We start from the raw sequence: 102,011 nt of genomic DNA, 5'->3' as shown, positions 1-102,011 counted from the left end.
CAGGCAGCCGGAATGACCATGGGAAAACCGTTACCCATGTGTCCCGACAAGCGTTACCTATGTGTCCCGGCAGAACACTTCGCTCAACCCATCCTACGGGAGCCCGGAATTGACGTAGGAGCGGACTCCGTCCGCGATGGGCCGGGCCCAGGCACGGCGATCGCGGATGAATCCGCTCCTACAAAAGAAGAAGAGAAGCCCGAGCGGCTCAGACCTTCTTGACGAATTCCGACTTCAGCTTCATGGCGCCGATGCCGTCGATCTTGCAGTCGATGTCGTGGTCGCCGTCCACCAGGCGGATGTTCTTCACCTTGGTGCCGACCTTGACCACCAGGGACGAGCCCTTGACCTTGAGGTCCTTGATCACGCTGACGGTGTCGCCGTCCTGCAGCACGTTGCCGACGGCGTCCTTGATCACCTTGGCGTCGCCCTCGCCTTCGGCGGCGGCATCGGCCGACCATTCATGGGCGCATTCCGGGCAGACCAGCAGCGCGCCGTCCTCGTAGGTGTATTCGGAATTGCATTTCGGGCAGGGTGGCAGGCTCATGATCGCTATCACTGACAATGGAAAAGACCGTGCATTATATAAGGCTTTGCCCACTTCAGGGGTGCAATTGCTGCAGGTAGGCCGCCAGCGCCTCGATATCCCCGGCCTGCAGCTGCGACGCCACCGCCAGCATGGTCGAGCCGGTGCGGCGCGGGTCCTTGTCGCGGTAGGCCTCCAGCGTCCGCTGCAGGTAGGCCGCCGGCTGCCCGGCGATGCGCGGGACGCCCTGCTGGCCCAGCCCCTGCGGACCATGGCAGGCCACGCAGACCCGCCCGAACAGCGCCTCGCCCCTGGCCCGCAGGGTATCGTCCACCGTGCCCTGGCGCGGCAGCACCGGCTGCTGGCTGTAGTACACGGCGATGTTCACCCGCTCGTCGAGGCTCAGCATCTTCGCGGCCTGGTTCATCACGAAGTCGGTGCGCTGCCCGCTGGCGTAGCGCTCGAAGGCGGTGAACAGGTAGCCCGGCGCCTGCGCGGCCAGGTTCGGGATGTAGTCGCGCCGGCTGTTGCCATCGTCGCCATGGCAGTTGCGGCACAGCACGATGCGCTCGTGGCCGGCGGCGTAGGCCTGCTCGCGCAGGGCGGGGTCGGCCATGATGGCGTCGAAGCGCGCCTGGGCGGCCTCGTCGCCCAGGGCGGTACAGCTGACGGTCAACAGCAGAGCAATCGCGAAACGCATCGCCTCCTCCCCGGAACTCGGCCTGCGGCTTGCCGTTTATAGGCGTGCGCGCGGCGCGGGGCCTGGATGCAGGTCAATGAAGCGGCGCCCCGGCCGCGCCGGAAGGTGATGGTTTTCGCAAAGACATAAAAAAGGGGGAGCATCGTGCTCCCCCGGGGACTGAACCTTGAGACCCGTCTGTCCGTCGGTCAGCCTTCAATCTCGATCAGCACCTCGCCCGGGTTGACGCGGTCACCCTTGGCTACGTGGATCGCCTTGACGGTGCCGGCGATGGGCGCCTGCACCTCGGTTTCCATCTTCATGGCCTCGGTGATCAGCACGGCCTGGCCGGCCTTCACGCTGTCGCCTTCCTTCACCAGCACGTCGACGATGTTGCCCGGCATGGTGGTGCTGACGTCGCCCGGCGCGCTGGCGTGCTTGCGCTTGTTGCCGCCGCCGCCGATGAACTCGTTGAGCGGCTCGAACACCACTTCTTCCGGCATGCCGTCGATGGACAGGTAGAAGTGGCGCTTGCCGTCGGTCTTCACGCCGACGCCGGTGATGTCCACGCGGTAGCTCTCGCCGTGCACGTCGACCACGAACTCGGTCGGCACGCCTTCGCCGCCGGCTGCGGCCACGCCGTTGCCGGTGGGGATCGGCAGCAGTTCCTCGGGCTTCAGGGCGCCGGCCTCGCGTTCCTCGAGGAACTTGCGGCCGATGTCCGGGAACATGGCGAAGGTCAGCACGTCCTCCTCGGACCGGGCCAGGGCGCCGATCTCGCCGCGCAGCTTGTCCAACTCGGGCTTGATCAGGTCGGCCGGGCGCACGTCGATGACTTCCTCGTTGCCGATGGCCTGGCGCCGCAGCTGCTCGTTGATCTGGCCCGGAGCCTTGCCGTAGCGGCCCTGCAGGTACAGCTTCACCTCGTTGGTGATGGTCTTGTAGCGCTCGCCGGCCAGCACGTTGAAGAACGCCTGGGTACCGACGATCTGCGAGGTGGGGGTGACCAGGGGCGGGAAGCCCAGGTCCTCGCGCACCCGCGGGATTTCCTCGAGCACCTCGGCCATGCGGTTGAGGGCGCCCTGCTCCTTCAGCTGGTTGGCCAGGTTGGAGATCATGCCGCCGGGCACCTGGTTGACCTGCACGCGGGTGTCCACGCCGGTGAATTCGCTCTCGAACTGGTGGTACTTCTTGCGCACGGCGTGGAAGTACATGCCGACCTCCTGGATCAGTTCCAGGTCCAGGCCAGTGTCGTAGGGGGTGTTGCGCAGCGCCGCGACCATCGACTCGGTGCCCGGGTGGCTGGTGCCCCAGGCCATGCTGGAGATGGCGGTGTCGATGCGGTCGGCGCCGTTCTCCACGGCCTTGAGCTGGCACATGCTGGCCACGCCGGCGGTGTCGTGGGAGTGCACCACCACTTCCAGCGGCAGGGCGTCCTTCAGGGCCTTGACCAGGTCGCCGGTGGCGTAGGGGGTCAGCAGGCCGGCCATGTCCTTGATGGCGATGGAGTCCACGCCCATGGCCGCCATGGCCTTGGCCTGGGCGACGAAGGCGTCGATGGTGTGCACCGGGCTGGTGGTGTAGCAGATGGTGCCCTGGGCGTGCTTGCCGGCAGCCTTCACCGCCTCGATGGAGACGCGCAGGTTACGCACGTCGTTCATCGCGTCGAAGATGCGGAACACGTCGATGCCGTTGACCGCGGCCTTGGCCACGAAGGCGCGCACCACGTCGTCGCTGTAGTGGCGGTAGCCCAGCAGGTTCTGCCCGCGCAGGAGCATCTGCAAGCGGGTGTTGGGCAGCGCGGCCTTGAGCTTGCGCAGGCGCTCCCACGGGTCTTCCTTGAGGAAGCGCACGCAGGCGTCGAAGGTGGCGCCGCCCCAGACTTCCAGCGACCAGTAGCCGACCTTGTCGAGCTTGTCGCAGATCGGGAGCATGTCCTCGGTGCGCATGCGGGTGGCCAGCAGGGACTGGTGCGCATCGCGCAGGATGGTATCGGTGACGCTGATTTTCTTGCTCATCTCGTAATTCTCCTCTCCGCTGCAGCCTGCCGCTTGTAGCCTGCAGCCTGAAACCTCAAAGGCCCGCGTGGGCGGCGATGGCGGTGGCGATGGCGATGGCCAGGTGCGACGGGTTGCGCTTGATCGAGTACTGGGTCAGCTCCGGGTGGCTTTCCACGAAGCTGGTGTTGAACTCGGCGCTGCGGAATTCCGGGTCCTTGAGGATTTCCTGGTAGTAGGGCGCGGTGGTCTTCACGCCTTGCACGCGCATGTCGTCCAGGGCGCGCAGGCCGCGGTCCAGGGCCTCTTCCCAGGTCAGTGCCCAGACGATCAGCTTCAGGCACATGGAGTCGTAGTACGGCGGGATGGTGTAGCCGGTGTAGATCGCCGTGTCGGTGCGCACGCCGGGGCCGCCGGGGGCGTAGTAGCGGGTGATCTTGCCGAAGGAGGGCAGGAAGTTGTTCTTCGGGTCCTCGGCGTTGATGCGGAACTGCAGGGCATAGCCGCGGTACTGGATGTCTTCCTGCTTGACCGAGAGCGGCAGGCCGGAAGAGATGCGGATCTGCTCGCGGACGATGTCGATGCCGGTGATTTCCTCGGTGATGGTGTGTTCCACCTGCACCCGGGTGTTCATCTCCATGAAGTACACCTCGCCATCGGCGAGCAGGAACTCCACGGTGCCGGCGTTCTCGTAGCCCACGGCCTTGGCCGCGCGCACGGCGAGGTCGCCGATGTAGGCGCGTTGCTCGGGGGTCAGCTGCGGGCTGGGGGCGATCTCGATGAGCTTCTGGTTGCGGCGCTGGATCGAGCAGTCGCGCTCGAACAGGTGCACGGTGTTGCCGAAGGCGTCGGCCAGCACCTGGGCCTCGATGTGCTTCGGGTTGACGATGCACTTCTCGAGGAAGACTTCCGCGCTGCCGAAGGCCTTGGTGGCCTCGGAGATGACGCGGGGGAAGTTCTGCTCCAGCTCCTCGCGGCTGTTGCAGCGGCGGATGCCGCGGCCGCCGCCGCCGGAGGTGGCCTTGAGCATCACCGGGTAGCCGATGCGCTCGCCTTCGCGCAGCGCTTCGGCGAGGTCGGCGACGTTGCCTTCGGTACCCGGGGTGCAGGGTACGCCGGCCGCCATCATGCTGCGCCGCGCCTCGGTCTTGTCGCCCATGCGGCGGATCACTTCCGCCGACGGGCCGATGAACTTGATCCCGCGCTCGGCGCAGATGTCCGCAAGCTCCGCGTTCTCGGAGAGGAAGCCGTAGCCCGGGTGCAGGGCGTCGCAGCCGGTCTCCACCGCCAGGTTCACCAGCGCGCGCGGGTTGAGGTAGCCGGCCAGCGGGTCGGTGCCGATGCTGTGCGCCTCGTCGGCGCGCTTCACGTGCAGGGCGTGACGGTCGGCATCGGAGTAGACGGCCACCGAACGGATGCCCATCTCGGCGCAGGCACGCACGATGCGGACAGCGATCTCCCCACGGTTGGCGATCAGGATTTTCTTGATCACTTGCGGTTTCCCTCGACCGGGGCTGATGGACCCGGCACTTGAACCAATCGGCAATCCGCCGCGGCGTTCGATCCGCGTCGGCTCGGCACGTGCCGGAGCAGGGTTCCGGCGTTTTTTTACCCTACGCGGGATCGAGGATTACCCAAAATCAATATTTATTGGGATAGCCATAACTTTTGCCTTATAGTCGAACGCAACCACCCCGTTCGGGAGCCGTCCGAATGCGTAAGTCCTTGATGCGAATGACACTTCGCCAGCTGCAGGTATTCCGTGCGGTGTGCGAGAGCCGTTCCTACAGCCGCGCCGCGGAGGAAATGGCGCTGACCCAGCCGGCGGTCAGCCTGCAGATCCGCCAGCTGGAGGAACTGGTCGGCCAGCCGCTGTTCGAGTACATCGGCAAGAAGCTCTACCAGACCGACGCCGCCGACGCCCTGCTGCGCGCCAGCACGGACATCTTCCAGCGCCTGGAGGTGCTGGACATGCAGCTGTCCGACCTCAAGGGCTCGCTGCAGGGCCAGTTGCGCCTGGCGGTGGAGTCCAGCGCCAAGTACATCACCCCGCACCTGTTCGCCGCCTTCCAGGCCCAGCACCCGGACGTCAGCCTGCACCTCACGGTGGTCAACCGCGCCCAGGTGATCAAGCGCCTGTCGGACAACCGCGACGACCTGGTGATCATGTCCCTGGTGCCCCAGGACATGGCCCTGGAGTTCCTGCCCTTCCTGAACAACCCGATAGTCGCGGTGGCGCCGCCCGAGCACCCGCTGTGCAGCGCCGCCAAGCTGTCGCTGAAGGACCTGGAATCCTGGCCGCTACTGATCCGCGAGCCTGGCTCGGGCACGCGCAAGGCCTGCGAGGAACACTTCCAGCAGAAGCGCGCGCACTTCCCGCAGACGCTGGAATTCGCCTCGCTGGAAGGCTCGCGGGAAGGGGTGCTGGCCGGCCTCGGCCTGGCCCTGCTGCCGCGCCACGCGGTGAGCCGCGAACTGCGCGCCGGGCTGCTGCGCGAACTGCCGGTGGAGGAACTGCCGCTCTACCGCAGCTGGTGCCTGGTGCACGCCCGTGGCAAGCGCCTGAGCCCGGTGGCCCAGGCATTCGTCGCGTTCATCCGCGAGGAGCGCGCGCTGATCAGCCAGCTGGCCGAGCGCTTTTCACCGACGCCCGTGCAGAATTGAGGTAGTTGGCGGCGATCAGGTCGGGATAATCGGACATCTCGCGGTCGAGACGTTGCGCCTCGAGGCGCTCCTCGATGGCCCGGCGGAACTGCATGCGGCGCTGATCCTCGAGCTTGCGGCGGGTCCTGCTGTCCAGGTGCTGGGTGTCGTCGATATGGCGTGGCATCTCGCATCTCCCAAGGCCGAAGGGCTGGAGACGCCAGCATGCTGACGAGGGATGACAGTTTGAGGGCGCTGCGGTGAAGCCGCGGTGACGCCGACGGGCGGTCGGCGCCGGCTCAGGACGCCTCTTCCGGGCGCGGCTCCTCGTGGCTCTTCACCACCTTGGGCGACAGGCGCAGGCTGCGCAGGCTGCGCTTGACGCTCTTGAGGTGGTTGACCAGGTCCGGGCCGCGGGCCATGGCCACGCCCATGGCCAGCACGTCGATCACCACCAGGTGGGCGATGCGCGAGGTCAGCGGGGTGTAGATGTCGGTGTCCTCGTGCACGTCCACCGCCAGGTTCACCGTGGCCAGGTCGGCCAGGGGCGTCTGGCTGGGGCACAGGGTGATCAGGGTGGCGCCGGCCTCGCGGACCAGGTTGGCGGTCACCAGCAGGTCCTTGGAGCGGCCGGACTGCGAGATGCAGATGGCCACGTCGCTGGGCTTCAGGGTCACCGCCGACATCGCCTGCATGTGCGGGTCGGAATAGGCCGCCGCCGACAGCAGCAGGCGGAAGAACTTGTGCTGGGCGTCCGCGGCCACCGCGCCGGAGGCGCCGAAGCCGTAGAACTCCACGCGCTGGGCATGGGCGATGGCGGCGATGGCGCGTTCCAGGGCGTGGGTGTCGAGGTTCTCGCGCACCTCCATCAGCGAATGCAGGGTGGTGTCGAAGATCTTCAGGCTGAAGTCGGTGACCGAGTCGTTCTCGTTGATCGCGAACTGGCCGAAGCTGGCGCCGGCAGCCAGGCTCTGCGCCAGTTTCAGCTTCAGGTCCTGGAAGCCGCTGCAGCCGATGGCGCGGCAGAAGCGCACGATGGTCGGCTCGCTGACGCCCACCCCGTGGGCGAGGTCGGCCATGGAGCTGTGCATGACCGAGGCGGGGTCCTGCATCACGTGATCGGCGACCTTCAGTTCCGACTTGCGAAGCAGATGACGCGACTGGGCAATGTGCTGCAACAGGTTCACTGGGCTGGACTCGGCTATGATCGGCGGATGGGATGTAGTCTGCTTGTAGTTATACTACAAGTCAGGCGGTCACGCCCAGGCAATAAGTGGTGGAGCAGTACCCGATGATGTCCGAAACTTCCGCATTTCCCCTTTCCTGCGACATCCTGGTGTTCGGCGGCACCGGCGACCTGACCCTGCACAAGCTGCTGCCGGCGCTCTACCACCTGCACCGCGAGGAGCGCCTGCCGGCCGATACCCGCATCCTCGCCCTGGCCCGCAGCCAGCGCTCGCAGGAGGCCTACCTGGCGCTGGCCGAACGGCATTGCCGGGCGCAGGTGGCGCGGGCCGACTTCAGCGTCGCCGACTGGCAGAGCTTCGCCACGCGCCTGGACTACCTGGCCATGGACGCCTCCCAGAGCGCCGATTTCAGCCGCCTGCGCCAGCGCCTGAAGTTCGGCCACGAGCGCGTGCTGGTGCACTACCTGGCCACCGCCCCGGACCTCTTCGCGCCCATCGCGCAGAACCTCAAGGTCGCCGGCCTGGCCGGGCCCAACACGCGCATCGTGCTGGAGAAGCCGCTGGGCCATTCCCTGGAGTCGGCACGGGCGATCAACCAGGCCATCGGCCAGGTGTTCGACGAGTCGCGGGTGTTCCGCATCGACCACTACCTGGGCAAGGAGACGGTGCAGAACCTGCTGGCCCTGCGCTTCGCCAACACCCTGTTCGAGCCGCTGTGGCGCAGCGCCTACGTCGACCACGTGCAGATCAGCGTCAACGAGACCCTCGGCGTGGAGAACCGCGGCGCCTACTACGACCACGCCGGGGCCATGCGCGACATGGTGCAGAACCACCTGCTGCAGCTGCTGTGCCTGGTGGCCATGGAGGTGCCGGTGCACTTCGACGCCGAGTCGGTGCGCGACGAGAAGCTGAAGATCCTCCAGGCCCTGCGCCCGATCGGCGGCCTCGACGTGCAGGACCGCACCGTGCGCGGCCAGTACGGCGCCGGGCGGATCGGCGGCCAGGAGGTGCCGGCCTACTGGTTCGAGAAGAACGTGGACAACGACAGCGACACCGAGACCTTCGTCGCCCTGCGCGCCGAGATCGACAACTGGCGCTGGGCCGGCGTGCCCTTCTACCTGCGCACCGGCAAGCGCATGGCGAAGAAGTGCTCGGAGATCGTCATCCAGTTCAAGCCGGTGCCCCACGCCCTGATCGGCGACGGCAGCGGCCCGGCCAACCGCCTGTGGATAAGGTTGCAGCCGGAGGAGCGCATCAGCCTGCAACTCATGACCAAGACCCCCGGCAAGGGCATGCGCCTGGAGCCGGCCGAGCTGGACCTCAACCTGGCCCAGGCCTCCAGCCCCGGCAAGCGCCGCTGGGACGCCTACGAGCGCCTGCTGCTGGACGTGATCCAGGGCGACTCGACGCTGTTCATGCGCCGCGACGAGGTGGAGGCGGCCTGGCGCTGGATCGACCCGATCATCGCCGGCTGGCAGGAGCACTACCAGCGCCCGCGCCCCTACCCCGCCGGCAGCAACGGCCCGGAGCAGGCGCAGATGCTGCTGGAGCTGCAGGGGCGGCGCTGGTTGGAGTGAGGTTGAGCTTTTTGTAGGAGCGAGGGGGACGCCTAGTTCTTGCTCGCGAATGGAGTTTGCTGGGAACAGCAGGTGTTGGGATTCAGAGCGCCCTCTCCCTAACCCTCTCCCTGAAGGGAGAGGGGACCGTTGGGCAGTGTTGGACACTATGGAGTTAGCCGGACACCGTGCTTTCCAGCTGAATCCTTACTTTCAAACGGCACGGACTAGCCCCCTCTCCCTTCAGGGAGAGGGCTGGGGAGAGGGAGCGGAGTCAACCCAACACGCCAGAGCCACCGGCAAACCAGGTTCGCGAGCAAGAACTAGGCGTCCCCCTCGCTCCTACGAAACGCCCACCACCAACATTGACCCCGCTCAGGGCACCAAACCCCCGCCATCGCTAGAGTGCGGCGTTTTATCCACAAGCGTCCCGCCGCCATGCTCCAAGCCCCCGAACTGCTCTGCCCCGCCGGCTCCCTGAAAGCCATGCGCCACGCCTTCGCCTATGGCGCCGATGCCGTCTACGCCGGGCAACCGCGCTACAGCCTGCGGGTGCGCAACAACGAATTCGACCTGGCCAACCTGGCCATCGGCATCGCCGAGGCCCATGCCCTGGGCAAGCGCTTCTACCTGGTGGTGAACATCGCCCCGCACAACGCCAAGCTGAAGACCTTCCTGGCCGACCTGGAGCCGGTGCTGGCCCTGGGGCCGGATGCGCTGATCATGTCCGATCCCGGCATGATCATGCTGGTTCGCCAGCATTTCCCCCAGGCGAACATCCACCTCTCGGTGCAGGCCAACGCCGTCAACTGGGCCAGCGTGGCCTTCTGGCGCGACCAGGGGCTGAGCCGGGTGATCCTCTCCCGCGAGCTGTCGCTGGAGGAGATCGGCGAGATCCGCGAGAAGGTCCCGGACATGGAGCTGGAGGTGTTCGTCCACGGCGCCCTGTGCATGGCCTACTCCGGGCGCTGCCTGCTGTCGGGCTACATCAACCGCCGCGATCCCAACCAGGGCACCTGCACCAACGCCTGCCGCTGGCAGTACCAGGCGCACCCGGCCCGGGAGGACGAACTGGGCCAGCTGGTGCGCGAGCCGACCCTCGGCGAAGGCGCGCCCACCGACGCGGTCTTCCTGCTGGAGGAAGGCAACCGCCCCGGCGAATTGATGGAGGCCCACGAGGACGAGCACGGCACCTACATCATGAACTCCAAGGACCTGCGCGCCATCCAGCACGTGCAGCGCCTGGCCGAGATGGGCGTGCACTCGCTGAAGATCGAGGGCCGCACCAAGTCCCACTACTACGTGGCGCGCACCGCCCAGGCCTACCGCCAGGCCATCGACGACGCCGTGGCCGGCCGGCCCTTCGACCGCGGCCTGATGGACGAGCTGGAGTCCCTGGCCCACCGCGGCTACACCGAGGGCTTCCTGCGCCGCCATGTGCATGACGAGTATCAGAATTACCTGTACGGCAGCTCGCGGGCGGAGCGCCAGCAGTTTGTCGGGGAGTTCACTGGCGGGCGGCGTGGCGACCTCGCCGAGGTAAGGGTGAAGAACCGCTTCGCGGTGGGTGACAGCGTCGAACTCATGACTCCAGCCGGCAACCGTACGCTGCGGCTGGAACGTCTGGAGAACGTTCGTGGTGAAGTCATCGAGGTCGCGCCGGGTGATGGGCACGTCGTGTATCTGCCGGTGCCGGAGGAGGTGGGGCTGGATTATGGGTTGCTGATGCGGGATCTGCTGGAGCGGCCGGCTAAGGCGGGGTGTGGGGGGAGTTGTGGTTGCGGAGGTTTTTCGTAGGAGCGAGCTTGCTCGCGAACGGGACTTCGCCGGTAATCTCGGCGCTTGATCTGAAGAGCACCCTCTCCCTAACCCTCTCCCTGAAGGGAGAGGGGACCGTTCGGCGTGCGTGGGTATTCCTGAGTCAGCCGGCAGCTCCGCAGGTTTCAGGTGAAACCACACCCTCTCTCGGCACGGACTAGCCCCCTCTCCCTTCAGGGAGAGGGCTGGGGAGAGGGAACGGAGTCAATCCAAGGCTCCGTTGCAACCGGCAAACCCCGTTCGCGAGCAAGCTCGCTCCTACAATCGCCCCCCGCCCAGCAACTCACGGATTCTGCAAAAACACCACATACCCCCGGAACCACGGGCTGCGCTCCAGGTAGCCCGGCGCCTGCCACTGCCCGTACTGCGCCAGGCCGATGCGGAACGGCAGCTGCAGGCGCGCCACCCTGGGCAGGTAGCGTTCGTAGTCGGGGATGGTCCGGCGGCCCTGGTAGGTCTGCACCACCACCTCGTCCACCACGTCGCGCAGCTGGTTGATGGTCGCCGGCTCCGCGTTGCTGCTCCAGTCCAGCAGGCCGGTGATGCTCAGGCGGTACTCCAGCGGCAGGCGCCGGCGGAAGTCGCGCAGGAAGGCCACGTATTCGTCGAGGTAGCGGGTGCGTGCGTCGAAGTCGATCTGCACGCCCAGCAGCGGGTTGCCGGCGCGCTGCCAGCGGCGCAGCTGGGCCAGCAGGGTCGCGTAGCTGTCCTCGCTCCAGCGCAGGCTGTGGGCGCGGTAGACCACCCAGACCTGGCCCGAGCGCAGGCGCGGCATGGCGATACCCTGGGCGTGCAGGCGCGCCGGTTGCCCGGGGGCGCCGCGCGGGGCGCTGACCTGGCCCTGCAACACGTAGAGGGTGCGCGCCTGGCGCAGCACCGGCTGGGCCTGCACCCCGCCCCACAGCCAGAAGGCGTCGTAGTCGGCGGCGTCGACCACCCCGGCGCTGGCCGTGGCGCCCCACAGCGCCAGCAGGCCCAGCGCCAGGCTCTTCGCGGCCAGGCCCATGGCGGCGCTACCAGTAGTACTTCAGCGATTTCGACCAGGGCGTGTCGGCGTACTGCGTCTTCAACGTGCGGAACCAGCGCTTGCGCTGCGCCGGGGCGATGTCCTGCTTGCCGCAGCCGTTGTAGCCGCTGGGGGCGTAGCAGTTGATGGCGCGGTACAGCGCGTAGGCCTTGTCGTCGCTGCCGGCCTGCGCGTCGGCGATCACCTTCAGGTAGCCGTCCAGGCGCGAGTAGGGCTCGCCCTCGAACAGCGACGGGCTGCCGCCCAGTTCGCGCACGCCGGGCTGGTTGTCCAGCGGGAAGCTGTCGAGGTTGTTGCGCAGGATGAACTCGCCGAAGCAGTTCAGCGCCTGTGGCGGCTGCGGCTCCTGCTGCAAGGCCAGGGCGAGGTCGCGCAGCGCCGGGCAGTCATAGCCGGAGCTGCCCTTGCCGCCCGGCCACTGGAACAGGCTCAGCGGCTGCCCGCCGCCGTAGACGAAGCCCAGGCTTGCGCTCAGCGGCTTGGTCGAGGGCTCGGCCGGCAGCAGCGCGAGGTCGTTGACGAAGTTGGCGTAGCGGCCGTGCAGCAGGTCCTTGTACAGCAGGGTGAAGAGCGCGGTGTCGCGCTCCTCGGCCGGCGCCGTCTCGGACTTCACCTGCTGGCGCAGCAGCTCGGGGCCGGCGATGTGGCGCAGCAGCAGCTCGCGGATGGCCGGGGTGCGCACCGGCGAGTTCTCGGCATAGACCTTCACCAGGCGGTCGCTGCGCTCGTAGTTGAAGGCCAGCGCCAGTTCCAGCTGCTCGCGCTGCAGCGGCTGGTGGGCCAGCGGCAGCAACTGCAGCCACAGCTTCTCCGCGCCCAGCCAGTCGTTGCCGGCCTCCAGGGCGAAGCCGCGCAGGGTCTGCTGGCTGAAGGCGAGGTAGTCGAGCTTCTGCGGCAGGGCCTTGGGCAGTTGTTCGGCCGCCTTGCCCGGCTGCTCCTCGACGTACAGCTGCCAGGCCGCCAGCAGGTAGTCGTGCAGCCCCGGCAGCTCGGCGAACAACGGTTTCTGCGCCTGCAGCCCGGGCAGGTCGAGGGCGCGGCCCTCGCCGGCCTCATGGTGACGCATCTGCATCAGGTCGAGCACCGCCAGCAGGCGCGGGTTCTTGACCTCCGCCGGGTGCGCACTGACCAGCAGCTTGTTGTCCACCTCGGCGATCAGCTGGGCCTGGTCGGCGTTGCCCTGGGCCGCCTCCGGCTGGGCGAACAGCCAGGCGTATTCCGCGGCCAGGCGCCCGGGGTCGTTCATCAGCCAGTACACGCGGCGCATCAGGCCCTTGGCCGAAGTGGCATAGCGGCCCTGTGGATAAGCCTGCAGGTAGGCCTTGAAGTCGCTTTCGGCGACCTTGAGCGCGGCCTGGTCGACCTTGCGCAGGTCGGGGTAGCCCATGTCGTCGAAGGCGTTCTGCTGCGCCTGGTTGAGCTGGCTGCGGCCGAGCATGTAGCGCGCCGTCTCGCGCAGCCAGGGCAGGCGGCTGTCGCGCAGGGCCTGGAAGCTCTTGCGCGCGGCCGGGAAGTGGCCGCTGTAGAAGGCGGCGATGCCCTGCAGGTAGCCGGCGAACTCGCGCCCGCCGGGGGAGTCCACGTCGCCGGGGAACAGGCCGGCGAGCTGCGCCTCGTCCCACTGGCAGCCCTGCAGCAGGGCCAGGCGCGCCCGCGCCAGGCTCTGCCGCTCGGCCGGCGGCAGGTCGGCGGCGAGCAGCTGGGCGAGGAAGTCCTGGGCGGTGGCCGGGTTGTTGCTGCGGCAGCGGCTTCCCTCGCCGCTGGCGAAGCGCTCGCCCTCGGCCGGCACCGCGTCCGCCGGCAGGCCGATGCGCACCGCCAGCTCCGCCAGGGGCGCCGCCGGCTTGGCGTCGGCAGCCGTCGCGGCCTCCGGGGCCAGGGGCTCGTCGAACAGGCGCGTCAGCGGGAAGGGCACCAGGCCGTAGCCCAGCTGCTGCTCGTCATCGGACAGCGCCTTGACCGGCAGGCTGGCACGCCCGGCGTCGGCCAGCAGCAGTTGCAGGTTGACCCGGCTGTCATTGCCGGGGCTCAGGAACGGCAGGCTGTTGCACACGTCCAGGGTGTCGCGCTTGAGGTTCCAGCTCGGGTAGCAGGAATCGTCGCTGCTGGCGTAGGCCTGCTGCGCGGCAAGCACGCCGAAGGTGAGGGCCAGGAGGGGGAGTCCACGCGGGCGCATGCAAGGTCCTTGTCCGTTGGGGCCCGCGCCTTGGCGCGGGAGATTCGCTCATTGGGCAGGAATCTTACCTCGGCGCACCGGCACTTGCCGCATTCACACAGGCGTCGAAGGAAAAACCTGATGGCGCGCTGCGGCAGATTGTCCAGCTGCGCCGCTATTTGCTTCCGCGCAAAGAAGGTTTTCGCCCAAGGGAGTTCCCTGTGGACAACGAAATCTCGTCCATTAGGAGATGTACCCATGCCTGACCTGGAAAAAATGCCCTTCTCGCGCCGCAGCCTGCTCGCCGGAGCCGTCGCGCTCGGCGTCGCCGGTTCGGTCCTCGGCAGCGGTCTGGCCTTCGCCAAGGAGTCGGCGCCGCTGCAGACCGGGCCGGCGCCGGACCTGTCGAAGCTGGCCAGGAGCAAGGTCGAGCTGCTCGTCCCGCCGTTCGTCCATGCCCACGAACAGCGCACCAGCAGCAAGCCGCGGGTGGTGGAGTTCCGCATGGTCATCGAGGAGAAGGACCTGATCATCGATGACGACGACACCCACATCCACGCCATGACCTTCAATGGCTCGGTGCCCGGGCCGCTGATGGTGGTGCACCAGGACGACTACGTCGAGCTCACCCTGGTCAACCCGGCCAGCAACAGCATGGCCCACAACATCGACTTCCACGCCGCCACCGGCGCCCTGGGCGGCGGCTCGCTGACCGTGGTCAACCCCGGCGAGCAGGTCAAGCTGCGCTTCAAGGCCACCCGCCCCGGCGTGTTCGTCTACCACTGCGCGCCCGGCGGGATGATGATCCCCTGGCACGTGGTCTCCGGCATGAACGGCGCGATCATGGTGCTGCCGCGCGACGGCCTGAAGGACCGCGAAGGCCGGCCGCTGAAGTACGACAAGGTGTTCTACGTCGGCGAGCAGGACTTCTACGTCCCGCGCGACAAGGACGGCAAGTTCAAGCGCTACGCCAGCCCCACCGAGAGCTTCAACGACACCCTGCAGACCATGAAGGGGCTGATCCCCAGCCACGTGGTGTTCAACGGCCGGGTCGGCGCACTGACCGGCAAGAACGCCCTGACCTCCAAGGTCGGCGAGACCGTGCTGATCGTCCATTCCCAGGCCAACCGCGACACCCGCCCGCACCTGATCGGCGGCCACGGCGACCACGTCTGGGCCACCGGCAAGTTCGGCAACCCGCCGGAGGAAGGCCTGGAGACCTGGTTCATCCCCGGCGGCGCCGCTGGCGCTGCATTGTACACCTTCCGCCAGCCGGGCCTGTACGCCTACCTCAACCACAACCTGATCGAAGGCGTGGCCCTGGGCGCCACCGCGCACTTCCAGGTCGAGGGGCAGTGGGATTCCGACCTGATGAGCCAGGTCGAACCGCCCTCCCCCATCAAGTGACGCCACCGGCCGGCCCGCGAGGGCCGGCCCCGCCACGAGGGAACGCCCATGCGCAAGGCGCTGACCATCGCCCTTCCGCTGCTGCTGGTGGCCATTGCCCTGGGCGCATGGCTGCCGCGCACCGACCCGAGCCTGGCGCCGGAGACCGTCAGCCTGACGCCACGGGAATACCGCTTCCGCCCCGCCGGCGACTACTGGCGCGACGCCCGCCCGGTGGATGCGCCGCTGCGTAGCGAACGCCTGGCGCCACGCTTCGCGGTGATGAAATACCAGGTCAGCCAGGTCGAATACGCCCGCTGCGTGGACGCCGGCGCCTGCCTGGCGCTGGAGGGCCAGGCCGCCGCCCCCGGCGAAGACCTACCGCTCACCGGCGCCAGCCTGCTGGATGCGCAGCGCTATGCCGACTGGCTGTCGAAGCGCACCGGCCAGCGCTGGCGCCTGCCCAGCGACGCCGAATGGGCGTTCTTCGCCGGCGCGCGCTGGGCCGACGACGCCCTGCGCATCGACGACGACGGCCGCAACCCGGCGCGCCGCTGGCTGGCACGCTACCGCTTCGAGGCCGCGGCGGCCCGCGAAGGCCCGGCCCGGCCACAGCCGCGCGGCAGCCACGGCCTCAACGAACTGGGGGTGGCGGACCTGGCGGGCAACGTCTGGGAATGGACGCAGAGCTGCCACACGCGGGTAAACCTGGATGCCGGCGGCACGGAAAAGACCCGCGTCGAGGCCTGCTCGATCCGCATCGCCGAGGGCCGCCACCGCGCCGCCATCAACGAATTCGTCCGCGACGCCCGCGGCGGCGGCTGCAGCGCCGGGCAGCCACCGGACAACCTGGGGTTCCGCCTGGTCAGAGAGCTGCCTTGACTTGATCCCACTCAAGTTTCGCCATAGCGCGATACAGGTATGCTGCGGCAGGCCCCAGGGAATCCTGACCGTGAGCGACAAGCCACCGATCAACCGCGCCTGGCTGGCGAACCTGCCGCCGTTCGCCAACTGCACCCGCGAGGAACAGGACGACATCCTTCGCCCGGCCAGCGTGCTGCCGCTGCACTGCGGCGCCACGGTGTTCGAGCAGGGCGAGCCGGCCGAGGCCTTCTACCTGCTGGTCCACGGCCGCCTCAAGGCCACCCAGGTGACCTGCGATGGCCAGCGCGTGCTGGTGCGCCTGGTCAACCCCGGCGACCTGTTCGGCTTCGTCCGCGCCCTGGGTCGCGAGGACTACCCCGCCACCGCCAGCGCCACCCAGGAAAGCCTGGCGCTGGCCTGGCCGACCGCGCTGTGGGAGCCGCTGCTGGCGCGCCACCCCGGCTTCGCCCTGAACACCGTGCAGGCCATTGGCGTGCGCCTGCAGGAAGCCCACGTGCGCTTCTGCGAGCTGGCCACCGAGGAGGTCGAGCGCCGCGTCGCCCACGCCGTGCTGCGCCTGGTGCGCAACAGCGGCCGCGCGGAATCCGAGGGCGTGCGCATCGATTTTCCCGTCAGCCGCCAGGACATCGCCGAGATGACCGGCACCACCCTGCACACCGTCTCGCGCATCCTCAGCGCCTGGGAAGGGCGCGGCCTGGTGCGCGGCGGCCGGCAGAAGCTGCTGGTGCGCAACCCGCAGCAGCTGCTGCACATCGCCGAGGGCGACGACGAGCGGGAACCCGCGCACTGCGACGCTTGACCGCAATCAAGGAGCCCGGGGCCGCGCCCTTCCTAGACTGGCGCCAGCCCCCACACCGACTCCCGAGGCCGCCGCCATGCACGACAACCTGACCGAACGCACCCTCAGCGACCTGGCCTGCAGCCTGCCCGGCAGCACCAGCCTGCTGCGCGACTACAAGCTGGACTTCTGCTGCGCCGGCCAGCGCAGCCTGCGCGAGGCCGCCAGCGAACTGGGCCTGGACGCCGAACGCATCGCCAGCGAACTGCGCGCCCTGCGCCCGGCCAGCGAAGAGCGCGACTGGCGCCAGGCGAGCAACACCGAGCTGATCGAACACATCCTCGAACGCTACCACCAGCGCCATCGCCAGCAGTTCCCCGCGCTGCTGCCGCTGGCCCAGCGCGTGGAACGCACCCACGCCGCGCACCCGCACTGCCCCCACGGCCTGGTGGCGCTGCTGGAGCAGATGCAGGAAGAACTCGAGTCGCACATGTGCAAGGAGGAGAACATCCTGTTCCCCTGGCTGAGCCAGGGCGTGCCGCTGCTGCACGTGCAGGGGCCGATCGGGGTGATGCGCCACGAGCACGACGAACACGCCCAGAGCCTGGCCGCGCTGGCCGAGCTGACCGACGACCTGACCGCCCCGGCCAACGCCTGCACCAGCTGGCGCGCGCTCTACGCCGGGCTGGAGGAGCTGCGCCGCGACCTGATGCAGCACATCCACCTGGAGAACAACCTGCTGTTCGTCGGCGCCAACCGCCCGCAATGACCGCCCATCGGCCGGAGCCCGACGTGACAGCATGCCTCACCCCCCAAGCCGGGCATGACGAGCATACTGACCGGATACCCACGGTTCAGGAAGGCTCCGCCATGCAGTCCCAGCGCGTCCACCAGCAGATCCTGCGCGGGCACCACCTGTTCGATGCCCTCGAAGAGGCGCAGCTGGAACAGTTGCTCGCCACCTGCCAGCTGCTCAACCTCGACAAGGGCGACAAGCTGTTCCACCAGGGCGAGCCGGCCCATGCCTTCTTCTTCGTGATATCCGGCGCGGTGAAGATCTTCCGCCTGACCCCGGAGGGCCAGGAGAAGGTCCTGGAAGTGGTGGTCGGCCGGCAGACCTTCGCCGAGGCCATGATGTTCATGGACACCCCGGACTACGTCGCCTCGGCCCAGGCGCTGGAGCCGACGCAGGTCTACCGCTTCGCCAACCGCACCTACCTGGAGCTGCTGCACAGCAACCCGCAGTTGCCCTTCGCCCTGCTCGGCACCCTGTGCATCCGCCTGCATAGGCGGATCAACGAGATCGAGACGCTGTCGCTGAAGAACTCCACCCACCGGGTGGTGCGCTACCTGCTGACGCTGCTCAACCGGCACGGCGACGCCGACCTGCGCTTCGAGCTGCCGATGGCCAAGCAACTGGTGGCCGGGCACCTGTCGATCCAGCCGGAAACCTTCTCCCGCGTGCTGCGCCGGCTGATCGACGAACGCATCATCGACCTGCAGGGCCGCACCGTCCAGGTCCTGGCCCCGCTGCGCCTGGAGCAGTTCGAGTAGGCATGCGCCAGTGCCTGTACTGCCAGCAGCCCAGCGCCGACGACCAGGCCGACTGCCCGCACTGCGGCATGCCGCTGCCGGTCGAACAGGCCCTGGCTAGGCAGAGGCGCCTGCGCCGGTTCAAGCTCTTCTGCATGGCCCTCGCCCTGTTCTGCCTGGCGATGGCGCTCTGGTTGCCGCGCTGACAGGCACCTGCGGCGGATAACCGCGAACGGTTATTCGCCCTACGCTCGATGAATGCCCCCCCTTGTAGGAGCGGGCCCTGCCCGCGATTTCGCGCGCAGGGCGCGCTCCTACAGGGGAGTGGCGCAGGTGGGCAGCGAGCGGATCTCCCCGATACCGCCGGCTATCGCGGACAAGGTCCGCTCCTACGGGGTGGGGATGCCGGCAACCGCGGGCTCACTCACGGCGCCGCGTCAGCTGGCGGTAGAGCTGTGGCAGGCGCAGCGGCAGCTGGGCCGGGTCGCGCAGCATCAGGTAGCCCTGGTGGCCGAACAGGTGCGGCAGGTAATCCGCCGCCTCGCGGTCGATGGTCAGGCAGAACGGCAGCACCCCGGCGCGCCGCGCTTCCAGCACCGCCTGGCGGGTGTCCTCGACGCCGTAGCGGCCCTCGTAGCAATCCAGGTCGTTGGGCTTGCCGTCGGTGAGGATCAGCAGCAGGCGCTGGCGTTCGCCGCGCTCGAGCAGCAGTTGCGTGGCCCGGCGGATGGCCGCGCCCATGCGCGTGTAGTAGCCCGGCCGCAGGGCGCGGATGCGACCGCGCACGGCGTCGCCATGGCGTTCCTCGAAGCTCTTCAGCTGGGTCAGGCGCACGTGGTGCCGGCGCAGCGAGGAAAAGCCGTACAGCGCGAAGCGGTCGCCCACCGCCTGCAGCGCCTCGCCGAACAGCAGCAGGCTGTCGCCGATCAGGTCGATGACGCGGTGGCGGTCGTCCAGGTGCGCGTCGGTGGACATCGACAGGTCGGCCAGCAGCAGGCAGGCCAGGTCGCGGCGGGTCTGCCGGCGTTCGAGGAACAGGCCGGTCTCGGCGCAGGCGCCCAGGCGCCGCTCGACGCTGAAGTCCAGCCAGGCCTGCAGGTCCGGCTCGCTGCCCTGGGGCTGGCGGCGCAGCCACTGCGGCTGCTGGCGCAGGCCTTCGAACTGCCGGCGCAGGCGCCGGGCGATGGGTGCGAGCGCGTCCGGCAATGGCGCCGGCGCGGCATCGCGCGGCAGCATCGGCTGCAGGCAGACGTGGTCGGGCAGCAGGCATTGGCGCCGGTAGTCCCACTCCGGCAGGCGGATGCCCTCGCCCAGCGGCAGGTCGTCGTACTCGGCCGCCGGCAGGTCGAGGTCCAGGCGCAGGCCGCCGCCCTTGCGCTGGCGTTGCCGGGACAGGCTCAGGTGGTCGAGGTCCTCGGCCACCCGCGCGGCGTCCAGGTCCTCGCTGTCGTCGCCGGCGCGGTCCAGCTCGACGTGCTCGGACCAGCTGAACAGGTTCTCCAGGCGGAACAGCAGCAGGCCGCCGCGCCCCGGGTCCTGCCCGGCGCGTTCGGCGCGCTTGCGGGCGGCGCCGTTGCGCACCTCGCCCTGCGCCCTGCCCTGCTCGCCGCCGTCGACCAGTTCGGTCCGCTGCGGCGCCGCCAGCTGCTGCGGCGGGTACAGCCACAGCGGCAACGGCCAGGGCGCGCGCTCGCTGCGCGGCAGGCCGCTGACGCTGCCGGGCTCGCGCAACGCCTGGCGCAGCGCACGCTCCAGCGCCGCCTCGGCCGGCGGCAACTGGGCCGGGTCCGGGCGCAATGGCAGCAGCGCTTCCACCAGCCGCTGGTAGCGCGGGCGCAGCAGCGGGTAGCGCTGCAGCACGGCGAGGGTCCAGGCCTGGTTGTCGCCGGCCCAGTGCCGCAGCGGCTGGCTGTGCGCCGCGAGCAGCGCCAGCCAGCGGTAGAGTTCACGGTTCAGTTGTGCATCCGGGTAGACCGCGAGGCTGGCCGGCAGGCGCAGGGAGTCGGCGTCGAACCAGGCCACCGGCAACTGCTGGCAGGTGCCGGCCACCTGTTGCAACAGGCTGCGGCGCACCAGCAGCTCGCGCGCGCTGGCCGCCTCCACGCCGACGCCGGCCTCGCCGCCGGTGGCGCGGAACAGCAGCAGCAGGCTGCGCCGGACCTCGTCCAGGCTCACCGCCGCGTCCTCGAACGTCGGGCTGGCGCGGCGGGTGATGAAGCGGTGCCAGGCGCGGCCGAAGCCTTCTTCCAGCTCCAGGTGAAGGGTCATCGCGACCTCGCGAAAAAAAGGGCCCGCTGCCAGGCAGACGGGCCCCGGGGGAGGGAACTCAACCGGCCTGCTGCGCCACGCCCACCGCGATGCGGCCGCGCTGGCGGAAGCTCAGCAGGTAGCAGATCAGCCCGATGAAGAAGCCGACGCCGGCATACAGGCGCAGCCAGAAGAACACCTTCAACTGCTCCACCGTGGCCATGAACGGCATGGCCGCGCCGTCGGCCGGCAGCCGCTGCAGCCACACCTGCACCACGCCGGCGGCGGTCAGCATCAGGGTGATCAGCAGCATCGACACGGTCATCAGCCAGAAGGCCCAGATCTCCAGGCTCTGCGCCCGGGCGTCAGGCGCCTCGCCGATCCCGCGCAGGCGCGGCATGGCATAGCTGATCAGGGTGATCACGATCATCACGTAGGCGCCGTAGAAGGCCAGGTGGCCGTGGGCGGCGGTCAGCTGGGTGCCGTGGGTGTAGTAGTTCACCGGTGCCAGGGTGTGCAGGAAGCCCCAGACGCCGGCGCCGAGGAAGGCGGTGACGGTGGTGCCCAGCGCCCAGAGCGCGGCGGCCTTGTTCGGGTGCTCGCGGCGACGGCGGCGCACCATGTTGAAGGCGAACAGCACCATGGCGAAGAACGGCAGCGGCTCCAGCGCCGAGAAGATCGAGCCGAGCCACAGCCAGACGCCCGGCGCGCCGATCCAGAAGTAGTGGTGGCCGGTGCCGATGATGCCGGTGATCAGGGCCATGGCGATGATCACGTAGAGCCACTTCTCCACCACCTCGCGGTCGACGCCGGTGATCTTGATCAGCACGAAGGCCAGCATCGAGCCCATGATCAGCTCCCACACGCCTTCCACCCACAGGTGCACCACCCACCACCAGTAGTACTTGTCGCGGGCCAGGTTCTCCGGGTTGTAGAAGGAGAACAGGAAGAACACCGCCAGGCCCACCAGGCCGGTCATCATCACCACGCTGACCACGGTCTTGCGGCCCTTGAGCAGCGTCATGCCGATGTTATAGAGGAAGCCCAGGGCGACCACGACGATGCCCATCTTGGTGATGGTCGGCTGTTCGAGGAACTCCCGGCCCATGGTCGGCAGCAGCTCGTTGTGGGTCAGCCGCGCCAGGCCCGCGTAGGGCACCAGCAGGTAGCCGAGGATGGTCAGCACGCCGGCGACGGCGAACACCCAGAACAGCAGGATCGCCAGTTTCGGGTTGTGCAGCTCGCGGTCGGCCTCCTCCGGCACCAGGTAGTAGGCCGCGCCCATGAAGCCGAACAGCAGCCAGACGATCAGCAGGTTGGTGTGCACCATGCGGGCGACGTTGAAGGGGATGGCCGGGAACAGGAAGTCGCCGACCACGTACTGCATGCCCATGACCAGGCCGAAGACGATCTGCCCGACGAACAGCATCAGGGCGAACACGAAGTACGGCTTGGCCACCGCTTGCGAAGCGAATTTCAGATGGGGATTGCCCGGGTTCATGCTCAACCCTCCTTGTTCGGCGGCCATTTGTTGGTGTCGATCTTCGAGGTCCAGCGCAGGAAGGCCGCCAGGTCCGCCACCTCCTGGTCGCTGAGGTGGAACTGCGGCATCTGCCGGCGCCCGGGGATGCCCAGTGGCTGCATCTTCATCCAGGCGGCGAGGAAGCTGTCGAAGGCCGCGTCACCGCCGCGGCGGCCGATCACGTTGCCCAGCTCCGGCGCGAAGTAGGCGCCCTCGCCGAGCAGCGAATGGCAGCCGACGCAGTTGTTCTGTTCCCACACCAGCTTGCCGCGCACCACCGACTCGGTCAGCTCGGCCTGGTTGGTGCGTTTGGGGAAGGTGGTTTCGCTGTGGTAGGTCAGGGCGAGGAACACCAGGAAGAAGAAAACGCCTCCCCCCAGGTAGATGTTCCTCGCCATGCCCTTGGTGAAGGTGTCTGACATGGGGTCCTCCTCGGTCTCGATTTGCGGCCATTCTAGGAAGCCCCCCGGGCCGATCCGCTTGATGGCGATCAAGAAAGACCAATGCTTCTTGTCAGGTATTTATCCCAAGGGAAATCAGTAGCTTGCGTGGACGGCCAGGAGCAGGACGGCCAGCGCCAGCGGCCAGCCCAGGAGCAGCCGGCGCCACAACGCCGGGCCGTGGCCCAGCTCCATGAAGCGCAGCACGATGAGCCAGGCCTTGCCCAGCGCCAGCAGCAGGATGCTCGCCACCGGCAACAGCGCGCTGGCGGCGTGGTTGCCGAGCCAGATGCCGGCCAGCGCCAGCGGCACCAGCAGCGCCCAGGCCAGGGCCAGCGACCTCATGGCAGCGGCGCCAGCACGTAGACCAGCGGGAACAGCATCACCCACACCAGGTCGACCATGTGCCAGTACAGCGCCCCGGACTCCAACCCGCCGAGGCCGCCCACGGCATAGGCGCCACGCAGGCAGCGCAGGGCCATCCAGCCGAGGATCGCCAGGCCCAGCCAGACGTGCAGGAAATGGAAGCCGGTGACCAGCCAGAACAGCGTGAAGAAGGTGCTGTGCTCCAGGTCCAGCCCGCGCTGCGCCAGGTGGTGGTACTCGCCGGCCTTCAGCGCCACGTGCAGCAGCCCGAGCGCCAGCGCCGCCAGCAGCAGGGCCCCGGCGCGGCGCTGGTGGCCGCGGCGCACCAGCTCCACCGCGGCGGCGGCGAGGAAGCCGGCGGTCAGCAGGCTCAGCGTCAGGGCCAGGCCGAGGGACAGGTCCAGCTCCGCGCGGCCGGCGCGGAAGCTCTCGGCGTCCAGGCGCTGGGCCACGGCGAAGACCAGCAGGAGAATGGCGAAGACGCTCAGCTCGGCGAGGATGAACAGCCACATCGCCAGGTCGCCCGGCAGCCGCCGGGTGCCGGCCAGGGCCTCAGGCGAAGTGGACATCGACCAGGTCCATCAGCGCGGCGACGGTGCCCTCGTCGTCGGACAGCGGCTCGGCCAGCCCGGCGCGGCACGCCTCGCGCGGCGCCAGCCCGGCGTGGATCAGCCGCGCGGTGAGCACCAGCAGGCGCGTCGAGCAGACTTCCTCCAGCTCCTGCCGCCCCAGGCGGCGCAGGGCCACGCCCAGCTGCGCCAGGCGCTGGGCCAGCGCCACATCGACGTTCGCCTCGCGGGCGATGATGCCCGCCTCCACCTCCGCCGCCGGGTAGTCGAAGCGCAGCGCCACGAAGCGCTGGCGGGTGCTCGGCTTCATGCCCTTGAGCAGGTTCTGGTAGCCGGGGTTGTAGGACACCACCAGCATGAAGCCGGGCGGCGCCACCAGCGACTCGCCGGTGCGCTCGATGAACAGCTCGCGGCGGTCGTCGGCCAGCGGGTGCAGCACCACCACCGTGTCCTGGCGCGCCTCGACCACTTCGTCGAGGTAGCAAATGCCGCCCTCGCGCACCGCGCGGGTCAGCGGGCCGTCCTGCCACCAGGTGCCGTCGCTGCCGATCAGGTGGCGGCCGACCAGGTCCGCCGCCGACAGGTCGTCGTGGCAGGCCACGGTGTACAGCGGCCGGCCCAGGCGCTGGGCCATGTACTGGACGAAGCGCGTCTTGCCACAGCCGGTCGGCCCCTTGATCAGCACCGGCATGCCTTGCGCCGCGGCCTCGCTGAACAGCGTCACCTCGTTGCCGCTGGGCTGGTAGAAGAGCGGGAGTTGCTGGGCGGGGGCGTTCATGGGCGGGGGTCTCCATCGGGTTCCACGGCTTGGCACGCTAGCCAGCGCGGCGATCGGCCTCAAGCGCGGCGCCGGAAGTTCTTGATTGTCATCAAGCGTTTGCGCCACGGGCCCCTTCTAGAATCGCAGCCACCGCCGGGCGGGACGCCGGCACCTGGATCCGGCGCTGCGGCGCCAAGCCTGCGAGGAAAGAGAACCATGAACAAAGCAATGGCCGTACTGCTGGCCGCCGGGTTGCTGGCACAGGCGCCAGCCTTCGCCAGCAGCGCCGAGGACCTGTTCAAGGCCAAGGCCTGCGTGGCCTGCCACACGCTGGACAAGAAGCTGGTGGGCCCGGCCTTCCATGACGTGGCGAAGAAGTACGGCGACCAGCCCGACGGCGTAGCCCACGTGATGCACAGCATCCGCACAGGCAGCAAGGGTGTCTGGGGCACGATGCAGATGCCGCCCAACGCCGTCAGCGAGGATGAGGCCAAGACCCTTGCCGAGTGGATAGTCACGCTCAAGTAAGTTATCGCGCAGGGGAGGAAACCCGATGGCCGCCGACCAGGATGCCCACTGCAGCACGGAGCCCGACGCCTGCCGCGAAGGCGCCGTCAGTTACCTCCGCCTGCTGCTGGGCTGGCTGCTGCTACTGGTCGGCCTGGCCGCCCAGGGCGCCGAGCTCAGCGACCTGGAACGCACCCGCATCACCCAGGTATTCCCCGGCGTCGAGCGCATCGGCGAGGCCGAGGGCGAATTCGGCGTACGCCGCCTGTTCAAGGGCGACGAGTTGCTCGGCTATGCCTTCCAGAGCATCCGCGTCACCCAGATGCCGGCCTATTCCGGCAAGCCGATCAACCTGCAGGTGATCCTCGATCCCCATGCGGTGATCCGCGACGCCTATGTGCTCGAACACCACGAGCCGATCCTGCTGATCGGCATTCCCGTAGAAAAACTGCATGCCTTCACCGCCGGCTATGCCGGCGTGCGGGCCGACCAGCGCGTGGTGGTGGGGCGCTCCAGCGACAAGCAGACCACCACCATCGATGCCGTCGCCGGCGCCACTGTCACCGTCATGGTGGTCAACGAGATCGTCATGCGCGCCGCCCATACCGTGGCGGTGTCCCTGGGGCTGATCGAGGACGGCGGCAGCGTGCGGCCCAAGCCCGCGCAGGTGCGCCTGGACGCGTTCCAGCCGGCGACCTGGACCGAGCTGACCGGCAGCGGCGCGATCCGCCGCCTGCAGCTGAACCGCGGGCAGATCGACGACGCCTTCAAGGGCACCGAGGCCGCCAACGTCGGCGCGGCCGATGCGGCGCACCGGGCGGACGACTTCATCGACCTCTACACCGCCCTGCTCAACCCGCCGAGCATCGGCCGCAACCTGCTGGGCGAGCGCCAGTACCACGAGCTGATGGACTCGCTGAAGCCCGGCGAATACGCCATCGCCGTACTGGGCAACGGCCAGTATTCGTTCAAGGGCTCGGGCTACGTGCGCGGCGGCATCTTCGACCGGGTGCAGCTGCGCCAGTTCGGCGACATCCTCAGCTTCCGCGACCTCGACTACCAGCGCCTGTCCGACGTCTACGCCGAGGGCATGCCGGCCTTCGCCGAGATGGCCATCTTCATCGTCCGCGCCCAGCACCGCTTCGACCCCGGCACGCCGTGGAACCTGGAGCTGCTGGTGCGCCGCCAGACCGGCCCGGTGGCCAGCCTGTTCACCAGCTTCGCCCTGCCCTACCAGACGCCCGAGGCCTACCTGCTGCGGCCGCAGCCGACGGCCGAGGAGCTGGCGGCCCTGGAAGAGGCCAAGCGCCCCATGTGGCTGCGCATCTGGTACCAGAAGAGCTTCCAGATCGGCGTGCTGCTCGGCGCCCTGGCGCTGCTCGCCACCATCCTCTTCCTGCAGGACGCCCTCACCCGCCGGCCGCACCTGCTGCACTGGGTGCGCCGCGGCTACCTGGCGTTCACCCTGGTGTTCATCGGCTGGTACTGCCTGGGCCAGCTGTCGGTGGTCAACGTGCTCACCTTCGTCCACGCGCTGTTCGAAGGCTTCCGCTGGGAGCTGTTCCTCAGCGACCCCATCCTGTTCATCCTCTGGACCTTCACCGCCGCCAGCGTGCTGCTCTGGGGACGCGGCGTGTTCTGCGGCTGGCTGTGCCCGTTCGGCGCCCTGCAGGAGCTGCTCAACGAGGCCGCGCGCAAGCTGCGGGTGCCGCAGTTCGAGCTGCCCTTCGCGGTCCATGAGCGGCTCTGGGCGCTCAAGTACATCATCCTGCTGGCGCTGTTCGGCCTCTCCCTCGAATCGCTCGCCACCGCCGAGCGCGCCGCCGAGGTGGAGCCGTTCAAGACCGCCATCACCCTGGGCTTCGCCCGCCAGTGGGGCTTCGTCGCCTACGCCGCCGGCCTGCTGCTGGTCAACCTGTTCACCCGCAAGGTCTATTGCCGCTACCTCTGCCCGCTCGGCGCGGCCCTGGCCATCCCCGGCAAGGCGCGCCTGTTCGACTGGCTCAAGCGGCGCAAGGAATGCGGCCAACCCTGCCAGCTGTGCGCCCGCGAATGCGAGATCCAGGCCATCCACCCGGACGGCCGGATCAATGCCAACGAGTGCCACTACTGCCTCGACTGCCAACTCACCTACCACGACGAAAACAAGTGCCCGCCGCTGGTGAACAAGCGCAAGAAACGTAGCAAGCAGGCACCGGCGGACGACGGCGAGCGGATCGCCGTGCGCCAACTCTGAATAGCAACTTGGGAGGATCGGACATGAACGAGAAGAAACACCCGCAACCCGAAGACGCCAGCGGCTTCAGCCGCCGTGACTTCCTCGGCGCCTCGGCGGTCACCGGCGCCGCGGCGCTGGTCGGCGCCAGCGCCCTGGGCAGCGCGGTGATCCCGCGCGAGGCCTGGGCCGACACGGTCAAGGCGGCGCAGGCCAAGGCCCACGTCGGCCCCGGCGAGCTGGACGAGTACTACGGCTTCTGGAGCGGCGGCCACTCCGGCGAGGTGCGGGTGCTGGGCATCCCCTCGATGCGCGAGCTGATGCGCATCCCGGTGTTCAACGTCGACTCGGCCACCGGCTGGGGCCTGACCAACGAGAGCAAGCACATCCTTGGCGACAGCGCGCGCTTCCACAACGGCGACTGCCACCACCCGCACATCTCGATGACCGACGGCAAGTACGACGGCAAGTACCTGTTCATCAACGACAAGGCCAACAGCCGCGTCGCGCGCATCCGCCTGGACATCATGAAGTGCGACAGGATCGTCACCGTCCCCAACGTCCAGGCCATCCACGGCCTGCGCCTGCAGAAGGTGCCGCACACCAAGTACGTGTTCTGCAACGCCGAGTTCATCATTCCCCACCCCAACGACGGCTCCAGCTTCGACCCCGGCGCGGACAACGCCTTCACCATGTACAACGCCATCGACGCCGAGACCATGGAGGTGGCCTGGCAGGTGATCGTCGACGGCAACCTGGACAACACCGACATGGACTACACCGGCCGCTTCGCCGCCTCCACCTGCTACAACTCGGAGAAGGCGGTGGACCTGGCCGGCATGATGCGCAACGAGCGCGACTGGGTGGTGGTGTTCGACATACCGCGCATCGAGGCCGAGATCAAGGCCAAGCGCTTCGTCACCCTGGGCGACTCCAAGGTCCCGGTGGTCGATGGCCGCCGCAAGGACGGCAAGGACAGCGCGGTGACGCGCTACATCCCGGTGCCGAAGAACCCCCACGGCCTGAACACCTCGCCGGACGGCAAGTACTTCATCGCCAACGGCAAGCTGTCGCCGACCTGCAGCATGATCGCCATCGACAGGCTGCCGGACCTCTTCGCCGGCAAGCTCAAGGACCCGCGCGAGGCCGTAGTCGCCGAACCGGAACTGGGCCTGGGCCCGCTGCACACCACCTTCGACGGCCGCGGCAACGCCTACACCACGCTGTTCATCGACAGCCAGCTGGTGAAGTGGAACCTGGAGGACGCAGTGCGCGCCTACAAGGGCGAGAAGGTCGACTACATCCGCCAGAAGCTCGACGTGCACTACCAGCCGGGGCACAACCACGCCTCGCTCTGCGAGACCCGCGAAGCCGACGGCAAGTGGGTGGTGGTGCTGAGCAAGTTCTCCAAGGACCGCTTCCTGCTCACCGGCCCGCTGCACCCGGAGAACGACCAGTTGATCGACATCTCCGGCGACGAGATGCAGCTGGTCCACGACGGCCCCACCTTCGCCGAGCCGCACGACTGCATCATGGCCCGCCGCGACCAGATCAAGCCGCGCAAGATCTGGTCGCGCGACGACCCCTTCTTCGCCCCGACCGTGGCCCGGGCGAAGAAGGACGGCATCGACCTGCTCAAGGACAACAAGGTCATCCGCGACGGCAAGCAGGTGCGCGTGTACATGACCTCCATGGCGCCCACCTACGGGATCACCGAGTTCACCGTGAAGCAGGGCGACGAGGTCACGGTGACCATCACCAACCTCGACGAGATCGAGGACGTGACCCACGGCTTCGCCATGGTCAACCACGGCGTGAACATGGAGATCAGCCCGCAGCAGACCTCGTCCATCACCTTCGTCGCCGACCGGCCCGGGGTGCACTGGTACTACTGCAGCTGGTTCTGCCATGCCCTGCACATGGAAATGGTCGGCCGCATGCTGGTGGAAAAGGCCTGATACGGGCCGCGGGCGCTGCCGGGCCCGGGGGCCCGGCAGCGCCACCTGCGAACGCCCCCGGAGGATGCTTCCGCGTGCCCACTTCCCGCGCCTGCCTCGCCCTGCTGCTTACGCTCGCCGGCCCCGCGCTGGCCGCGCTCCAGCCGATCGACGAGCTGCCCCTGCGCGCGGCGGGCGAAGGGCTGTGGACGCTGGCGGCCGGCACCTACGCCGGCCACTTCCTCATCGACCGGCCAATGCACCTGCGCTGCGAGGACGGCGCCACCTTCGACGGCCAGGGCCAGGGCAGCACCCTCACCGTGCGCAGCGCCGAGGTCACCCTCGAAGGCTGCCGGGTGCGCGACTGGGGCCGCAACCTGACCGACATGGACTCGGCGATCTTCGTCGAGAAACGCGCCCGCGGCGTGGTCCTGCGCGGCAACCGGCTGCAGGGCCCGGGTTTCGGCATCTGGCTCGACGCCAGCGAAGACGCCCAGGTGCTGGACAACCGCATCGAGGGCGATGTGCAGCTGCGCTCCCAGGACCGCGGCAACGGCATCCACCTCTACGCGGTGCGCAACGCCCTGGTGCGCGGCAACCGGGTGCGCCACACCCGCGACGGCATCTACATCGACACCGCCAACGGCAGCGCCATCGAGCACAACCGCCTGGAAGACCTGCGCTACGGCGTGCACTACATGTTCACCAACGACAGCCGGGTGATCGGCAACCTGACCCGCCGCACCCGCACCGGCTACGCGCTGATGCAGAGCCGCAAGCTCAGCGTGATCGGCAACCGCTCGGTGGACGACGAGAACTACGGCATCCTGATGAACTACATCACCTATTCGACCCTCGCAGGCAACCGCGTCGAGGGCGTGCGCAGCGGCAGCGGCGTGACTGGCGAAGGCATGATCGCCGGCGCCGAGGGCAAGGCCCTGTTCATCTACAACTCGCTGTACAACCGCATCGAGGGCAACCGCCTGGCCGGCAGCGCCCTGGGCATCCACCTGACCGCGGGCTCGGAGGAAAACCGCATCGCCGGCAACGCCTTCGTCGGCAACCGCCAGCAGGTGCTCTACGTGGCCAACCGCACCCAGGAATGGTCGGTCGACGGCCGCGGCAACTACTGGAGCGACTACCTGGGCTGGGACCGCGACGACGACGGCCTGGGCGATGTCTTCTACGAGCCCAACGACAACGTCGACCGCCTGCTGTGGCTGTACCCGCAGGTGCGCCTGCTGCTTGCCAGCCCCTCCATCGAACTGCTGCGCTGGGTGCAGCGCGCCTTCCCGGTGACGCGCTCGCCGGGGGTGCGCGACAGCCATCCGCTGATGCGCGAACCACAAGCGGAGGCGCGCCCATGAAGCTGCTGGAAATCCAACGCGCTAGCCTGCGCTACGGCGCCTTCACCGCCCTGCACGGGCTCGACCTGGACCTGGCCGCCGGCGAAGTGCTCGGCCTGCTCGGTCACAACGGCGCCGGCAAGACCACCAGCATCAAACTGATGCTCGGCCTGCTGCGCCCCGACTCAGGCAGCGTGCGGGTGTTCGGCCACGCCGCCGACGCCCCCGCGGTGCGCCGCCAGCTCGGTTTCCTCCCGGAGAACGTCACCTTCTACCCGCAACTGACCGGCCGCGAGACCCTGCGCCACTTCGCCCGCCTCAAGGGCGCCGCGCCCGCCGAGGTGGACGCGCTGCTCGAACAGGTGGGCCTGGCCCAGGCCGCCAACCGGCGCCTGAAGACCTACTCCAAGGGCATGCGCCAGCGCCTCGGCCTGGCCCAGGCGATCCTCGGCCGGCCGCGCCTGCTGCTGCTCGACGAGCCCAGCGTGGGCCTCGACCCGGTGGCCACCGTCGAGCTCTACCGCCTGCTCGACCGCCTGCGCAGCCAGGGCACCGGGGTCATCCTCTGCTCCCACGTGCTGCCCGGCGTCGAATCCCACATCGACCGCGCCGCCATCCTCGCCCACGGCCGCCTGCTGACCTGCGGCAGCCTGGCCGAGTTGCGCCGCGAGGCCGGGCTGCCGACGCGCATCCGCATCGCCGGCCCGCGCAGCGAACGCTGGCTGGAGCACTGGCGCGCCAGCGGCTACGCCGTCCGCGCGCTGGACGGCGGGCGCATCGAACTGCTGGCCGCCGAGGAACGGCAGCGCCGGCTGCTGCAGGCGCTGCTGGAAGAACAGCCCCTGGGCCTGGAGGTGCTGCCGCCCTCGCTGGAGGACCTCTACCTCCACCACATGCAGGGCGCCGGGCGCGCCTGCGGAGAAACGCCATGAAGCCGGTCTGGCACATCGCCCGCAAGGAACTGGCCGACGGCCTGCGCAACCGCTGGCTGCTGGCGATCAGCCTGCTGTTCGCCCTGCTCGCCGTGGGCATCGCCTGGTTCGGCGCCGCCACCGCCGGGCAGGTGGGCTTCACCTCGATCCCGGCGACCATGGCCAGCCTCGCGAGCCTGGCCACCATCCTCATGCCGCTGATCGCCCTGCTGCTGGCCTACGACGCCATCGTCGGCGAGGAGGAAGGCGGCACCCTGCTGCTCCTGCTGGCCTACCCGCTGAGCCGTGGCCAGCTGCTGCTGGGCAAGTTCCTCGGCCACGGCCTGATCCTCGCCCTGGCCACCCTGCTCGGCTTCGCCGCCGCCGCCCTGTCCATCGCCGTGCTGGTGGAGGACATCCAGCTGCCCCAGCTGCTGTGGGCCTTCGCCCGCTTCATCCTGTCGTCCACCCTGCTCGGCTGGGCCTTCCTGGCCATGGCCTACGCCCTGAGCAGCCGCGTCGGCGAGAAGTCCACCGCCGCCGGCCTGGCGCTGAGCCTGTGGTTCTTCTTCGTGCTGCTGTTCGACCTCGCCCTGCTGGCCCTGCTGGTGCTGGGCAAGGGCCGCCTCAGCCCGGAGCTGCTGCCCTGGCTGCTGCTGCTCAACCCCACCGACATCTACCGCCTGATCAACCTCTCCGGGCTCGGCCCGGAAATCGACGGCGTACTGGTCCTGGGCCGCGACCTGCCGGTGCCCGGCGCCCTGCTCTGGCTGGCTATGGCCGCCTGGACGCCGGCGGCGCTGGCCCTGGCCTACCGGCTGTTCCAGCGCCGCCCGGCCTGATGCCTCACCCCAAGGAGCCCCCGATGCCGCTGCCCCGCCCGCCCCGCCTCTACCTCGCCGCCCTGCTCGGCCTGCTGCTCGCCGGCTGCGGCGACGGTCGCCAGGACGCCGCCGACCTCGCCCCGGTGCCCTTCCACAGCGGCGACGAATGCCACGTCTGCGGCATGCTCATCGACGGTTTCCCCGGGCCCAAGGGCGAGGCCGTGAGCGCCGGCAAGGTGCGCAAGTTCTGCTCCACCGCCGAACTGCTCGGCTGGTGGCTGCAGCCGGAGAACCGCCACGACGGCCAACGCCTGTACGTGCACGACATGGCCCGCAGCGACTGGAACCACCCCGACGACCGCCACCTGATCGACGCCACCGGCGCCTACTACGTGGTGGGCATCCAGCGCCCCGGGGCGATGGGCGCCACCCTCGCCTCCTTCGCCAGCCAGGCCGACGCCGAGCGCCTGGCCAAGGCCGAAGGCGGCCGCGTGCTGCGCTTCGCCGAGATCGACCAGGCGGTGCTGCAGGGCGTGAGCGGCGACCACGCGCACCAGGCGCACTAGCCCGCCGGCTGGCCGTAGGCCTCCAGGAGGGCGGCGAAGGGCGCCGGCGCCAGCGGCGGGCTGATCAGGTAGCCCTGGATCTCGTCGCAGCGGTGCTGGCGCAGGAAATCCAGCTGCTCCTGGCGTTCCACGCCCTCGGCCACCACCTTCAGCTCCAGGCTGTGGACCATGGCGATGATGGCGCGGGTGATGGCGGCGTCCTCGCCCTGGGCGGACAGGTCGCGGATGAAGGTCTGGTCGATCTTCACGTAGTCCACCGGGAAGCGCTTGAGGTAGCTGAGCGAGGAATAGCCGGTGCCGAAGTCGTCGATGGCCAGCTTCACGCCCATCTCGCGCAGCTGGCGGAAGGTGGCGATGACGCTCTCGACGTTCTCCAGCAGCTGGCTCTCGGTGATCTCCAGCTCCAGCAGCCGCGGCGCCAGGCCCGTCTCGTCGAGCACGGTGCGCACCAGGCTGGCCAGGTTGCCCTGGCGCAGCTGGTGCACCGAGAGGTTCACCGACACCCGCAGGTCGGCCAGCCCCCGGGCCTGCCAGGCACGCGCCTGGCGGCAGGCGCGGCGCAGCACGAACTCGCCGATGGCGCCGATCAGCCCGGTTTCCTCGGCCAGCGGGATGAACTCGCTAGGCGGCACCATGCCCAGGTGCGGATGGCGCCAGCGCACCAGGGCCTCGGCGCTGTCCAGGCGGCCGTTGGCCAGGTTCAGCTTGGGCTGGTAGTGCACCTCCAGCTGGCCATCCTCGACGGCCTTGCGCAACTGCACTTCCAGTTGCAGGCGCTCCAGGGTGCAGGCCTGGAGGTTGTCGGTGAAGAACTGGAAGGTGTTGCCGCCCAGGTGCTTGGCGTGCTGCATGGCCATGTTCGCCTGGCTCATCAGCGCGGAAATCTCCCGGGCGTTCTCCGGCAGCAGGCTGATGCCCAGGGAGGCGCTGAGCATCAGCTCCTGGCCGGCGACGCTCATCGGCATGCGCAGCCGCGTCAGCAGGCGGCTGGACAGGCGCGCCAGGGCCGAGAGACTGGAATAGGAGTCCACCAGCACGGCGAATTCGTCGGCCGACAGCCGGGCGATGGTGTCCGCCTCCGGCACCGCCTGGGTCAGGCGTCGGGCGATCTGCCGCAGCAACTGGTCGCCGACCTCGTGGCCGAGGCTGTCGTTGAGCAGCTTGAAGCGGTCCAGGTCGATCAGCAGCAGGGCCAGGCTGCGCCCGCTGTGCCGCGCGCGCTGGCCGGCGTCGTGCAGGCGCTGCTTGAACAGGCCGCGGTTGGCCAGGCCGGTGAGCTCGTCGTAGTGCGACAGGTAGCGCAGGCGCTCCTCGGCGTCGCGGCGCGCCGTGAGGTCGGCGAAGAAGCCCACCACGTGGGACGGCTGGCCGCGGTTGTCGCGCACCATGTTCAGCTGCAGCCACTGCGGGTACGGCTCGCCGTTCTTGCGCGTCTCCAGCAGCTCGCCCTGCCAGCTGCCGACGCGCTCCAGCTCCTCGCGGATCAGCAGGTACTGGCGGCGGGTCTCGGGGTTGCCGGAGAGGTTCGCGGCGACCTCGCCGATCACCTCTTCCGGGCGGTGCCCGGTGACGCGGCTGAAAGCCTGGTTGACCGCCAGCAGGCGGTAGTCGGCATCGAGGATGACGATACCCTCGCTGGCCGCCTCGAACACGGTGGCGGCCAGGCGTTGTTCTTCCTCGCGGCGCTTGCGCGCGCTGACGTCGCAGCGGGTGCCGAGCATCCGCGTGACCTTGCCGCGGGCGTCGCGGGCCATCACCCGGCCGCGGTCCTCCACCCACACCCAGTGGCCGTCGGCGTGGCGCACGCGGTATTCGACGCGGTAGCCGTCGGTGCGCCCCCGCAGGTGGTCGGCCAGGGCCCGGCGCAGCAGCGGCACGTCGTCCGGGTGCAGCAGCGGGCGCAGGTCGGCGCGCATGCTGCGCACCGCGTCCTGGTCGAGGCCGAAGATTTCCCGCAGGCGCGAGTGATGCACCTCGTCGGTACGCAGGTTCCAGTCCCACAGCCCCAGCTCGCTGGCCTCCAGGGCCATGGCCAGGCGCGCCTGGCTGTTGCTCAGCTCGACGCTGCCGGCCTCGACCCGCGCCTGCAGCTGGTCGCGGGCCTCGCGCAGGGCGCGTTCGGCGCTGCGACGCTGCTCGACCTCGCGGGCCAGCTCCTGGTTGAGACTTTCCGCGCGGCCCTTGGCCTGCTCCAGGTGGGCCACCAGGGCGAGGGTCTGGAAGCGCCGCAGCAGGCTGCCCTGGACCAGCCGGTTGACCTGCCAGGCCACCACCAGCAGGGCCGACAGCAGGATCGAGCCGAGCAGGCCCCAGCCCTGCTGCAGGTTGCTGCCGTTGAGCAGCAGGTAGCCGATGGACGGCAGCAGGCAGGGCAAGGCGAAGGTCAGGAAGGCCGGCAGGCTCACCGCATAGGCGACGCTGGCGGAGAGGATGGCCGCGGCGATCAGGCCGAACACCAGGGCCTGCTGCAGGAAGGCATCCGGCGGCACCAGGGCGATGGCGGCGAAGGCCAGGGTCAGCCCCGAGGCGCCGGCGCCGAAGAGGAACGCCCGCTGCCAGTGCGCCTCGGCCTGGCGCGGCGGCTCGGCGTTGTGGAAGGCGGCGACCTGGATCAGCCGCATCACCGCCAGCAGCACCAGCCACACCAGCCAGCCGGCCAGCAGCAGGCCGTCCTGGCTGCGCCAGAGCAGGCCGGCGCAGGCCAGGCCGTTGAGCAGCATGAGCAGGGTCGGCACCCGCGAGCCCTGATAGAGCAGGCGGGTGCGCTCGATGGCGAGTTCGTGGGCGTACTGCTGGCGGATCTCGGCATGGCTGAACGGCACTGCCGAGGTATCCAGGTATGCGGTCATAGGCGGCTTTTTCTTGTAGTGGTCGGCCTTGGCGTGGCCCGAGCATAACCGAGGCGGCAGGGTCGCCCAAGCTCGGCAAAGCGGCAATATGCCAGCAATTGGCTGAACTTTCGTCGGGCAGGTGCCGGACGGCGCTTCGGTTTGCCGGGCTTTCCCCGCCATCGGTAGAATGCCGCCCCATGAACGACGACCTCTCCCTCCTGCTCAACTCCCTCAACGACCCGCAGCGCCAGGCCGTGGCCGCGCCGCTGGGGCACCAGCGCGTGCTCGCCGGTGCCGGCTCGGGCAAGACCCGCGTGCTGGTGCACCGCATCGCCTGGCTGATCCAGGTGGAGCACGCCTCGCCCCACAGCATCCTGGCGGTGACCTTCACCAACAAGGCGGCGGCGGAGATGCGCGCGCGCATCGAGCAGTTGCTGGGCATCAACCCGGCGGGCATGTGGGTCGGCACCTTCCACGGCCTGGCCCACCGCCTGCTGCGCGCCCACTGGCGCGAGGCCGGGCTGCCCGAGGGCTTCCAGATCCTCGACAGCGACGACCAGCTGCGCCTGGTCAAGCGGGTGGTCCGCGAGCTGGGCCTGGACGAGCAGCGCTGGCCGCCGCGCCAGGCGCAGTGGTTCATCAACGCGCAGAAGGACGAGGGCAACCGCCCGCAGAACATCCAGGCCAGCGGCGACCTCTACCTGGCCACCATGGTCAGCGTCTACCAGGCCTACGAAGAGGCCTGCGCCCGCGCCGGCGTGGTCGACTTCGCCGAACTGCTGCTGCGCTCGCTGGACCTGTGGCGCAACGACCCCGGCCTGCTGGCGCACTACCAGCGGCGCTTCCGGCACATCCTGGTGGACGAGTTCCAGGACACCAACGCCGTGCAGTACGCCTGGCTGCGCCTGCTCGCCCGCGGCGGCGAGAGCCTGATGGTGGTGGGCGACGACGACCAGTCGATCTACGGCTGGCGCGGCGCCAAGATCGAGAATATCCAGCAGTTCGCCGACGACTTCACCGGCACCGAGGACATCCGCCTGGAGCAGAACTACCGCTCCACCGCCACCATCCTCAAGGCCGCCAACGCCCTGATCGCCAACAACCACGGGCGCCTGGGCAAGGAACTGTGGACCGACGGGGTGGATGGCGAGCCCATCACCCTCTACGCCGGCTTCAACGAGCACGACGAGGCCCGCTACATCGTCGAGACCATCGAGGACGCCCTGCGCAAGGACGGCCTGAAGCGCAGCGAAATCGCCATCCTCTACCGCTCAAACGCGCAATCCCGCGTGCTGGAGGAAGCCCTGCTGCGGGAGAAGATCCCCTACCGCATCTACGGCGGCCAGCGCTTCTTCGAACGCGCCGAGATCAAGAACGCCCTGGCCTACCTGCGGCTGATCCGCCTGCGCGACGACGACGCCGCGCTGGAGCGGGTGGTCAACATCCCGCCGCGCGGCATCGGCGAGAAGACCGTCGAGGCCATCCGCAACGCCGCGCGCCTGAACGGCACCTCCATGTGGCGCGCGATCAACGACGTGATCGCCGCCAAGGCCGTGACCGGCCGCGCCGCCAGCGCGCTCAACGGCTTCCTCGAGACCGTCGACCTGCTGGCCCAGCGGGTCGAGGGCATGCCGCTGCACCAGATGACCCAGACGGTCATCGAGCAGTCCGGGCTGATCAGCTACCACAAGGAAGAGAAGGGTGAGAAAGGCCAGGCCCGGGTGGAGAACCTGGAAGAACTGGTCAGCGCCGCCCGCGCCTTCGAGACCCCCGAGGACGAGGACATCCCGCCGCTGGTGGCCTTCCTCGACCACACCGCGCTGGAGGCCGGCGACACCCAGGCCGACGCCTTCGAGGACAGCGTGCAGCTGATGACCCTGCACAGCGCCAAGGGCCTGGAGTTCCCCCTGGTGTTCCTGGCCGGCATGGAAGAAGGCCTGTTCCCCCACAAGATGAGCCTGGAAGAGCCCGGCCGCCTGGAAGAGGAACGCCGCCTGGCCTACGTCGGCATCACCCGCGCCATGCAGCGCCTGGTGCTGACCTACGCCGAGACCCGCCGCCTGTACGGCAGCGAGACCTACAACAAGGTCTCGCGCTTCGTCCGCGAAATCCCGCCGAGCCTGATCCAGGAAGTGCGCCTGTCCAACTCGGTGAGCCGGCCGCTGTCCGGCAACCAGCGCAGCGGCAGCCTGTTCAGCGGCGCCGGCGTCCCCGAAACCCCCTTCGCCCTGGGCCAGACGGTACGCCACCCGCTGTTCGGCGAAGGCGTGATCCTCAACTTCGAAGGCTCCGGCGCCCAGGCCCGGGTGCAGGTGAACTTCGACAGCGAAGGCAGCAAGTGGCTGATGCTCGGCTATGCCAAGCTGGAGGCGGTGTAGGCCTCCAGCGCTCTCAGCGTTTGGGGCAGAGCGTCGACTGCATGTCCGCCAGGCTGTAGCCCTCCTGTTGCGGCAACAGGAACTTGTCGACCAGTACCGGCCGGCCGATGCGCCCGGCGAAGCGCGCCCCGCCCTTGCCGTCGCTGCCGACATAGGTCGGATTGGCCAGTGGCGCGGCGCTGCCGGGCCGGCTGAGCAACTGTTCGCTGTGCATCACCGCCTTGCCGTTGAGGTACAGGGTGAAGCGGCTGGCGCCCGGGCCCGGGAAGGGGAATCCGGAGGGCGGGTTGATGGTGAAGCTGGCCACCAGTGAATTGCACGAGCGCTCCAGCGCCAGCGGCTCGCTGTCGACCTGCACCTCGCCATGACGCATGTGCAGGCGCCCCTGCTCCAGCCACAGACGCCACACACCGTCCTGCTCGACCAGCACCTGGCGCTCGTCGCCCGGCGCCTTGCCCAGCCCCAAGCCTAGCGAATAGGAATCGAACACCGGTGCGCGCTGGAAGTCGCGGCCGCTCAGGTAGCCCACGCTGGCCGCGGTCGGCGGGTGCCAGTCCAGCGGCACCGGACGCACGCGTCGCTCCCAGTCACGGATGCGCGCCGAGGCCTGCCCCGCGGTGAACGCCGGCATGCCGCTCTGGACTAGCGGCCCCTGGCCGACCGGCCCGCTGACCGGGGCATTCAGCACCTTGCCGTAGATGTCGCGGTAGAACAGGCCCTGGCCGGGAACGTGGCCGGCGTAGATCATGCCGAACTGCATCAGGTCGGCGCCCCAGTACAGGTCCTTGAACGGCGGCAAGGGACGTTCCTTGGACAGCGGCGCCGAGAGGTCGCGACCGGTGAGGCCGGCAACCGGGTGTCCCCCGGCCATGCCCACCAGGGTCGGGTAGATGTCGGTGATGTGGGTCACCGAGTCGATGTCCCGGTCGTTGTGGTGGCCCGGCCAGAAGATCATCAACGGCGTGCGCACGCCGCCTTCGAGGTAGGTCGCCTTGGTCCCGGAGAGCGGGTAGTTGCTGTCCCGGTTATGGTTGGGGCTGCCGTTGTCGCTGCTGAACACCACGATGGTGCGCTCGGCCTGGCCGCTTTCCCGCAGCGCGTCGAGCACCCGTCCGACGTTGTGGTCGAGCTGTTCGAGCAGGGCCAGATAGTTGCCCTCGGGAGTGTCCGGCCAGCGCTTGCGGAAACTCTCGGACGGCTGGATCGGCGTATGCGGGGCCAACAGCCACAAGTTGATGAACCAGGGCTTCTGTTCCGTGGCGCCGGCGCGGATCAGCTCCACCGCGCGGTCGGTGAGCAGATCGTCGAGGTGCCCCTGGACCTGCCGCGGCGCCTCGTCGTTGCGCTGCAGCCAGGGGTTGATGTAGGTCGGTCGACGCGCCACCAGGCGGCCCTGGGCATCGGGCCCCTGCAGGACGAAGTGGTTGAGCATCCCGTACCAGTCGTCGAAGCCCTGGTGGTTGGGACGGATCTCCGGGTACTCGAGCGCCTCGCCCAGGTGCCACTTGCCCAGGTGGTGGGTGCTGTAGCCCAGCCGCGCCAATGCCTTGGGCAGCGTCACCAGGTCCGGCGACAGGCCCAGGCCGTCGGGCTCGAAGCCGATGCTCACCGGGGCCCGGCCGGTGATCAACGCGGCCCGGCTCACCGAACAGGTGCTGTCGGTGTAGTGCTGGCGGAAGCGGATCGACTGGCGGCTGAGCTGGTCGATGGTGGGCGTGCGGGCCTTGCCGTCGCCCCAGGAGCCAATGTCGTTCACCCCCAGGTCATCGGAGAGGATGAACAGGATGTTGGGCCGCTGCGACAATTCGGCAGCATTGCCCTGCAACGAACCGAACAGCAGAATGGAGCCCACCAGCAGGACCCGGGCCAGCAGCGCCGGAGCCGACTGCCGAAGATGACGGAACATGAGCAGGATTCCTGAACAATGATAAAGAGTCTCTTCCGAACGCACGGGGAGCCGAAAAGCACTCCCTGCGAGAACGGCCTTCTACTGGACTATGCCGGCCTGGAACAACGGGTCGCCGAGCAGGCGCCACGCTACCAGTCCAACAGTCCCTTTGCGCACATCGTCATCGACGACTTTCTCCCGGCCTCCACCATTTCCCGCCTTCTCGCCGAATACCCCGCCGACCAGCAGAGCCCGATCTGGAACGACGCCTCGCACCGTGACAAGAGCAGTGGCGAATACGTCCAGCAGCTCAAGCGCAACGTCCGCGACGTGCTGCGCATGCCCCCCAGCTACCGCCAACTGTTCTGGGAACTGAACTCCCAGCCCTTTCTCGCCTACCTGGCGAAGCTCACCGGCATCGGCAACCTGATTCCCGACCCCAACCTGCGCGGCGCCGGCATCCACCAGATCGCCCGCGGCGGCTTCCTCAAGGTGCACACCGACTTCTGCACCCACCGCGACTTCGGCCTCGACCGGCGCCTGAACGTGCTCATCTACCTCAACGACGACTGGCAGGCAGCCTACGGCGGCGAGCTGGAGCTCTGGGACGCGCAGATGCAGGGACCGCCGACCCGCGTCCTGCCGATCCTCAACCGCTGCGTGGTGTTCAGCACCACCGATACCTCCCTGCACGGCCACCCCCGCCCCCTCACCTGTCCCGAGGGCGTCTACCGCCGTTCCCTGGCCCTGTACTACTACACCAACGGCCGGCCGGAAGGCGAAGCCACACCGGGCTTCGCCACCCACTGGCGCGACACCCCGGACGGCTACTGAAGCAACGCGCCGGCGCTGCCTCGCGGTTCCGCAGGGGCAGTGCCGGCGTAGCGCCGCTTCAGGCGCAGGAACGGCCGCTCCAGCAGGTAGAACGACAGGCTGGCCAGCAACAGTGTCAGCAGCGAACCCGGGCCCAGGATGGTCCAGGGCGAAGCGCCGCCGTCGCGCATGAACACGTAGATCGGGAAATGCCACAGGTAGAGCCCGTAGGAAATCCGCCCCAGCCAGGTCAGGCCAGGCAGGCTGAGCAGGCGCTCGACCCAGCCGCCGCGGTTGCAGAGCACGTTGAGCACCAGGCACGCCGCGCTGAGCTCGACCCCAGCCAGCATCCAGTAGTACAGGCGCATGTCCACCCAGTAATGCGCCCGGCTGGCGACCCCCGCCAGGTACAGCACCGCCACTACCGCCAGCACGCCGAGCAGGCGCCCGGCCCAGGGCCGGCGTAGCGCCTGCAGCAGCCCGAAGCTCTCGGCCAGGCCCAGGGCACAACCGACCATCAGCGCATCCAGGCGGGTGTCCAGGCCGTTGTACAAGCGATCCGCCTCCGCGCCCTGCCAGGCCAGCAGCACACGCCAGCCCCAGGACGCCAGCGCCAGGCCCAGGGCCACCAGCACCAGCCGGCGCGCACCGCCGAGGTAGCGCAGCAGCCCCAGCAGAAGCAGCGGCCAGAACAGGTAGAACTGCTCCTCCATCGCCAGCGACCAGGTATGCCCCAGCCCTTCCACCGGATTCAGCGAAAAGGCCCGCGCCCAGTTGCTGGTGTAGCTGGCCGCCAGCGCCACGCTTTGCAGGTAGCGTTCGAGCACCTTGCCGTCGAAATTCCACAGGCAGTAGCCGAGGAACACCAGCAGCAACAGGCTGAACGCCGGCAATAGGCGCAGGCAGCGGCGCAGGTAGAAGCGGCGCAGGCTGATGCCGCCGCTGTCGCGGTACTCCTCGACCAGCAGCAGGCTGATCAGGAAACCGCTCAGCACGAAGAACAGGTCCACCCCGATCATGCCGCCGGTCAGGGCGGCGGGCCAGGCGTGGAACACCATCACCGTCAGCACGGCGCAACCACGCAACCCGTCCAGGCCCGGCATGTGGGCCGGGCGCGGAGCTGTGTGGCGATCAGTGATATTCATCGGCGCAGAACCCGCGCCGGCCCAAGGCCGGCAATCCAGCGCCCCGTACCTGCCGCAGGCAGGGAAACATCAGCGGCAATAGGTCTGCACACGAGGCTCACCGAACACGTAGCCATCGAACAGCTTGCGGCCCGCTGTTAGCGAGTAAGTGTCGAGTACCGTTCGGCCCAGCAGCGCCACCCCGGTCACCTTCTGCTCGCCATCCACGAAGAATACATAGCGGTAATGCTTGCCACCGGCGCTTCCCAGCTTGCCCTGGACCTGCGAGGCCTGGTGAGCGGCGTCTACCTGCCTGGCGTCCAGTTGCTCCACCGGGCAGGGCGTGGCCTGAAGCCCTGCGATGGGCTGGCCGATGCTGTTGGCCGGGAAGGCGGAGGCCGCGCTGAAGATGGAGACCCCGGCCTGGCGCGCATTGCCGAAGTAGCGACGCATTTCGTCGGCGCTGGCGAACGGGAACAGCCGCGCCGGCGCCTGCGGGTCATCGATCCCCATCTGCAGCCCCAGGGCCAGCACGGCCTTGGCGTGAGGAGCCAGGGAAATCGGATCCGGATCGTGGAAGTACAGGGCGCGCTGCTGTTGCCCGGTCAACAGCGCGGCAACCAGCAGGAACAGCACCCGGGCCGCGGCCTGTGCCTTGAAACGCAGTTGCCAACGCGCCACCACCAGGATCAGCAAGGCGCTCCACATGCTCAGCGCCGGCGTGGTGTAGCGGCTGGAGGCCGCCAGTTCGATGTTGAACAGCGAACGGCCGAAGGCAGTGGCGCCCGCGGTACAGAAGATGAACAGCACGTAGGCCAGCAGCCCCAGGGCGAACGGCGAACGTCGCAACGGCGACACCAGCAGGTAGAGGCTCAGCAGCACCGCGCCGAGCCCGGCGGCGACGGCCACCTGGATGTTGCCGAAGACCCAGTAGAAGGGATTGCCCAGGTAGGCCAGCGCATAGGCGATGACCTTGAACGGATGATTAACCAGCAGGCTGGGGCCGAACTTGCGTCCGGGCGTTTCCTCGTAGCCGAAGAAAAACAGCCCGATCGCCAGGGCCGCGACTACAACGACCAGCGCCGTACGGCGCCAGGAGCGCGTGGTGATGGCGGTGAGCAGGACCAGGATCGGCAGGGCGAAGATGCCATTGGCCATCGAGAAGGCGCTGCAGAACCCCAGGACCAGGCTGGCCAGCGCCCAGCCGGCGTTGCCGCCATGCTCGACGCTGCGCCCATGGGCGTAGAAGCACAACAGAGGGAACAGGTAGACCAGGTAGAACTGGCTCTGGAACTCCCAGGTGATGTTCTGCCACTGCATCCACGCCAGGCTGGTCATGCTCAGGCAGGCCAGCAGCAGCATCCGAACGTCCGGGCTGGCCGTGCCGAGGATGCGCAGGGCATAGCGGTACAGCATCCAGCATATCGCCAGCATCAGCGCTATGTTCAGCGGAATGAGCAGCAGATTGCGGCCGCCGAAGTAGTGCATGTCCAGCCAGAAGAAGATCTTCGAGAAGAAGATTCTGTGGTCGTAATGCTGGTGCCACCAGGCCCAGGGATCGGTGAGCGACCTCAGGTAGAAGTTGACGATGCCTTCCCAGCTGTCGCTGAGGGGCACCGGCGAATAGTTCAGCCAGGCGCCGTAGACTGTCGAGGCGAGGAACCACAGCGCGGCCAGGACCGCCAGCCAATGGAACACGCGGGAAGTCACTCTGTTCGCAGATTGCACCGTGTCATCCGTTTTCTTGTTGTACAGACTGCCGATCAAAGCAGGGTCCTCCGGCCGACGGGCCGTCTTGGAGTCAGAAGGTCTCAAGGCACTTGGCCGAAGCGAATTCGCCGGCCCCGACGAGAAACGCCTGGAACAGGCTCGGCGGACGCCGCTCGAGGGTCAGCCAGGGCAGGTTGTCTATCACGCCCAACCCAACCACGCGCCCGCTGTCGTCGCCCAGCGCCAGGTAATCGAAGCGGCGCGCCTGCGCCTCGGGCAGCGTGCCGCTGACCCGCAGGATCCCGCCGCTGGCGCTGCTCCACGCCTCTGCGCGCGCGTCCCGCACCTCGCAGGGCCGGCCTGACAGTTGCCCGATATCGCGTCCGAGCAACGCCGCCAGAGCAGAAAGATCCGAATGCGGATCGTCGAAAATGGAAATCCTGGCGGCACGGGCACGCTGGAATTGTTCCCGCGCCTCACCGGCGCCGAGCTGGCCCAAGGGCTTCTCGCTTTCGCCCAACTGATAAGACAACAGTGCGGCCTGCCGGGCCTTGTCGGGCACTGCCCAGTAGTCGATACGCAGCGTATTGAACTGACCCGCTAGCAGCACCAGGAACACCGCGAGAAAAGCCAGTGCCGGTACCCAGCGCGACAAGCGCCAGGCATCCGGCAACAAGCGCAGCGACAACAGCAGCAATGCCGCCCACATGAGCAACGCCGGGGTGGTATAGCGGCTGACCAGGGCCGTGTCGTAACCCATGAAGCTACGCCCCAGGCTGGTCAAGCCGGCGCTGATCACCACGTAACCGACGAAGCCCAGCAGTGCCAGGCAGAAGGGGTCGCGGCGGCTGCGCAGGCAATTCACCAGCAAGGCCGCAAACAGCGCCAGGCCCAGGTAGCCCATCGTCATTGCGAGGGGCACCTTGCCGTCCACAGCCACTGCCGGGGCCCCACCGAGGTAACAAGCCATGTAGTTGACGAAGGGCAGCGTATGCTCGACCAGGATCCGCAGGCCCAGATCGGTGGCAGGCCCTTTCACGTAGTTGGAGAAATACAGCCCCCACACCAATACAGCGGTGAGCAGACAGATGGCGAAGCGCCGGCCGGGCCCCCAGCGCAACAGGCTGAAGACGGCCATCACCGGCAGGCAGAACAACCCGCTGATCATGCTGAAGGTAGCCAGGACGCCCAGGGCGAGAGCCCCCCAGAAAGCCCCCCAGCCCTGCTCGGCGCGCGCCAGCCAGTAAAGCGCCAGCAACGGCAGTGCGAAGGCAGCGATGAACTGGTTCTGGAAAGGTGATGCGGCGTTATCGTGCTGCAGCCATGAGAAGCACATCAACGCCAAGGTGCAGTACAGCAACCAGCGTCCCTGCACCGAGTATCCGGGGAACAGCCGGCGCGAAAAGGCCACCAGCGTCGCCCAGGCCAGCCCCAGCAGCAGGAAATTCAGCACAACCAGAATGACGGCGCGGCCGGCGAAGTAACGCAGGTCCAGCCAGAAGAACAGCTTGGAAAGAAGAATCCGGTGCTCGTTATGCTGGCGCCACCAGGCCTGGAAGGACTCCGAGTCCAGGTAGAAGCCTATGTAGCCGGTCCAGGAGTCCAGGTAGGGGATGGGCGAATAGTGCACCCAGGCGAAATAGGCCAATGACAGCAGGAACGCCAAGGCAGCAGTTCCCGCCAGCAGGCAAGAAACGCCCAGCAGAGGCAGGGCCCGCTCGCGATTATCCGGCAGCATGGCGGCTGCATCAGCGCGCATCCGTCGCGCCCTCCATCGCCACCGGCTTGCTGGCGAAGACCGGCAGGCGGGCCTTCAGGTTGAGGAATGGCCGCTCGATGCAGCGGTAGCAGGCGAAGGACAGCAGCCAGATGAGCGGCAGGCTCCCCACCAGGGCCAGCCAGTGCAGTGGCTGCAAGGGCGTGGCCATTTGCTGGGTGGCCAGGCGTACCCAGTACAGCAGGTAGAATTGCACGGGAACATGCACCAGGTAGAGGGAGTAGGAAATCTTTCCGGCATGCTCCAGCAGCGGGTTGAGCAACAGCGATCTGACGCCGCCACGCAGGTGCAGGCTGCACAACAGCAGGCAGCCCCAGAGCAGGGCCTCCAGGTTGTGGTACATGGGCAGGCGGTCCATGGCCGGGCGCTGCCCGACCTGTCCATACCAGGCCAGCAACGTCAGCAGCGCTGCCAGCGCCACGCCGCCAACGAGCCCGGCCACGCCGCGGCGCCCGAGCCATCGCGTCGACCAGCCGGTGTTGTACAGCCAGGCGAAGAGCGCCCCCGAGAGGAAGGCGCCCCCTCGGCCGAACAGAGAGTCAGCGACGCTCCAGTGCCCGGGAGCCGCCAGCCATTGTCGATCGCTGAGCAGATACAGGTGCGCCCCGGCCCAGGCCAGCAAGGCCAGAGCCACCACCCAGCGACCCAGCCGCCAGCGCAGCAGCAGCATGGTCCAGGGCAGCAGCAGATAGAACTGGATCTCGGTGCACAGCGACCACCAGGGCACGCTGAAGGGAAACAGGCCGAAGCCGACCGGGATGAAGAACAGCGCCTTCAGGGCATCCGCGCTACCAGTGAAGAGCCAGGCGACCAGGATAGCCAAGTAGTACAGCGGCAGGATACGCAAGGCGCGCGCCCAGTAGAAACGCCGGATGTCGATGTCCCGGCGCTGCCGCAGCGCTTCCAGGAACGGCAGGCTGAGCAGGAAGCCGCTGAGCACGAAGAACAGCGTGACGCCGGTATTGCCGGCGGCGATTATCTTCATCCACGCCGGCGCCGCAGCGCCCAGGCCGTGATCGCCACGGTCGCCGAAAAGAATGCCGAAATAGTGGAAGCCGATGACCAGCAGGACCGCCCAACCGCGCAGCGACTCCAGTTCCGGCAGGTAGTGCGCAGGCCGGCGCAGCCCCTCAATGGTCTGCGACATGGCCCCGGGCCTGCAGCGATTCGCGCTTGATCTGCTCGTCGGCGAAGGGATCGCGCCCATCGTTGGCGAAGCGCTGGAAGCGCTTCTGCGCCCACTCGGCGGACCGCTCCAGGAAGCGCATCGCCGGCCATTTGAACTGCCCTAGCAGCAAGGGCTCCAGGGTCGGGGAATGGTAGGGCAGGCCGCGAATCGCCAGGTACTCCTCCTGCTGCCGCTGGAGGATCTGTTCGCGGCGGCCGGATTCGGAGGTGGTCACTCCACCATGCAACTGATGGAAGGAACCCTCCCCGGCCAGCACCACCAGTTGGGTAGCGGGAAGCATCGCCAGGCGCCGGTAGATGTCCAGGTTCAGCATGCCGCCACCGGGGCACTGGAAGCGCTCGTCGGCCTGGCCGATCTCGCGGAAGCATTCGGCGCTCGCGAACAGGCAGTTGCACTCCATGAACGGCTGCAAGGCCCCACGCGCGTTGCCGGGGCTCCAGCAGGCGATGTCGAACAGGCCATAGCCGTTGCGCGGCCAGTCCACCGACTGCAGCAGGTTTATCTCGCTGGTTTCCGAATAGCCATTGGTCAGGTGGAACTGCTGGTCGTGCTCGCCCAGGTGGAAGCCCGGCACCGCCACCAGCGCCTGCTCGTTCATGCGGAAGGCCATCAGGGCATGCTTGATCACCCCTGGGGTGAGCATGCGCGCCCCGTCGATCAGCAGTCCGATATAGCGCCCCCGGGCCTGGGCGAAGGCGAAATTGATCGCCGCCGCCGGCGATACCCCCGGCTCGTCCCGCAGGAAGTAGCGGAAGTCGCCCGGCAACTCCGCGATGGCCTGGGCATCCAGGGTGCGCGCGGAGCGGTTCTCCACCACTATCACTTCGTAGTCGGCGGCATCGGCATCCTGCTGGTAGTCGCTGGCCAGGCTGCGCAAGGTGTTCAGCGCCTGGCGCTGCATGTCGTAGGCGATGACGATGATCGATAGCAGGGGCTGGCGTTGCTCGCTCATTGCGGCCGTACCTGGGTCAGCGAATGTTCGAGGAAACGCAGCACGTGCGGGTGCGGCGAACCCAGCAGGATCGGCCGCACGCTCGGCGGCGAACGGTCGTCGCCGCGGATCTCGCGGTCCTGGTCGTCGAGTTGCTTGTAGACCCGCTCGCGCTCTTCCCTCAGGGTGCCGGTGGTCACGCCGCCGTGGAACTGGTGGAAGGAGCCTTCGCTGTAGAGCAGGTAGAAAGGCGTATCGGGCATCTCGAGGAGGCGCTTGTACAGGTCGAGGTTGGCGTTGCCGCCGCCGAAGTCGTTGTAGCGCGGGTTCACCCCGCCGAGCTGGCGCCACTTGCGCCGCGACATGGCGATGAAGTTGCTCTCGTAGTTGGCCTGGAAGAAGCCGCCCCGGCATGAACCGCTGAGTACGGCGATGTCGAACAGCCGATAGCCGTTCTCCGGCCAGTTGATCTGCCGCAGCAGGCCCGCCTCGACCTCCTCGTTGTATCCCTCGTTCACCGCCACCTGCTGCAGCTTGTGGCCGATGTGGTAGCCAGGCGCGGAGACTGCCGCATGGGGCTCCAGGCGGAAGGCATCGAGAGCGCCCTTGATCACTCCTGGGGTCACCATGCGCGCGCCGTCGATCATGATCGCCATGTGGCTGCCGCGGGCCACCGAGGCACCGAAGTTGATCGCATGCACAGGCGTGCGTTCGGTCTCCTGGCGGTGGTAGTAGCGGACGTTGCCGCCCTGTGCCAGGGCCCGTGTGGCCCCTAGCAGGCGGTCCGAGTGGTTCTCCACCACTATGACTTCGTAGTCGCTCTCGCGAACGCCGTGCTGATAGCGCACGCTCAGCGAATGCAGGGTCCGTTCGGCCTGGTCGGGCATCTTGTAGACGATCAGGACGATCGACAGCTTGGGTCTGCGCAGCAATGACAGCATGGGAACTCCGGCCTCAGCGGGCGATGGCCTGAAGTTGCCGGTAGATCTTGTCGATCTGCGCGGGCAAGGCTTCGGCATGCTGCGTCACATGATGGCGCAGTTCGGCGCTGAAGAAGCGCTCCTCGGGCAGGCGCTGCAGCGCCAGTTCATCGAGCACCCCGTTGAGCTTGCGGTGCAGCACCGCTTCGTCCTCGTCGAAGCACAGCACCGGGAAGGCGGCCTGCCGGTGCAGGTCCAGCAGACGCTGGTTGTAGGCCGCCCAGATGGCGAAGGCGCGCTCGCGCGGCATGCCGCCGCGGGCATCCAGGGACTGCGCCACGGCCTGCGGGTGGCGGAAGATGCCAACATAGCCCAGGGAAGGCAGCAGCTGCTGCCAGCCCTCGATCACCAGGACCGCCCGCGGGTCCTTGAACCCCCAGCGCGGCACCTCGCGGTAATCGTCGATCAGCGCCCGGGCTTCGGCGAACTCGGCATCACTCCAGCGGATCGGCACGTCGGGCGGGTTATCCCAGGCGAAGCCACGAGCCGCCAGGACGCGATCGTGGAAGCCGACGATGTCGAGGTTCTCGCGGTTGCCCTTGAGGTTGTGCGGGTTCCAGGTGCTGTGCTTGCCCAGCTCGAGGCCGGCCTGCTGCAGCGAACCGGTCAGGAAACTGGTGCCGCTACGATGCATTCCGACCACCATCAGGGTAGTGGCGGGCAGCTGCGGGGCCGTTTCACCCTTTGATTTGAACAAGGCTTGAATGAACCGCATCCTGAGCTCTTTTTGTTGGTTTTTTGTTAATTCGGCAGGGATCGCACGAAAATCGCGAGGCTTTTCTGGAACCGCATTGTGGTTAAATGGATACCCCATTTCAATCCAATAAAAAAGAAATGAAGTACAGGGATATCGTCCTCTACGGCGTCTACACCGATCTGCGTACCGAGGTGGCCCGGCGCTTCCTGGGGTTCCTCTGGTGGATCATCGAACCGGTGATGTACATGGGGGCTTTCTACATCGTCTTCGGCCTCGCCCTGCGCCAGAACACCCCCGGCTACGTCCCGATGCTACTGTCGGGCATGGTGGTCTGGAAATGGTTCGACGGCTCAGTCCGACTGGCCAGCAACGCCCTCTCGGCGAATGCCGGGATCATCCAGCAGATCTACGTGCCCAAGTACGTGTTCGCGCTGATCCCCATCCTCAGCAACACCTTCAAGTTCCTGATCATCCTCGGCCTGCTGATCGTCGCCCTGCTCGCCAGCGGCCATGTGCCGAGCGTGCACTGGCTGGGACTGTTACCGGTGATGCTGGTGCAGTTGTTTCTTATCGTCTCAATCGGCTTCCTGCTCGCCGCCATCCTGCCCCTCGCACCCGACTTAAAGCAGGTTGTGGATAATGTGCTGATGCTGATGATGTTCCTCTCTGGCGTGTTCTTCAGCGTCGACCACCTGCCCGAGAAGATGAAGCTGTTCTTCAACCTCAACCCGATGGCGCCGGTGATCACCGCGTACCGGGACATGCTCCTGCACAACGCCTGGCCATCCTGGGCCAGCCTGGCCTACGTGATACTGGTTTCGTTGCCGATCTTCGCGGTCGCGTGCGGCTTGCTGCACTACTATGACCGTAAATACGCCAAGCTGATGCTGTGAGGCCAGTAGTGAAGAACGATGTCATCCTCACCGCCGATCGCATAAGCCTCTGCTATCGCCAGCGCACCGGCGTGCTGCGTTACGAAAAATTCTGGGCGCTCCAGGACGTGTCCTTCGAACTCCACGAGGGCGAGACCCTGGGCCTGATCGGCGGCAATGGCGCCGGCAAGAGCACCCTGCTGCGGGTCATCGCCGGCATAGTCGAGCCCAACCACGGCCGCATCCAGCGCCACAAGCGCCTGGTGGCCAGCCTGCTGGCCCTGAACGTGGGCTTCAAGACCGACCTGTCCGGGCGCGACAACGCCATCATCGGCGGCCTGTTGCTAGGCCTGTCCGCCCGGCAGGTCCGTACTCGCCTCGATGAAATCCGCGAATTCAGCGGCCTGGAGAACTTCTTCGAACAGCCGGTGGCCAGCTATTCCACCGGCATGCGCGCCCGCCTGGGCTTTTCCGTGGCCATGCACGCGGACCCGGACATCCTGCTGATCGACGAGGTGCTCGGGGTCGGCGACCAGACCTTCAAGGATCGTTCGCAGCAGGCGATGCAGGAGAAGATCCGCTCGAACAAGACGGTGGTCCTGGTCTCCCACAGCCTCGACGCGGTGAGCAAGCTGTGCGACCGGGTGCTATGGATCGAGAAAGGCAAATCGATCGACTGCGGCGCGACCGACGAGGTGCTCGGGCATTACGACCGGGTGATCAAGGAAGTGGTACGTGAACAACGCAAGGCCCAGCGAGAGGCATTGATGGCCAAGGCCGATCCGGCGTAACGCGGAGCGGCCGATCAAGGGGGCACATTGATAATGACAACAACAAGAAAAGTCCTGGTCGTTCTCGGTATGCACCGTAGCGGCACCAGTGCGATTACCAAGGGATTGGAACTGCTCGGCGTGGAGCTGGGCAACAACCTGATGCCGGCAGCGAAGGGCAACAACGAGCGCGGCTTCTTCGAAGACCTGGATATCCACAACTTCAACCAGCAGCTCATCAGCGAAGTCCTGGACAACGACTGGGACAGGCTCGAGCCCCTGCAACTGGACAGGCTGGGGGCCGAACACAGGTCCGCAGCGCAGCGCCTGCTGGCGGAAAAGCTGCCCGAACGCCGCCCCTTCGCCTTCAAGGATCCCCGGGTCAGCCTGCTGCAGCCCTTGTGGGAATCGGTATTCGACAGCCTCGCCATCGATCATCGCTACCTGATCTGCGTGCGCAACCCGCTGAGCGTTGCCGGCTCGCTGTTCAAGCGTGACAGGCTCCACCCGCTGAAGGCCCAGTTGCTGTGGTGCCATTACATGCTGGCCGCCTTGCGGCATACCCAGGGCAAGCCCCGTGTCTTCGTGGATTTCGACTTGCTGTTCGAAGAGCCGCTCAACGAACTCGAGCGAATCGCGAAAGCCTTCGAACTACCTCAGCCTGACCGGGCGGCGGCAGACGTGCGCGCTTATGCCACCGACTTCCTGGCGCCGGCCCTGCGCCACAACCACAGCCACGATGAGCAACTCGAAGACCCGCGCCAGGCGTTGGCGCTGACCAGAGACCTGTTTCGGCTCCTGAAGCGCCAGGCCGATGCCTGCTGCGCGGATGAAATCGACGACGGGCAGCTGCGGGAACTGGAGAGCCGCTACGAGGAGCTGCTGCCGATTCGCCAGGACCTGGATCGAATCTACAGCGACCGGGACCGGCTCGAGACGCACCTGCTCATGATCAGCAACGATCACTTCAACCTGCTCGAGAACACCGACGGAATCTCCCGCCCGGTGTCGCTGGACGCATGGCGGGAGTACTACGCGAAGGAACTGCGCAAGGATCTCATACAGGCCCGCCGCGAAGAGGCCCATCACCGGCAGCTCCTGCAACACGAATGCTGGCGGCTGGAGGATCAGCTGAAAATCGCCCAGTCGCAGAAAGAAAGCGTGCAACTGGAGTTGCAGCGCATCTACATGAGCAACTCCTGGCGCCTCACCGAGGCGTTGCGTGCTCTCAGGCGCGCCCTGGTGACAACGCCCCTGAAGCTGCTGCGCGGCGAGGTGAAGATCAACCCTGGCAAGCCGCAGGCAACGGACCTGGACCGGCTAGGCTACGAAACCGACGCCGAAGCCGGTCGCTGACAATCCACCGCCCCCACCGGGCGGGCTCAATGCCCGCCCTTGCCCTGCTCCAGGGTTTCCAGCAGGGCGATCTGCATCCGCGAGTGCAGGCGGATGAACCAGCGCCAGCCCACCGCCAGCGCCAGCGCGGCCACCAGGCCCACCACCACCAGCAGTTCGCCCGGCGGCAGGATGCTCGAGCTGAGCGCCGCCAGCAGCAGCATCATGCCGCCCAGGGACAGCAGCGGGATCATCTCGGCGATCACCCGGCGCACCCGCGCGGTGTGGCGCCCGGCGCTCTCGGCCTTCACGCCCATCTCCGCCAGCAGCATGGCCAGGGCCTTGAGCTTGCGGTAGGCGGCGATCAGGAAGGGCAGCGACAGCAACAGCGCGGCGCCCCAGATCAGCGCCTTGTGCAGCGCCTCGTGCTCGACCCAGTTGGCCAGCCACTCGGCGATCCGCCCGGCGAAGAACGCCAGGCCGAAGAAGATGGCGATCACCAGCACCAGGTTCACCCCAACCTGCAGCAGGATGCGCCGGATCATCCCGGCCAGCACCGCCTTGTCGCCGCGCGGACGGATGCTGCGCAGCCATTCGCCGTACAGGCCGAACACCCGCACCATGGGCGAAGGCAGGGTGCGCCCCAGGTACAGCGCCAGGGGGTCGGCGGAGCGGATCAGGTAGGGCGTCAGCAGCGTGGTGATGGCCGACACCCCGACCACCACCGGGTAGAGGAAGTCGCTGGTCACCCCCAGGCTCATGCCCAGGGCGGCGATGATGAAGGAGAACTCGCCGATCTGCGACAGGCCCATGCCCACCCGCATCGAGGTGCGCCCGTCGTTGCCGGCGATGTAGGCGCCGGTGCCGCAGGACACCAGCTTGCCCAGCACCACCACCAGGGTGATGACCAGGATGGGCGCGGCGTAGTCCACCAGCACCCGCGGGTCGATGGTCAGGCCGATGGCGACGAAGAAGATGGCGCTGAACATGTCGCGCACCGGCTCCATCAGCCGCTCGATCTGCAGCAGCTGGCGCGACTCGGCCATGATCGCGCCGATCAGGAAGGCGCCGAGGATCATGCTGTACTCCAGCTTCACCACCAGCAGGCAGAAGCCGAAGCACAGGCCGAGCACCGTCACCAGCAGCATCTCGTTGCTCTCGAACTTCGCCACGTAGGCCAGCAGGCGCGGCACCAGCAGGATGCCGACGACCAGCGCCACCACCATGAACAGGCTCAGCTTGCCCACCGTGGAGACCACCTGGTCGGCCTCCACCGTGCCGCTCACGGCGATGCCGGAGAACAGCGCGATGATGCCGATGCCGAGGATGTCCTCGATGATCAGCACGCCGAAGATCAGCTGGGCGAAGCGCTCGTTCTTCAGCTTCAGGTCGCCCAGCACCTTGATGATGATGGTGGTCGAGGACATCGCCAGGATGGCACCGAGGAACAGCGAGTCCATGGTGTTCCAGTCGAACAGCCGGCCGATCTCGAAGCCGGCCCAGATCATCAGGGTGATCTCCAGGAAGGCGGCGATGAAGGCCGTGGCGCCGACCTGGAACAGCTTGCGCAAGCTGAACTCCAGGCCCAGGCAGAACATCAGGAAGATCACCCCCAGTTCGGCGAGGGTCTTGATGGTCTGCTCGTCGTGGACCAGGGCGAAGGGCGGCGTGTGCGGGCCGATGATCACCCCGGCGATGATGTAGCCGAGCACCACCGGCTGCTTGAAGCGGTGGCAGAGGATGGTGACGAAGCCGGCGATCAGCATGATCACCGCGAGGTCCTGGATGAAGTCGATGGCGTGCATGGCGGCGGTCCTCGCGCGATGAGACAGTGGGGGGATCGCGCGGCCAGCGGCCCCGCTAGGCCGCCAGACTATCAAACGGCCAGCGTCTTCGAGGCCGCTGAAAAACCCGGTAACAGACGTTCCCGCCAGTACCACCCGCTGCGCCCGGATGACGCAGGGCAATAGCCGGAAACAAAATCCGGCTGGTCGCTGGCGGCCAGGCTCGGCAACATGGCGCGCGTCGTATTCCAACCAAGAGAATGACCCCGATGAAGCGCTTTCTCAGCCTTGCCATGGCCTTCTGTGTCGCCGTGACGCTCAGCCTCGACGTCAATGCCGCCAAACGGTTCGGCGGCGGCAAGAGCATGGGCTCGGCGCCCAGCCACCAGACCCGCCAGGCGCAGCCGAACACCGCCCCGAACACCCCCAACGCCGCCGCCCCCGCAGCCGGTGCGGCCGCAGGCGCCGCCGCGGCCGGCGGTGCGTCGCGCTGGCTCGGCCCGCTGGCCGGCATCGCCGCCGGCGGCCTGCTGGCCTCCATGTTCATGGGCGACGGCTTCCAGGGCATGCAGTTCCTCGACATCCTGATCATCGCCCTGATCGCCTTCGTCGTCTTCCGCTTCATCGCCGCCCGTCGCCGCCAGCAGGCGCAGCCGGCCATGGCCGGGCACGCCCCGCTGCAGCGCGAGATGCCGGCCGCCCAGCCGTCGCCGTTCGGCGCCACCGCCCGTGCGGCCGCCGCCGCCCCGGTGATCAACGCACCGAGCTGGTTCGACGAGCAGCGCTTCGTCGGCGCCGCCCGCGAGCACTTCCTGTCCCTGCAGCAGCACTGGGACGCCAACGAGATGGACAAGATCGCCGAGTTCGTCACCCCGCAGATGCTGCAGTGGCTGAAGCAGGAACGCGCCGAGCTGGGCGACGGCTACCAGTCCACCTACATCGACAACCTGCAGGTGCAGCTGGAAGGCGTCGACGACCAGGCCGACAAGACCATCGCCACCCTGACCTTCAGTGGCCTGTCCAAGACCTCGCGCTTCGACCAGGGCGAAACCTTCAGCGAAAGCTGGCGCATGGAGCGCGCCCAGGGCCAGGACCAGCCCTGGCTGCTGGCAGGTATCCGCCAGAACGGCTGATAGCTTCTGCCGTAGCGCTGTTCGCTTAAGCAAGACAGAACGCCGTTTCCCTCCACCGGGAAACGGCGTTTTCGTTCCTGGCCGGTATGCACTGGCCCTGTGGGAGCGAGACAGCCATCCGTGCCAGGGTGTCCGCTCCTACGCCGCCACCGCTGTCCCACCTGTAGGAGCGCGCCCTGCGCGCGATTCGCGGGCAGGGCCCGCTCCTACGGCCGTGCTTCCTGGAACCGTAGGCGCGGACTCTGTCCGCGATTTGGCGGATAACGCCGTAGGCGTTATGCGCCCCAAGGGTTTCCAGCGAAATATCCGAGCGCACCGGAACGCCCCTCTCCCCCAGGGAGAGGGCTGGGGTGAGGGTACGGAACCACCCCCGCCCCCACGGCCACCGGCCTCCTCCCAACCCAACCCTTTCCACTCGTCCGCCAGACACCCCCAACGTGAACTTGCGCCCAGGGCCGGCTACTACTGTATAAAGCGCGCCAGTCAATCGAGAGGCCCCTGCCGTGGAAGATGTCATCGACCAATTGCGTGAACTCAACGAGCCCGTCCCTGTCCCCCTGGAGCTGCCGGACGAGGAACTGCTGGTGGAGATCGAGGAAGAGCTGCTGATCGGCCTTCCGTCGGAATTCCGCGAGTTCCTCCTCAAGGTCAGCGACGTCATCTACGGCCGCCTGGAGCCGGTCACGGTGACCGACCCGCACTCCCACACCTACCTGCCGGAGGTGGCCGCGGTGGCCTGGGCGATGGGCCTGCCGCGCGAGCTGATACCGCTCTGCGCCGATGGTGACGACTACTATGCGGTGGCCCAGGACGGCGAGGTGGTGCTCTGGGCGGACGGCGAACTGACCGAAGAAACCTGGGACTCGGTGTGGACCTGGGCACGCGACGTATGGTTGGACACCTGAGCCCGGACCACTGAATTTCCAAGCGGAGCGGTTGTCACAGTGGCTACCGAGCGTGTACCCAAACCTTCTGCCAAGGCCGGTCCACGATGTCCCTTGGAGACTCTATGAAGCTGAAATACCTATTCCTCAGCGCGCTGCTGCTCGGCCTGGCCGGCTGTGCCGACAAGGCCGTGGTGACGCTGAACGACGGCAGCGAGGTCCTGGTCAAGGACCACGCCGATTTCGACAAGTACCACGACTACTATGAATTCGAACAACTAGACGGGCAGACCATCCTCATCCGCAAGGAAAACGTCCGCTACATCAAGACCGAGTGACGCGCCCTCAGCGCGTCACGCTCACTCCCGACTCCAGCGCCAGCAGATTCAGCAGGTACTGGCCGAAGTAGGCCAGGTCCTGTTCGATGGCCGCCCGCGCGGCGCGGGCATCGCCCCGCCGGATCGCGTCCAGGGCGTGTTCGTGGAAGTCGTTCAGGCGCAGCGACAGGTCGGCGCCGGTGAACAGCCGGTTGAAGAAGGGCCCGACCTGCAGCCAGAGCGCCTCGATCATGCGCAGCAGCGTGGGGTTGCCACAGGCGTGGTAGAGCGTCAGGTGGAAGCGGCTGTTGTGCTCCAGGTAGGCCTGGACGTCGCGCCGCTGCACGGCCTGCGCCATGGCCCGGGTGCAGTCCTCCAGGACCTCGATGTCCGCCCCCTGCAGGCGCGGTACCCCATCCTCGACGGCGAGCCCCTCCAGTGACTGGCGAATCTGCAGTATCTGCAGGAAGCGCTCGCGGGTCATCACCGGCACCCGCAGCGAGCGCTGCGGCTCGCCCTCCAGGGCGCCCTCGGCGACCAGCCGCTGCAGCGCGGCGCGCACCGGCATCGGGCTGGTGCCCCATTCGTCGGCCAGATCGCGGATCTTCAACCGCTCGCCGGGCTGGAAGCGCCCGCTGAGCAGGGCCTGGCGCAGGTTCTGGTACAGCTGTTGCTGGAGGTTCTCGGCCATGGCGTCACTCCGCGCAGGCCGGTGGCGCCGGCAGTTGGGCGAAGGTCAGGCTGCATTCGTGCGTCATTTCGAATCGTCCTCGTCGGGGCCCCTTGCCAGGGCCGCATATTTTTGTGATCACAAATCCTGTTGCGTCGAAGATTAACAGGCGTCACTCAGCATGTATTGACTTTTTTGTGATCACAAACGGAAGATGTGCAGAAAAACAAACGAGGTGTGCAAGATGACCGCCAGCGGAATCGCCCAACAGGCCGTGGATGTATTCACCGCCCGCGAACGCCAACGCTTCCTGGAACAGAACCCGAAATCCGTGGCCCTGGCCGAGCGCGCGCGCAACTCGCTGTACGCCGGCGTGCCGATGCACTGGATGGCCGACTGGTCCACCCCCTGCCCGCTGTTCGTCGAGCGCGCCAAGGGCGCCCGCTTCTACGACGTTGACGGCCACGAGTACGTGGACTTCTGCCTGGGCGACACCGGCACCATGTTCGGCCATTCCCCCGATCCGGTCGCCAGGGCGCTGGCCGAGCAGGCCAACAACGGCCTGACCACCATGCTCCCGGGTGAGGACGCCGTGGTCTGCGGCGAACTGCTGGCCGCGCGCTTCGGCCTGCCGTTCTGGCAGGTCACCGCCACCGCCACCGACTCCAACCGCTACGTGCTGCGCTGGGCCCGCGCCATCACCGGGCGCAAGACCCTGCTGGTGTTCGACGGCTGCTACCACGGCACCGTCGACGACGTCATGGTGCGCTACCGCGACGGCCAGACCGTGCCGCGTTCCGGGCTGGTCGGCCAGGCCTACGACCTGACCCAGTACAGCCGCTCCATCCCCTTCAACGACGTCGAGGCTCTGGAAGCCGCGCTGGCCCGGGGCGACGTCTGCGCCCTGCTGTGCGAGCCGGCGATGACCAACATCGGCATGGTCCTGCCCGATCCGGGCTTCCTGCAGAAGTGCCGGGAGCTGACGCGCAAGTACGGCGCGCTGCTGGTCATCGACGAAACCCACACCATCTCCACCGGCATCGGCGGCTGCACGAAGCTGTGGAACCTCGACCCGGACTTCTTCGTGGTCGGCAAGCCGATCGCCGGCGGCGTGCCCTGCGGCATTTTCGGCTGCAGCGCGGAGATGGCCGAGAAGATGCTCGCCTCGCGGCAGAAGGCCCAGGAAGACAGCCACGGCCACAGCGGCATGGGCACTACCCTCTCGGCCAACGCCCTGGCCATGCACTGCATGCGCGCCAACCTGGAACAGGTGATGACCCAGGCCGCCTACGACCACATGCTGCCGCTGGCCAGGCGCCTGGCCGACGGCTTCCGCCGGCTGATCGCCAAGCACGGCCTGAAGTGGTCGGTGACCGAACTGGGCGCGCGCAGCGAATTCCAGTTCTGCACCGTTTCGCCGCGCACCGGCGCCGAGGCCGAGGCCGCCTTCCACGACGAACTGCAGATGGCCCTGCACCTGTACCTGATCAACCGCGGCATCCTGATCACGCCGTTCCACAACATGACCCTGTGCTGCCCGGACACCACCGAGGCCGACGTCGACCGCCTGATCGACACCCTGGATGCGGGCATCACGGAGCTGCTGGCGATTCCCGGGGCTCGCGAGGCCTGAACGCCACACCACTCCCTGCAGGAGCGAGCTTGCTCGCGAACGCTCTTCCGAAACGTCGCCGCGAGAACGGTTCGCGAGCAAGCTCGCTCCTACACAAAGAACACCCGGCGCGCCGCGCCAACCGAGGACCACCATGCAATTCGCCGATCGAAAGGAAGCCGAAGCCTTCCTCGCCGCCCACCCCGAGGTGCGCAGCATCGAGCTGTTCATCATCGACGCCAACGGCATCCCCCGCGGCAAGCTGCTGCACCGCGACGAGCTGCTGGCCATCTACGACAATGGCCGGCCGCTGCCCAGCTCGATCCTCGCCCTCACCGTGCAGGGCGAGGACGTCGAGGGCACCGGGCTGGTCTGGGAAGTGGCCGATGCCGACTGCTGGACCTACCCGCTGCCCGGCAGCCTGACCCTGCAACCCTGGCGCAGCTCGCCCACCGGCCAGCTGCAGGTCAGCATGCACCCGACCCAGGGCCTGCCGGCCACCCCGGCCGACCCGCGCCAGGCGCTGGTGCGCGTGGTCGAGCGGCTCAAGGCCGATGGCTTCCACCCGGTGATGGCGGTCGAGCTGGAGTTCTACCTGCTGGACAAGCAGCGCGACGCCCAGGGCCGCCCGCAGCCGGCGGTGCAGATGAACGGCGTGCGCCCGCAGGCGCCGCAGGTCTATGGCGTGTACGAGCTGGAGCAGGTGCAGCCGTTCCTCGACGACCTCTACGCCGCCTGCGAGGCCCAGGGCCTGCCGGTGCGCACGGCCATCTCGGAATACGCGCCGGGCCAGCTGGAGCTGACCCTGGAACACCGCTTCGACGTGCTCCAGGCCATCGACGAAGGCGTGCGCTACAAGCGCCTGGTCAAGGGCGTGGCCAACAGGCACGGGCTGCAGGCCTGCTTCATGGCCAAGCCGTTCGGCGACCGCGCGGGCTCCGGCATGCACCTGCACGTCAGCCTGGCCGATGCCGAGGGCAACAACCTCTACGCCAGCGAGCTTTCCGACCTTGAAGGCCCGCAGGGCACGCCGCTGCTGCGCCAGTCCATCGGCGGCATGATGGCCACCCTGCTCGACTCGCTGGCCATCTTCTGCCCCAACGCCAACTCCTTCCGCCGCTTCCAGGCCAACAGCTACGCGCCGCTGGCCAAGAGCTGGGGGGTGAACAACCGTACCGTGTCCTTCCGCGTGCCCGGCGGGCCGGCACAGAGCCGCCACATCGAGCACCGCATCTGTGGCGCCGACGCCAACCCCTACCTGGCCGCCGCGGCGATTCTCGCCGGTATCCACAAGGGCATCCGCGAGCAGCTCGACCCCGGCGCGGCCATCGAGGGCAACGGCTACGAGCAGGCCCGCGAGTTCCTGCCCACCGACTGGCTCACCGCGCTGCGCGCCCTGGAAGCCTCCGGCTGGGCCCGCGAGGCGCTGGGCGAGGAGTTCCTCAAGGTGTTCCTGGCCATCAAGTGGGAGGAGTACCGGCAGTTCATGGGCGAAGTCGGCGAACAGGACTGGCGCTGGTACCTGCACCACGCCTGAACCGCGACCATCAGTCGCCTGCGAAAGCTCCAGCGGGATTTACGAAAAAATTACCCTGGCAAAGCGAAGATTCTGGTCTTTTCTTGGTCAGTAGAGACAGAGGGCCGCCCGTGCGGCCCTCTTCCTTGCGGCGTGCCGCCACTGCCTGACGGCGCGCCGTTTCCCTATCAGGCAGGGAGATCACTCAGTCAATGAGCACACCCGTTGTTCTGATTACCGGGGCCGCTGGCGGCCTCGGCAAGGCCATCGCCAAGCGCTTCGCCCAGAGCCACTGGCGCATCGCCGCCACCGACGTCGACAAGAGCGGGCTGCATGCGCTCAACGCCCAGGTGCCGCTGGATGCCAGCGCCGTGGCCGACCTGCGCCGGGCGGACAATTGCCAGAGCCTGGTGGCGGACATCCTCGCCCGCACCGGGCGCCTGGACGCGCTGATCAACGCCGCCGGCGTCTGGCGCGAAGGCCCGGTGGAAAGCTTCAACGAGGACGACTTCGACCTGGTCCTGGGGGTCAACCTCAAGGCCGCGTTCTACATGTGCCAGGCCGCCACGCCCTACCTCAAGGAGAACCGCGGCTGCATCGTGAACATCTCCAGCGACTCCGGGCGCCAGGCCTACCGCGGCTCGGGGGCCTACTGCGCGAGCAAGGCGGCGCTGACCATGCTCACCCGCACCCTGGCCCTGGAGCTGGCCAGCGACGGCGTTCGCGTCAACGCCATCTCCCCGGCCGACATCGCCACGCCCATGCTCGACTACCAGGCCGAGCGCTACGGCCAGGGCAACCCGGCCGCCTACAAGATCGCCCTGCTGCGGGATTATCCACAGGGCAAGGAAGCGCGCTTCATCCGCCCGGAAGAAGTCGCCGACCTGGTCTGGTACCTCTGCGGCCCGCAATCCGAGGCCATCACCGGCGCCGACCTGGCCATCGACTTCGGCCTCTCCGCCGGCCGCTGAGCCGCGCCGCGCGCCAATCGCCCGGCGATTGGCGCGCGCCCCTGTTCGCCGGGGCCAATGGGGGGTATAGAAAAGAGTGTGTCGCAAGGCCAGGCGCAGTGCGTCCAGTCTTGGTCCCCCCACCCGCCCTGCGAGAGCGATATGGAACCCGGCAACCACCAACTCAGCATGACCGTCCTGATGACCCCGGACATGGCCAACTTCTCCGGCAACGTCCACGGCGGCACCCTGCTCAAGTACCTCGACGAGGTCGCCTACGCCTGCGCCAGCCGCTACGCCGGCCACTACGTGGTGACCCTCTCGGTCGACCAGGTGATCTTCCGCGAACCGATCCACGTCGGCGAGCTGGTGACCTTCCTCGCCTCGGTCAACTACACCGGCCGCACCTCCATGGAGATCGGCGTGAAGGTGGTCACCGAGAACATCCGCGAGAAATCCGTGCGCCACACCAACAGCTGCTTCTTCACCATGGTGGCGCTGGACGACGAGCGCAAACCCACCTCCGTGCCGCCGCTGCAGCCGGCCACCCGGGAGGAGCGCCGGCGCTTCGCCCAGGCCCAGCAGCGCCGTCAGCTGCGCCAGGAGCTGGAGCAGCGTTACCAGGCAATTCGTGAAGAATGGGACAAGGATGCCGACATTTCTTGACAAGATTTCTCAAGTGCCACTGAAAAAGTCCGGCGCGTCAACGAGTTAACCTTGAGCGTCGGCAAGGCCGAAAGCCTTGCCAGCGCCTAGACTTGCCCAATCCGCGGGTTTGCCCCCGTGATCCACCTTCGAGCCGCCGCCCGCCCGGGGCGCTGGCTCCCTGCGTGCCCGGAGCCCAGACCATGCACCACACACCGCTACTGACCACCCTCGCCGTCGGCTTCGTGCTGGCCTTCATCCTCGGCGCCCTGGCCAACCGCCTGCGCATCTCGCCGCTGGTCGGCTACCTGCTGGCCGGCGTGCTGGCCGGGCCCTTCACCCCCGGCTACGTCGCCGACCAGGCGCTGTCGACGGAAATCGCCGAACTGGGGGTGATCCTGCTGATGTTCGGCGTCGGCCTGCATTTCTCGCTGAAGGACCTGCTCTCGGTGAAGGCCATCGCCATCCCCGGCGCGGTGGTGCAGATCGGCGTGGCCACCCTGCTCGGCATGGGCCTGGCCTGGATGATGGGCTGGCCGCTGGGCGGCGGCCTGGTGTTCGGCCTGGCACTGTCGGTGGCCAGTACCGTGGTGCTGCTGCGCGCCCTGGAGCAGCGCCAGCTGATCGACACCAAGCGCGGGCGCATCGCCATTGGCTGGCTGATCGTCGAGGACCTGGCCATGGTCCTCACCCTGGTGCTGCTGCCGGCACTGGCCGGCACCCTCGGCGGCAAGGCCGAGGACGGCGCCAGCGGCGGCATCCTGCTGCCGATCCTGCTGACCCTGGGCAAGGTGGTGGCCTTCGTCGCGGTGATGATCCTCGGCGGCCGCCGCGTGGTGCCCTGGGCCCTGGAGAAGATCGCCGCGACCGGCTCGCGCGAGCTGTTCACCCTCGCCGTGCTGGCCATCGCCCTGGGCATCGCCACCGGCTCGGCGGTGGTGTTCGGCGTGTCCTTCGCCCTCGGCGCCTTCTTCGCCGGGATGATCCTCAACGAATCCGAACTCAGCCACGAGGCGGCGGAAAACTCGCTGCCCCTGCGCGACGCCTTCGCCGTGCTGTTCTTCGTCTCGGTGGGCATGCTGTTCAACCCGGCGATCCTGATCCACGAACCGCTGCCGGTGCTGGCCACCTTCCTGGTCATCGTGTTCGGCAAGTCGGTGGCCGCCTACGTCATCGTGCGCCTGTTCGGCCACCCCAACAGCACCGCGCTGACCATCGCCGCGAGCCTGGCGCAGATCGGCGAGTTCTCCTTCATCCTGGTCGGCCTGGGCGTGACCCTCGAGCTGCTGCCCGAGCAGGGCCGCGACCTGGTGCTGGCCGGCGCCATCCTGTCGATCCTGGTCAACCCGCTGCTGTTCATCGCCATCGAGCGCCTGCAGGCGCGCAAGGAAGCCGCCCAGCCCAGCGAAGCCCAGGCGCAGGACGAAGACCTGCCGCCGCCGGTGCGCGAGCACGAGCACGCCATCCTCATCGGCCACGGCCGCGTCGGCGAACTGGTCAGCGCGCGCCTGCAGAAGGACGGCACGCCTCTGGTGGTGATCGAGGACAAGCGCGAGAAAGCCGCCGAACTGCGCGAGCGCGGCCTGAGCGTGGTGGTCGGCAACGCCGCCAACCCGGAAGTGCTGGCCCTGGCCAACATCACCACGGCGCGCTGGCTGCTGATCGCCATCCCCAACGGCTTCGAGGCCGGGCAGATCGCCAGCCGCGCACGGGCGGCCAACCCCGAGCTGGACATCATCGCCCGCGCGCACTTCGACGCCGAGGTGGAGTACCTGGAGCAGAACGGCGCCAACCTGGTGATCATGGGCGAACGCGAGATCGCCCAGGGCATGTACCAGCGCGTCGAACAGCACGACACCCCGGCGCCGCAGCCGGATGGGCTGCCGCAGTCGGCTTGAATCCGCGGCGGGTGCCGGTCGCTACTGGCGCCGCCTGGAGGATAGCGGCTGACGCACCCTCAGATCGCCTTCGCCTCGAACCGCACCCGCGGGTGCGCGATGCGGTCCTGGGCGCGCACCAGTTCCAGCTCGTAGCTGCCGCAGTGCTGGGTTTCCAGCAGCACCTCGTGCACCGCCGCGGCGGTGAACTCGAAGGCCGTGCAGGGCGCTTCGCCCAGCAGCAGGCGGGCCAGGAACAGGCCGGAGGTCAGGTCGCCGACGCCCACCGGCTGGCGCGGGAAGGCCAGCAGCGGGCGGCGCAGGTGCCAGCTGCCCTCGGCGCTGACCAGCAGCATCTCGAAGGCGTCCGACGGCTTGCCCGGGTAGTTCAGGTGCTTCACCAGCACCGCCTTCGGGCCGCGCGCCAGCAGGCTGCGGGCCATGTCCACGCAGTCCTCCAGGGAGCGCGGGCTGCGCTGGCAGAAACTGTCCAGCTCCAGCTGGTTGGGGCACAGGTAATCGGCCACCGCGGCGGCCTCCTGGAGCAGGAACTCGCCGACCTCCGGCGCCACGATGCAGCCCTTGTCCGGGTGGCCCATCACCGGGTCGCACAGGTAGATGGCCCGCGGGTTGGCCTCGCGGATGCGCGCCAGCGCCTCGAGGATGGCGCGGCCCTGGGCGGCGCTGCCCAGGTAGCCGGACAGCACGGCATCGCAGTTGCCCAGCTCGCCGATGGCGGCGATGCCTTCCACCAGCGCCGGAATCTGCTCCGGCGGCAGCACCTGGCCGGTCCAGTGGCCATACTGGGTATGGTTGGAGAACTGCACGGTGTTCAGCGGCCAGACGTTCACCCCGACGCGGCGCATCGGGAACACGGCGGCGCTGTTGCCGGCATGGCCGAAGACGACGTGGGACTGGATGGCGAGGACGTGGGGGGTACGCGACGACATGGCGAATTCCTGCAACTGGATGTGTCAGTATGGGGCGCAATTCACCACCTGGGAACCAGCGGCTCTCGCCGCTTTCCTACAGACTCGGTAAGCTGAAGCGCCTCTTCCCGAGCGGAGCCTTGAAGTGACCTTGGGCAACCTTTTCGTATTCCTCCTGCTGGCCACGGCCGCCGCCTGGTGGTGGCGCGCCCACGGCATCCGCGAGCGCGCCCTGCAGCTGGCGCGCCAGCACTGCGCGCGGCAGGGGGTGGAGCTGCTCGACGAGAACGTCGCCCTGCGTCGCCTGCGCCTGCGCCGCGGCGCCAACGGCATGCTCTGCCTGGCCCGGGAATACGGCTTCGAGTTCACCGCCAGCGGCCAGGACCGCTACAACGGCAGCATCACCATGCTCGGCCAGCGCCCCGGCCCCATCGAGCTGGAGCCCTTCCGCTTCCACCCCGAGCCCCACGAGGTGCGCGCGGTGGTGGAAATCGCCCAGGCCCTGCCGGCCCCCGAGCCGGAAGCCGCGCCGCCGCGGCACAAGGCCGAGGTGGTGCGGCTGGACGAATGGCGCCGCAACCACTCGAGCAAGAAGGTCGGCGACTGACTATTCGTGGCCGAGCAGGAAGCGCGCCACCCGCTCGGCGCTGTCCTGTGGATATTCCTGCATGAAGCAGTGCCCGCCGGCGACGTTCTGCCCGCCGACGTGGGTGTTCTGCGCGCACCAGCGGGCCACCGCCTTGGGCACGAAGGGGTAGGTCCGCTCGCCGAACAGCACCAGGGTCGGCGTGCCCACCTTCGCCAGCGACGGCCACAGGCGCTTGGGGAAGGAGCTGAAGATCTCCGCCTCGCGGCTCGGCCGGCACTTCAGCTCGACGCCGCCGTCCACCGCCTTGATGGCGTTCTCCACGTAGGCCCATAGCGCCTCGTCGGTCCAGCCCCGGAAGATGCCGCGGCCGTGCAGGCCGGCGTAGGCGGCGGCACGGTCCGGCCACTGGCTGCGCCGGGCCCTGGCCTTCTGCACCATGGCCCGCCGCTCGTGCAGGCCGAGCACCTCGGACAGCGCCATCACGCCGATCATCGCCGGGGTGAAGAGCACCGGGTCGAGCAGCACCGCGCGCTCGAACAGCTGCGGATGGCGTGCCAGGATCAGGCTACTGAGCACCCCGCCGAAGCTGTGCCCGCAGGCATGGCGCGGCACTTCGCCGTAGGCCGCGCGGCCGGCCTCGAAGGCCTCCACGGCCATCTCGGCGTTGCGGTTCCAGCCGTGGAAGCGCCCGCCGTGGTCGCTGTCGCCGTGGCCCTGGACGTCGCACAGCCAGAGGTCGAAGTCCCGCGCCAGGTGCTTGAGCATCGGCTCGTAGGCACGCCCGCAAAAGCCGTTGCCATGCAGGAAGTGCAGCAGTGGCTTGCCGCTGGGTTCGCTGCGCCAGCCACGCAGGGTGAAGCCGGCGGAACAGGGATGGGACCAGGCGATCAGCTGCATCGGACGTTCTCCTCGAAGGTCGCGCAGTGTAGCGACCCGCAGTCGCGCCGGACCAGTGCCCGGACGTGCTATGGTCGCGCTCCGCCCACCCGCCCCGAGCACCATGACCTTCAACCGTCCCCCGCGCCTGATCCTCGCCAGCCTGCTGGTGCTGGCCGGCCTGCTGCTGTCGGTGTACTGGGCGGGCGAGAAGGCGCGGCACCGCTCGCTGCTCGCCGAGGCCGAGGCGGCCCACGAGCAGCTGGGGCTGTACGTCAGTTCCCTGCGCACCCTGCTGGAGCGCTACCGCAGCCTGCCGGCGGTGCTGGCCCTGGACCCGGAGCTGCGCCAGGCCCTGGCCGGCCCGGTGCAGGGCGATGCGCAGCGGGCGCTGAACCTCAAGCTGGAGCGCATCAACGCCGCCGCGCGCTCCTCCACCCTGGAGCTGCTCGACCGCGACGGCCTGGCCGTGGCCGCCAGCAACTGGCGCCTGCCGACCAGCTACGTCGGCCACAACTACGCCTTCCGCCCCTACTTCCGCCAGACCATCGCCCAGGGCACCGGGCGCTTCTACGCGGTGGGCGTGACCACCGGCATCCCCGGCTACTTCCTGGCCAACGCGGTGCGCGACGAGGCCGGGCGCTTCCTCGGCGCCATCGTGGTCAAGCTGGAGTTCCCCGACCTGGAACAGCAGTGGAGCCAGACCCCCGACCTGGTGCTGGTCAGCGACACCAAGGGCATCGTCTTCCTCGCCAACCACCCCGGCTGGCGCTACCGCGAGCTGCAGCCGCTGGACACCTTCGCCCGCCTGGAGCTGGCGCAGACCCGCCAGTACGACCGCCAGCCGCTGACCCCGCTGCAACACCGCACCCTGCAGCCGCTGGGCGAGGACAGCCGCCTGGTGCGCGTCGGCGCCAGGGGCGACGAGACCGACTACCTCTGGCAGTCCCTGAGCCTGCCCGACGACGACTGGACCCTGCACCTGCTGCGCGACGCCCGCGGCGTGCAGAGCGACGTCGCCACCGCGCGCCTGGCCGCCGCCGGGGCCTGGCTGGCCCTGGTGTTCCTGGCCATGCTGCTGCAGCAGCGCTGGCGCATCGCCCGCCTGCGCCAGCGCAGCCGCGAGGAACTGGAGCGCCTGGTGGAGCAGCGCACCGCCGACCTGCGCACCGCCCAGGACGGCCTGGTGCAGGCCGCCAAGCTGGCGGCCCTGGGGCAGATGTCGGCGGCCCTGGCCCACGAGATCAACCAGCCGCTGACCGCCCAGCGCATGCACCTGGCCAGCGTGCGCCTGCTGCTGGACGCCGGGCGCAACGACGAGGCCCGCGCCGCGCTGGCGCGCCTGGACGAGCTGCTGGAACGCATGGCCGCGCTGACCGGCCACCTGAAGACCTTCGCCCGCAAGACCCCCGGCGGCCTGCGCGAACGCATCGAGCTGGGCCACGTGCTGGAACAGGCCCTGCAATTGCTGACGCCGCGCATCCGCGCCGAGCAGGTGGAGATCAGCCAGGTGCTCAGCATGCCGGCCTGGGTGCTGGGCGACGCCATCCGCCTGGAGCAGGTGCTGGTCAACCTGCTGCGCAACGCCCTGGACGCGGTGGCCGGCGCCGAGCGCCCGCGCATCGAGGTGACGCTGCGCCACGAGGGCGAACAGTGGAGCCTGGAAATCGCCGACAACGGCCCGGGGATCGCCGGCGAACACCTGGGCAACGTCTTCGATCCCTTCTTCACCACCAAGCCGGTGGGCGAGGGACTCGGCCTGGGACTGGCGGTATCCTACGGCATCGTCCACGAACTCGGCGGCCGCCTGGAGGCCGCCAACCGCCCCGAGGGCGGCGCGCTGTTCCGCCTGGTGCTGCCCGCCGCGAGCGAAGAGACATGACCGAACACGTGATTTTCGTCGATGACGAAGCCGCCATCCGCGAGGCCGTGCAGCAGTGGCTGCAGCTCTCCGGCTTCGAGGTGCGCCTGTGCAAGAGCGCCGAGGAGTGCCTGAGGAACCTGGAGCGCGGCTTCGCCGGCGTGGTGATCAGCGACGTGCGCATGCCCGGCACGGACGGCCTGGCCCTGCTCGAACGCCTGCAGCAGCTGGACCGCGACCTGCCGGTGATCATGGTCACCGGCCACGGCGACGTGCCCATGGCGGTGCAGGCCATGCGCAACGGCGCCTACGACTTCATCGAGAAGCCCTTCACCCCCGAGCGCCTGCTGGACAGCCTGCGCCGCGCCCTGGAGAAGCGCCGCCTGGTGCTGGAGAACCGCCAGCTGCGCGAGCAGGCGACGCTCAAGGACCAGGTGGCCTCGCGCCTGCTCGGCGTATCCAAGCCGATGGAAGCCCTGCGCCGCCAGGTCATGGCCCTGGCCGACACCCCGGTGAACGTGCTGATCCGCGGCGACACCGGCAGCGGCAAGGAACTGGTCGCCCGCTGCCTGCACGACTTCGGCCCACGCGCCGGCAAGCCCTTCGTCGCGCTGAACTGCGCGGCCATCCCCGAGCAACTGTTCGAAAGCGAGCTGTTCGGCCATGAAAGCGGCGCCTTCACCGGCGCCCAGGGCAAGCGCATCGGCAAGCTGGAGCACGCCAACGGCGGCAGCCTGTTCCTCGACGAGATCGAGAGCATGCCGCTGGCCCAGCAGGTGAAGCTGCTGCGCGTGCTGCAGGAGCAGCAGCTGGAGCGCCTGGGCTCGAACCAGAGCATCCGCGTCGACCTGCGGGTGATCGCCGCGACCAAGCCCGACCTGCTGGAGGAAGCCCGCGCCGGGCGCTTCCGCGAGGACCTGGTGTACCGCCTGAACGTCGCCGAGCTGCGCCTGCCGCCGCTGCGCGAAAGGCGCGAGGACATCCCCCTGCTGTTCGAGCACTTCGCCCGGCTGGCCAGCGAAAAGCTCGGCCGCGAGGCGCCGCCGCTGTCCACCGCCGAGCTGGCGCGGCTGCTGGCCCACGACTGGCCGGGCAACGTGCGCGAGCTGGCCAACGCCGCCGAGCGCCACGTGCTCGGCCTGGACCGCGCGGCGCAACTGGAGGCGCCGGCCGGCAGCGGCCTGTTCGAACGCATGGAGGCCTACGAGGCCGAGTGCATCCGCCAGGCCCTGAGCCAATGCAAGGGCGACATCAAGGCGGTGATGGAACTGCTCGGCCTGCCACGCCGCACCCTCAACGAGAAGATGCAGCGGCACGGGCTGAGCCGCGGGGAATTCCTCGGCGAAGGCTGACGACCACCGCGCCGCCCCGGAACCGTAGGAGCGGACTCCGTCCGCGATTTCGCGCGCAGGGCGCGCGCCTGCAGGAGCACGATGTGGTGGCGCGGCGTAGGAGCGGATCTCATCCGCGAATCGCGCCTATACCTCCGGCTATCGCGGACAAGGTCCGCTCCTACAAGGCTGGAGACACGCCGCCGCAGGTGAGGCGACGGATAACCGCGAACGGTTATCCGCCCTACGCGCCCTGACGCTCTTGTAGGGCGAATGAAGCGGAACGCTTCATCCGCCGTTGCCGGTCACAGCCCCGTGGCCAGCTCCCCGGCCTTGCCGCGCTTGTGCAGCACCGCCAGGTACACCAGGCCCACGGCGATCCAGGCCAGGCCCAGGTACTGGGCGTCGGCGCTCATGCTGACCAGCACGTAGCCGATGATCGCCAGCCCCACCAGCGGGCACAGCAGGTGGCGCGCCACCTTGCCGCTCTTCTGGCGGATGAAGTAGTGGTTGATCACCGCCAGGTGCAGCAGGCAGAAGCCGGTGAGCGCGCCGAAGTTGACCAGCGAGGTGAGCACGTCCGGGGCGTCGAGGAAGGCCACGCCGATGCCCAGCGACAGCACCGCCACCAGGTACAGGCTGACGTGCGGGGTCTGGTAGCGCGTGTGCACCTTGGCCAGCACCCGCGGCAGGCGGCCGTCGCGGGCCATCGAGTAGAGCAGGCGCGAGACCGCCGCCTGCGAGGTGATCGACACGGTCACGCCCCAGGCCAGCGCGGTGGCCACCGCGGTCAGGGTGGACAGCCACTTGCCGCCGGCGGCCTCGGCGATCTCGTAGAAGGCGGTGTCGGCGGACTGGAAGGTCATGCCGGCGGCGAGGTCGGTGGCCAGCCAGGTCTGCAGGACGAAGATGCCGCCCATGACGAACAGGGCGATCAGCGAGGCGCGGCCGATCTGCCTGGCCGGGTCGCCCTTCACCTCTTCGGCGAGGGTGGAAATGGCGTCGAAGCCGAGGAACGACAGCACCGCGATGGACACCGCCTTCATCACCAGGCCGAGGTCGAAATGCTCCGGCTGGTACAGCGGCGCCAGGGTCAGCCGGCCATTGCCCATGCCGCCCTCCAGGGCGTGGTAGCCGACCGCCAGGAAGATCGCCAGGACGATCATCTCGGCGATCAGGAACAGCAGGTTGAAGCGCGCGGCGAAGGTGATGCCGCGCAGGTTCACCAGGGTCGCCGAGACCAGGAAGGCGAGCATCCAGGCCAGCTTGGGCACCTGCGGGAACAGGTGGTTGAGCGCCAGCGCGCTGAACACGTAGAGCAGCGGCGGGATCAGCAGGTAGTCCAGCAGCAGCACCCAGCCGGCGAGGAAGCCGACGTGCGGGTGGATGCCGCGCTGGGCGTAGGAGTACACCGAGCCGGCAATGGGGAAGGCGCGGGCCATGGCGCCGTAGCTCAGGGCGGTGAACAGCATCGCCAGCATGCCCACCAGGTAGGCCATGGGCACCATGCCCTGGGAGTCGGCGTGGACCCAGCCATACACGCCGAAGGGCGCGATGGGGATCATGAAGATCATCCCGTAGATGACCAGGTCGCTGAGGGAAAGACTGCGGCGGAGCTGTTGCTGGTAGCCAAACTGTTCGATGGCCATGGGGGAGTCCTCTCGATTCGGCAGCTTTGTCGTTGTTGTCTGCGCCGCGAGCGCGACGGCGTTTCTTGTTCCGGGGCTTACAGCCAGGGCGCCAGGCGCTCGGCCCAGGCCTGGATGGCGGCGGCCTCGCGCAGGCCGTCGTTGCGGATTTCCAGGAGCACGGCGTCGATGCCGCGCTCGTCACCGTGCACCGGCACGGTCATGTCCTCGGCCGGGTCGATGTCGTAGGGCTGGTTGGCGCCGATCTCGCCGCCGCCTTCGCGCAGGCCGTCGACGATCCGCCGCGCGTAGCCTTCGGCGCGGCCGTACAGCACGCCGGCGATCCATGGCCGGGGTACGCCGCGGTAGCTCGGGGTGAAGCTGTGCACGCCGACGATGCGCGTCGGCTGCCCGGCCGCCTGGCGCTGGTCGATCAACTCGGCCAGGGCGCGGTGGAAGGGTTCGAACAGGCGCGCCTGGCGTTCCCGGCGGTTCGCCTCGCTCAGCCCGAGGTTGCCCGGGATGGGGTAGACCTCGCTGTGCCCGGGGATGCTGTCCGGCGCGGCCAGCGGGCGGTTCAGGTCGATCAGCAGGCGCGAATAACCGGCCGCCAGCAGCGGCGCGTCGAGGCGCTCGGCCAGCGCCTCGGCCAGGGCCAGCGCGCCGATGTCCCAGGCGATGTGCTCCTGCGCCGCGGCGTCGTCCAGGCCGAGCTGCGCCAGTTCCGCCGGGATGTAGCGGCTGGCGTGCTCGCAGACCAGCAGCACCGGGCTGCGCCCGTTCGGGTTGAGCAGGCGGAACGGCGCTTCGCGGTAGATCCCGCTTTCAGTAGAGGCTGGCATAGCGTTGGCACACCTGGTCGTCGGTGAGGTCGCGGGTCAGCGCCAGCTCCTGGCGCTTCATGGCGAAGTAGGTCTGCAGCAGCGCCGGCGGCAACTGCGCGCAGAGCGCGTGGTCGTCCATCAGCAGTTGCAGGGCCTGCTCCAGCGAGCCGGGCAGCGCCTGGATGCCGAGGGCCTGGCGCTCGGCGGCGTCGAGCGAGTCCGGGTCGACGTCGGCCACCGCGCGCAGCGGCAGGCGCTCCTCCAGGCCGAGGCGGCCGGCGATCAGCACCGCGGCCATGGCCAGGTGCGGCGAGGCGGTGGCGTCCATCGGCCGGAATTCCAGGTTGAACTGGCGCGCCAGCGGCTTGCCGCCGAGGCTCACCACCGGGCAGATGCGCAGCGCCGCCTCGCGGTTGCGCAGGCCCAGGCAGGCGTAGGCGGCGCTCCAGTGGTGCGGTTTCAGGCGCAGGTAGGAAACGGCCGTTGGCGCGGTCAGCGCGCACAGCGCCGGCAGGTGGCGCAGCACGCCGGCGGCCCAGTGGCGCGCGGTCTCGGAGAGGTTGTTCGGCTGCGTGGCGTCATAGAACAGCGGCGTGCCGTCGAGGCTCTGCAGGCTCAGGTGCAGGTGCACGCCGTTGGTCACTTCGCCGGGCGCCCGCAGCGGCGAGAAACAGGTGCCCAGGTCCATCTGCCGGGCGATCTCGCGGACCACCTCGCGCACGTTCACCGCGCGGTCGGCGGCGGCCACGCCCTGGGTCGGGCGGCAGGTCACCTCGTACTGGCGGCGGCCATATTCGGGCAGGAACATCTCCGGCTCGGCGCCGGCCTGCTCCAGGGCGGCCATCAGCCAGCCGGGGAAATTGCCGGCAGCGCGCTGGGCCTGCAGCGAGAAGGCGCCGCCCGGGCCCTCGGGCAGGCCCAGCAGGGTGAATTCGTGTTCGAAGGCGGCGGTGACCTGCAGGCCCAGCTCGCGGTAGCGGGCGATCTCCTCGCGCAGCAGGGTGCGCGGGCACACCGGCCAGGGCGTGCCGTCGGTCTCCACCAGGTCGCCGTGGTAGTAGTCCAGCGGCGGCGCCAGCGGGTCCGGGCCCTGCTCCAGGTACAGGTGCGCCTGGGGGTCGGGCAGCAGGCGCAGGTCGCCGTGGCTGCCCCAGGGGTTGTCGTCGGCGATGATGTCCTGCGGCGTCAGCGCGCTGTTCGCCGGCACCCAGCCGCAGCCGCTGGCCAGTTGCTCGGCGACCGCGGCGGCCGGCAGCGAACGGCCGCGGGTGACGCCGGCCAGGTCGGTGGTGACGAAGCTGCTCAGGTGCAGCGGCCCGGTGGGATGGCTCATGGCGTGCTCCGCGGTCAGGCGAGGTCGGCGATGCGGGCCAGCACCGCGTCGGTGTCGGCGATCCAGCAATAGCCCTTGATGGCCTCCAGGCAGGCCTGGTGGCGCTCGGCGGTGTGGGTGGCGCAGGCGTCTTCCACCAGGGTCACCAGGTAGCCGCGGTCGGCGGCGTCGCGCACGGCCATGTCCACGCACTGGTCGGTGACCACGCCGCAGACGATCAGGTGGCGCACGCCGAGGTTGCGCAGCACGTAGTCGATGGCGGTGGAGTTGAAGACGCCGGACGAGGTCTTGGGCAGGACGATTTCGTTCTCGGCCGGCACCAGCACGTCTATCACCTGGGCGTCGGGGTGGCCCTTGGGCAGGTGCATGTCCGACAGCTTGTGGTCCAGGGAGCGGTCGCGGCCATCGGCGGTGAGGCTCTCGATGATGGTGTGCAGCACGTTCTGCCCGGCGCCGCGCATGGCCGCCAGCAGGCGCTGCTGGTTGGGGATCACCTGGTTCTGCACGCGCTCGTAGAAGTAGCGGGCCTTGCCGGCCTCGACGTGGGCGTCGCGGCCGGGGATGACCCAGGCGTTCTGCATGTCGACGAACAGGATGGCGGTCTCGCCGCGGCGGTACGGCAGGTCGCGGGGCGAGTGGTGGGGCAGGCTGAACATGGTCACTCCTCGAGCAGGTGGGCGTTGAAGGCGGCGCGCAGTTGGTCGATGCCCTCCAGGCGCTCGTCGAGCTGGGCGTCGCTGCGCGCCACCAGGCTGGCGATGAGCGCCTCGACCTGGGCCATGGCCGGCACCAGCGAGTCGAAGGGCGAGGTGGATTCCACCGGCGCGCTGACGATCAGGTCGGCCAGTTCGCGCAGCGGCGAGGCATAGATGTCGGTGAACAGCACTACCCGCGCGCCGCGGGCCTTGGCGGTCTGGGCGACGAGCTGGGCCTGGGCCTGGTAGCGGCGGTAGTCGAACAGCACCAGCAGCGACTGGCGGTCCATGTCGTGCAGCAGGTCGGGCAGCGCCATGCCGTCGTCCAGCCACAGGCAGCCGCCGCGCAGCAGGCGCAGGTGGGTGACCAGGTAGCCGGCGAGGAAGCGGCTGAAGCGGCCGCCATGGCAATACAGGCGCTGGCGCGGGTCGAGCAGCCAGTCGCCGAGCAGGCGGATGTCGTCAGCGCGGGTCAGGTTCAGGGTGTGCTGCAGCTTGTCCGAGGCGTCGGCCAGGTAGCTCGACCAGGGATCGTCGTGCTCCATGCGTTCGCGGCGTTCGGCGAGCAGGGTGCGCGGCGAGCGCAGGCGGTCGTCCACCTCGATCAGCAGGGCATCCTGGAACTCGCCATAGCCGGCGAAGCCGAGCTTCTTCACCAGGCGCAGGATGGTCGGGTCGCTGACCCCGGCCTGCCGCGCCAGGCGCGCCATGGGGCCCAGGCCCAGGCGCGGGTAGTCGTCGAGAAGGGCACGCAGCACCTTGCGCTCGGCCGGCGTCAGGGCGACGTCCGGTGCGGCCAGGCGGTCTTTGAGGCTGGACATGGCAGCTCCCTTGGCGGTTATGCCTGGTCTTGTAGTGAATATTTCAAATCATTGCAAATACTTTATTTATGTTCGATTCACTACATTTTCCGCGCACAGGCATCCGCCCGCTCTATACCGGGCAGCGGCACGGGCGCTTCGGCAGTCGGGATTTGTTCCGGGCAAAAAACGGCCGCTGAGTGCAGCGGCCGGAAAGAAGACGTCGATTGGAGCAATCGGATATCGGCGTCGGGAAGCAGCGCCAGTCGGCGTTGGAGGAACCGGCTGGCGTGAGGGGGCGGAAGATTCGCAGTCACCGCACCCTCGGGTGACACATCAGGCTGATCGTGTCGGGCCTGCCGGGGAAACCGGCAGATAAAGACAAGTATATTGACCTAACTATTGCGGATAAAGCGCGAAGACGGCGAAAGACTTTTTCAAAAAATGAAAGAATCACCGCCCCCGCCGGGATAAAAAAACGCCGCATCTCGTATGCGGCGCAAGGCATTGGGAATACCGGCTCACGCTCCGGGCTTCCCGGGGGAAGGGAACGCCGATCAGGAATCGGCGTTAGGCTGGGCAGCGGCCTTGCCGGCGGTACGCTCGGCGTCGGAGGCCTGCTGGGCAGCGGCGATGGCGGCCTCGTTGGCTTTCACCATCTTGTCGGTCATCAGTCGGGACTCTTCGGCGAAGCTCAGTTGCACGAAGGACAGCGAGCAAACGGACAGCAGGGCAGCAACAACAAGTTTACGGGACATGATTTTCGAACCTTTGATTGGCCCCGCTCGTTGGGGGCGATGCAAAGGTTACGACTCGGTGACAGACGGAAAAATAGCTGGCTCACCAACAGACCATTGCCTAAAAAGCAACAATCCCGTCAGGCCCAGTGGGACGGATCGCTCAGCACCTGCTCGTCGGCATCGAAGGCCTTGGGCAGTTCTTCCTTGAGGAATTCCACCCAGGTGCGGATCTTCGCGTCGAGGAAACGCCGCGACGGGTAGAGGGCGAAGATCTGCCGTACGTGCAGGCTGCGCTCGGGCAGCACGCGCACCAGTTCGCCCTGGCTCAGCGCCGGCGCGGCCACGTAGCTGGGCAGCAGGCAGATGCCCATGCCGGCGCGGGCCGCCCCGGCCAGGGCCTCGGCGACGTTGACCATGAAGGTGTCGCGCGGGCGGATCACGCTCGCCTCGTTGTCCTCCTCGAAGGCCCAGCCTTCCGGGAAGGTCGGGTCCTGCAGGCGCAGGCAGCGGTGCTCGCGCAGGTCGTCGATGCCGCGCGGCGTGCCGCGTTCGGCCAGGTAGCCGGGGCTGGCGCAGAGCACGCTGTAGATGGTGCCGAGGGTCTGGGCGACGTATTCGGAGTCGGGCAGTTCGCGGTCGCGGGTGATGACCACGTCCTGGCCTTCTTCGAGGATGTCCGGCTGGCGCTGGGCCAGGGTCAGCTCGATGTAGACCTCGGGGTACCCCTGGCAGTAGCGCGAGATCAGCGGGATCAGGTGCTGCTGGCCGAGCCCGGTCAGCGAGTGCACCCGCAGCCGGCCGCGCGGGCTCAGGTGCGCGCCGTTGGCCTCGGCCTCGGCCTCGTCGACGTCCACCAGGATCGCCCGGCAGCGCTGCAGGTAGCGCTCGCCGGTCTCGGTCAGCGCCAGGCGCCGGGTGGTGCGGTGCAGCAGGCGCGCCTGCAGGTAGGCTTCCAGGTCCGAGACCACGCGGGAGACCTGGGCGGTCGACAGGCCCAGGGCGTTGGCCGCAGCGGTGAAGCTGCCGGCATCGACCACGCGGGCGAAGACCCGCATCGCATGTAAAGTGTCCACTGTTGCCCCGTCTGCAAAACTGAATCGCAGTATAGGGTCATTTTCCCCGGACAGTTGCCGGGTATAGTGGCAACCAGGTCGCTGCAGCAGCGACGGGCCCAACCGGCCCGTCGTATGGCACCCGGCACACCAGCCGGTCGCCAACACTCCCCCGCGCATACCAGGCTGCAGCGGCTGCCCTTTTCCTCCAGAGGCGCACGTCTTGATTGATGTGCGCCTTTTTTCGTTCCGGGATGCGGGCTGGTTGGGGCCGTAGGGCGTATAACCGTTCGCGGTTATACGCCGCTACACCCATCCCATGCCCGGCTCATTGGCCGAGATCGGAGTGCTCGGGACAGGTGACCCAAGGCCGAGTCGCGGTGATGGGTATCGCTTCGCTCAACACCATCCTACGACGGTGCGCCACGGCATCGAGGCGTGCCGCTCAGCGCGGCAGCGGGTAGAGGCGCTCGTCGAACTGCTCCAGGCGGGGGAATTCCAGGGGCCGATCCTGATCCAGGCGCTGCAGGCGGTCCTGGTACTGGCGCAGGAAGTCCTGGCGCGCATCGTTGCTGATGTAGGGCACGTGCCAGGCCACGAACGGCGGCAGCACGGTCATGCCGGTGTAGGCCAGGGTGCCACGCAGGATCGGCCGCAGCATGTCTTCCAGCGGGCCGTGGATGGCGCCTTCGCCGAACATGTGCTCGCGCCCGCCGAGGGTCACCGTCACCAGCGCCTTCTTGCCGGCCAGGCCGCCCTGGTCGTAGAAGCGCTTGCCGCCGTAGCAGATGCCCGAGACCAGCACGCGGTCGAACCAGCCCTTGAGGATGGCCGGGGCGGAGAACCAGTAGATCGGGAAGTTGAAGATCACCAGGTCCGCCCAGAGCAGCTTGTCCAGCTCGGCCTGGATGTCCGCGGCCAGGGTATGCGCCTTGGCGCCTTCGCGCTGCTCCAGGGCGTAGACCAGGTAGTCCGGGTTGGCGCGGGCGCCGAAATCGGCGGCGCTGGCCACCGGGTTCCAGTGCATCGCGTACAGGTCCGAGACCTGCACTTCGTGGCCCTGGCCCTGCAGGGTTTCCTCGGCCAGCTTGTACAGCGCGGTGCTGAAGGACTGGGGTTCGTTGTGGGCGTGGACGATCAGTACGTTCATGTGGATTCCTTGATGGTCAGGCATCGGCGCTGGGCTCGGCACCCTCTCCCCCAGCCCCTCTCCCTGAAGGGAGAGGGGAGCTATCCGTGCCAGCGCGAAACTTCACCGCCGCGCTGGACTGCTCTTGCCCCCTCTCCCGCTTGCGGGAGAGGGCTGGGGAGAGGGTGCTCTTCAGGCGCTCAGAGTTGGATGGCCTTGTGCTCGACGAACTCGGCCAGGCCTTCCTCGCCCCATTCGCGGCCGTTGCCGGACTGCTTGTAGCCGCCGAAGGGCGCGCGGTAGTTGAACGCACCGCCGTTGACGAAGCATTGGCCGGCGCGCATGTGCCGGGCCAGGCGCAGGCCATCCTCGCGGTCGCCCGCCCAGACCGCGCTGGACAAGCCGAAGGGCGAGTCGTTGGCGATGGCCAGGGCTTCGGCCTCGTCGGCATAGGGGATCAGGCACAGCACCGGGCCGAAGATTTCCTCGCGGGCGATGCGCATCGAATTGTTCACGCCGGCGAACAGCGTCGGTTGCACGTAGTGGCCGCGCTCCAGGCCGAACGGCCGCTCCGCGCCACCGCAGAGCAGGCGTGCGCCCTCCTCCTGGCCGACGCGGATGTAGTCCAGCACCGTGCGGCGCTGGCCGGCCGAGCACATCGGGCCGAGGAAGCTGTCCGCCTCCAGCGGGTCGCCCAGCTTCAGCGCCTCGGCCTCGGCGCGGGCGATCTCCAGCGCCTCGGCGTAGCGGCTGGCGGGCAGCAGCATGCGCGTCAGCGCGGTGCAGGTCTGCCCGGAGTTGATCATCACGTCCTGCACGCCGTGGCGCACGGCGGCGGCCAGGTCGGCGTCGGCGGTGATCAGGAACGGCGACTTGCCGCCCAGTTCCAGGCACACGCGCTTGACCGTCGGCGCCGCCGCCTCGGAAACCTTGATGCCGGCGCCGGTGGAGCCGGTGAAGGAGACCATGTCCACGTCCGGGTGCCGCGCCAGTGCCTCGCCGACCTTCGAGCCGGGGCCGCTGACCAGGTTGAACACCCCGGCCGGCAGGCCGATGGCGTCGATCATCTCGGCCAGCAGGAAGGCGTGCAGCGGGGTGTCCTGGCTGGGCTTGACCACCACCGTGCAGCCGGCGGCCAGGGCCGGGGCGAGCTTGCCGATCAGTTGGTGCAGCGGGTAGTTCCAAGGGTTGATGAAGGCGCAGACGCCCACCGCTTCCCTGACCACCAGCGAGTTGCCGACCTCGCGCACCTCGTCCATGTGCGCGGCCAGCGGGATGTAGCTTTCCAGGCCCTCGATCGGCCCGTCGACCTGGACCATGCGGCACCACTGCACCGGCATGCCCAGCTCGGCGGTGATCAGCGCGGCCATCTCGTCGGCGCGGGCCCTGAGCTGTCCGGCCAGGGCGCGCAGGTAGCCGGCGCGCACGCTGGAGGGCGTCCGCGACCAGGCCGGGAAGGCACGCCGCGCGGCTTCCACCGCGCGGTTCACGTCGGCTTCGGCGCCCAGCGGCACGCGGCCGATGGTTTCTTCGGTGGCCGGGTTCTGCACCTCGGCCAGGCCCTGCCCTTGCGGCGCCACCCAGGCGCCGTCGATGTAGAGCTGCAGGCGGTCATGCATAGCGTTTCTCCTTCAGCAGTTCGGCGGCGCACAGGGCGATGCGCCGGCAGGCCTCGCGCAGCGGCTCGGCGCCGAGCACCAGGCCCAGGCGGATATGCCCGGCGGCGCTGGGGCCGAAGGCCTCGCCGGCCAGCACCGAGACGCCGTGGCGGTCCAGCAGCAGGTCGGCGAAGGCCTGGGCGGACAGGCCGGTGGGGCGGATGTCGACCATCACGAACATGCCGCCGTCCGGGCGCAGGGCGCGCAGGCCGACGCAACCATCCAGGCAGTCGAGGACCAGGTCGCGGCGCTGGCGGTAGGCCTCGCGCATGGCTTCCAGTTCCGGCAGCCGGGCTTCCAGCGCGGTGCAGGCGGCGTCCTGGATGAAGTCCGGCGAGCCGTAGAGCATGCACAGGGCGAGGTTCTCCAGGTGGCCGCAGAGTTCGCGCGGGCCGACCACCCAGCCCACCCGCCAGCCGGTCATGGCGTGGGACTTGGACAGGCTGTTGAGGGTCGCGGTGCGCTCGGCCATGCCCGGCAGGCTGGCCGGGCTGATGTGCTCGCCGTCGAACACCAGCTCGCTGTAGACCTCGTCGGAAATCATCCACAGGTCGTGCTCGATGCACAGCACCGCCAGGGCTTCCCAGGTGGCGCGCGGCAGGCTGGCGCCGGAGGGGTTGTGCGGGCTGTTCAGGGCGATGGCGCGGGTGCGCGGGGTGACGAGTGCCGCCACGTCCCCGGGCTGCACGCGGAAGCCGTTTTCCGAACGCACGGGCACCGGCACCACCTTGGCCCCGCAGGCGCCGAACACCGCCTCGTAGGTCACGTACATGGGCTCGGCGACTATCACCTCGTCGCCCGGGTCGAGCAGGCACTGGGCCACGGCGTAGAGCGCACACTGCGCGCCGGCCAGCACCACCACGGCGTCCGCGTCCACCGCCTGGCCGCTGCGCTGGCTGTGGCGGCGGGCGATGGCCTCGCGCAGGTTGCGCTTGCCGCGCACGTCGGAATAGTGGGTGTGGCCGGCCAGCAGGCTGTCGATGGCCGACTGCACGATGGGCGCCGGGGTGTCGAAGTCGGGGTCGCCCACCGACAGCAGCAGGATGTCGTCGCCCTGTTCCATGCGCGCCAGGGCGCGGTAGTGGATGTCCCAGGCGGCGGCGCCGTCGCCGGCGATGCGTTGGGTGAGGTTGGAGTAGCGCATGGGAAGTGTCCTTCAATGCACCAGGGCCCGTGTGGGCCCCGGCGGGTACGACGGGGCCTACTGGGCGCAGGCGTGTTTCAACTCGACCAGGGTCACGCCGGGGTGGGCGAAGCCGGCGCACAGGTCGCGCTCCAGTTCGTCCAGGCTCTGCGGCTGGCGCACTTCGCAGCCGTAGGCGCGGCCGAGCAGGGCGAAGTCCGGGTTGCGCGGCAGCACGCCGATGGGCTCGATGTCCAGGCCGAGCATGTCGTCGCGGATCTGCCCGAGGGCATCGTTGTTCCACAGCAGCACCACCAGCGGGCTGTCCAGCTCCTCGGTGGCGGTGGCCAGCTCCTGGGCGGTGTAGAGGAAGCCGCCGTCGCCTACCAGCACCAGGCCGGGGCGCTCCGGCGCGCCGAACTTGGCGCCGATGCCGGCCGGCACGCCGTAGCCGAGGGTGCCGTAGCCGGTGGGGTGCAGCCAGCCGCGGGGGGCGCGGCTGGGGTACAGGTAGTTGGCGGTGTAGGCCAGCTGGGTCATGTCGCTGGCGATGAAAGCATTGGCCGGCAGCGCCTTGGCGATGCGTTCGAGGATAGCTTTGTGGATAAGCTGCAGCGGCGCGTGGCTGGCTTCCAGTTGCTGGCGAAGCTGGGCCACGCGGTCGATGGCGCTGCCGGCGTCACGCCTGGCAGCCGGCAGCGCGGCCAGCAGCGCCTCGGCAGTGGCCTTCGCGTCGCCGAGCAGGGCCACGGCGCTGGGGTAGAAGTCGTTGAACTTGCGCGAATCGACGTCGACGCGGATCACCTCGCCGGTCAGCGGCAGGCGCTCGCGCCAGAAGTCGGTGTCGGCCATCTCGGTGCCGATGGCGAGTACCAGGTCGGCCTCGGCGATCATGTCCCAACCGGCCTGGGTGCACAGGGTGGCGCCGGCCGCCAGCGGGGCTTCCGCGGCCAGCAGGCCCTTGCCGGCGACGCTGGTGAACAGCGGCGCGGCCAGGCGTTCGCTGAGCGCGGCCAGGGCCTGCACGGCATGCAGCGCGCCGCCGCCGGCGATGATCATCGGCCGCTTGGCCGCGGTGAGTTTATCCACAGCCTGGTGCAGCGCGTCGGCGCAGGGCTGGCCGCGGCCGGCGCGGCGCACCACTTCGCCGGTCCAGTCACGGGCGATGGGCGCGGCCAGCACGTCCAGCGGCACCGAGATGTGTACCGGGCGCGGGCGCTCGCTGTCGAACACGGCGTAGGCGCGGGCGATCAGCTCGGGCAGGTCTTCCGGGGTCAAGGCCACGGCCGAGAACGCGGTGATCGGCGCGGTCATGGCGCGCTGGTCCTGGGTCTCGTGCAGGCAGCCCCAGCCCTTGCCCAGGCTGGCGGTGTGGTTGACGCTGGAAATCACCAGCAGCGGGATGGAGTCGGCATAGGCCTGGCCGATGGCGGTGGCGGCGTTGGTCACCCCCGGGCCGGTGATGATGAAGGCCACGCCGGGCTTGCCGCTGACCCGCGCATAACCGTCGGCCATGAAACCGGCGCCCTGCTCATGGCGGGTGAGCACGTGGCGGATGCCGCTGCCGGGCAGGCCGCGGTAGAGCTCCAGGGTGTGCACGCCGGGGATGCCGAACACGGTGTCGATGCCGTAGTTGGCCAGCAGGCGGACCAGGGCCTGGCCGCCGGTGAGGGTCTTCTGTTCTTGCATGGGGTGTCTCCTCGCAACTCGTTGTTCCGGGACGGACGCCGAACTCGCGGCGGGCGCCGGAATGCTTTGCCCCCTCTCCCGCTTGCGGGAGAGGGGAGCGTTCGTGTTCCCCTTCAGGTCCTCAGCCGTCGCCCAGCCGCACCAGCGCATCCACCGCCACGGCGCCTTCGGCGTTCACCAGCAGCGGGTTCACGTCCAGCTCCAGCAGGCTGTCGGCGTGCTCGCAGGCGTAGTCGGCCACCGCGCGGATGGCGTCCACCAGCTTGTCCATGTCCACTGCCGGGCGGCCGCGGAAGCCGCTGAGCAACGGCGCGCTGCGCAGGCCCAGGAGGGCGTCGCGGATGGCCGCGTCGGTGGTCGGCAGCAGCAGGCTGCGGCTGTCCTTGAGCAGCTCGACGAGGATGCCGCCGGCGCCGAGCACCAGGGCCAGGCCGAAGCCGACCTCGCGCTTGATGCCGACGATCAGCTCGGCCAGCGGCGGGCTGGCCATGCGCTCCAGCAGCACCTGCTCGAACTTCACCTGGGGCGCGTGCCTGGCCAGGCTCTCGCGCATGTCGAACAGCGCCGCCTCCAGGGCCGCCTCGTTGCGCAGGTTGAGCGCCACGCCACCGGCCTCGGTCTTGTGCGGCAGCTCGGCGCTGACCGCCTTGAGCACCAGCGGGTAGCCCAGGTCGGCGGCGGCCTCGCGGGCCTGGCCGGGGGTGCTGAGCACGGCCGCCGGCAGCGGCAGGCCGAAGGGCTTGAGCGCCTGCTTGGAAGCCCATTCGTCGAGCAGCCGGCCCTCGCCTTCGATGGCTTGTGGGCACAGCGGCACCAGCGCCGCTTCACCACGGGCCAGCAGCGCATCGCGGCGCTGGCGGTAGTGGGCGATGCGGCCCCAGGCGGCCAGGCCGTCCTCCACGCCCTGCAGTGCCGCCACGCCGTGGCCGTGCAGCAGTTCGCGGGCATGGGCCGGCAGCAGTTCGGGCAGCGCCGAGGCGATGAAGCCGACCTTGTCGTGGCGCTTCAGCGCGGCGCAGTACAGCTCCAGCAGCAGGTCGCACTGCGGGCGCTCGCCGGTTTCCTCGCCGGGGTAGTCGAGCACCAGCAGCGCGGCGTCGGCGGGCGTGCGCAGGGCGCTGTCGAGCATCTTCTCCAGCGCCGGGCCGTCGCCCCAGATGGCGGTGGTGAAGTCCAGCGGGTTGGCGATGTTGGCGTAGTCCGGCAGCACCTGGGCCAGCTCGGCGCGCTGCGCCTCGACCAGCTTGGGCAACGGCAGGCCGTTGCGCTCGGCGTAGTCGGCGATCAGCCCGGCGTCGCCGCCGGAGCAGGCCAGCGCGGCCAGGCTCGGGCCGGCCGGCAGGTTGCCGCAGGCGGCGGCCTTGAGGGTTTCGATGAAGCTCACCGGGCCGCTCACGCGGATCACCCCGAGGCGGTCGAAGAGCGCGTCGTACAGCGCGTCGGAGCCGGCCAGCGAGCTGGTGTGGCTGAGCGCCAGTTCCGCGCCTATCTGCGACACGCCGGTCTTCAGGGCGATCACCGGGATGCCCTTCTGCAGCGCCTTGTAGGCGGCGCGGGCGAAGCCGGGAACGTTCTTCAGGCCTTCCAGGTGCAGGCCGATGGCGGTGACGCGCGGCTCGTCGAGCAGTACGTCCATCAGCTCGGCCACGCCCAGCTGCGCCTGGTTGCCCACCGAGGCCATGTAGGCGATGGGCAGCGAGCGGTCGCTCATCGACAGGTTGTAGGCGAAGTTGCCGCTCTGGGTCAGCACCGCCACGCCCTTCTCGACGATGTGCCCGCCATGGGCCACCGGCCACAGGGCCGCGCCGTGCAGGTAGTCGAGCAGGCCGTAGCAGTTCGGCCCGAGCAGGGCCATGTCGCCGGCCACGTCGAGCAGACGCTGCTGCAGGGCCTGGCCTTCGGCGCCGGTCTCGGCGAAGCCGGAGGCGTAGCAGATGGCGCCGCCGGCGCCCTTGGCGGCCAGTTCGGCGACGGCCTGCAAGGTCAGCTCGCGGTTGGTGGCGACGAAGACCGCGTCGGGGCCTTCGGGCAGTTCGGCGACGCTGCGCACGCAGGGTACGCCTTCGAGCTGGTCGTATTGCGGGTTGACCAGCCACATCGGCCCGGCGAAGCCGCCCTCGGCGCAGCGCTTGAGCGCGCGGGCCATGCTGCGGCCGCCGATGAAGGCCAGGTGGCGCGGGGCCAGCAGGCGCTTGAGATTGTCACGTTGGCTCATGGGATCACCGATCAGCGCAGCAGCGGCCGCAGCAGTTCGCGGGAGATGATGTGGCGCTGGATTTCCGAGGTGCCTTCCCAGATGCGCTCGATGCGCGCGTTGCGCCAGATGCGCTCCACCGGGCCCTCGTCCATCAGGCCCATGCCGCCGAAGATCTGCACGGTCTCGTCGGCGACCTTGCCCAGCACTTCGCTGGCGAACAGCTTGGCCATGCCGGCCTCGCCATCGGTCATGCTGCCCTGGTCCATCTTCCACGCGGTGTGCAGGGTCATCAGCTCGGCGGCGCGGATCTGCGTGGCCATGTCGGCCAGCTTGAAGGAAATGCCCTGGTAGCTGCCGATGGCCTGGCCGAACTGCTTGCGGTCGGCCGACCATTGCAGGGCCAGGTCCATGGCGCGCTGGGCCTGGCCGACGCAGTTGGCGGCGACCATCACACGGCCAGCGGTGAGCCAGGCGTTGGCCACTTCCCAGCCCTTGCCCACTTCGCCGAGGACCTTGGCGGCCGGCACGCGGCAGTCGTCGAAGAAGATCTCGTAGGTGTGGTAGCCCTTGTTGCTGACGCAGCGCGGGCCGCGGCGCACGGTCATGCCCGGGGTGCCCTTGTCGACCAGGAAGGCGGTCACGGCGTTGCGCTTCTTGCCATTGTGCTCGTAGGTGTCGGTGACGGCGAAGACGATGGCGAAGTCGGCGTGCCCGGCGTGGCTGATGAAGTGCTTGGCGCCGTTGATGACGAAGTCGTCGCCCTCGCGCACGGCGCGGGTCTTGATCGAGTTGGCGTCGGAGCCGGCGCCCGGCTCGGTGAGGGCGAAGCAGTCGATCTTCTCGCCCTGCACCACCGGCAGCAGGTAGTCCTGGACCTGCTGGCCCTTGCAGGCCATGAGGATCTTCGAGGGCCGCGCGACGAACACGTGCAGCGCCCAGGAGACCTTGGACAGCTCGCGCTCCACCAGCGCCTGGGACAGGTAGTCGAGGCCGCCGCCACCGACTTCCTCGGGCATGTTGAAGGCGTAGAAGCCGGCGGCGATGGCCTTGCCGCGGATCTGCGCGGCCAGCTCCGGGGACACGGCGTCGGCGCGGTCGACTTCTTCCTCGTGGGGCAGCAGTTCCTTCTCGACGAAGGCCTTGACCGCCTCGACGAGCATTTCCTGTTCCTGGGTCAGCTTGAAATCCATGGAATCACCTCGCCGCTCAACGGCCTTGGAATTGGGGGGAACGTTTCTCGGCCACGGCGCGCAGGGCCTCGGCGGCATCCTCACTGCACCCGCAGAGCAGCCCGGCGGCCTGCTCGGCTTCCAGTTGCTGGGCCAGGGTGCGGCCGGCGCCATCGCGGATCAGGCGCTTGGTCTGGGCGAAGGCGAAGGTCGGGCCGGCGGCCAGGCGCGCGGCGAACTCGCCGACACTGGCCAGCAGTCGCTCGTCGGCGACCACTTCGCCGACCAGGCCGGCAGCCAGGGCGCGTTCGGCATTCCACAGCTCGTCGAGGAACAGCAGGCGCTTGGCCGCCTCGCTGCCGATCAGCCGCGGCAGGTGCCAGCTGGCGCCAGCGTCCGGGCAGTAGGCCATGCCGGTGTAGCCGGCCTTGAAGCGCGCGCTGGCGCCGGCGACGCGGAAGTCGCAGCACAGCGTCAGGTCCATCCCGGCGCCGACGGCGGTGCCGTTGACGGCGGCGATGGTCGGCTTGTCCAGGCCGTGCAGGCGGCGCATCAGGGCGTGGGCGGTCTCGGTCCAGCCGTAGGTTTCCAGTTCGCCGCGGGCCTCGGCCTCGGCCCATTCGGCGAGGTCGGCGCCGGCGCAGAAGCTGCGGCCCTCGCCGGTCAGCACGATGACGCGCACGGCCGGGTCGGCCTCGAAGGCGTCGAGCAGGGCGTGCAGGTTCTTCAGCGTCGGGATGTCCAGCGCGTTGCGCTGTTCGGGGCGGTTCAGGGTGATCCAGGCGATGCCGTCCTGGACCCGGCTGAGCGGGGATGCGTGAGTCATGCTGGCCTCGTTGTTGTTGTCGCATGAGGGCGGTGTTGGCCACCATACTAAACAAGTGTTCAACAAGACGGCAATGCACCCGAATGGGGAGCTTGTAACGCCCCGCCGGACGGCGGGAAGGCCGCGTGGTGCGGGGGCTGTGGGGTTCAGGAGGGGTGTGGCGGGAGAGTCTGTTACAACTTCGAACAAATGCCGGTACGGCTGGCTTTTGTAGGAGCGCGCCCTGCGCGCGAATCGCGGGCAGGGCCCGCTCCTACAGAAAATCAAAAGCCCCGCAAAGCGGGGCTTTTGTCTGCGGCATGGGTTCAACCGATGCTCGGCACTGCCTCGCTGGCCAGCTGCGGGCGCTTGCGCTTGAGCACGTAGTAGGCCAGGTAGCACGCGGCGATGAAGCCGAAGCCCCAGTACAGCGACGGGCGCTGGGTCGGGTCCATGGCCAGGAACACGAACAGCGAGCAGCAGATCGCTATGCAGGCCAGGGGGATCAGCGGGAACAGCGGCGCGGCGTACTTCAGGTCCTTGACGCTGCCCCCCTTGGCCATGTGCTCGCGGCGGAAGCGGTACTGGGCGTAGGCGATGACGATCCAGGTCACGGTGCCGGCCATCCCGCTCACCGCCATCAGCACCATGAACAGGGTGTCGGCGGCGACAACGCTGGTCAGCAGCGAGAGCAGGGCGAAGGCCAGGCTGATCAGCAGCGCGTACAGCGGCACGCCGCGGGCGCTGAGCTTCGACAGGCCCTTGGGCGCCATGCCGGTCCTGGACATGGCCCAGAGGATGCGCGTGGAGGCGTACAGGCCGGAGTTGCCCACCGAGAGGATGGCGGTGAGGATGACGAAGTTCATCAGGTCCGCCGCGTAGGGGATGCCGACCATGTCGAACACCTGCACGAAGGGGCTCTCCACCAGCCCGGCCTTCTGCCAGGGGATGATGGCGGCCAGCACGAGGACCGCCAGGACGTAGAAGATCAGCACGCGGAACACCACGTTGCGCACGGCGCGGGGGATGCTCTTCTCCGGCTGGTCGGTCTCGCCGGCGGCCACGCCCATGATCTCGCAGCCCTGGAAGGCGTAGACCACCGTCATCATCACCGCGAACACCGCCGACAGGCCGTTGGGGAACAGGCTGTCGCCGACCAGGTTGTCCAGCCCCGGCGCCGGCGCGCCGTCGTTCAGGTGGATGCCGCCGAAGATCACCAGCACGCCGACGATGATGAAGGCGAGGATGGCCGCCACCTTGATCCCGGCGAACCAGTACTCGGCCTCGCCGAAGGCGCGGGTGGCCAGGGCGTTGAGGGAGAACAGCACGACCACGAAGAAGCCCGACCAGATCCAGATCGGCACCTCGGGGAACCAGCGCGTCATCAGCATGCCGGCGGCGGTGAATTCCAGGCCGACGGTGGAGGCCCAGCTCATCCAGTACACCCAGCCGATCATGAACCCGGTGGCCGGGCCGATGAAGCGTGTGGCGTGGGCCTGGAAGGAACCGGAGACGGGCATCTGCACCGACAGCTCGCCCAGGCAGACCATCACCAGATACATCAGCAGGCCGGCCACCAGGTAGGCCAGCACGGCGCCGGCCGGGCCGCCCTGGTTGATGGTGACGCCGGCGCCCATGAACAAGCCGGTGCCGATCACCCCGCCGAGGGACAGCATGAAGATGTGGCGGCTCTTGAGCGCGCGGGAGAGCTGGAGCTTCGAATCAGACATGGCGCACCCCCGGCAGACGGCGGGCGCGGCGCAGCGGAACTCTACGTTGGATCATTGTTGTTATCTCCAATCAGTCAGAGGCCGTGGCTCGGGCACGGATACCGCCGGATTATTCGAAGGGGATGTAAGGTCGCGTTGAACGGCGGGATCGAAGATGTAAAAAGCTGTAAGGAATTTGTAGCGGGCTAGTCCCCACGCCCTCGGGACAACGTCCGGCTGACTCCGAAACATCCAAGCCTGCCGAACGGCCCCCTCTCCCTTCAGGGAGAGGGGACTGTCCGTGCCTGCTGGATGCGCGTGCCTCCCTGCTGGGTCTGCGCATTCTGTGCCTTTCGTAGGAGCGAGCTTGCTCGCGAACCGCATGGCACCGCAGCCGCCGGGGGATCCGTTCGCGAGCAAGCTCGCTCCTACAGGAGGTGCGTCCTGGCGGCGCTGAGTTGCGTGTCGAGTCTTTTGCTCCAGGCTTGCAGCGGCTCGCCGGCCTGGGCCGCTTCTTCCAGGCCGTGCAGGCATTCGCCCAGGCCGCGCAGGCCCATGGAATGGCAGCTGCCCGCCAGGCGGTGGGCCAGGCCGGCGGCCTCGCTGGCGTCGCCGGCGCGGATGGCTTCGTGCAGCAGCGGCAGCTGTTGCGCCAGCAGGTCGCGCAGCACGCCCAGCAGTTCGTTCACCCGGTGCTCGCCCAGCAGTTCGCGGTGGGTCGCCAGCACCTGCGCGTCGATCGCCCCGTCCGTTGCCGGCTCGGGCGCAGGCGCGTGCAGGTTGGCCAGGGCGCGGCGCAGATCGTCCAGGCGCAGCGGCTTGGCCAGCACGCCTTGCATGCCGGCGTCGAAGTAGCGGCGCACCAGGGCCGGTTGCACGCTGGCGGTGAAGGCCAGGATCGGCGTCTCGCGGTTGCGGCCGTCGGCCTGGGCGCGGATCGCCTGGCACAGCTCGATGCCGCCGAGGCCCGGCAGGTGCATGTCCAGCAGGATCAGGTCGAAGGCCTGTTCGCGGCAGGCGGCCAGGGCCGGGTCGGCGTCCTCGGCCAGGCGTACCCGGTGGCCGTCGCGCTCCAGCAGGCCCTGGGCCACTTCGCGGTTGAGCGGCACGTCTTCCACCAGCAGCACGCTCAGGGCACGCTCGCTGCGCGGCGCCGCCCGCGGTTCCGCCATGGGGGCCAGCGCGGCTTGCAGCTCGACCTCGAACCAGAAGGTGCTGCCCTCGCCTTCCACGCTGCGCACGCCAATGCGGCCGCCCATGGCCTCCACCAGGCGCTTGCTGATGGCCAGGCCCAGGCCGCTGCCGCCGTAGCGCCGGGTGACTTCCTCGCTGGCCTGGGTGAAGCGTTCGAAGATGCGCGCCTGCACCGCCGCGGGAATGCCGATGCCGTCGTCGACCACGGCGAAGCGCAGGCGCTGGGCCTCGCCCCGTTGCGCCAGCAGCGTCACTTCCAGGCGCACCTCGCCCTCCTCGGTGAACTTCACCGCGTTGGCCACCAGGTTGCTCAGGACCTGGCGGAGGAACTGCCCGGCGCCGCGGCAACGGCGGCGCACGGCCGCGTCCAGGCGCAAGGAGAGCACTGTGGCATTGGCTGCCGCGCGCGGCTCCAGCAGCGTCAGCACCTCGTCGAGCAGTTCGCCGAGGTCGAAGTCCACCGGCTCCGGCAGGCTGGCGCCGTCCTCCAGCTTGGCGAAGTGCAGCACTTCGTTGAGCACCGCCAGCAAGCCTTCGCCGGCCTTGTGCAGGGCGTGCAGGCGCTTGCGCTCCAGCTCGCCCAGGGGCGCGTCGCGCAGCAGCTCGGCCATGCCGAGGATGCCATTGAGCGGGGTGCGGATCTCGTGGCTCATGGTGGCCAGGAAGCGCGTCTTCGCCTCGTTGGCCGCCTCGGCCTCGTCCTTGGCCCGGCGCAGGCTGGCGGTGCGCCGCTCGACCTGGCGCTGCAGTTCGTCGCGTTCCTCGCGCAGGGCCTGGCGCATGTCGTCGAGGGCGTGGGCCACGGTGTCCAGCTCGTCGTCCTCGGCGCGGATGCGCTTGTCCAGCCGCAGCGGCTGCTGCAGGTCGCCGCCGGCCATGCGCCCGGCGAACTCGGCCATGCGCTCCAGGTGGCGCGTCACCAGCTTGTGGAACAGCCAGCTCAGGGCCACCGCCAGGCCGCAGAGGAACAGGCCCATCCACAGCAGGTTGCTCAGCCCGCCGAGCCACAGGCGGCGGTAGATGGCGCCCAGGTCGATGGCCACGGCCAGCTCGCCGAGGGCCCGCGATTCGCCGTCCGGCGGCTGGTAGCTGAGCGGGAAGTGCTCGACGCGCAGCGGGCCGGGGGCCTGGATGTCGCCCTGGACAAGGTTGAAGTCGGCGCTGGCCAGGCTGGCCCAGGCGATGTCGGGGAAGTCCACCAGGCCGTGCAGCTGTACGTTGAGCTGGGCCTGGTTGAGGTCCCACAGGCTGCGCTCGAAGCTGGCCAGGTAGCCGCTGCGGATCAGCTCCAGGCGGGTCTCGATGTCGCGCATCTCGCGGCGGTATTCCAGGTACAGCTGCACGGCGCCGGCCAGCAGGGTGAAGCACAGGCTGAAGGCCAGCACCCGTAGCAGCAGGCGCCGCGCCAGCGGGCCGGGGGCGCGCAGGGCCCTCACGGCTGCGCCCCGGCGGCGAGCATGGCGCGGTAGTCGCGCTCGCTTTCGTCCAGCCAGCGCGCCAGGCTGCCGTCGGCCTGCAGACGGCGCAGCGCGGCGTCTATCTCGCCCAGGCGGGCCTGCAGCGGCGAATGCCGCGACACCGCCAGGCGCAGGTAGTCGACGGTGATCGGCCGCGGCGCGTCCACTATGTCCGCGCCGCCCGGCAGGCGCTCGACGAACAGCCGTCCGGTGCGCCGCTCGTAGGGGATGAAGTCGATGCGCTGGCGGATCAGCTTGCCGAAGTTCTGCCGGCTGTCGGAGACGTACTCGATGTTGTCGTGGCTGGCGACGAAGCGGTCGAACCCGGCGCCGTAGCTCTCGCCGAAGAGCAACCCGCCGCGGTAGCGGGAGAGGTCGTCCAGGCCCTGGAAGCGCACCGGCTTGCGGCGGTTGTAGAACAGCGCCACTTCCTCGCGCAGCACCGGCGCCTCGGCGAAGGCCAGGCCCTGGTCGCGCTGCTCGGTGCGGTAGGCCAGCACCACGTCGACGCGCCCGGCGGCGGCGTCCAGCAGGCAGCGTTTCCAGTTGCCCAGCACCACCACCTGCACCTCGTAGCCGAGCCCGCCGAGCACGCTCTTCACCACCTGCGGCGCCAGCCCGCGCACCTCGTGGCCGTCGCTCCAGGACACCGGCGGGTACACCGGGTAGTCGCAGTAGCGCACGCGCTCGGCGGCCGGCGCCAAACCACACAGGGTCAGGGCGAGCAGGGCCAGCCAGCGCATGCTCAGGCGTCGCTGGGGGCGGCGGTGAACAGGTAGCCGGCGCCGTGGATGGTGATGATCAGCTCCGGCTCGGCCGGGTCGTCGCGCAGCTTGCGGCGCAGGCGGCCAACCAGCACGTCGATGGAGCGGTCGTTGGGCAGCCATTCGCGGTTGCGGATCTGGTCCATCAGCTGGTCGCGGCTCAAGGTGTGGCCGCTGTTGCGCAGGAACACGCTGAGCAGCTGGAACTCGCCGTGGGTCAGCGGGGTTTCGCTGCCGTCGCGGTCGACCAGGCGCCGGCGGTCGGCGTCCAGGCGCCAGTGGGCGAAGCGCTTGAGCGGCTGGCGCGCCGGCGTCGCCGCGGCCGGGGCGCGGGCGTGGCGCACGCGGCGGATCAGGTTCTTCGCCCGCGACACCAGCTCGCGCGGGTTCGGCGGCTTGATCACGTAGTCGTCGGCGCCGCATTCCAGGCCGACGATGCGGTCGATGTCGTCGTTGCGCCCGGTGATGAGGATGATGCCCACCTCCGAGCGCACCCGCAGTTCGCGGGTCAGGGTCAGGCCGTCCTTGCCGGGCAGGCGGATGTCCAGCAGCACCAGGTCGAATGGCGGGCCGCCCTGCTCGGCGTCGGCCAGGCTGGCCTCGGCCTGTTCGGCGGTGCTGGCGCAGGCCACCTCGTAGCCCTCGCCGACGAGGTAGGACTGGAGGAGTTCGCGGATCAGCGGATCGTCGTCGACGATCAGTACACGGGGAGCCATCGCCAATACCCTGCTGCGGCCGCCGGCGAGGTCGCGGCGGATTTCTTATTAGAGGATGGACGCCTGCGGGAAATTTCCCAGGGGCCGGCGCAGAGTAGCGATTGCTGAACGGCCGATCAACAGTCCGCCGGCCGACGGCTGAAGCGCTGCCGCCCGCCGGCCTGCAGGCCGTCGACCCAGGCCTCGCAGACCTGGACGCCCTGCTCGGGGGTGAAGGTGTTGGGGTTCAGCCCGGATTCCAGCCACAGCCCGTCGAGCATGGCCGACAGGGCGATGGCGGCGAGGTCGGCGTCGAAGTCGGCCCAGCCCTCCTCCTCGGCCAGCTGGTCCAGCGCCTGGGCCAGCAGGGCCCGGTACTCGCCGTAGGAATGGTCGTGGGCGCGGTTGATCGCCTCGGCGGTCTTCACCGCGCCCCAGAACGCCAGCCAGGCGTCGAGCAGCTGGGGGTCGAGCAGTTCGGCGCTGAACGAGGCGCGGAAGAACGCCGAGAGGCGCGCGCGGGCATCCGGCGCAGCCTGGTCGATGGCCTCGCGCAGCAGCTGCATGACGCGCCCGGTGACCGTCAGGTAGGCCTCGGCGACCAGTTCGTCCTTGCCCGCGTAGTGGTGGTTGATCAGCCCCACCGAAACCCCGGCCTCGGCGCAGATCTTGCGGATGGACGCGCCCTGGAAGCCGTGCTGCTTCAGGCACGCCAGGGTGGCCTCGATCAGCAGCGCCTTGCGCTGCTCGGGTTCCAGCCGGGAAAAGCGCACTGCCTGGTTCATCGCCTGCCGCTCCTGTGTCCGAGGCCGCCAATCTGAACGAATGTGCAACAGCATACCAGCCCCACCCACCCATTCGGGGAATGGCCCGGCGAAGGCCGGCGGCGGACAGTGGCCACAGCCGACACGACCCTCGAAAACAACCACAGGTGGGAGTGACATGTACAAACCCTTCGCAGCGATCCTGGGCACGGCCCTGGCGCTGAGCCCCTTGCTCGGCCAGGCCGCGGACGCCAACGGCGCCAACACGCTGAGGCTGTACAACTGGTCCGACTACATCGGCGAGCACACCATCGCCGACTTCGAGAAGGCCACCGGGATCAAGGTGGTCTACGACACCTACGACTCCTACGAGACGGTGCAGGGCAAGCTGTTGCCCGGCCGCTCCGGCTACGACCTGGTGGTGCTCAACGCCGCGCTGGTGCCGCCGCTGCTCAAGGCCGGGGTGTTCCAGCCGCTGGACAAGAGCCGGCTGCCCAGCTGGAACAATCTCGACCCCGAGGTGCTCAAGCACCTGGACCACTATGACCCGGGCGTGCAGTACTCGGCGCCCTATACCTGGGGCAGCAACGGCATCACCTACAACATCGACAAGATCAAGCAGCGCATGCCCGACGCGCCCATCGGCTCGCTGGCGATGCTGTTCGATCCCAAGGTGGTGTCGAAATTCGCCGACTGCGGGGTGACCATCATCGACTCGCCCACCGACGTCATCCCCCTGGCCCTGGCCTACCTCAAGCGCGACCCGAACAGCGCCAACCCCGAGGACCTCAAGGCCGCCCAGGCGCTGCTGCAGTCGATCCGACCCTACATCCGCAAGTTCGACTCCACCAGCTACCTCAACGGCCTGGCCAACGGCGACCAGTGCATGGCCATGACCTGGTCCGGCGACTACGCCACCGCCCAGGCCCGCGCCGACGAGGCCGGGGCCAAGGTCAAGCTGGGCTACTTCGTGCCCAAGGAAGGCTCGCTGATCTGGTTCGACGACTTCTACATCCCGGCCGACGCGCCCCACGTGGCCAACGCCCACAAGTTCATCGAATACATGCTGCAGCCGAAGGTGGCCGCCGACGTCAGCGACTACATCCGCTACGCCAGCAGCAACATCGCGGCCAAGCCGCTGCTGGCCACCGAGGTGCGCGACGACCCGGCGATCTACCCGGACGCCGAGACGCGCTCGCGGCTGTTCACCCAGAAGGTCCAGGGGCCCAAGGCCACGCGGCTGATCACCCGGACGTGGAATGCGGTGAAGACCGGGACCTGATGAGCTGACTTTCAAGAGCCCCCTCTCCCCAGCCCTCTCCCTTCGGGGAGAGGGCTGGGGAGAGGGAAACGGAATTAACGAGTTGAAACCGCACTATCGAGGTACTGCCATGACCACCCCATCCGCCGCCTTCTTCGCCCAGTTCGACGACGAAAAGCTGGTCGCCGCCGACAAGGCCCACTACGTCCACGGCTACCACGTGTTCGACGACCACCGCGAGAACGGCGCGCTGAACATAGCCGCGGGCGAAGGCGCCTACATCTACGACACCAAGGGCAACCGCTACCTGGACGCCGTGGGCGGCATGTGGTGCACCAACATCGGCCTGGGCCGCGAGGAGATGGCCGAGGCCATCGCCGGGCAGGTGCGCCAGCTGGCCTACTCCAACCCCTTCTGCGACATGGCCAACGTCACCGCCATCCAGCTCTGCGAGAAGCTCGCCAAACTGGCCCCGGGCGACCTCGACCACGTGTTCCTCACCACCGGCGGCTCCACCGCGGTGGACACCGCCTACCGGCTGATCCAGTACTACCAGAACTGCCGCGGCAAGCACGCCAAGAAGCACATCATCAGCCGCGTCAACGCCTACCACGGCTCCACCTTCCTGACCATGTCCCTGGGCGGCAAGGTCGCCGACCACCCGGCCGAGTTCGACTTCCTCAAGGACCTCATCCACCACATCTCCTGCCCCAACCCCTACCGCGCGCCGGAGGGCATGACCGAGGCGGACTTCCTGGAATTCCTGGTCAAGGAGTTCGAGGACAAGATCCTGGAACTTGGCGCCGACAAGGTCGCGGCCTTCTTCGCCGAGCCGATCATGGGCTCGGGCGGCGTGATCATCCCGCCGAAGGGCTACCACAAGCGCATGTGGGAGGTGTGCCGGAAGTACGACCTGCTCTACGTCGCCGACGAGGTGGTGACCTCCTTCGGCCGCCTGGGCGCCTTCTTCGCCTCCGAGGACGTGTTCGGCATGCAGCCGGACATCATCACCACCGCCAAGGGCCTGACCTCCGGCTACCTGCCGCTGGGCGCGTGCATCTTCTCCGACAGAATCTGGAAGGTCATCGCCGAGCCGAACCAGGGCCGCTGCTTCAGCCACGGCTTCACCTACAGCGGGCACCCGGTGAGCTGCATCTCGGCGCTGAAGAACATCGAGATCATCCAGCGCGAGAACCTGCTGGAGCACGTCAAGGACGTCGGCGCCTACCTGGAGCAGCGCCTGCAGGAACTGGCCGGGCTACCGCTGGTGGGCGACGTGCGCTGCCAGAAGCTGATGGCCTGCGTTGAGTTCGTCGCCGACAAGCGCAGCAAGACGCTATTCCCGGAGGAACTGAACATCGGCGAGAAGATCCACCTGCGGGCCCAGGCCCGGGGGCTGCTGGTGCGCCCGATCGTGCACCTGAACGTGATGTCGCCGCCGCTGACCATCACCCGCGAGCAGGTCGACGAAGTGGTCGACACCCTGCGCGAGGCCATCCTCGAGACCGCCGAGGACCTCAAGCGCAGCGGCGACTACGCGGGGCATTGATGCGCGGACGCGGCGCTTTGCAGCTGGTCGGCGGCGGCCGTATGCTGCCGACCATGAGCACACCGGCCACCCCACTCGATGCCCCACTCAACAGCCCGGCCCTGCATGCCTGGCATGCGGGGCTGGCGCGCGCCATGGCCGCGGTGGCCACGGCGGAATTCCCGGCGCGCCTGGTGGAGGCGCTGAACGCGCTGGTGCCCATCGAGTCCTCGCTGTTCGGCCTGGAGCGCAAGGGCCAGCCGCCGCGCCACCTGTTCCAGCACGGCATCCCCGAGGCCTACCGCGAGCCGCTGACCGAGCGCTACTACGCCCGCGGCTACCTGCTCGACCCCTTCTGCCTGGCCATCGAGGGCGGCCTGGCCGAAGGCTTCTACCCGCTGGCGGAAATCGCCCCGGACGACTTCTTCGCCAGCGAGTACTACAAGACCTACTACCTCAAGTGCGGCTCGGTGGAAGACAGCCACTACATCGTCGACCTCGACGCCCAGCGCAAGCTCTCCCTGTGCGTGTACCAGGGCCGCAGCGGCGCGCGCTTCAGCGAGGCGCAGACCGAGCTGCTGCGCGCCGCCCTGCCGCTGGTGCGCGAGCTGTGCCGGCAGTTCGAGAGCCGCGGCGGCCTCGACCTGCTGCTGGCCGGCGGCGACGCCGGCGCGCAACCGGCGGCGGCGCTGAACCGGCACATCCGCGAAGCCTTCATGAACTTCGGCGGCGACTGCCTGACCGAGCGCGAACGGGAAATCGCCCACCTGCTGCTGCGCGGCCACTCGGTGAAGTCCAGTGCGCGGGTGCTGGACATCTCGCCGGAGACGGTGCGCATGCACCGCAAGCACCTCTACACCAAGCTCGAGATCAACTCCCAGGCGGAGCTGTTCTCGCTGTTCATCGACTGGCTGACCCGCGACGGGCCCGCCTGAAACGCCGATCGCCCGGACACCCATCCATCGCGGACGGAGTCCGCTCCTACGGGGGAGTCCAGCAACTGTCTAACCGGCTACGCCGAGGGGCTCTTCGTAGGAGCGAGCTTGCTCGCGAACAGACTCCGCTGCGGGGCTCATTCGCGAGCAAGCTCGCTCCTACGAGAAGCCGTGCCCACCGGAATGGTAGGAGCGGACCTTGTCCGCGATAGCCGGAACCCCCGGGCGCGATTCGCGGATAAGATCCGCTCCTACGCCGCCCCACCCGCGCCATTCGCCTGGCGCGATGGCACCCACGCCCTTCCCAGCCCTGGCCCTCCCCAGGCATGCTAGGGCATTCCCCACGCCCTCCCGAGGAAACCCCATGTTCCGACGCTGGCTCCCCGCCCTGCTGCTGGCCGCCGCCCTGCCGCTGCAGGCCGCCGATACCCGGCCAACCTACGGTCCCGAACTGGAACGCTTCAACTACGCCTACCCGGTGGGGCACTTCAGCTTCGCCTCCCAGGGCAAGCACGTGCACATGGCCTACATCGACGTGAAGCCGGCCAAGCCCAACGGCCGCGCGGTGGTGCTGCTGCACGGCAAGAACTTCTGCGCCGGCACCTGGGAGGCCAGCATCGCCGCCCTAAGCGCCGCCGGCTACCGGGTGGTGGCGCCGGACCAGATCGGCTTCTGCAAGTCCACCAAGCCGGAGCACTACCAGTACAGCTTCCAGCAGCTGGCCAGCAACACCCACGCCTTGCTGGACAAGCTCAGGCTGCACAAGGTGACGCTGCTCGGCCACTCCACCGGCGGCATGCTGGCCGCGCGCTACGCGCTGATGTACCCGCAGCAGGTCGAGCAGCTGGTGCTGGTCAACCCCATCGGCCTGGAGGACTGGAAGGCCCTGGGCGTGCCCTACCGCACCCCGGACCAGTGGTACGAGCGCGAGCTGAAGACCAGCGCCGAGGGCATCCGCAAGTACGAGCAGGCCACCTACTACGCCGGCCAGTGGAAGCCGGAATACGACAAGTGGGTGAACATGCTCGCCGGCCTCTACAACGGCTCCGGCCACGAGCGCGTGGCGTGGAACTCGGCGCTGCAGTACGACATGATCTTCACCCAGCCGGTGCTCTACGAGTTCGGCCAGATCCAGGCGCCCACCCTGCTGATGATCGGTACCCAAGACAACACCGCGATCGGCAAGGACATCGCCCCCGAGCCGCTGCGCGCCAAGCTGGGCAACTACGCCGAGCTGGGCAAGCGCACCGCCCAGGCCATCCCCCACGCCACCCTGGTGGAGTTCGACAAGCTCGGCCACGCGCCGCAGATCCAGGACCCGCAGGCGTTCCACGCGGCATTGTTGAAAGGCCTGGCCGACCTCAAGGCCGCCCCGGCAGCCGGGCACCCGTAGGAGCGGATTCATCCGCGATCCGTGCCGGTGATTCCGGCCATCGCGGACGAAGTCCGCTCCCACGACCGTGCTTCCTGGAACCGTAGGAGCGGACTCTGTCCGCGATTTGGCGCATAACGCCCCAGGCGTTATCCGCCGTCGACCCCGCGCCAGGGCTATCGGCGGATAACCGCGAACGGTTATTCGCCCTACGGAAGCTCCAACGCAAAACGAAAACGCCGGGCATCTGCCCGGCGTCTTCGCTTCCTCGGCCCCGTCAGCCCAGGTTCTTGCCCAGCAGCGCGTGGTACAGCTCGCTGTCGCCGAGCACCCCGACCACGCGGCTCTGCTCTTGCAGGACCAGCTTGTGGCCGGTCTGGTAGCGGATCTGCAGGGCGTCGCGCATGCGGATGTTGACGTCCACCAGGGTCGGCTCGTGCTTGAGCCTCTCCACCGCGTCGCCCGGGCGCCATTGCTGCAGGTCGATGATGTTGCTGCCCTGGCGCGCGGTCTTGATCTGGTTGGTCTCGGTGAGGCCGATCCAGCAGTCGCGGCCCTGGTCGAAGCACACCTCGCCGTCCTGCCGGCGGCACTGGTCCAGGCCGCGCATCAGGCTGGAGCCGCACAGCACGTTGAGCGGGTTGGTGTGGGCGACGAAGGTGCGCACGTACTCGTCCGCCGGGCTCAGCACGATCTCCTCGGGCTTGCCGTGCTGGATGATGCGGCCGTCCTTCATGATGGCGATGCGGGTGCCGATCTTCAGCGCCTCGTCGAGGTCGTGGCTGACGAAGACGATGGTCTTGTGCAGTTGCCGTTGCAGCACCAGCAGTTCGTCCTGCAGCTGCTGGCGGATCAGCGGGTCGAGGGCCGAGAAGGGTTCGTCCATCAGCAGGATGTCGCCGTCCATGGCCAGCGCGCGGGCCAGGCCGACGCGCTGCTGCATGCCGCCGGAGAGCGAGTCCGGGCGTTTGTCGCGCCACTGCGACAGGCCCACCAGCTCGAGCTTTTCGTCGATCACCTTCTTCCGCTCGTTGGCCGGGCGGCCCTGCATCTCCAGGCCGAAGCCGATGTTCTCGGCCACGGTCAGCCAGGGCATCAGGGCGAACTTCTGGAAGACCATGGCGATGCGCTTGGTACGCATGGTCTTGAGCGTCGCCGGCGAGCAGCTGGCGATGTCCACCTGCTGGCCTTCGTGCTCGATCAGCAGCTTGCCGCGGCTGACCTTGTTGAGGCCGTTGATGCAGCGCAGCAGGCTCGACTTGCCGGAGCCGGACAGGCCCATCATCACGCAGATCTCGCCACGGTTGACGTCCAGGCAGGCGTCCTCCACGCCGAGCACCTGGCCGGTGCGCTTGAGGATTTCCTCGCGGCCCATGCCCTGGTCGAGCAGCTTGATGGCCTCCTTGGTGTGGGTGCCGAAGATCACATCCACGTGTTCGAAGCGAATCGCTGACATAGTGCTTACCTCCCCCGCAGCGAGCGTTGCTTGCACACCCGGTCGAGCAGGATGGCGAGCAGGACGATGGCCAGGCCGGCCTCGAAGCCCAGGGAGATGTCCGCGGTGTTCAGCGCGTTCACCACCGGCTTGCCGAGGCCGTCGGCGCCTACCAGCGCGGAGATCACCACCATCGACAACGACAGCATGATGCACTGGGTGATGCCGGCGCCGATGCTGGGCATGGCGTGCGGCAGTTCGATACGGGTCAGCAGCTGCCAGCGTGAGCAGCCGAAGGCCTTGCCGGCGTCCATCAGCTCCGCCGGCACGTCCTGGATACCCAGGCAGGTCAGGCGGATGGGCGCGGCGATGGCGAAGATCACGGTGGAGATCAGGCCCGGCACCACACCCAGGCCGAACAGCGTCAGGGTGGGGATCAGGTAGACGAAGGTGGGCACCGTCTGCATCAGGTCCAGCAGCGGCCGCAGCGCGGTGTAGAACCAGGGCTTGTGCGCCGCGAGTATGCCCAGGGGCACGCCGATGGCGACGCACACCAGGGTGGCGAAGATGACCTGGGCGAGGGTCTCCATGGTCTCCTGCCAGTAGCCCAGGTTGAGGATCAGCAGCAGCGAGGCCAGAGCGAACAGGGTCAGGCCGATGCTGCGCTGGATGAAGTGCACCAGGCCCACCATGATCGCGGTGAGCAGCAGCGGGTGGAACCACAGCAGGCCGCCGGTGACACCGTGGATGAGGAACTCGAGGACATCCGAGATCTTGTCGAAGACCGCCGAGCCATGGCGGGTGAGCCAGTCGACGAAGGCGGCGATGTGCTCACCGAGGGGGATCTTGTGTTCAGTCAGAAACATAGTGCGGGCCCATCAAGCAAGGTGGAAGCGACCGGCCGAGGTCACTTGGCGAAAGCGACCTTGGCCGCGGCGAGCGCCGGCTTGCCGTCACGCGTGGTGACGCCAGCCAGCCAGGCATCGAGCAGTTCCGGATGATCCTTCAACCAGGCCTTGGCCGCGTCCTCGGGCTTCTTGCCCCCGTTGAGCACGGCGTCCATCAGTTTGTTTTCCATGTCCAGGGTGAAGGTGAGGTTGGTCAGCAGCTTGCCGACGTTCGGGCATTCCTGGACGTAGCCCTTGCGCACGTTGGTGTAGATGGTCGCGCCACCGTAGTTGGGGCCGAACACGTCATCGCCACCCTGCAGGTACTGCATCTTGAAGCGGGTGTTCATCGGGTGCGGTTCCCAGCCCAGGAACACGATCCACTGGTTGCGCCGGTCGGCACGGCCCACCTGCGAGAGCATCCCGGCCTCGCTGGACTCCACCAGCTTGAACTTGCCGAGGTCGAACTGGTTCTTGTCGATCATGCCCTGGACCAGGCGGTTGCCGTCGTTGCCCGGCTCGATGCCGTAGATCTTGCCGCCGAGCTTGTCGGAGAACTTGACGATGTCGGCGAAGTTCTTCAGCCCGCCGTCGTAGGCGGCCTGGGTGACCGCCAGGGTGTACTTGGCGCCCTCCAGGTTGGCCCGCACGGTTTCCACCGAGCCGTTGTCGGCGTAGGGCTTGATGTCGTTGGCCATGCTCGGCATCCAGTTGCCGAGGAAGACGTCGAGGTCCTTGTTCGCCAGCGAGCGGTAGGTCACCGGCACGGAAAGCATGTTCACCTTGGTGGTGTAGCCGAGCGATTCCAGCACCTGGCGAGTGGTCGCGGTGGTGACGGTGATGTCGGTCCAGCCGACGTCGGAGAAGCGAACCGTGCCGCACGACTCAGGTTCAGCGGCCTGAACCACCAGCGGCGCACTCAGGGACACTGCCAGCAGCAAAGACTTGCAACCTTTCATGAGCGTACTCCTCTGCGGGATAGGGCGATCTGCGTGGGTTTCTAGGTGGGCCGCGCCGGGACGCGGGCCCTTTCTTCGTCGATTCGGAAACGATCATGGAACAGGAAAAATCCGCCGCATACCGGGTGCGTCGCAACCAGTGCAGGCGAAGTCGCAATCAGCACCAGGGGTGTCGCATCCAGTTCCACGGCCCTGTTCCGACGGCCCGGGGACGTCGCCTTCACTGCTGGACGACGGCCTTGGACGGGGCCTGGGCGCGCGGCTGCACGCCCTTGAGCCAGGCGTCGCGCACCTGCGGGTTGGCCTGCAACCAGTCCTTGGCGGCCTGGCGCGGATTGCTCCGTTCATTGAGCACCGCGTCCATCAGGCGGTTCTCCATGGCCAGGTCGAATTCCAGGTTGCGCAGCAACTGCGCGACGTTCGGGCATTCATCAAGATAGCCGGCCCTGACGTTGGTGTAGACGGTGGCACCGCCGTAGTTCGGGCCGAAATAGGCATCGCCGCCTTCCAGGTAGCGCATCTGCAGGCGGGTGTTCATCGGGTGCGGTTCCCAGCCGAGGAAGACGATCGGCTGCTTGAGGGCGCCGGCGCGGCGCACCGAGGCGAGCATGTCGGCCTCGCTGGACTCCACCAGCTTGAAGTCGCCCAGGCCGAAGGCCTTGTCGGCGATCATCTTGCGGATCAGCTGGTTGCCGTCGTTGCCCGGTTCGATGCCGTAGATCCGGCCGCCCAGCTGCTCCTTGAACTTCGCGATGTCGGCGAAGCTCTTCAGGCCGGCGTCGTAGGCGTACTGGGGAACGGCGAGGGTGTACTTGGCGCCCTCCAGGTTGGCCCGCACGGTCTGCACCGAGCCATTGTCGGCGTAGGGCTTGATGTCCGCGGCCATGCTCGGCATCCAGTTGCCGAGGAAGACGTCGATGCGCTTCTCGGCCATGGCCTTGTAGGTATCGGGAACGGAGAGACGCTCGACCTTGGTGCGGTAGCCCTGTTCGCTGAGCACCAGGCGGGTGACGGCGGTGGTGACGGTGATGTCGGTCCAGCCGACATCGGCGAAACGGACCAGTGAGCAGGACTGTGGTTCGGCGGCCTGGGCCAGGCCTGAGCAAAGAACGGGTAACGCCAACAGCGACAACAGAAGACACTTCATGAGGTCAGCCTCTAGCAATTACGGGGAGGGGTCAAGCACAGGTCCGAAGGCGAAACCCTAGCCGTTCGTCGACCGTTCATCATGAAACACCCCGAAATATGGGGCTGTCGACTGATTGATGTTGTCTATCGACTGCGTCTCAAATCCGTAATTATTTGTCGCATGAGCGACACCAACTGGCACGATTCTTCCCATGTCGCACGCCGCGGCGCTTTTGGATAAGGCCAAGTCGGTGCCGGACGCCGGCTCCACCGGCCGAGGGCCGATGATGCCCCGCATCAGGGGTGCCCGCGGGCGCTCCGCATCAGCCCAGTTCCTGCGGAGGCCGGCATGGCTATCAGTGTGTTCGACCTGTTCAAGATCGGTATCGGCCCCTCCAGCTCGCATACCGTCGGCCCCATGCGCGCCGCCGC

General features: G+C 68.5%; 87 protein-coding genes. 37 read left to right on the top strand and 50 right to left on the bottom strand.

Features of this window, described 5'->3' with window-relative positions; all coding sequences use genetic code 11:
- Window positions 1-208: 208 nt before the first annotated feature.
- From VV867_RS17250 to VV867_RS17235, 4 genes are all read right to left on the bottom strand, one after another.
- Entirely contained in the window at window positions 209-550 is a 342-nt protein-coding gene (locus VV867_RS17250) for a zinc ribbon domain-containing protein YjdM (protein WP_177412054.1), read from the bottom strand.
- Window positions 551-602: 52 nt separating this feature from the next.
- A complete protein-coding gene (locus VV867_RS17245; protein WP_328567087.1) occupies window positions 603-1,226 on the bottom strand; it encodes a c-type cytochrome in 624 nt (207 codons plus the stop codon).
- 188 nt (window positions 1,227-1,414) lie between these two features.
- Window positions 1,415-3,223 (bottom strand): sodium-extruding oxaloacetate decarboxylase subunit alpha, encoded by a 1,809-nt coding sequence (gene oadA, locus VV867_RS17240; protein ID WP_109933887.1) that lies wholly within the window; start codon window positions 3,221-3,223, stop codon window positions 1,415-1,417.
- A 55-nt stretch (window positions 3,224-3,278) separates the two neighbouring features.
- Window positions 3,279-4,694: an acetyl-CoA carboxylase biotin carboxylase subunit gene (locus VV867_RS17235; RefSeq protein ID WP_328567086.1), complete on the bottom strand. Its 1,416-nt coding sequence runs from the start codon at window positions 4,692-4,694 to the stop codon at window positions 3,279-3,281.
- Between the two features lie 236 nt (window positions 4,695-4,930).
- Here VV867_RS17235 and VV867_RS17230 point away from each other — a divergent pair, with 236 nt between their 5' ends.
- The gene (locus VV867_RS17230; RefSeq protein WP_275630544.1) at window positions 4,931-5,866 is read left to right on the top strand and encodes a LysR family transcriptional regulator; all 936 of its coding nucleotides are present in this window, start codon (window positions 4,931-4,933) and stop codon (window positions 5,864-5,866) included.
- Here VV867_RS17230 and VV867_RS17225 read toward each other — a convergent pair.
- Window positions 5,820-6,032 carry a PA3496 family putative envelope integrity protein gene (locus VV867_RS17225; RefSeq protein WP_328567085.1) on the bottom strand — a complete coding sequence of 71 codons (213 nt, stop codon included), beginning with the start codon at window positions 6,030-6,032 and terminating at the stop codon, window positions 5,820-5,822. The genes VV867_RS17230 and VV867_RS17225 overlap by 47 nt on opposite strands.
- A gap of 112 nt (window positions 6,033-6,144) precedes the next feature.
- The gene (gene hexR, locus VV867_RS17220) at window positions 6,145-7,032 is read right to left on the bottom strand and encodes a transcriptional regulator HexR (protein ID WP_089393839.1); all 888 of its coding nucleotides are present in this window, start codon (window positions 7,030-7,032) and stop codon (window positions 6,145-6,147) included.
- Window positions 7,033-7,139: 107 nt separating this feature from the next.
- Here hexR and zwf point away from each other — a divergent pair, with 107 nt between their 5' ends.
- Window positions 7,140-8,609, top strand: a complete 1,470-nt coding sequence (gene zwf, locus VV867_RS17215) for a glucose-6-phosphate dehydrogenase (protein WP_328567084.1) — start codon at window positions 7,140-7,142, stop codon at window positions 8,607-8,609.
- A 417-nt stretch (window positions 8,610-9,026) separates the two neighbouring features.
- The gene (trhP, locus tag VV867_RS17210; protein ID WP_109933892.1) at window positions 9,027-10,385 is read left to right on the top strand and encodes a prephenate-dependent tRNA uridine(34) hydroxylase TrhP; all 1,359 of its coding nucleotides are present in this window, start codon (window positions 9,027-9,029) and stop codon (window positions 10,383-10,385) included.
- A gap of 304 nt (window positions 10,386-10,689) precedes the next feature.
- Here trhP and VV867_RS17205 read toward each other — a convergent pair whose 3' ends face one another.
- Window positions 10,690-11,412, bottom strand: a complete 723-nt coding sequence (locus VV867_RS17205; RefSeq protein WP_109933893.1) for a DUF3142 domain-containing protein — start codon at window positions 11,410-11,412, stop codon at window positions 10,690-10,692.
- A 7-nt stretch (window positions 11,413-11,419) separates the two neighbouring features.
- Complete coding sequence (locus VV867_RS17200) at window positions 11,420-13,609, bottom strand: outer membrane assembly lipoprotein YfiO (protein WP_328567083.1); 2,190 nt, start codon at window positions 13,607-13,609, stop codon at window positions 11,420-11,422.
- Between the two features lie 237 nt (window positions 13,610-13,846).
- Here VV867_RS17200 and nirK point away from each other — a divergent pair, with 237 nt between their 5' ends.
- From nirK to VV867_RS17170, 6 genes are all read left to right on the top strand, one after another.
- Entirely contained in the window at window positions 13,847-14,995 is a 1,149-nt protein-coding gene (nirK, locus tag VV867_RS17195) for a copper-containing nitrite reductase (RefSeq protein ID WP_328567082.1), read from the top strand.
- A 48-nt stretch (window positions 14,996-15,043) separates the two neighbouring features.
- Complete coding sequence (locus VV867_RS17190; RefSeq protein WP_328567081.1) at window positions 15,044-15,856, top strand: SUMF1/EgtB/PvdO family nonheme iron enzyme; 813 nt, start codon at window positions 15,044-15,046, stop codon at window positions 15,854-15,856.
- 70 nt (window positions 15,857-15,926) lie between these two features.
- Window positions 15,927-16,658, top strand: coding sequence for a Crp/Fnr family transcriptional regulator (locus VV867_RS17185; RefSeq protein WP_244160984.1), 732 nt, complete (start codon window positions 15,927-15,929; stop codon window positions 16,656-16,658).
- Window positions 16,659-16,734: 76 nt separating this feature from the next.
- On the top strand, window positions 16,735-17,406 hold the full coding sequence (ytfE, locus tag VV867_RS17180; protein WP_328567080.1) for an iron-sulfur cluster repair protein YtfE: 672 nt from the start codon (window positions 16,735-16,737) through the stop codon (window positions 17,404-17,406).
- A gap of 101 nt (window positions 17,407-17,507) precedes the next feature.
- The gene (locus tag VV867_RS17175) at window positions 17,508-18,191 is read left to right on the top strand and encodes a Crp/Fnr family transcriptional regulator (RefSeq protein WP_109933898.1); all 684 of its coding nucleotides are present in this window, start codon (window positions 17,508-17,510) and stop codon (window positions 18,189-18,191) included.
- Between the two features lie 2 nt (window positions 18,192-18,193).
- Window positions 18,194-18,376: a protein DnrP gene (locus VV867_RS17170; protein WP_275628015.1), complete on the top strand. Its 183-nt coding sequence runs from the start codon at window positions 18,194-18,196 to the stop codon at window positions 18,374-18,376.
- Window positions 18,377-18,590: 214 nt separating this feature from the next.
- Here VV867_RS17170 and VV867_RS17165 read toward each other — a convergent pair whose 3' ends face one another.
- The 6 genes from VV867_RS17165 to VV867_RS17140 form a co-directional block, all read right to left on the bottom strand.
- Window positions 18,591-20,438: a nitric oxide reductase activation protein NorD gene (locus VV867_RS17165; protein WP_328567079.1), complete on the bottom strand. Its 1,848-nt coding sequence runs from the start codon at window positions 20,436-20,438 to the stop codon at window positions 18,591-18,593.
- Window positions 20,439-20,496: 58 nt separating this feature from the next.
- Window positions 20,497-21,918, bottom strand: a complete 1,422-nt coding sequence (locus tag VV867_RS17160) for a cbb3-type cytochrome c oxidase subunit I (RefSeq protein ID WP_328567078.1) — start codon at window positions 21,916-21,918, stop codon at window positions 20,497-20,499.
- A gap of 2 nt (window positions 21,919-21,920) precedes the next feature.
- Window positions 21,921-22,361: a c-type cytochrome gene (locus VV867_RS17155; protein WP_328567077.1), complete on the bottom strand. Its 441-nt coding sequence runs from the start codon at window positions 22,359-22,361 to the stop codon at window positions 21,921-21,923.
- Between the two features lie 114 nt (window positions 22,362-22,475).
- Complete coding sequence (locus VV867_RS17150; RefSeq protein WP_009614890.1) at window positions 22,476-22,724, bottom strand: cytochrome C oxidase subunit IV family protein; 249 nt, start codon at window positions 22,722-22,724, stop codon at window positions 22,476-22,478.
- The gene (locus VV867_RS17145; RefSeq protein WP_328567076.1) at window positions 22,721-23,314 is read right to left on the bottom strand and encodes a cytochrome c oxidase subunit 3; all 594 of its coding nucleotides are present in this window, start codon (window positions 23,312-23,314) and stop codon (window positions 22,721-22,723) included. Before VV867_RS17145 ends, VV867_RS17150 begins: the two co-directional genes overlap by 4 nt.
- Window positions 23,298-24,092, bottom strand: coding sequence for a CbbQ/NirQ/NorQ/GpvN family protein (locus VV867_RS17140; RefSeq protein ID WP_328567075.1), 795 nt, complete (start codon window positions 24,090-24,092; stop codon window positions 23,298-23,300). Before VV867_RS17140 ends, VV867_RS17145 begins: the two co-directional genes overlap by 17 nt.
- 198 nt (window positions 24,093-24,290) lie before the next feature.
- Between VV867_RS17140 and VV867_RS17135 the strand changes: the two genes are divergently transcribed.
- The 7 genes from VV867_RS17135 (at window position 24,291) to VV867_RS17105 (ending at window position 32,380) form a co-directional block, all read left to right on the top strand.
- Window positions 24,291-24,602, top strand: a complete 312-nt coding sequence (locus tag VV867_RS17135) for a c-type cytochrome (protein WP_109933904.1) — start codon at window positions 24,291-24,293, stop codon at window positions 24,600-24,602.
- 115 nt (window positions 24,603-24,717) lie between these two features.
- Window positions 24,718-26,817 carry a transcriptional regulator NosR gene (gene nosR / locus VV867_RS17130; protein WP_328567090.1) on the top strand — a complete coding sequence of 700 codons (2,100 nt, stop codon included), beginning with the start codon at window positions 24,718-24,720 and terminating at the stop codon, window positions 26,815-26,817.
- Between the two features lie 23 nt (window positions 26,818-26,840).
- Window positions 26,841-28,754, top strand: a complete 1,914-nt coding sequence (gene nosZ / locus VV867_RS17125; RefSeq protein WP_109933905.1) for a TAT-dependent nitrous-oxide reductase — start codon at window positions 26,841-26,843, stop codon at window positions 28,752-28,754.
- Window positions 28,755-28,828: 74 nt separating this feature from the next.
- The gene (locus VV867_RS17120) at window positions 28,829-30,100 is read left to right on the top strand and encodes a nitrous oxide reductase family maturation protein NosD (RefSeq protein ID WP_442965037.1); all 1,272 of its coding nucleotides are present in this window, start codon (window positions 28,829-28,831) and stop codon (window positions 30,098-30,100) included.
- Entirely contained in the window at window positions 30,097-31,011 is a 915-nt protein-coding gene (locus VV867_RS17115; protein WP_328567074.1) for an ABC transporter ATP-binding protein, read from the top strand. Before VV867_RS17120 ends, VV867_RS17115 begins: the two co-directional genes overlap by 4 nt.
- Window positions 31,008-31,832, top strand: a complete 825-nt coding sequence (locus VV867_RS17110) for an ABC transporter permease (RefSeq protein ID WP_328567073.1) — start codon at window positions 31,008-31,010, stop codon at window positions 31,830-31,832. Before VV867_RS17115 ends, VV867_RS17110 begins: the two co-directional genes overlap by 4 nt.
- A 23-nt stretch (window positions 31,833-31,855) precedes the next feature.
- The gene (locus VV867_RS17105) at window positions 31,856-32,380 is read left to right on the top strand and encodes a nitrous oxide reductase accessory protein NosL (protein WP_328567072.1); all 525 of its coding nucleotides are present in this window, start codon (window positions 31,856-31,858) and stop codon (window positions 32,378-32,380) included.
- Here the strand turns inward: VV867_RS17105 and VV867_RS17100 are convergent.
- Window positions 32,377-35,229, bottom strand: a complete 2,853-nt coding sequence (locus tag VV867_RS17100) for an EAL domain-containing protein (RefSeq protein WP_328567071.1) — start codon at window positions 35,227-35,229, stop codon at window positions 32,377-32,379. The two genes, VV867_RS17105 and VV867_RS17100, sit on opposite strands and share 4 nt — an antisense overlap.
- Window positions 35,230-35,408: 179 nt before the next feature.
- Between VV867_RS17100 and uvrD the strand changes: the two genes are divergently transcribed.
- Window positions 35,409-37,589 (top strand): DNA helicase II, encoded by a 2,181-nt coding sequence (gene uvrD, locus VV867_RS17095; protein WP_328567070.1) that lies wholly within the window; start codon window positions 35,409-35,411, stop codon window positions 37,587-37,589.
- A gap of 13 nt (window positions 37,590-37,602) precedes the next feature.
- Here the strand turns inward: uvrD and VV867_RS17090 are convergent, their stop codons facing one another.
- A complete protein-coding gene (locus VV867_RS17090) occupies window positions 37,603-39,495 on the bottom strand; it encodes a sulfatase-like hydrolase/transferase (protein ID WP_328567069.1) in 1,893 nt (630 codons plus the stop codon).
- Window positions 39,496-39,513: 18 nt separating this feature from the next.
- On the opposite strand from VV867_RS17090, the gene VV867_RS17085 reads away from it, so the two are divergent.
- Window positions 39,514-40,311 (top strand): 2OG-Fe(II) oxygenase, encoded by a 798-nt coding sequence (locus VV867_RS17085; RefSeq protein ID WP_328567068.1) that lies wholly within the window; start codon window positions 39,514-39,516, stop codon window positions 40,309-40,311.
- On the opposite strand, the gene VV867_RS17080 is transcribed toward VV867_RS17085, so the two are convergent.
- From VV867_RS17080 to VV867_RS17050, 7 genes are all read right to left on the bottom strand, one after another.
- On the bottom strand, window positions 40,305-41,435 hold the full coding sequence (locus tag VV867_RS17080; RefSeq protein ID WP_109935007.1) for an acyltransferase family protein: 1,131 nt from the start codon (window positions 41,433-41,435) through the stop codon (window positions 40,305-40,307). The two genes, VV867_RS17085 and VV867_RS17080, sit on opposite strands and share 7 nt — an antisense overlap.
- Window positions 41,436-41,504: 69 nt before the next feature.
- Complete coding sequence (locus tag VV867_RS17075; RefSeq protein ID WP_328567067.1) at window positions 41,505-43,112, bottom strand: hypothetical protein; 1,608 nt, start codon at window positions 43,110-43,112, stop codon at window positions 41,505-41,507.
- Window positions 43,113-43,215: 103 nt separating this feature from the next.
- On the bottom strand, window positions 43,216-44,883 hold the full coding sequence (locus VV867_RS17070) for a hypothetical protein (protein ID WP_328567066.1): 1,668 nt from the start codon (window positions 44,881-44,883) through the stop codon (window positions 43,216-43,218).
- A complete protein-coding gene (locus VV867_RS17065) occupies window positions 44,873-46,048 on the bottom strand; it encodes an acyltransferase family protein (protein WP_328567065.1) in 1,176 nt (391 codons plus the stop codon). Before VV867_RS17065 ends, VV867_RS17070 begins: the two co-directional genes overlap by 11 nt.
- The gene (locus tag VV867_RS17060; protein WP_328567064.1) at window positions 46,032-47,042 is read right to left on the bottom strand and encodes a glycosyltransferase family 2 protein; all 1,011 of its coding nucleotides are present in this window, start codon (window positions 47,040-47,042) and stop codon (window positions 46,032-46,034) included. The genes VV867_RS17065 and VV867_RS17060 overlap by 17 nt, the downstream gene beginning before the upstream one ends.
- Entirely contained in the window at window positions 47,039-47,962 is a 924-nt protein-coding gene (locus tag VV867_RS17055; protein ID WP_328567063.1) for a glycosyltransferase, read from the bottom strand. The genes VV867_RS17060 and VV867_RS17055 overlap by 4 nt, the downstream gene beginning before the upstream one ends.
- A 13-nt stretch (window positions 47,963-47,975) precedes the next feature.
- Window positions 47,976-48,635: a sulfotransferase family protein gene (locus VV867_RS17050; protein WP_328567062.1), complete on the bottom strand. Its 660-nt coding sequence runs from the start codon at window positions 48,633-48,635 to the stop codon at window positions 47,976-47,978.
- A 200-nt stretch (window positions 48,636-48,835) separates the two neighbouring features.
- On the opposite strand from VV867_RS17050, the gene VV867_RS17045 reads away from it, so the two are divergent.
- From VV867_RS17045 to VV867_RS17035, 3 genes are all read left to right on the top strand, one after another.
- Entirely contained in the window at window positions 48,836-49,591 is a 756-nt protein-coding gene (locus VV867_RS17045) for an ABC transporter permease (RefSeq protein WP_074978273.1), read from the top strand.
- 8 nt (window positions 49,592-49,599) lie between these two features.
- The gene (locus tag VV867_RS17040) at window positions 49,600-50,361 is read left to right on the top strand and encodes an ABC transporter ATP-binding protein (RefSeq protein WP_109935013.1); all 762 of its coding nucleotides are present in this window, start codon (window positions 49,600-49,602) and stop codon (window positions 50,359-50,361) included.
- A 69-nt stretch (window positions 50,362-50,430) separates the two neighbouring features.
- A complete protein-coding gene (locus tag VV867_RS17035) occupies window positions 50,431-51,696 on the top strand; it encodes a sulfotransferase family protein (protein WP_146219620.1) in 1,266 nt (421 codons plus the stop codon).
- Between the two features lie 26 nt (window positions 51,697-51,722).
- On the opposite strand, the gene VV867_RS17030 is transcribed toward VV867_RS17035, so the two are convergent.
- A complete protein-coding gene (locus tag VV867_RS17030; RefSeq protein ID WP_328567061.1) occupies window positions 51,723-53,480 on the bottom strand; it encodes a cation:proton antiporter in 1,758 nt (585 codons plus the stop codon).
- 248 nt (window positions 53,481-53,728) lie between these two features.
- Here VV867_RS17030 and VV867_RS17025 point away from each other — a divergent pair, with 248 nt between their 5' ends.
- The 3 genes from VV867_RS17025 (at window position 53,729) to VV867_RS17015 (ending at window position 55,814) form a co-directional block, all read left to right on the top strand.
- A complete protein-coding gene (locus VV867_RS17025; protein ID WP_089393937.1) occupies window positions 53,729-54,592 on the top strand; it encodes a Tim44 domain-containing protein in 864 nt (287 codons plus the stop codon).
- A gap of 503 nt (window positions 54,593-55,095) precedes the next feature.
- A complete protein-coding gene (locus VV867_RS17020) occupies window positions 55,096-55,497 on the top strand; it encodes an SMI1/KNR4 family protein (RefSeq protein ID WP_074980597.1) in 402 nt (133 codons plus the stop codon).
- A gap of 104 nt (window positions 55,498-55,601) precedes the next feature.
- Window positions 55,602-55,814 (top strand): YgdI/YgdR family lipoprotein, encoded by a 213-nt coding sequence (locus VV867_RS17015; RefSeq protein WP_328567060.1) that lies wholly within the window; start codon window positions 55,602-55,604, stop codon window positions 55,812-55,814.
- 7 nt (window positions 55,815-55,821) lie between these two features.
- On the opposite strand, the gene VV867_RS17010 is transcribed toward VV867_RS17015, so the two are convergent.
- Entirely contained in the window at window positions 55,822-56,484 is a 663-nt protein-coding gene (locus VV867_RS17010; protein WP_328567059.1) for a GntR family transcriptional regulator, read from the bottom strand.
- A 223-nt stretch (window positions 56,485-56,707) separates the two neighbouring features.
- Between VV867_RS17010 and VV867_RS17005 the strand changes: the two genes are divergently transcribed.
- The 5 genes from VV867_RS17005 to ybaL all read left to right on the top strand — a co-directional run bounded on the left by VV867_RS17005 (window position 56,708) and on the right by ybaL (window position 63,084).
- Window positions 56,708-58,096, top strand: coding sequence for an aspartate aminotransferase family protein (locus VV867_RS17005; RefSeq protein ID WP_328567058.1), 1,389 nt, complete (start codon window positions 56,708-56,710; stop codon window positions 58,094-58,096).
- A gap of 133 nt (window positions 58,097-58,229) precedes the next feature.
- Entirely contained in the window at window positions 58,230-59,612 is a 1,383-nt protein-coding gene (locus VV867_RS17000) for a glutamine synthetase family protein (RefSeq protein WP_109935315.1), read from the top strand.
- 191 nt (window positions 59,613-59,803) lie between these two features.
- Window positions 59,804-60,562: an SDR family NAD(P)-dependent oxidoreductase gene (locus VV867_RS16995; RefSeq protein WP_089393932.1), complete on the top strand. Its 759-nt coding sequence runs from the start codon at window positions 59,804-59,806 to the stop codon at window positions 60,560-60,562.
- 141 nt (window positions 60,563-60,703) lie between these two features.
- Window positions 60,704-61,207, top strand: coding sequence for an acyl-CoA thioesterase (locus tag VV867_RS16990; protein WP_089393931.1), 504 nt, complete (start codon window positions 60,704-60,706; stop codon window positions 61,205-61,207).
- Window positions 61,208-61,389: 182 nt separating this feature from the next.
- The gene (gene ybaL / locus VV867_RS16985; RefSeq protein WP_109935314.1) at window positions 61,390-63,084 is read left to right on the top strand and encodes a YbaL family putative K(+) efflux transporter; all 1,695 of its coding nucleotides are present in this window, start codon (window positions 61,390-61,392) and stop codon (window positions 63,082-63,084) included.
- Between the two features lie 59 nt (window positions 63,085-63,143).
- Here ybaL and pdxY read toward each other — a convergent pair whose 3' ends face one another.
- Window positions 63,144-64,013 (bottom strand): pyridoxal kinase PdxY, encoded by an 870-nt coding sequence (pdxY, locus tag VV867_RS16980; RefSeq protein WP_109935312.1) that lies wholly within the window; start codon window positions 64,011-64,013, stop codon window positions 63,144-63,146.
- Window positions 64,014-64,137: 124 nt separating this feature from the next.
- Between pdxY and VV867_RS16975 the strand changes: the two genes are divergently transcribed.
- Entirely contained in the window at window positions 64,138-64,599 is a 462-nt protein-coding gene (locus tag VV867_RS16975; protein WP_275628029.1) for a DUF3301 domain-containing protein, read from the top strand.
- Here VV867_RS16975 and VV867_RS16970 read toward each other — a convergent pair whose 3' ends face one another.
- Window positions 64,600-65,478 carry an alpha/beta fold hydrolase gene (locus tag VV867_RS16970; RefSeq protein WP_328567057.1) on the bottom strand — a complete coding sequence of 293 codons (879 nt, stop codon included), beginning with the start codon at window positions 65,476-65,478 and terminating at the stop codon, window positions 64,600-64,602. It lies immediately after the preceding gene.
- 103 nt (window positions 65,479-65,581) lie between these two features.
- Between VV867_RS16970 and VV867_RS16965 the strand changes: the two genes are divergently transcribed.
- Window positions 65,582-67,339: a sensor histidine kinase gene (locus VV867_RS16965; RefSeq protein WP_328567056.1), complete on the top strand. Its 1,758-nt coding sequence runs from the start codon at window positions 65,582-65,584 to the stop codon at window positions 67,337-67,339.
- Entirely contained in the window at window positions 67,336-68,670 is a 1,335-nt protein-coding gene (locus VV867_RS16960; RefSeq protein WP_328567055.1) for a sigma-54-dependent transcriptional regulator, read from the top strand. Before VV867_RS16965 ends, VV867_RS16960 begins: the two co-directional genes overlap by 4 nt.
- 284 nt (window positions 68,671-68,954) lie before the next feature.
- On the opposite strand, the gene VV867_RS16955 is transcribed toward VV867_RS16960, so the two are convergent.
- The 19 genes from VV867_RS16955 to VV867_RS16865 all read right to left on the bottom strand — a co-directional run bounded on the left by VV867_RS16955 (window position 68,955) and on the right by VV867_RS16865 (window position 92,095).
- Window positions 68,955-70,298 carry an APC family permease gene (locus tag VV867_RS16955; RefSeq protein WP_328567054.1) on the bottom strand — a complete coding sequence of 448 codons (1,344 nt, stop codon included), beginning with the start codon at window positions 70,296-70,298 and terminating at the stop codon, window positions 68,955-68,957.
- A 77-nt stretch (window positions 70,299-70,375) separates the two neighbouring features.
- Window positions 70,376-71,119, bottom strand: coding sequence for an N-formylglutamate amidohydrolase (locus VV867_RS16950; protein WP_328567053.1), 744 nt, complete (start codon window positions 71,117-71,119; stop codon window positions 70,376-70,378).
- Window positions 71,103-72,434 (bottom strand): glutamine synthetase family protein, encoded by a 1,332-nt coding sequence (locus VV867_RS16945; protein WP_328567052.1) that lies wholly within the window; start codon window positions 72,432-72,434, stop codon window positions 71,103-71,105. Before VV867_RS16945 ends, VV867_RS16950 begins: the two co-directional genes overlap by 17 nt.
- A 14-nt stretch (window positions 72,435-72,448) precedes the next feature.
- Entirely contained in the window at window positions 72,449-73,090 is a 642-nt protein-coding gene (locus tag VV867_RS16940; RefSeq protein WP_328567051.1) for a cysteine hydrolase family protein, read from the bottom strand.
- A gap of 2 nt (window positions 73,091-73,092) precedes the next feature.
- Window positions 73,093-73,950: a MurR/RpiR family transcriptional regulator gene (locus VV867_RS16935; protein WP_328567050.1), complete on the bottom strand. Its 858-nt coding sequence runs from the start codon at window positions 73,948-73,950 to the stop codon at window positions 73,093-73,095.
- Between the two features lie 536 nt (window positions 73,951-74,486).
- A complete protein-coding gene (locus VV867_RS16930) occupies window positions 74,487-74,687 on the bottom strand; it encodes a hypothetical protein (protein WP_089393919.1) in 201 nt (66 codons plus the stop codon).
- 119 nt (window positions 74,688-74,806) lie between these two features.
- Window positions 74,807-75,742 (bottom strand): LysR family transcriptional regulator, encoded by a 936-nt coding sequence (locus tag VV867_RS16925; protein ID WP_275628034.1) that lies wholly within the window; start codon window positions 75,740-75,742, stop codon window positions 74,807-74,809.
- 424 nt (window positions 75,743-76,166) lie between these two features.
- Window positions 76,167-76,871, bottom strand: coding sequence for an NAD(P)H-dependent oxidoreductase (locus VV867_RS16920; RefSeq protein WP_328567049.1), 705 nt, complete (start codon window positions 76,869-76,871; stop codon window positions 76,167-76,169).
- 179 nt (window positions 76,872-77,050) lie between these two features.
- Window positions 77,051-78,469 carry an aldehyde dehydrogenase family protein gene (locus VV867_RS16915; RefSeq protein WP_328567048.1) on the bottom strand — a complete coding sequence of 473 codons (1,419 nt, stop codon included), beginning with the start codon at window positions 78,467-78,469 and terminating at the stop codon, window positions 77,051-77,053.
- Window positions 78,462-79,652: a pyridoxal phosphate-dependent aminotransferase gene (locus VV867_RS16910; RefSeq protein ID WP_275628037.1), complete on the bottom strand. Its 1,191-nt coding sequence runs from the start codon at window positions 79,650-79,652 to the stop codon at window positions 78,462-78,464. The genes VV867_RS16915 and VV867_RS16910 overlap by 8 nt, the downstream gene beginning before the upstream one ends.
- A gap of 57 nt (window positions 79,653-79,709) precedes the next feature.
- Complete coding sequence (locus tag VV867_RS16905) at window positions 79,710-81,320, bottom strand: 5-guanidino-2-oxopentanoate decarboxylase (protein ID WP_328567047.1); 1,611 nt, start codon at window positions 81,318-81,320, stop codon at window positions 79,710-79,712.
- A 121-nt stretch (window positions 81,321-81,441) separates the two neighbouring features.
- Entirely contained in the window at window positions 81,442-83,535 is a 2,094-nt protein-coding gene (locus VV867_RS16900) for an acetate--CoA ligase family protein (protein WP_328567046.1), read from the bottom strand.
- Window positions 83,536-83,546: 11 nt separating this feature from the next.
- A complete protein-coding gene (locus VV867_RS16895) occupies window positions 83,547-84,707 on the bottom strand; it encodes an acyl-CoA dehydrogenase family protein (protein WP_328567045.1) in 1,161 nt (386 codons plus the stop codon).
- Window positions 84,708-84,723: 16 nt separating this feature from the next.
- Entirely contained in the window at window positions 84,724-85,512 is a 789-nt protein-coding gene (locus VV867_RS16890) for an enoyl-CoA hydratase/isomerase family protein (protein WP_328567044.1), read from the bottom strand.
- Between the two features lie 305 nt (window positions 85,513-85,817).
- Window positions 85,818-87,221 (bottom strand): amino acid permease, encoded by a 1,404-nt coding sequence (locus VV867_RS16885; RefSeq protein WP_328567043.1) that lies wholly within the window; start codon window positions 87,219-87,221, stop codon window positions 85,818-85,820.
- Window positions 87,222-87,628: 407 nt separating this feature from the next.
- Window positions 87,629-89,830, bottom strand: coding sequence for an ATP-binding protein (locus tag VV867_RS16880; RefSeq protein WP_328567042.1), 2,202 nt, complete (start codon window positions 89,828-89,830; stop codon window positions 87,629-87,631).
- Window positions 89,827-90,594 (bottom strand): substrate-binding periplasmic protein, encoded by a 768-nt coding sequence (locus VV867_RS16875; protein WP_328567041.1) that lies wholly within the window; start codon window positions 90,592-90,594, stop codon window positions 89,827-89,829. Before VV867_RS16875 ends, VV867_RS16880 begins: the two co-directional genes overlap by 4 nt.
- 2 nt (window positions 90,595-90,596) lie before the next feature.
- Complete coding sequence (locus VV867_RS16870; protein WP_275628044.1) at window positions 90,597-91,337, bottom strand: response regulator; 741 nt, start codon at window positions 91,335-91,337, stop codon at window positions 90,597-90,599.
- A 110-nt stretch (window positions 91,338-91,447) separates the two neighbouring features.
- Window positions 91,448-92,095 (bottom strand): TetR family transcriptional regulator C-terminal domain-containing protein, encoded by a 648-nt coding sequence (locus VV867_RS16865; protein WP_089393906.1) that lies wholly within the window; start codon window positions 92,093-92,095, stop codon window positions 91,448-91,450.
- A 157-nt stretch (window positions 92,096-92,252) separates the two neighbouring features.
- Between VV867_RS16865 and VV867_RS16860 the strand changes: the two genes are divergently transcribed.
- The 4 genes from VV867_RS16860 (at window position 92,253) to VV867_RS16845 (ending at window position 97,191) form a co-directional block, all read left to right on the top strand.
- Window positions 92,253-93,356, top strand: coding sequence for a polyamine ABC transporter substrate-binding protein (locus tag VV867_RS16860; RefSeq protein ID WP_328567040.1), 1,104 nt, complete (start codon window positions 92,253-92,255; stop codon window positions 93,354-93,356).
- 109 nt (window positions 93,357-93,465) lie between these two features.
- Entirely contained in the window at window positions 93,466-94,884 is a 1,419-nt protein-coding gene (locus tag VV867_RS16855; RefSeq protein WP_328567039.1) for an aminotransferase, read from the top strand.
- Window positions 94,885-94,937: 53 nt separating this feature from the next.
- Window positions 94,938-95,798 (top strand): helix-turn-helix transcriptional regulator, encoded by an 861-nt coding sequence (locus VV867_RS16850; protein WP_275630547.1) that lies wholly within the window; start codon window positions 94,938-94,940, stop codon window positions 95,796-95,798.
- Window positions 95,799-96,162: 364 nt separating this feature from the next.
- Window positions 96,163-97,191, top strand: coding sequence for an alpha/beta fold hydrolase (locus VV867_RS16845; protein WP_328567038.1), 1,029 nt, complete (start codon window positions 96,163-96,165; stop codon window positions 97,189-97,191).
- A 256-nt stretch (window positions 97,192-97,447) separates the two neighbouring features.
- Here the strand turns inward: VV867_RS16845 and choV are convergent, their stop codons facing one another.
- From choV to VV867_RS16825, 4 genes are all read right to left on the bottom strand, one after another.
- Window positions 97,448-98,626, bottom strand: a complete 1,179-nt coding sequence (gene choV, locus VV867_RS16840) for a choline ABC transporter ATP-binding protein (RefSeq protein WP_109933581.1) — start codon at window positions 98,624-98,626, stop codon at window positions 97,448-97,450.
- 5 nt (window positions 98,627-98,631) lie between these two features.
- Window positions 98,632-99,471, bottom strand: coding sequence for a choline ABC transporter permease subunit (choW, locus tag VV867_RS16835; protein ID WP_009614795.1), 840 nt, complete (start codon window positions 99,469-99,471; stop codon window positions 98,632-98,634).
- Window positions 99,472-99,512: 41 nt separating this feature from the next.
- Window positions 99,513-100,451 (bottom strand): choline ABC transporter substrate-binding protein, encoded by a 939-nt coding sequence (locus tag VV867_RS16830; RefSeq protein WP_109933582.1) that lies wholly within the window; start codon window positions 100,449-100,451, stop codon window positions 99,513-99,515.
- A 220-nt stretch (window positions 100,452-100,671) separates the two neighbouring features.
- The gene (locus VV867_RS16825; RefSeq protein WP_425343481.1) at window positions 100,672-101,547 is read right to left on the bottom strand and encodes a choline ABC transporter substrate-binding protein; all 876 of its coding nucleotides are present in this window, start codon (window positions 101,545-101,547) and stop codon (window positions 100,672-100,674) included.
- Window positions 101,548-101,928: 381 nt separating this feature from the next.
- Here VV867_RS16825 and VV867_RS16820 point away from each other — a divergent pair.
- On the top strand, window positions 101,929-102,011 hold an 83-nt coding region (locus VV867_RS16820), incomplete at its 3' end, for a serine dehydratase beta chain (protein ID WP_328567088.1).

The sequence above is a fragment of the Pseudomonas sp. JH-2 genome (assembly GCF_036231725.1).
Lineage (GTDB): Bacteria > Pseudomonadota > Gammaproteobacteria > Pseudomonadales > Pseudomonadaceae > Pseudomonas > Pseudomonas delhiensis.
Note: the sequence above shows the minus strand (reverse complement) of the source record. Positions and strands in the feature narration are given on the sequence as shown.

What these genes read in the sequence shown, in the direction of transcription:
- VV867_RS17165 (WP_328567079.1), bottom strand. Translation starts at nt 20,438, where the DNA reads ATGACCCTTCACCTGGAGCTGGAAGAAGGCTTCGGCCGCGCCTGGCAC.
- VV867_RS17080 (WP_109935007.1), bottom strand. Translation starts at nt 41,435, where the DNA reads ATGAATATCACTGATCGCCACACAGCTCCGCGCCCGGCCCACATGCCG.
- VV867_RS16895 (WP_328567045.1), bottom strand. Translation starts at nt 84,707, where the DNA reads ATGGATTTCAAGCTGACCCAGGAACAGGAAATGCTCGTCGAGGCGGTC.
- VV867_RS17230 (WP_275630544.1), top strand. Translation starts at nt 4,931, where the DNA reads ATGCGAATGACACTTCGCCAGCTGCAGGTATTCCGTGCGGTGTGCGAG.
- VV867_RS16990 (WP_089393931.1), top strand. Translation starts at nt 60,704, where the DNA reads ATGGAACCCGGCAACCACCAACTCAGCATGACCGTCCTGATGACCCCG.
- VV867_RS17140 (WP_328567075.1), bottom strand. Translation starts at nt 24,092, where the DNA reads ATGAACGCCCCCGCCCAGCAACTCCCGCTCTTCTACCAGCCCAGCGGC.
- oadA (WP_109933887.1), bottom strand. Translation starts at nt 3,223, where the DNA reads ATGAGCAAGAAAATCAGCGTCACCGATACCATCCTGCGCGATGCGCAC.
- VV867_RS17055 (WP_328567063.1), bottom strand. Translation starts at nt 47,962, where the DNA reads ATGCTGTCATTGCTGCGCAGACCCAAGCTGTCGATCGTCCTGATCGTC.
- VV867_RS17175 (WP_109933898.1), top strand. Translation starts at nt 17,508, where the DNA reads ATGCAGTCCCAGCGCGTCCACCAGCAGATCCTGCGCGGGCACCACCTG.
- VV867_RS16910 (WP_275628037.1), bottom strand. Translation starts at nt 79,652, where the DNA reads ATGCGCTACTCCAACCTCACCCAACGCATCGCCGGCGACGGCGCCGCC.
- VV867_RS17170 (WP_275628015.1), top strand. Translation starts at nt 18,194, where the DNA reads ATGCGCCAGTGCCTGTACTGCCAGCAGCCCAGCGCCGACGACCAGGCC.
- pdxY (WP_109935312.1), bottom strand. Translation starts at nt 64,013, where the DNA reads ATGTCGTCGCGTACCCCCCACGTCCTCGCCATCCAGTCCCACGTCGTC.
- VV867_RS16885 (WP_328567043.1), bottom strand. Translation starts at nt 87,221, where the DNA reads ATGTCTGATTCGAAGCTCCAGCTCTCCCGCGCGCTCAAGAGCCGCCAC.
- VV867_RS16890 (WP_328567044.1), bottom strand. Translation starts at nt 85,512, where the DNA reads ATGACTCACGCATCCCCGCTCAGCCGGGTCCAGGACGGCATCGCCTGG.
- choW (WP_009614795.1), bottom strand. Translation starts at nt 99,471, where the DNA reads ATGTTTCTGACTGAACACAAGATCCCCCTCGGTGAGCACATCGCCGCC.
- VV867_RS17005 (WP_328567058.1), top strand. Translation starts at nt 56,708, where the DNA reads ATGACCGCCAGCGGAATCGCCCAACAGGCCGTGGATGTATTCACCGCC.
- VV867_RS16955 (WP_328567054.1), bottom strand. Translation starts at nt 70,298, where the DNA reads ATGGCCATCGAACAGTTTGGCTACCAGCAACAGCTCCGCCGCAGTCTT.
- VV867_RS17115 (WP_328567074.1), top strand. Translation starts at nt 30,097, where the DNA reads ATGAAGCTGCTGGAAATCCAACGCGCTAGCCTGCGCTACGGCGCCTTC.
- VV867_RS17065 (WP_328567065.1), bottom strand. Translation starts at nt 46,048, where the DNA reads ATGTCGCAGACCATTGAGGGGCTGCGCCGGCCTGCGCACTACCTGCCG.
- VV867_RS16850 (WP_275630547.1), top strand. Translation starts at nt 94,938, where the DNA reads ATGAGCACACCGGCCACCCCACTCGATGCCCCACTCAACAGCCCGGCC.
- VV867_RS16935 (WP_328567050.1), bottom strand. Translation starts at nt 73,950, where the DNA reads ATGTCCAGCCTCAAAGACCGCCTGGCCGCACCGGACGTCGCCCTGACG.
- VV867_RS17030 (WP_328567061.1), bottom strand. Translation starts at nt 53,480, where the DNA reads ATGCACGCCATCGACTTCATCCAGGACCTCGCGGTGATCATGCTGATC.
- VV867_RS16845 (WP_328567038.1), top strand. Translation starts at nt 96,163, where the DNA reads ATGTTCCGACGCTGGCTCCCCGCCCTGCTGCTGGCCGCCGCCCTGCCG.
- VV867_RS17100 (WP_328567071.1), bottom strand. Translation starts at nt 35,229, where the DNA reads ATGACCGCATACCTGGATACCTCGGCAGTGCCGTTCAGCCATGCCGAG.
- VV867_RS17050 (WP_328567062.1), bottom strand. Translation starts at nt 48,635, where the DNA reads ATGCATCGTAGCGGCACCAGTTTCCTGACCGGTTCGCTGCAGCAGGCC.
- VV867_RS17145 (WP_328567076.1), bottom strand. Translation starts at nt 23,314, where the DNA reads ATGTCCACTTCGCCTGAGGCCCTGGCCGGCACCCGGCGGCTGCCGGGC.
- VV867_RS16900 (WP_328567046.1), bottom strand. Translation starts at nt 83,535, where the DNA reads ATGAGCCAACGTGACAATCTCAAGCGCCTGCTGGCCCCGCGCCACCTG.
- VV867_RS17070 (WP_328567066.1), bottom strand. Translation starts at nt 44,883, where the DNA reads ATGCGCGCTGATGCAGCCGCCATGCTGCCGGATAATCGCGAGCGGGCC.
- VV867_RS16920 (WP_328567049.1), bottom strand. Translation starts at nt 76,871, where the DNA reads ATGAACGTACTGATCGTCCACGCCCACAACGAACCCCAGTCCTTCAGC.
- VV867_RS17085 (WP_328567068.1), top strand. Translation starts at nt 39,514, where the DNA reads ATGATAAAGAGTCTCTTCCGAACGCACGGGGAGCCGAAAAGCACTCCC.
- VV867_RS16965 (WP_328567056.1), top strand. Translation starts at nt 65,582, where the DNA reads ATGACCTTCAACCGTCCCCCGCGCCTGATCCTCGCCAGCCTGCTGGTG.
- VV867_RS17160 (WP_328567078.1), bottom strand. Translation starts at nt 21,918, where the DNA reads ATGAACCCGGGCAATCCCCATCTGAAATTCGCTTCGCAAGCGGTGGCC.
- VV867_RS17035 (WP_146219620.1), top strand. Translation starts at nt 50,431, where the DNA reads ATGCACCGTAGCGGCACCAGTGCGATTACCAAGGGATTGGAACTGCTC.
- VV867_RS16930 (WP_089393919.1), bottom strand. Translation starts at nt 74,687, where the DNA reads ATGTCCCGTAAACTTGTTGTTGCTGCCCTGCTGTCCGTTTGCTCGCTG.
- VV867_RS16940 (WP_328567051.1), bottom strand. Translation starts at nt 73,090, where the DNA reads ATGTTCAGCCTGCCCCACCACTCGCCCCGCGACCTGCCGTACCGCCGC.
- VV867_RS16945 (WP_328567052.1), bottom strand. Translation starts at nt 72,434, where the DNA reads ATGAGCCATCCCACCGGGCCGCTGCACCTGAGCAGCTTCGTCACCACC.
- VV867_RS17150 (WP_009614890.1), bottom strand. Translation starts at nt 22,724, where the DNA reads ATGAGGTCGCTGGCCCTGGCCTGGGCGCTGCTGGTGCCGCTGGCGCTG.
- nosZ (WP_109933905.1), top strand. Translation starts at nt 26,841, where the DNA reads ATGAACGAGAAGAAACACCCGCAACCCGAAGACGCCAGCGGCTTCAGC.
- VV867_RS16960 (WP_328567055.1), top strand. Translation starts at nt 67,336, where the DNA reads ATGACCGAACACGTGATTTTCGTCGATGACGAAGCCGCCATCCGCGAG.
- VV867_RS17200 (WP_328567083.1), bottom strand. Translation starts at nt 13,609, where the DNA reads ATGCGCCCGCGTGGACTCCCCCTCCTGGCCCTCACCTTCGGCGTGCTT.
- VV867_RS17015 (WP_328567060.1), top strand. Translation starts at nt 55,602, where the DNA reads ATGAAGCTGAAATACCTATTCCTCAGCGCGCTGCTGCTCGGCCTGGCC.
- VV867_RS16950 (WP_328567053.1), bottom strand. Translation starts at nt 71,119, where the DNA reads ATGCCAGCCTCTACTGAAAGCGGGATCTACCGCGAAGCGCCGTTCCGC.
- VV867_RS17110 (WP_328567073.1), top strand. Translation starts at nt 31,008, where the DNA reads ATGAAGCCGGTCTGGCACATCGCCCGCAAGGAACTGGCCGACGGCCTG.
- ytfE (WP_328567080.1), top strand. Translation starts at nt 16,735, where the DNA reads ATGCACGACAACCTGACCGAACGCACCCTCAGCGACCTGGCCTGCAGC.
- VV867_RS16855 (WP_328567039.1), top strand. Translation starts at nt 93,466, where the DNA reads ATGACCACCCCATCCGCCGCCTTCTTCGCCCAGTTCGACGACGAAAAG.
- VV867_RS16915 (WP_328567048.1), bottom strand. Translation starts at nt 78,469, where the DNA reads ATGCATGACCGCCTGCAGCTCTACATCGACGGCGCCTGGGTGGCGCCG.
- choV (WP_109933581.1), bottom strand. Translation starts at nt 98,626, where the DNA reads ATGTCAGCGATTCGCTTCGAACACGTGGATGTGATCTTCGGCACCCAC.
- trhP (WP_109933892.1), top strand. Translation starts at nt 9,027, where the DNA reads ATGCTCCAAGCCCCCGAACTGCTCTGCCCCGCCGGCTCCCTGAAAGCC.
- VV867_RS17205 (WP_109933893.1), bottom strand. Translation starts at nt 11,412, where the DNA reads ATGGGCCTGGCCGCGAAGAGCCTGGCGCTGGGCCTGCTGGCGCTGTGG.
- VV867_RS17105 (WP_328567072.1), top strand. Translation starts at nt 31,856, where the DNA reads ATGCCGCTGCCCCGCCCGCCCCGCCTCTACCTCGCCGCCCTGCTCGGC.
- VV867_RS17000 (WP_109935315.1), top strand. Translation starts at nt 58,230, where the DNA reads ATGCAATTCGCCGATCGAAAGGAAGCCGAAGCCTTCCTCGCCGCCCAC.
- VV867_RS17155 (WP_328567077.1), bottom strand. Translation starts at nt 22,361, where the DNA reads ATGTCAGACACCTTCACCAAGGGCATGGCGAGGAACATCTACCTGGGG.
- VV867_RS17190 (WP_328567081.1), top strand. Translation starts at nt 15,044, where the DNA reads ATGCGCAAGGCGCTGACCATCGCCCTTCCGCTGCTGCTGGTGGCCATT.
- VV867_RS16970 (WP_328567057.1), bottom strand. Translation starts at nt 65,478, where the DNA reads ATGCAGCTGATCGCCTGGTCCCATCCCTGTTCCGCCGGCTTCACCCTG.
- VV867_RS17045 (WP_074978273.1), top strand. Translation starts at nt 48,836, where the DNA reads ATGAAGTACAGGGATATCGTCCTCTACGGCGTCTACACCGATCTGCGT.
- VV867_RS16905 (WP_328567047.1), bottom strand. Translation starts at nt 81,320, where the DNA reads ATGCAAGAACAGAAGACCCTCACCGGCGGCCAGGCCCTGGTCCGCCTG.
- VV867_RS17060 (WP_328567064.1), bottom strand. Translation starts at nt 47,042, where the DNA reads ATGAGCGAGCAACGCCAGCCCCTGCTATCGATCATCGTCATCGCCTAC.
- zwf (WP_328567084.1), top strand. Translation starts at nt 7,140, where the DNA reads ATGTCCGAAACTTCCGCATTTCCCCTTTCCTGCGACATCCTGGTGTTC.
- uvrD (WP_328567070.1), top strand. Translation starts at nt 35,409, where the DNA reads ATGAACGACGACCTCTCCCTCCTGCTCAACTCCCTCAACGACCCGCAG.
- VV867_RS16995 (WP_089393932.1), top strand. Translation starts at nt 59,804, where the DNA reads ATGAGCACACCCGTTGTTCTGATTACCGGGGCCGCTGGCGGCCTCGGC.
- nirK (WP_328567082.1), top strand. Translation starts at nt 13,847, where the DNA reads ATGCCTGACCTGGAAAAAATGCCCTTCTCGCGCCGCAGCCTGCTCGCC.
- VV867_RS17090 (WP_328567069.1), bottom strand. Translation starts at nt 39,495, where the DNA reads ATGTTCCGTCATCTTCGGCAGTCGGCTCCGGCGCTGCTGGCCCGGGTC.
- VV867_RS17225 (WP_328567085.1), bottom strand. Translation starts at nt 6,032, where the DNA reads ATGCCACGCCATATCGACGACACCCAGCACCTGGACAGCAGGACCCGC.
- VV867_RS17010 (WP_328567059.1), bottom strand. Translation starts at nt 56,484, where the DNA reads ATGGCCGAGAACCTCCAGCAACAGCTGTACCAGAACCTGCGCCAGGCC.
- VV867_RS17025 (WP_089393937.1), top strand. Translation starts at nt 53,729, where the DNA reads ATGAAGCGCTTTCTCAGCCTTGCCATGGCCTTCTGTGTCGCCGTGACG.
- VV867_RS17245 (WP_328567087.1), bottom strand. Translation starts at nt 1,226, where the DNA reads ATGCGTTTCGCGATTGCTCTGCTGTTGACCGTCAGCTGTACCGCCCTG.
- VV867_RS17135 (WP_109933904.1), top strand. Translation starts at nt 24,291, where the DNA reads ATGAACAAAGCAATGGCCGTACTGCTGGCCGCCGGGTTGCTGGCACAG.
- VV867_RS16875 (WP_328567041.1), bottom strand. Translation starts at nt 90,594, where the DNA reads ATGCGCTGGCTGGCCCTGCTCGCCCTGACCCTGTGTGGTTTGGCGCCG.
- VV867_RS16830 (WP_109933582.1), bottom strand. Translation starts at nt 100,451, where the DNA reads ATGAAAGGTTGCAAGTCTTTGCTGCTGGCAGTGTCCCTGAGTGCGCCG.
- VV867_RS16865 (WP_089393906.1), bottom strand. Translation starts at nt 92,095, where the DNA reads ATGAACCAGGCAGTGCGCTTTTCCCGGCTGGAACCCGAGCAGCGCAAG.
- ybaL (WP_109935314.1), top strand. Translation starts at nt 61,390, where the DNA reads ATGCACCACACACCGCTACTGACCACCCTCGCCGTCGGCTTCGTGCTG.
- VV867_RS16860 (WP_328567040.1), top strand. Translation starts at nt 92,253, where the DNA reads ATGTACAAACCCTTCGCAGCGATCCTGGGCACGGCCCTGGCGCTGAGC.